This is a genomic window from Cupriavidus sp. GW822-FHT06G04 (assembly GCF_058799075.1).
This window is the reverse complement of sequence record NZ_JBXALD010000005.1, coordinates 1-114,847: the sequence shown is the minus strand read 5'-3', so window position 1 is coordinate 114,847 and position 114,847 is coordinate 1. Positions and strand designations below refer to the sequence as shown.

Sequence of the window (114,847 nt, the reverse complement as noted above, 5' to 3'; positions counted from 1 at the left end):
TGCTGCGCCATCACGATCTTGATGGTGTGCTGGCGGCCGTGGTGCGCTACTACGGCGGCGTGAAGCTGGGCGCGGGCGGTCTGGTGCGCGCCTATACCGATGCGATCGCCGCCGCACTCAAGGACGCCGCGCGCATCGAGCGCATCGCCTATGCCACCTTGACGGTGCAGGTGGACTACGCCGACGAGCCGCGCGTGCGCCGCTGGATCGAACAGGGCGCCGACGATGGCTGCACGCTGACGGATACGCGCTACGGCGCGCAGGCCACGCTGGTGATCCGCCTGCCGGCCACGCTGCGAGACAGTGCGATGGCCGCCCTGCGCGACGCCACGCACGGCCGCGCCGAATTTCCCGAAAGCGACGCCTGATCGCATGACCAGCCAACCCCACACCAACGCCGCAGCGGACGGCGCGATGCACGACGACGATGACGACAGCGCCTACACGGCGCGCGTGCTGCCCCGCGATGCGACATTCCCCGCGCCGGCGTCGCTCAGCCTGCTGGAAGCGGCGCTGCTTGATGGCGTAAGCCTGCCCAGTTCCTGCCGCAACGGTACGTGCCGCGCATGCATCAGCAAACTGCATGCGGGCAGCGTCCGGTATCGCATCGAATGGCCGGGACTCAGTCCCGACGAAAAGGACGACGGCTACATCCTGCCGTGCGTGGCGTGCGCGGCCAGCGATGTGGTGTTCGAACCGATGGATGGACGCTGAGCGCATCGCGCGAAGGATACGGGCGCGGGTCAGGTGCGGGCGATTGCGGCGATATCGACCAGCCATCGGCCAAGGGCCAGCACATCAATCGGTATGCCGGCCATTCACCGAGAAAAAACGTAGCGCGATCTTGAGTGCGTCCGGCCCGGTGGGATCGGAGAACGCCTGCCCTGGAGTGCCGCCGCTCCACGCGTGGCGCAGCCCTTCCACCTTGACCACTCGCACGAAAGGGCGCGCGCCCGATTGCCAGTCGAACACCTCCACCGCGCGGCGAGTGCCGCGTCGAACCCGCCGGGGCGGCTGCGCCACCGGCGCCGGCACGCCGGCCGGCCATAGCGACAGCCACATGGCAGCCGTCGACGTGGCGTTGTCATAGGACACCACGTTGTCTTCATCGCCATGCATCAACAGCAGCGGCGGCGGAAGCCGGCCAGCCAGCACGCTCTGCGCAGCCGCCGCATCCGGCGCGCGTTCGCCGCGCATGGCCTTGGGCGCCTGCGTGGCATTGGTTGCGCTATATGGGGCCGCGCCGGAATGGGATCCGATGGCGGCAAAGCGTTCCGGATAGCGCAGGCCCAGCATCATCGCCATTGCGCCGCCGGCGGACAGTCCCAGCGCGCAAACGCGGTTGGCCAGGATGGCATAGCGCTGGCAAACATGGTCGATCATCGACATCAGCAACGCGGTTTCCGACGCGCCGCGCGCGGTCGGACGAAACCAGTTCCAGCATCGCTGCGCGTTGGCCTGGACCGATTGCTCCGGCATCAGCACCACCCAGCGCGCATCGCGCGCCACGCTGGCTACGCGCGCGCAGGCTGCAAAGCTGGCGGCGTCCTGCCCGCAGCCATGCAGCAGCACCAGCAGCGGCGCCGGCCGCGCCGCGCTGACGCCCGGCGGCACGAAGATCCGGTAGCGGCGCTGCGCCATGCTGCCGATGCCGAGGGGGAAGCCCCACTGCCCTTCTTCCCAGAAGCCGCCGCCGCGGCTGACCGGTGCGCGCGCCGGCGTGACCACGCCGGTCAGCGCCTGACGCGCAACCTTTCCCACCGCGCGGCCCATCACCGTGCTAGCCGCCTTGCCCTGCTGCTTGGCAGCCCGCATCATCGGATCGGCCACCGTACGCGTGACCGTGCGCTGCAACTGGCGCGCACTACGTGCGGCCTGCTTGCTCAGTGCTATCCACAATCTGGTGCCGCTCGCGCGCCGCTTCATTCCGCATCGCCCTTTCGAATCCGACGTCAGCCAATCTTGCGATCGTGCACCAGTCTAGCGTCGGAATATGTCAGGTTGCCACCGCGGCGGATGTCGGACGGCGCCGCGCTCATTCTCCGCGTGCGGGGCGCGCGTCGTGCACGGCGCGGCTGTCCGCCGGCGCTTCGTCGCGTTCGTTCAGGCCGTAGTCGCGCAGCACCTGCGCAACGCGCAGCCGGTAGTTGGCAAACACGCCGCCGCGGCCGGCAGCCTGCGCCTGACGATGATCGAGCGTATTGCGCCACGCGATGACCGCGGCTTCATCGCGAAAGAACGACAGCGACAGCAGCTTGCCCGGCGTGGTCAGGCTCTGGAAGCGCTCCACGGAGATAAATCCATCGATGGTCTCCAGCGTCGGCTTCAGATGGGCGGCGATGTCGAGGTACGTGTCCTGCCGGCCCGGCGCGGGTTCTACTTCAAAAATCACGGCGATCATTGGGGGCTCCGTTCAGATGGCTGCAAGAGAAAGCACGGGATGCGCGCGTTGACCGAAGGACGGTAGCACACCGCACGCGCCAGCAGCGCCGGCTGCACATCGCGCGCCAGCAGCGCCTGCACGGTACAGGTGGCAAGCATCTGCGCCAGCGCGTGGCCCGGGCAGCCGTGCCGGCCGGCGCCAAAGGTCCACGCCGGTTGCGCGGTGGCTGCGGCGGGATCATGCGCGGCGGCCGCCAGCAGCACCAGAACCGCGTCGTTGGCTTTGACGGCATGGCCGCAGAGCGTGGCATCGGCAGCCATGAAGCGGCGCGTGTTCTGCACCGGCGGGTCGAAGCGCGCCACCTGCGCGACCACTTTCGGCAGGTCGGCCATGTCGACCATGGCGCCAGTATTGGCCGCCTCGCGCCCCAGTCGCACCAGCGTGTTGCCGATCAGGCCGGCTGTGGCTTCACATGCCTGGATCATCAGGCCGATGGCATTGGCGGCCAGCGTCTGCGGATCGATGCGGGCCAACGCGGCATCCTCGGTCAAGGCGGCAAGCAGCCCGTCGTCGCGCACGCCGGGCGCGTCCCGCACCACGCAGGCGGTGAGCCAGCGCGCCGCCGTGACGCCAGCTTCCACCTCGGCGGGCGTCGCCAGCGGGGACATCGCACCGGCAAACGTCGCGACAAAGCCGGCCACGCGCGTGCCGACGTGGCCCGCCTCGTCATCCGCCAACGGCAAACCGAGCAGATCGGCTACGGCCAGCACAGGGAGCGAGAACATCCAGCGGGTGGCCTCGTGCGCATCGTCCGATGTCATGCGCGGCAGCCGCGCCGCCAGCGCTTCGGCGCGCGCACGCACATCGTTAAGATCCAGAGCGGACAATCGCCGCAGCACGATCGCCTTCAGCGCGGCGTGTGCGGCGCCATCGTTCATCCGGATGAGTCGGCCAAACAGATCGCCTGCGGCCGAACCCGCCAGCGCAGGTGGCACCGGCTGGGCCAGAGGACGCACGCGCGCGTCGGGATGATCGAGGACTTCCCGCACGGCGTCGGCGCTCGACGCTACCCACAGCTTCAGGCCGGAGTCGAAATAGAAAGGCCGCTCGCGGATCAGCCTGCGGTAATACGGATAGGGATCGCGGTGCGGGACCGCGGCGAGCGGATCGGCGGGGTCGGAAAACGAATCGCCGACGCCAGACGAAGCGGCGGTTTCATCGATATCGGGAAGATGGGTCATGACAAGCCTTCGCGGCGGGGTGCTGATGAAAGCCATCATCGCAGCACCGCGCACGCGGAAGCTTCAGCCCGACATGAAATATCGAATGCAAAGGGCTGCCCGGAGCTCGACCCTGGGCAGGAGCGTTTCGGCCTACTCCGGCTTCACGCCTTCTCCTGCCGGATCGGCCGCGGCTTGGGGCGGCTCACCTGGCTGCCCCGCCTGTCCGGGTTGGCCAGTCAGGACAGGTTCACTCGACTGTTTAGTCCACGTTGTGCGGTCGGTGCCTGGGACATTGCGCAGGCGGCGGCCCACATTCGTTGCGCCAGGCGCGCGGCCGGCGTCTTTTGCTCGATCTTGCATGCGCCTCTCCAATGGTGATCAGGCCACTCGCGGCGGATGCCGCTTCGTTCTATCGATCGCAAGTTCCATACCGAGCCCCTGACGCGACACAAGCGGCATGCGCGCCACCTGCGCCCGTTCAGCCATGCCCGATCCGTGCCCGATTTACACGCCCGTGGAAAAGCTGCCGAGGCGTGTGGCCGTTTGTCAGCGCGCGACGCCTGCCGTGTCAGCGCTTGTCCGATGCCGCGCGATGCGCGGCGGCCTCACAATCGCACGATCCGCATCCCATGGAGATCTCCGTGAAACGATCGATTTTGCATCTGACCGTGGCTGGCGCCGCGCTGATTGGCACTGCGCTGGTCCTCCAGGCATGTCGTTCGATGGACACCAAGCGCGGTAACGCGTCGGTGCCGGAGCCTGCCAAGGCCGTCGATCTGGATCGCTACCTTGGGCTCTGGTACGAATACGCGCGCTATGACAATCGCTTCGAGCGCAATTGCGAAGGCGTGACGGCCGAATACGCCAAGCGCGACGACGGTCTCGTGTCGGTGCGCAACACCTGCCGCGAGGGTAGCCCCGACGGCCGCGCTCGCGCCTCGGAAGGCCGTGCGCGCGTGGTGCCGGACAGCAATGGCGCCAAGCTCGAAGTGTCCTTTTTCGGACCGTTCTTCTTCGGAAAATACTGGGTGCTCGACCACGCCGACGACTACACGTGGTCGATCGTCGGCGAGCCGTCGGGCCGCTATCTGTGGGTGCTGACCCGCGAGCCCCGGCCGTCGAGCGAACTCGGCAACATGCTGATTGCCCGGGCGCGCGCGCTGGGCTACGACACCACCCAACTCAAATTCACGCAACACTGACGCGCATGGATCGGCCGGATCCGACCGCCCGGCCCCATCGCGAGAGCCACTGACCAAATGCGGTACGCTCGGGCCTTTGCCGATTTTCCGAGCGCCGCAGCCATGATCCGCGCCCCCCAGTTTCTCTCCGCCTGCCTGGCCGCCGCAGCCATTGCCCTGTCCGGCAGCGCGCAAGCCACCGATATCGACTGCACTGCGCCCGCCACACGCGCCAGCCAGATCATCTGCGAAACCGCGCTGTTTTCGATGGGATATCAGCGCATCTATACCGATCAGCAGCGCCTGCTGGCCGCGGGCACGATTTCCCAGTCCGATATCGACGCGTTCCGCAAAAAGCGCGACGCCTGCGATGCCGCGCCGTGCCTGGACGCGGTGTTTTCCGCATGGCGACAGCATCTGGTTGAAATCGGCGCCGGCCGCCCGTCGCGCGCCCGACCGCAGAAATAGCCCGTTCGTTGCGCCAACGCGGGGCCGCGTAACGCTTGGCTGAGCAACTACAGACATATCAGACAGGTCATTCTGGTATGCTGCCTCGGCCCGATTACCGCATGCGGATTCCATGACCAGGCTGCGCCATTGGTACATCTTGTTTTGTCTGGTAGCACTTGGCATTTGCGGCCCGGTGGCGCTGACCACATGGCTGTCGCGCGAATTTGCCGAACAGCTGTTTCAACGGCGCGTGGACCAGTTCACCGAACGCGCGTTGCAGCGCATCGACGTGGTGTCGCGCGATGCCGTCAACGCGGCGCGTGCGGCCGACACGTTCTCCGGGCCGCCATGCAGCCTCGCCCATCTCGACGCCATGCGCGAGGCGGATCTGCAGCACCGCTACGCGCGCCAGGTCGTCTATCTCGATCACGAACAACTGCTCTGCTCATCGTCGTCCATCCCGGGCGCGCTGCGCAGCGTGGAAGGCCAGACCGCACCGTGGACCGCCCTGCCGGAGCTGGGCGCGGCGTATCGCATCGACACCTCGGCAGGCCCGCCGCGCACCGTGCAGTTCCGCGTCGGGCGGCACGTGGTGGTGGTCGACGCGCAATTTTTCATCGATATCGTTCCGCTCGACGATCTGATCCGGCTTGGCATGGTCGATGCGGCCACCGGCCATGTCGTGGTGAACTGGCCGGGCACCGACACGGCGCTGGTGCGCAGCGCATGGAAGCGCAAACAGGACGGCGAAGTTCTGGGCGGCCGGTATGTCGATGTCAAGGCATCGCACCTGCTGCCTTTCGGCGTGGTCGCGTACGAACCGTTATCCGAAGTCGCCGCGATGTGGCGCCGGCTGCTTTACCTCAGCCTACCGATCGGGCTGCTGGTCAGCGTGCTGGCAACGTGGCTGGTGCTGCGTTGGGGCCGGCGTCTGCGCGGCCCGCGCTATGCGCTGCAGGACGCGATCCGGCGCAAGGAGTTCTACGCCGAATACCAGCCGATCATGTCGCTCGACGACGGTCGCTGCATCGGTGCGGAAGCGCTGGTGCGCTGGCGGCTGCCTGACGGCACCATCGTGCCGCCCGACAACTTCATCCCCATGGCGGAAACCACCGGCGACATCCACGCCATCACCAACTGCATGATCGAAGTCGTAATGCGCGACCTCGGTGCGCATCTGGCGGCCAATCGCGCCATGCATGTATCGATCAATCTGTCGGCCGACGATTTTCGCGCGCGCGACACGCTGCACACCATCGCCGCGGCGCGCAATGCCGCTGGCATCGACGCCAGCCAGATCTGGATCGAAGTGACCGAGCGCGGCCTGGCCAATGACGCCGAATGCCGCGCCACGATCGCGGCCTTCCGCGAGGCCGGCTTTCCGATCCTGATAGACGATTTCGGCACCGGCTATTCCAGCCTTGCGTACCTGCACGATCTTCACGTGGACGGACTCAAGATCGACCGCGCGTTCGTGGCGTCGATGACCACCGGCGCGCCATCAAAAGCGGTCGGTCCTCATATCATCGAGATGGCCAAGGCGCTGGACATCCGCATGGTGGCCGAAGGCATCGAAACCGAATCGCAATGGCGCATCATGCGCGAGCACGGCGTGCAGGCCGGCCAGGGCTGGCTGTTTGGCAAGGCCATGCCGCTGGCCGACTTCCTCGCGTTCTGGCGTTACCGGGCCCGACCACACGAATCCGCAGACACCCGCAGCGCGGCATAGCGCGCCAATACGCCCGACGGAACCGCTGTCTGTCAAAAATCCCGCCCCTCCGAAGTTGGGACATAAAGTGCACTGTTGATACATCAAGCACTTTAATGGGACTATCCTGTCCGGCCGCTTGCTCCGGGGAAGCCCGGGGCGCGGCAGCAAGAAGGATCAGTACGGTCACCGCGATTCATACAGATGCCGCCGATGCGATTGCATGCGCGAAGCATCGATAACAAGAAGCAGGATCAAGGTTTTTTCTGGCGCAGGAAGTCGTCTGTGGCCTTGCAGCGCGGCTCGGGACACCGCGTGCGGTCCATTGGCGAGGGGTATGCATGCATGAAAACAGACAGTAATTCGGCGCTGGCTCCGGTATCCGGGGGCCATGGCGCGGCGGTCATCGACGCCGCGCTGGCCGGGCCGTTACGGCACGATCAGTTGCTGGCGGTACGGCGCACCGTGCGCCTGTCGATTCCGATCAACATCGCGCTGGGCATCGCCGTGCTGGTCGTGGCGTGGCACAGCGGGCGCGGCGCAATGGCCGGCGCCTGGTTTGCCTGCTCGCTACTGTGGAATGTATTGCGGCTGCGGCTGTGCATGGCGCCGCTGCCGCCCACGGCGTCGTGGCCGGGCACCGTGCCGCAGGCGCTCGCCGCCACCGTGACGCGCCATCTGCGCTGGCATTGCGTGCTGGCGCTGCTCTCGGGGCTCACCTGGGCGTCGATTCCGCTGCTGTGCGACGGCTATACGACGCCGCAGACGCTTTTCTACCTGACCGTGGTGTGCGGCATCACGGCCGGCGCGGTGACGCACGGCTTTGCCTATGCGCGCATCCCGCTGTGCTTCATCACGCCGCCGCTGCTGTCCGCGGCCGCCTGCCTGCTGCTGCTCGGCGATTTCGACCGGCTCTGGCTGGCCGGCACGACCTTGCTCTATCTGGCTGCGCTGGTGCGGTGCACGCTCGAAAGTGAAAAACAGATCGAGTATTCGATCCGCCTGAAGAACGAAGCCACCGCGATCCAGAATTCGCTGCGCATTGCCCATGACGATGCGGTCAATCGCGCCGACGAAATGTGGACGCTGGCCAGCCAGGATCCGCTGACCGGCCTGCTTAGCCGCAGCGGCTTCTTCGATCGCGCCAACAAGCGCTTCGTGGGCGGCACCAGCGGGCGCCATTGCCTGTTGCTGCTGGACCTGGACGGCTTCAAGGTCATCAACGATGCGTTCGGCCACAAGGCCGGCGACGGCGTGCTGCGCGAAGTGGCGCGACGCCTGGCCGCGGTGGCCGGCCCCAACAAGATGGTCGGCCGCATGGGCGGCGACGAATTCATGATCCTGTTCGATCCCGCCGATACGTCGGACTGTGCCGCCACACTGGCCGGCCGCCTGATTGCCGCGGTACGCGAGCCACTGGACGGCTACGAATACTGCCCGGTCGGCGTCAGCATCGGCATCTGCCGCGACCACGACATCAGCCTCGACGACATGCTGCTGTTTGCCGACGCCGCGCTATACGCGGCCAAGCGCAATGGCCGCAACAGCTTCTACATCTTCGACGAGAACCTGCACCGGCGCCTGCAGATGCATCGCGACATCGAACGCGATCTGCCACGCGCACTGGCCGACGGCATGCTCGAAGTGTGGTTTCAGCCGATCTTCGGCGCGGGCGGTGTCACCGTGCGCAGCCTGGAAGCGCTGGTCCGCTGGAAGCATGCGCGGCACGGCTGGGTACCGCCGCCGGACCTGGTGTCGGTGGCGGCCGCGTCGGGGCTGTCCGAGGCGCTGCTGCGCGCCACGCTGGCCAGGATATGCCGGCTGTCGAAGACCATCCATGCGCACGGCTCGCAGCGGATTCCGATTGCCATCAACCTGTCGCCGCGCGAAATGGCGCAGGTGGACATCGATCGCCTGTTGCTGTCGACGCTGGCCGAATACCAGATCGATCCGGATCTGCTGACCGTGGAGATTACCGAGGAAGTGGCGCTCGACGTCGACGCGGTGCGGGGCAAGCTCGCCAACCTCGCGCGCGCCGGCGTATCGATCGCGCTGGACGACTTCGGCGTCGGCTATTCCGGGCTGGGTGCGCTGCGGCAACTGGGCGCGGCGTGCGTGAAGGTGGATCGCAGCTTCATCACCGACATCGGCAGCTCGACGCGCAACCAGGACCTGATGCGCGCAGTGCTCAGTCTGGGCCGCTCGTTCGGCTTCGAGGTGGTCGCCGAAGGCGTGGAGCATGAAGCCGACCGTCAGGCGCTGATCGCCATCGGCTGCCATGCCATGCAGGGCTATCTGCTGGCGCGCCCGATGCCGGAAGCCGAACTGCCGTCGTGGTTGCAGGCGCGGCGTGCGCAACCCGCTGCGGCGCAGCCGGCGTAATCGACAGGATTTGATCGACCCGATGCGATCGACCTGCCGGACCGACGCCGGCCGGGATCAGTGTTCGCGCGCGCGTCGCGCCTCGTAGGCCTTGAGATGCGTGAACGCCATCTCCAGCGTGGGCGTGGCGGTCTGGCGGCGCCGTGCCAGCAGATCGCCCACGATCTGGTCGGATTCGATTGGCGCGCCGCGCTCGACATCGCGCAGCATCGACGCCATCAGCGGCGACTTCTCTGCGAACAGCGTTGTCCGCGCCTGTTCCAGTGCCGGCGTGCGCACCGCATAGCCATTGGCCGCCGCAATCGCCGAGCATTCGTCCAGCAGCGCGGCAATGGTTTCGCGGCCGCGCGGCGCCGACAAAATGTCCCCGATCGGTGCGCGCATCAGGCACGTGGACGATGCCAGCGTGGCCAGAAACACCCACTTTTCCCACATGTCCTGCAGCATCGCGTCGCTGCGCTGCACGTCGAAGCCGGCATTGCCGAACAGTTCGGCCAGCGCCTGCGCGCGGTCGCTGTTGCCGCTTGGGCGCTCGCCGAACGACAGCACGTGGAATGCCGACAAATGCAGGATGGTGCCGTGTTCGTCCAGCGTCGATGAGATCATGCAGCGCCCGCCCATCACGCGCTGCGCACCGAAGCGCGCATCGAGCTTGTCCAGATGCTGCATGCCGTTGAGCATCGGCACGATGACCGTGTCGGGACCCATCGCGGGAGCGATGCCATCCATCGCGCTGTCCAGGTCGTATGCCTTGCAGCTCAACAACACCACGTTATAGGGCTGCGCGATATCGGACGAAATCACGCTGGGCGGCTGGGCGATATGGAGATCGCCGTGCGGGCTCATGATGCGCAGGCCGTGTTCGGCCAGTTGCGCGGCGCGCCGCGGCCTGACCAGAAACGTGACATCGCGCCCGGCCTGCAACAGCCGTGCACCAAAATAGCCGCCAATGGCGCCCGCTCCGACCACCAGAATACGCATCGCTGACTCCCAGGTTTCAGGTCAGACCCGACATCGATGTCGGGCGATGCGCCATTGTAGTGGGCGGACGAAAAGCTTGCCGACGCAGCCATCGACGCCGCGCGGCGGAAAGCCGGAACGACGGATAAACGGCGAGTGGAGGCCGGCGACGGCCCCCGTGTGCGTCATCTGAGCAGATTGAACGAGAGCAGATTGAACGCCAGCCCTAGTGCGATGGCGCTGCCCAGCGCTTCCAGCGTCGCCAGGGCAATCAGGTTTCGGAAAATGAGTGCATCGTCCTGCTTGGTCACCATGGTATTGTCTCCAGTCGGTTTTCCAAACGCCCGAGGTTGCCGCGCATCCCCGGTCACACTGCTACCTGTTGGCTTCAGTAGACTGCAATGCCGACGTGACGGCCAGTTGGCACAAACCCGCATGGGGTGATTGCGGATGCTGCGTCGGACGGCGCCCGCACGCGCGTTCTGCCCTGCACGGCAAAAACCCCTACAATATCGCCCCGCGCGCGACGCCCCCGGCCCGCGCATGTCCCGCTCCTGCTGCCTCTGACTCCCTGAATTTCATGATCTCAAACGCTTGCGGCGTCGATTTCGGCACGTCCAATTCCACTGTCGGCTGGATTCGTCCCAACGCGCCGTCCCTGCTGCCGCTCGAGGACGGCAAGGCCACGCTGCCGTCCGTGATCTTCTTTCACGCCGAAGATCCGCTGGTCAGCTATGGCCGCGCGGCGCTGGCGGACTATCTCGCCGGCTATGAAGGCCGCATGATGCGATCGCTCAAAAGCCTGCTGGGCACGTCGATGATGGACGACAGCACCGAGGTGATGGGCCAGGCCATGCCGTTCCGCAAGCTGTTGGCGCACTTTGTCGGCGAATTGAAGGGCCGCGCCGAACGCGCCGCCGGGCGCGAGTTCACCTCGGCCGTGCTGGGCCGCCCCGTGCATTTCATTGACGAGGACGCCACCGCCGATCAACTGGCCGAGGACACGCTGGCCGACATCGCGCGCGATGCGGGCTTTCGCGAGATCGCGTTCCAGTTCGAGCCGATTGCCGCGGCGTTCGATTACGAGGCGGGCATCGGCGGCGAGGAACTGGTGCTGGTGGCCGATATCGGCGGCGGCACCTCGGACTTTTCGCTGGTCCGGCTGTCGCCCGAACGGGCGCGCAAACTGGACCGCCGCGAAGACATCCTGGCCAACGGCGGCGTGCATATCGGCGGGACCGATTTCGATCGCGCGCTGAGTCTGGCCAGCGTGATGCCGATGCTCGGCCTGAACAGTCAGTTGCGCAATGGCAAGGCGATGCCGTCCGGCCAGTATTTCGATCTGGCAAGCTGGCACACGATCAACCTGGTCTACACGCGCAAGGCGTGGTCGATCGTGATGGACAACTATCGCGATGCCGCGGACACGGAAAAGCTCGATCGCCTGATCCGGCTGATCCGCGAGCGCGCGGGCCACTGGCTCGCCATCCAGGTGGAAGCAGCAAAGATCGCGCTGTCCGAGGACACGCAAACAGTGGTGGATCTGGCGCGCATCGCGCCCGACACTACGCTGACCATCACGCGCGACGATTTCGATGCATCGATTGCCAAGCTCGTCGACAAGACTGCCACCACCGTGCAGGGCATGCTCGTCACGGCCGGCGTGAAGGCCGATGCGGTCGACACGATCCTGTTTACCGGCGGCTCCAGCAGCGTCCCCCTGCTGCGCGAGCAACTGGCGCGCTTGCTGCCAGGCGCGCGCCGCGTGGAGGGCGACCTGTTCGGCGGCATCGGCTCGGGACTGGCACTGGACGCCGCGCGCAAGTTCGGCTGACGACGTTGAAGATGGCCGGCGCGCGCATGGCGTCGCGCGTAATACCGTGTGCGGCGCGCGACATCAAGCACGGTTAAGTCCAGTTGCACAATCGAACAGAATGTCAGGGGCTTCGCCGCTACAGTGGTCACTCTCGTTTTCAGGAGGTCCACGAATGAAGCAACATCTGGCGAAATCCCTGTTGATGGCTGGCGCGATGATCGCGTCGTACCCGTTGCTGGCGCAGCAGTACCAGCCTGCACAGCCGGTCCAGCAGGCACAGCCGATGCCGAGCGCGCAAACGATGCCATCCACCGCGGACATGCCGGGCACCGCCGCAACGCCAGCACAGATGCAGCCTGACGCCGCATCGACCATGCAGGCACAGGCGCCCGCGGCACCCAATCCCTATGCGCAGGGTTCGATGCAGGGCGTGCAGCGCGGTGTGCCGCCATCGAGCACGTCGCCCGCGATGGCGCCGGGCGCGCCTGGCGATCCTACCGTCGCTGCAAATCCCGCTGTCGCCGTGGACGCGGCCAGCATGAGCCTGCCGCCCGATGCGCTGGGGTCTCGCCTGGGCCGACGCAATCCGTTCCTCGACGGCGCCTGAGGGAAGGCGACGCGCATCGCGTGGCGGCACATCAACCGCCACGCATGCCCCTGATATCAGCCTCGCGCGTAGCACATCGCTTGCATAAATTGCCGTGCGTCGCGTGCAGGAATTGCAGCGCGGACGCGTTGGCGCGCCGTCGCTGCGCTGCGGCAAACCCGCCGCTTTAACTGACGCTTTAACTCAGATTGAGGGTGCGTTCCGAGATATCGAGTTCGCCCCGCTCGCGTCCCACCCGGATGTGGTTCTCCACGTCGCAAACGCCAAACACCGCCGCGGCAATTTCCTCGATACGATACTTTTGGTAGCGGTCCGCCACCGATCCCTCCAGTTTCACCAGCCCCTGCTCTACGTCGACCGTGACCTCGCTGACATCGACCGCGTCGTCCATGGCCAGACGGTCGCAGACATCGGCGTGGATGCGGTGGTCGTCACGCTGGAAGTTCTTCGGTCCCGTGGGATGCGCGCCGATTCGTGGCGACGTAACGGGGCGCGTGGGATGGTCGCGATAGCCGGGGTCGCCAGGATAGACGCGCTGTGCGCTGTTGAACGACTGGCCGCCGCCGTCGCTGCTGCCGAAGTATCCCGCCCCGCCGAAGCCGGGCTCGTCGGGCCGTTGGGCCTGATCGCGCTCTTCCAGCGCGCGCCATGTGGGCGGCTGGCCCTCGTCGGTGCGCGTTGAGGGATCCGGCGTTTGTCGGTCGCGATGCCTGCGAAAGAAGTTGAACATATTGCACTCCTGCTATTGAGGGTGAGCCCCGGCGACGCAATGGCTGCGCAAAAACCGTGCCGCCGCGCTGGCGCGACACGGTTCGCCCATCGCCAAAATGGCACGTCGATTGCTTCACGTCGGTTGCTTCCAGTTTGCAGCGCTACGACAGCGCCTGAAGCGTCTTCAATCGGCTATCGAGGAGTTGGCAACGGTGGACAGCCCGGTCAGAGCGATCTTGATGTACGGACTCGTGCCGCTATGGATTTGCGCCGGGCTGGGCGACTGGCTCTGCCATAAGCGCACGCGCATCGAAAGCAATGCCGGCGTTTTGGAATCGATCATGCACAGCCTGATGATGGCCGAGGTAGGCGTGCCCGTGCTGCTAGCGTTGTTTCTGGAAATCAACGCCGCGCTGTTTGCGGTGATGATTGCGGGTGCCGTGGTGCATGCGGTCACCGCATGGATCGACGTGCAATACGCTAGCGCGCGCCGCGACATCCGCCCCGTCGAGCAGCACATGCACAGCCTGCTCGAAGTCTTGCCGATTGCCGCCATCGCACTGCTGGCAGCGGCTTATTGGGATCAATTCCTCGCCTTGTTTGGCCACGGCGAGGCGGTGGCCGATTTCTCGCTGCGACGAAAGACCGATCCGCTGCCCGCGGCTTATCTGACCGGACTGCTTGTGACGATCGCGCTGTTTGTCGCAACGCCGTATGCGGAAGAACTGGTGCGGTGCGCGCGTGCGTATCGGCCGCGACGCGTGCCCGGGGAATGATGGTGGCGCTGATGGTGGTTCCATTGCGTCGCCCGCCGCGCACCATGCCGACGTCCCGCCTACCCGTCAAAAACAACTCGCCATGGACGACGTACAACACGTAGCGCATTTCCTGCTGCGGCATGGCCTGGTGGTGGCCACCGCCGAATCCTGCACGGCCGGCCTGATCGCTGCCAAACTGGCCGAGGTGCCGGGCTGCGGCAGTTGCCTGCGGCTGGCCGTGGTGACCTATGCGCCCGAGGCAAAGACCGGCGTTCTGGACGTGAGCCAGGATCTGATCGACCGCCACGGGCTGACCAGCGAAGCGGTATCGCTAGCCATGGCGCGCGGCGTGCTGGCGATGTCTGGCGCCGATCTCGCGGTGGCCAATACCGGCGTTGCCGACGATGGCGCGGACGACGGCACGCCGGTGGGCACGCAGTGTTTTGCGTGGATCTTCCGTGCGGCGAGCCGCGCGGGACAACCGGTGGAGTTTGCCGAAACCCGGCGATTTGGCGGCGACCGCAACACGATCCGCGATGCCGCCGCCGAATGGGCGCTGACGCGGATTCCGCACTATCTGACCCTGGCGCGCGCGCAGCACGGGTAACCCGTCGCGCTCGAATCCACGCCGCGCGCCGGCGATCGTCGACATCAAGCGCCAACGTCGAGCGCCGGCACCCTGCGCGATACTGGCCGTTCGCACCGTCCCATCGTTGAATTGGCGGTAAGATGCCGCGGATTCAGGATGCGGGAGAACGGATTTGAACGACGAAAACGGCGCGCGGCGCTCCGTGGCGATTTACTGGGACTTCGAGAACCTGCACGCCGGCTTGCTCGAGGGCAAGCATGGCGAAGGCGCCTATGCCAAGCCCGACAACCGCTTCAAGCCGCAGGAACCGCTGATCGACGTGCAGTCGCTGGTGGACCTGTGCGCATCGCTGGGCGACATCGCCATCCACCGCGCCTACGGCAACTGGCAGTTTTTCGGCCGGTATCGCGATGCGCTGCTGCAGAACGCCGTGGATCTTGTCCAGTTGTTCCCGCCCGGCGCGTCGGCCAAGAACGGCGCCGATATCCGGCTGTGTCTCGATGCGGCGGATGATATCTCGCGCTTCGCTCATATCGGCACCGTGGTCATCATCGGCGGCGACAGCGACTTCATGCCGGTGGCGCAAAGGATCCGCGCCGCTGGCCGCACGCTGATCGGCATCGGCACGCGCAAGAACACCAACCGCCATTGGGCACGAAGCTGCCACGCCTTCCACTATTACGACAGCCTGGCGCAGCGCGCCAATGGCGAACCCGCCAGTCAAGCCGAACCCCCACGCGCGCTGCCCGCAGCCATTACCGCCGCACCGCGCCGCGCATCACTTTCAGAATCCCAGGAGCTCCGCATGACCAGTCCACAGCAATCATCGGCCGTCGCAGCACAAGGCTCGCAAACGCCGCCGGACCGCACCAGCGTGACAGACGACGCCCATGTGGAAGACATCATTCCGCTGCCGCCGCCCGAGCATCTGATCCGTTTCTTTCCGATCCGCGGCACGCCGGTCGAGGCGCTGGTCACGCAGACGCGCCAGCACATCGCGCGCATTCTGCACGGCAACGACGACCGGCTACTCGTGATCATGGGCCCATGCTCGATCCACGACCCGCAGGCCGCGCTCGATTACGCGCGGCGGCTGATGGCACAGCGCGAACGCTTTGCGGATTCGCTCGAGATCGTAATGCGCGTGTACTTTGAAAAGCCGCGCACCACGGTGGGCTGGAAGGGGCTGATCAACGATCCGTACCTCGACGAAAGCTATCGCATCGACGAAGGCCTGCGCATCGCGCGCAGCCTGCTGCTCGATATCAATCGACTGGGACTGCCGGCGGCCGGCGAATTCCTCGACGTGATTTCACCGCAGTACATCGGCGACCTGATTTGCTGGGGCGCCATCGGCGCGCGCACGACGGAAAGCCAGGTGCATCGTGAACTGGCCTCGGGCATTTCCGCGCCAATCGGATTCAAGAACGGCACCGACGGCAATATCAAGATCGCCATCGATGCGATCCAGGCGGCGTCGCGCCCGCACCATTTCCTCGGCGTGCACAAGAACGGACAAGTGGCGACGGTGCATACCCAGGGCAACCCCGACTGCCACGTGATTTTGCGCGGCGGCAAGACGCCCAACTACGACGCGCAATCGGTGGCGGCTGCCTGCAAGGAACTTGAAGCCGCCGGGCTGGGCCGTGCGCTGATGGTCGATTGCAGTCACGCCAACAGCAGCAAGCAGCATCAGAAGCAGATCGACGTGGCCGACGCAGTGGCGCAGCAGGTGGCAAGCGGCAGCGCGTCGATCTTTGGCGTGATGGTCGAAAGCCATCTGGTGCCCGGCGCGCAGAAGTTCACGCCGGGCGAGCACGATCCCGCGAAGCTTGCGTACGGCCAGAGCATCACCGACGCGTGCATCGGCTGGGATGATTCGGTTGCCGTGCTGGAAACGCTGGCCAATGCCGTGCGCTCCCGACGCGCCGCGCGGGGCGCCTAGCGCGTACCCACGCCAATGAGCATCGAGATGACACCTCGCGCACGTCCGGCCGATCGCTAACCCTTCGCCGAAATACCGTTGAAGCAGACGTCGAGCATATGCTTGACGATCTGCTCGTCGTCGAGCTTGGCGTACAGACGCAGGTATTCGACAGCCGGATCGCAGGTGCGCGAGTAATAGGAAAAGAGGATCACGTCGTCGGGCAAGGTGCGGTCCAGGTCGCCCGCCTTCTTTGCCTCGCCCACCAGCTTCGTGAGGACGCCGTTGAGCTTCAGCACGCGCGTCACGTAGCGCACGTTGCGTGTGAGCATGTCGCGCACGTTCGGGCTGGTCGACGGCAGGAACGGCAAGCCACCTTCCAGGCGCACATGCAGCGCCCATGCCAGCAGCGCCCGCAGGCGGCCAAGCGCCGTGTCTTCCGACGGCAAGCGTTCCAGAAACTCCAGCGCGCCGTCGATCAGCCGGATCATGGCGGCGCCCACCAGATCGTCCTTGGACTTGAAATGCTTGTAGAGGATGGGTTTCGAAATACCCACCTCGCCGGCCACGTCGTCCATGGTCATCAGGTCGAACCCCTTGCCCGCCAGAATGCGCGTGGCGGCGTCGAGGATCGCGTCCTCACGCAACCGGAAGGTCTGGTCCTTGAAGCTGAGCTTACCCAAAATACCCATTTGTAAATTTCGTTACTATGCAGTAACCTTCTTTCCGAGACAGTAGGGGTATGGTAGCACCCCAGCTCGAAAACGCATCAATAACTGCTAAAAAAACCAGAAAGGTGCAGCGTGGGCGCTTGTTCGGTCACTCAGAAGGGAATGCGCATTGCCGTGGTGGGCGCCGGGATCTCGGGGCTAGCCACGGCATGGCTGCTTGGTCGCGATCACGCCGTCACAGTGTTCGAGGCCGGCGATTATCTCGGCGGCCACTCCAATACCGTGGATGTCACGCTCGACGGCCACACCTGTCCCGTCGACACGGGCTTTCTGGTGTTCAACGACCGCACCTACCCGAATCTGGTGGCGATGTTCGAAGCGCTGGGCGTGCGCTCGCATGCCAGCGACATGTCCTTTGCGGTGTCGCTGGACGAAGGGCGGCTCGAATGGGCAGGCAGCAATATGAACACCGTGTTTGCGCAGCGCGCCAATGCGTTCTCGCCAACTTTCCTTGGCATGCTGCGCGACATCCTGCGATTCAACGGCGCTGCGCAAAGCCATCTGGCGCTTGCCGAGCGCAGCGGTTGCTCGCTTGGCGATCTGCTCACCGCCGGCCAGTATGGGCAGCCGTTTCGCCAGCACTACCTGCTGCCGATGGCGGCCGCGATCTGGTCATGCGCGACGGCTGACGTGCTGCATTTTCCGGCGGCAACGTTTCTGCGCTTCTGCCTCAATCATGCGCTGCTGCAGGTGCGCAATCGCCCGCAATGGCGCACCGTGGATGGCGGCGCGCGCAGTTACGTGCAGCGCATCGCCGCGCGGCTCGACGACATCCGTCTGGGCGTGGCAGTGCGCGCCGTACGCCGCGACGAGGACGGCGTTTCTGTCATGACCGACGAGGGCACTGCGCGCTTCGATGCGATCGTCTTTGCCACGCACGCGCCAGACACCTTGTGGATGCTTGCCGACGCATCGCCGGCCGAACGCGCTGTGCTGGGCAGCGTGCGCTATGCCCCCAACGTGGCGATCCTGCATACCGACGCCACGCTGCTGCCGCGCCGCACACGCGTATGGTCCGCTTGGAACTACCTGGGCCGCCGCCATGGCGACGCACAGCGCGCCGTATGCGTCAGCTATCTGCTCAACCAGTTGCAGCCGCTGCCGTTCCGCACGCCCGTGGTGGTCACGCTCAACGCCTATCGCGATCCCGCGCCCGGCACGGAGCTGCGGCGCTTCCACTACGCGCATCCTCTGTTCGACCTGGCGGCCATTGCGGCGCAGCAGCGCCTGCCGGCATTGCAGGGCGAGCGACGCACCTGGTACGCCGGCGCATGGACCGGTTATGGCTTTCACGAGGACGGATTGAAATCAGCGCTGCGCGTGGTGCGCGATTTCGGCGCCTTGCCGACATGGGCGCGACTATGACAGCGACTGCCTGGCTCCTGCGCTGCCGCGTGATGCACGACCGCCTGCGTCCCGCTCGCAATCGCTTTGTCTACCCGGTGTTCTGCGTGCGCGTCGATATCGACGCGATGCCAAGCCTGCGGCGCTGGTGGTTCGGCGTCGACCGCATCAGGCTGGTCAGCCTGCATACGCGCGACTATGGCCCGCGCGATGGATCCAGCCTTGGCGACTGGGTCCGCCCGCGTCTGGCGGCGGCGGGCCTGCCCGACGACGGACCGATCTGGCTGCAGACCACGCCGCGTCTGTTCGGCTACGTCTTCAATCCGGTCAGCTTCTGGTATTGCCACGACCGCGCAGGCGCACTGCGCGCACTGGTGGCCGAGGTCAACAACACCTTTGGCGATCACCACGCCTATCTGGTGACCGCGCCTGACCTGGGGCCGATCCACACGCACACCGTGCTTGCCACACGCAAGCGGCTGCATGTATCGCCCTTCAACACCGTGCAGGGTCACTACGCGTTTCATATACGCGAAACCGAGGAAACGGCCTACGTCGGCATCGATTATTACGACGACGACGGCCTGTTGCTGCGCACCTCGATCGGCGGGCGCAAGGGGCCGCTCACCCTGCGCCGCATGCTGGCGGTACTGGCCGCGCAGCCGTGGGCTGCTATTGCGGTCATCGTGCGCATCCACTGGCAGGCGGTGCGCCTGTGGTGGAGATCGGTGCCGTTTCATGGCAAGCATCCGCCGTCGGCCCCGCCCGTCGGTTAACCCCATTTTTCCCGGCACTTCCTGCTCATATGAACCGCCTGCCCTTCCACCAGCGTGCGTTGCTCCAACCATTTGCCCCTACCCTGCTGCCGTCCCGGACATCCTTGTCAGTCCGAATGTTCCTGGCCGCGCTCGAGCGCATGGACGTGGGCCATCTGGTGCTCTTACGGCCGGACGGCCAAGAGACGGTATACGGCGATCCGCATCAAGCGCCGGGGGCTAGGCTGACGCTGCGCGACTGGCGCGCGTGCGAAGCGATCCTGCGCGCCGGCGATATCGGTTTTGCCGATGCGTATCGCGCCGGCTGGATCGACAGTCCCGACCTGGTGGCCGTGCTGCGCGTGGCGCTGGACAACGAATCGGCCCTGTCCCGGACCATCGCCGGCACCTGGCTGGCACGCCGCTGGCAGCAATTGCAGCATCTGCTCCGGCGCAACACGCGCGCGGGCAGCCGGCGCAATATCCACGCGCACTACGATCTGGGCAACCCGTTCTATGCGCTATGGCTCGACGAAACCTGGAGCTATTCGGCCGCGCTGTTCGGCGGCCGCAGCGACCTTTCGCTCGAAGTGGCGCAGGAAGCCAAGTACGCCCATATCTGCGATGCGCTTGCGCTGCAACCGGGCATGCGCGTGCTCGAAATCGGCTGCGGCTGGGGTGGATTCGCCCTGCATGCGGCCCGGCGCGGCGTGCAGGTGCATGGCGTGACGATCTCCGCCGCGCAGCTTGCACTGGCGCAGACGCGCGTTGCGCAGGCGGGCCTGAGCGATCGCATTACGCTGGAACTGCGCGACTATCGCGATCTGCAGGGCACCTACGATGCCGTCGTGTCCATCGAGATGTTCGAAGCGGTCGGCCAGGCGTACTGGCCGGGTTTTTTCGATCAGCTCAACCGCAGGCTGCGCCCAGGCGGACAGGCCGTGATCCAGTCGATCACGATCGACAATGCGCGCTTCGACGCCTATCGGCAAAGCGGCGACTTTATCCGCGCGTACATCTTTCCCGGCGGCATGCTGCCCAGCCCAGCGCGCTTTGCCGAGGCGGCGCGGCGCGGAGGATTCTCGAGCCGGACAGTCCTGGCGTTCGGCCGGGACTATGCCGAAACATTGCGGCGCTGGCGCCAACGCTTCGAGGCGCATATCGAGGATGTCCTCGCGCTCGGCTTCGACGAGACTTTCGTGCGCATGTGGCGGCTCTATCTCTGCTACTGCGAAGCCGGGTTCGATGCGGGCCGCACCGACGTCATGCAGTTTCTTCTGACGCGCGAGAATTAGCATGAAACGCCAACTGGCGGCGCTGCTGCTCGGATTGTCCACATTGCCTGGCATAGCGGCCGAGGCGTGGCGCGATGCGCTGCCGCATGCGCAGATGATCGGACAGGGCGACTACCGCTGGCTGGGAATGCGCATTTATGAGGCGCAGTTGTGGATGGGACAGCCATCGGCATCGCTCGTGTCTGCCGCGCCGGCCGATCCGGCGAGCGTGCTCGACGCGCCCCTGGCGCTGCGTCTGGTCTATGCGCGGGACATCGGCGCGCAGCGCCTGGTGGACACGAGCATCGACGAAATCGTGCGCATGCAGGGCCATTCGCTCTCTGACGCCACGCTCCAGCGCTGGCGCGATGCGCTGTCGCGGGTCATGGTGGACGTGCGCGCGGGAGATCGGCTGACCGGCGTTTACCTGCCGAATCAAGGCGCACGTTTCTACGCCAATGACCGCGCAACCGGCCAGATCGACGATCCAGCGCTGGCGCGCGCATTCTTTTCCATCTGGCTGGGCCCGGCCACGCGGGACCCAGGCTTGCGTCAGAAACTGCTGGGGTTGGCGCGATGACCGCGCGCACCGCTCAACTCGCCGCCTATGGCGCGATGGGCTTGCCGCTCGCCATGGTGGCGCTGCCCATCTACGTCCAGGCGCCGGCCTACTACACCGCGCGTCTTGGCATGCCACTTTCGACGGCCGGGCTGATCCTGTTCCTGACGCGCCTTGTCGATACCGCACAGGACCCGCTGCTCGGCCGCCTGGCCGATACGCTGGCGCGTGGCCGCGGCCTGTCGATGGCGCTGTGGATCGCCGCGTTGTGCCTGGTTGGCGCGTTTGCCGCGTTATGGATGCCGCCGGTGGCAGGCGTCGCGCTGGCCGTGTGGTTTGCCCTGGCGCTGGTCGCGATCTATGCCGCGCACAGCTTTATCAACGTCGCCTACCTGGCCTGGGGTGCACGGCTGGCAAGCGACAGCGACGTGCTGACCCGTGCCGCGGCCTGGCGCGAAGGGGCTGGCGTGATCGGGGTGCTCATCGCCAGCGCCGCGGCCGCGTGGCTGCTGGCCGCAGACGACCAGACACCACAGCACGCGATGGTCCCGTTTATCGGGCTGTTCGCGATGTTGCTGATCGGTGCGCTGTGCCTGCTGCGCTTTGCGCCGCCCTGGCGGATGGCGCCGCGCACGCTGGACGGCCGCTCTGGCCATGGCGGCTTTGCGTACGCCATTGCAAACCTGTGGACACCGGTGCGCGCCAATGCGTCGTTCCGAATGATTCTGGCGCCCTATTTCCTGAATGGCCTGTCCGTCGCGATACCGGCGTCGCTGGTCGTGTTCTTTATCGAGGACCGGCTCGGCGCGGCGCAATGGGTGGCGCCAAGTCTGGCCGCGTATTTCCTGGCTGCCGCGCTGGGCTTGCCACTTTGGGTGCGAATATCCGCACGCATCGGCCCGCGCTCCGCGTGGCGCGCGGCAATGGGGCTGGCCATCGCCGCGTTCGTCTGGGCAGCCACGCTGGGGCCCGGCGACGTCGCGCCGTTCCTGGCAGTCTGCGTCGTATGCGGCGCGGCGCTGGGCGCCGATCTCGCATTGCCGCCGGTTCTACTCGCCCGCTGCATACCGGACGGCGAAGGCGCGGGCGCCTACTTTGGCATCTGGACGCTGATCGGCAAGCTTTGCCTCGCCATCTCGGCGCTGTCGCTGCCGGCGCTGGCATGGTTCGGCTATCAGCCCGGCAATCCCGCCACCGGCGGCGCGGGGCTGGCGCTGGCGCTGGCCTACGCGGGCTTGCCCTGCCTGTTCAAGCTGGCCGCGCTGGCCGCATTGCGCGAGCCATCGCGCGCCGTTACGGAGAATTTTCCATGAGACCGCTCGCTGCACTGATCGTGGCAGCCGCCACCGTGCTGGCCACCGCATGCTCCACACCTGATATCAGCCGATACGCACAGGAAAAACCGGTGCTCGACATCACCCAGTACTTTGCGGGCAGGACCGAGGCATGGGGCATGTTCCAGAAACGCAGCGGAGAGATCGTCAAGCGATTCCATGTGGTTCTGAACGGCCAGACAACGCAGGACGGTTTTGTTTTGCACGAGGCCTTCCACTACAGCGACGGCACGACGCAAGAGCGCACCTGGACGCTCCGCCGGCAGGCCGACGGCACATGGCAGGGCAGCGCGCCCGACATCGTCGGCACGGCGGCAGGTCAGGTGGCCGGCAACGTCCTGCGCTGGCATTACACGATGCGCTTGCCGGTCGACGACGACGTGTATGAAGTCCAGTTCGACGACATGATGGTACTCATCGACCCGCAGACGATGATCAATCGCGCGCGCGTCACAAAGTTTGGTTTCGAGGTCGGACAAGTGACGATCGCCTTTCGTCGCCCGGCCCAATAGGATCCCTCATGGGCTTCGGTCTGCATTTGAATCCGCGCTTGCGCGACTGGCGCGATAAGCGCGTGTGGGTGGTCGGCGCGTCCAGCGGCATCGGCGCGGCGCTCGCCAGGGCTTTGCTCGACAAAGGGGCATGGGTCGCCGTGTCGGCGCGCCGGCCCGAAGGCCTCCATGCGGTGGTCGCGGGCCATCCGAACGGCGTCGCATTGCCGATGGACGTGAACCGTCCAGGCGACTGGACAGCGACCCACCATGCGCTGTGCCAGGCATGGCAAGGCGTGGATCTGGTCGTGTTCTGCGCGGCCGAATACCGCCCCCTGCGGCCCTGGCAGGTCAGCGCCGAAGAGGCCCACCATACGATCGAGACGAATCTGTGCGGTGTGTACTATGGGCTCGATGCGATCCTGCCCACCATGCTGTCGCAGCGCTCGGGCGGACTGGCCATCGTGGCAAGCGCCGCCGGCTACATCGGACTGCCGAACGCCACGCTATATGGCCCGACAAAGGCCGCGCTGATCAATCTGGCGGAAGTTCTGTACGCCGAACTGCATGGTCATGGGCTTGGCATCTACCTGATCAATCCCGGCTTCGTCAAATCTCGCCTGACCGCACTGAACGCGTTCAAGATGCCCGCGTTGATCACACCGGAAATCGCGGCGCGGGACATCCTGGCCGGATTCGCGCGGGGCAGTTTTGAAATAGCCTTTCCGCTGCGCTTCACGCGCGCGGTTCGTCTTGTCAGCCTGCTACCCTACCGCATCAGTCTCGGCTTGCTGCAACGACTGGCCCGTACATCATGAACCCTGCAACCGACCTGCCGCCTCCGACCGATCCCTCGCATCGGGACAGCCTGTGCGCACTGCTTGCCTGGTACGAGACACTGACACCGGCGTCTCTTGAAATGCTGGGGCAGTTTTACGCGCCGGACGCGCGATTTCGCGATCCCTTCAATGACGTGCGGGGCACCGCGGCAATTCACGCGATCTTCGTCCACATGTTCAACACGGTGGAGTCACCGCGCTTTACGATGGCCACGCCGATGGCGAGCGGCGCCGACGCCTATGTCCCCTGGACATTCACAGGCAAGGTGCGCGGGCGCGCATTCGACGTCCCTGGCTGCAGCCGTCTGCACTTCAATGCGCATGGCCGAGTTTCCGATCATCAGGATTTCTGGGACGCCGCGACGCTGTGGCGACAGCTGCCGATAATCGGCGCTCCGGTGCGCTGGCTCACCAAACGATTTGCGACCCAGGGATAGCGCGCGCTTCGCATCGGCAGCGCAGACATGACCGTCCGCATCGGCTAAGGAAACGGCGCCGATGTATTCCAACGCGGAAACTATCGGCGACAAATCTTCATTAGGCCCCCGGGCGATTCGGCGCGGATACTCGAAGCCGTCATATCACCACACGGGGAGCAAAACATGAAGGAATTAGCAAGAAAAGTCCTGACCTGTGCCACGTTCGGGCTCGTCGCGCTGGGGGCGGGTATCGCGCATGCGGCGTGGCCAGAGAAGCCGGTACGGCTGATCGTTCCCACCGCGCCCGGCGGCGCGCCGGACATCGTGGCGCGGCTGTTCGGCGATGCGCTGTCGCGGCGCCTTGGCCAGACCGTGGTGGTGGAAAACCGCCCGGGCGCCGGCGGCAACATCGGCATGCAGGCGCTGATGGCGGCGCCGGCCGATGGCTACACCATCGCGTACGGGAACAACGCGACGCTTTCCACGAATCGCTTCCTGTACAGCAAGTTGCCGTACGACCCCGACAAACTGCTGCCGATCGTCGGGCTGGTGACCACCTTCAACATCCTTGCCGTCAACCCGTCGCTGCCGGTCAAATCGGTGCAAGAGCTGGTGGCCTACGCCCGCGCCAATCCCGGAAAGCTGTCGATGGGCTCAGCCGGCAACGGCACGACCAGCCACCTGGGCGGCGAACTGTTCAAGGTCATGGCCAACCTGAACATCACGCATGTCCCGTACAAGGGCAGCACGCCGGCCTTGCAGGACCTTGTGGGCAACAACGTGCAGTTGATGTTCGATAACGTCCCTTCGATCGGTCCGTATGTGGCCTCGCATCGCCTGCGCGCGCTTGCCGTGACATCGAGTAAGCGCTCGCCGCATTTTCCCGATCTGCCCACCATGGCCGAGGCCGGCCTGAGCGGCTATGAACTGACCGCATGGGCAGGTCTGGTAGCCGCGCCGGCTACGCCGACCGAAGTGGTCGACCGTCTCAATCGCGAAGTCAACGCCATCCTGCGCGACCCGGCATTTCGCGCGCAGCTCGACAAGTTGTCGTTCGATCCGCTAGGCGGCAGCCAGCGTGATTTCCAGGCGCTGATTGCGTCCGAGACGGTGAAGTTTGGCGAACTTGTGCGCAAGAGCGGCGCGAAGGTCGACTGAGAGAACGGGAATGGCAACGGAAATGGCAATGGGAATGTCAAAGCACTACGACCTGATCATCCGCAATGGCGAGCTGATCGACGGCACGGGCGCGCCACGACGGCGCGCCGATATCGCGGTGCGTCAGGGCGAAATCGCCGCATTGGGCAACCTTGGCGATGCGTACGCGGACGCCGAGATCGATGCGAACGGGCTGGCAGTCGCGCCGGGTTTCATCGACACCCACACACATGACGACTGGATGGTATTCCAGTCTCCCGAGATGCTGTCGAAGGTGACGCAAGGCGTCACGACCATCATCGCCGGCAATTGCGGCATCAGCCTGTTCCCGCTCGTCACGGATGCGATACCTCCCGCGCCGCTCGACATCATGCGCGGCGGCTATCGTTTCGAGTCGGTGCGGGCGTATCGCGAGTCTTTTGCCGCCAACCCGGCGGCCGTCAACGTCGCGGTGCTGATCGGGCAGTCGACGCTGCGCGCGCGGCACGTCGGTCAGCTTGGCGCGGCCGCGAGCGATGACGAGATCGAGCTCATGCGGCAGGACGTGGAAACCGCCTTGCAGCAGGGCGCGATCGGCGTGTCGACTGGCACGTTCTATCCGCCTTCCTCAGCGGCGTCCGAGGAAGAGATCGTGCGCATGTGCGAGCCCATGCGACGTCTGGGCGGCGTGCTCGTCTCGCATATGCGCGACGAGAGCGACAACATTCGCGACTCGATCGACGAAACCGCCCGCATCGGCAAGGCGCTGAACGTCTCCACGGTGATTTCGCACCACAAGCTGGTGGGCAAGCGCAATCATGGGCGCAGCCGCGAGACGCTCGCGCAGATCCGGGATCTGGCGCGGACCATGCCTCTATGCCTGGACTGCTACCCGTACGCGGCTTCCTCGACGATGCTGCGACCCGAACGGGTGATGCAATGCGACCGAATCCTGATCACATGGTCGGCCACCCACCCGGACGCCGCCGGCCGTTATCTCGAAGACATCGCCGCAGAATGGGGACGCTCACGCCACGAGGCGGCGCAGATGCTGGTGCCCGGTGGCGCCGTGTATTTCATCATGGACGAAGGCGACGTGCGCGATATCCTCGCCTATCCGGACACGATGGTGGGGTCCGACGGCATTCCTTCGGACGAAACTCCACACCCGCGCCTGTGGGGCACGTTTCCGCGCGTGCTGGGGCACTATGCGCGTGACCTGGGCCTGTTTCCGCTGGAGCGCGCGGTCCACAAGATGACCGGCCTGGCGGCGCAGCGTTTCGGTCTGGAGCGTCGCGGCGAATTGCGGATCGGCCACGTTGCCGACATCACCATATTCGACCCGGCGACGATCCAGGACCGCGCCACGTTCGACGATCCGCAGCAACCGTCGGTCGGCGTGCGCCATGTGTTTGTCGCGGGCGCAGCAACCATGCGCGATGGCGTGCCGATTGGCGGCAGCCGTCCCGGCCGCTTCGTCACGTCCACGCTGGTGAAGACCGACAGGCAAGCCGATTCAACGCTGTGACGCCCCCCTCAAGGCGCCGGCGTTGGCGCCGCGCCTTGTTCCTGCAACCATGCGATGAACGACTGCATGGCAGCGTTTGCCAGCTTTTCTTCCGCACAAACGAAGTAGTAGGACTTTGGTGAGACATACGACTTGGCGGCCAGACGCAGCAATCGCCCGGCGCGGATGTCGTCGCCCGCCACATAGTCGGGCAGCAACGCCAGACCCATGCCCCCCACTGCCGCCTGCAGCCCCATCGTGAGCAGTCCATAGCGTGGACCGTCGTCCGGGTTCGCAAGCTTGATGCGCATCTGCTGCAGATAGGCGGGCCACGCTTCCAGCGCGGCAATCTGGTGCAACAGCGGGATGCGCCGGATCGCCCGTGCCAGCGTGCCGCCTTCGGGCAATAGATCGGGGCTGCAGACCGGATAGAGTTCCAGCGGCATGACCTTCAGCGCAAAATGACGCGGCGGCGGGCCCGCGCAATACATGATCGCGGCATCGAGTGCGGCGCTTTCCAGATCGACGGGACCCACCTTGGTGGTGACGTTCAGCTGGATCTGCGGCTGTTCCTTCGCAAAGCGCAGCAGCCGTGGCAGCAACCAGATATTGCCGAGCGACACGGGCACCGAAAGATTCAGGCGCCCGCCCGCGGCGCGTCCGGACTGGACTTCCAGCGTCGCTTCCTCGAGCATTGCCAACGCCTTGCGCACGCTTTTGAGATACTCCTCGCCCACTGCGGTAGCCGCGACTGCGCCCTTGCGACGATTGAGCAGCCGCGCGCCGAGAAATTCCTCGAGTTCCGTGATCTGCTTGCTTACGGCGCTTTGCGTCAGGCACAGCTCGCCCGACGCTCCGGTGACACTGCCGATGCGCGCCGTGGCTTCAAGGGCCAGCAGGTTCGCCAGCGCCGGAAGGTGACGTCCGGTGGTGCTTTTCATACGAATATGGGCAAGAAGGGACGCGCAAATTGTCGATCATTTATTCCGGCAAGGAAAGCACCGATGACGAAACGTTGATTGCCTGCGCGGCATGGCGCCCTCAAGATGTTCGCAATTGGTTTAATGCGGATACCTCATGCGTGACATTACGCTGCCACCGTACCCTGACTTCGATCCCTTTGAGATGCCGCTGGCCGGGCTAGGCCACGCGTTGCGCTCCGGCCGCACCAGTGCGCAGGCACTGGTCGATGCATTCCTGGCGCGCATCGAAGCGTTCGACGGCAACGGCCCAGCCATCAACGCCATCAGCATGCTGAACCCTTCGGCCAGGGACGAGGCGCGACGTCTCGACGACGAACTGCGCACCCACGGTCCGCGCGGACCGCTGCACGGCATGCCGATGGTGGTGAAGGACAACATCGACACGGCAGGCATGCCGACCACCGCCGGCTGCGCGGCGCTGAAAACGGCCGTGCCTCTCGCCGATGCTGCATGCGTAGCCCGCCTGCGCGCGGCGGGCGCCATTGTGCTGGCCAAGACCAACATGTCGGAACTGGCCGCATCCCATGGGCGATTCGGCTATAGCTCGGCCAGCGGGCTGACGCTGAATCCGTACCGGCTGTCGCGTAATGCCAGCGGGTCCAGTAGTGGATCGGGCGCGGCGGTGGCGGCCAGCCTGGCAGCGTTCGGGCTGGGCACCGATTCGTTCGGATCAGTGCGCGGACCGGCGTGTGTCCATGCGCTCGTCGGCCTGCGGCCTACGCACGGATTAGTCGACAACGCGGGCGTGCTGCCGCTGGCGCCGTCTTTCGATACGGTGGGTCCGCTGGCGCGATGCGTCAGCGATGTGGAGGTCGTCATGGATGCGTTGGCGCCGGGGCGCGGCTTCGGGCTCGCCCCGGCGACACTGGCGGGCCGACGGCTGGCCGTCGTATCCGACTTCGCGGGCGGCAACCAAGAAATCGACACGCTGTTTGGCCGTGTCCTCGCTACGATCCAGGCCGCTGGCGCAGCGTGCTATCCGGTGCGCCTGCGGGCCGCTTTCATGAATCTCTACGCCGACCTGTTGGGCGAGATCACGCGCGCGCAATGGGCCGCCGCACTCGACAGCTATCTCGGCCGCTTTGCCGGCTCCGCCCCTGCAACCGCACAAGCACTGCTCGCGAAGATCGAAGCGGGTATGGACAACAGGGCGCGCCAGACCAATCCACTGACCGTTGACGCATTGCGACAGTCCATCGAGGCTCGCAACACCGGAGTCACGGTCGATATGGCGGCGCTGCGGCGCGTGCGCGCGCTGATCGATCAGACGTTCCATGCGTGCGGTGCCGATGCGATGATCTTTCCAACGCAGGCGTGTCCGGCGTCTCCTCGCTTCGATCAGGCTGATGCCAGCTATCACTGCCAGGCCGCGCAGCCGCTGGCCGCGATGCATGTGGCCAGCGCCACGGGCCTGCCCGAGGTCAGCATGCCGATGGGATTCACCAAGGCCGGCGTTCCCGCCGGGCTGTCATGGCTAGGCCGAGGCGGGACCGATGCCGCACTGCTGTCGATGGCATCGGCGTTTGAGACCTTGACGCAGCACCGCCGTGCGCCCGATTGCACGCCATCGCTGCAAGCGGGCCGCCTTGTCATGCGATGCGGGACGATCTGAACCGCCGCGTGATGCGGTAACGGAATCCGAAGTCGATGCAGGAGGTAAGGACGGTACGCCCAAACGATGACACCCGCGCATCCTGCAAAGGACCGCGGGTGTTGCTCTTGTGGGCAGGACGGATCGATTACTTGGTTTCTGCGGCGTTGGGAGCGGCGGCAGGCTGTGCGCTGGCCAGATCAGCCTTCGTTGCCGTAGCTTGTGCAACTGTCTTGACGGCTGCGGCTTCCGGCGTCGGCATGGTATCCATTAGCACGGTGACCATGGTGGGATAGTCGTACCCCGCGCCGGTGCCCATATCCACGGCGAGGCCGATCAGCCCGCCAAACAGGATGTTGCCAAACACCAGGCCATTGGCCGACGACTTGGCGGTGGTGAGCGCCGGGTCAATGCTTTCCTTCTGGCACTTGATGCTCATGTCACCGTATGCCTTGTGCACTGTCACGGACCCTGGAGTCGTCACGAACCACGATCCCTTATCGTTCGTCAGTTCGCATACGGCACCCGATACCTGCGAACCCGATTTCATCGCCTGAACCGAGATCGGTTGACTGGAACTACCCGCAATGGATGCGCAGCCGGAAAGAATGGTGACAGCAACCGCTGCAGCAATACTCGCTACTTTCATAGGACCCTTTCGTCATTTTTTTTGGTCCCGCAATGTAATCCATTATTTGGACTTTTTTTCCAAATATTGCATATACGCGACGTACCCCTTTTGCGGGGTACCTCGGTGCGATATTGCATGTCCGCAGCAAGGATTTATGCGCCGGCAACTTATCCGGCATTCGCTATTTCTTGCTGGAAAGACGCCTGCCGAATTGGCTGCCGATGATTGCAGTTCAGACGTGGCGCGCCAGCCTGTCCGCCGCCGCGCGCACATGATCGCCATGCTGATCGAGCGCGGGCGCGGCGAACGGCTCGGGGCCGGGCGTGCGACCGAACGTCACCGCGCGCGTAAAGCCGCGATAGCGGCCGACGACAGGGTGCTCGAAGGTGGCCACCATCGCTTCGGCTGTCACTTGCGGAAAGTCGAACATATCCTCCACCGATCGAGCGGCTGCACACGGCACTTCTTCGCCGAACAGTGCCTCCCACTCAAGCGCCGAGCGCTGCTGCAACGCGGCGTGCAGGCGTGGGAGGATTTCGCCCTGATGCTGGGCGCGCTTGCGCACGCTGTCGTAACGATCGGTCGACAGCAGATCGGCCAAACCAGTTTTTTCGCACAGCGCGCGCCAGAAGTGCGGGGTGTTGGCCGAAATATAGATGTAGCCGTCGCGGGTGGGATGAATGCCGGTAATGCCGCCGGAACGCATGTCGCGGCCGACTTCCCTAGGTTCCGATTCGGCCCACACCATGCGCGCCGATTGCATGGTCAGCGCCGCGCGCAGCAGCGATACGCCGACATACTGCCCCGCCCCGCTCTTCTCGCGCTCGTAGAGCGCCGATGACACCCCGCCCGCTACCAGGGCCGATGCGTAGTAGTCCACGATCGAGCCATACAGGATTTCTGGCTGCCCACCCTGCTTGCCCTGCAGCGTGCACATCCCGGTCATGGTCTGCAGCACCTGGTCGTAGCCGGCCTTGTCCTTCAGCGGTCCGGTTTCGCCATAGCCCGTGACGGCGCAGTAGATCAGGCGCGGATTGACGGCGCAGAGCTGTTCGTAGCCGATACCAAGCCGGCCCGGCACGCTGGGCCGGAAGTTGTGCACCAGCACATCGGCGTTGCGCACCAGCGCCATCAGGCGCTCCAGATCGGCGGGATCCTTCAGGTCCAGAACGACGCCGAGCTTGCTTCGGTTGACGCCCAGAAACGCGCGGCTTTCTGCTTCCAGCGTGGACGGATACTTGCGCAGATTGTCGCCCGCGGGCGGCTCGACCTTGATGACGTCGGCGCCCTGGTCTGCCAGCAGCGAGCAGCCGTAGGGGCCGGCGATATAGGCGCTGAGGTCCAGCACGCGCACGCCGCTTAACGGGCCCGGTCGACCCGCGCGGTGCGAGGCAAACACGTCGTCCCCTGTAGTGATATGGCTTTGCATACGGTCTCCGGATCGCGAGCGGTTCAGTCCACGACGATGTTCTGCTGTTTGGCAAGCACCTTCCAGCGCGCCACATCGTCGGCGATGGTCTCGACAAACTGCTGCGGCGTAACCGGCTTTGCCTCGGCGCCCTCCTTGAGGATCGCCGCCTTCACGGCGGGCTTCTCCAGCGCGTGGTTCACAGCGGCATTGAGCCGCGCGACGATCGCCGGCGGCGTGCCGGCCGGCGCGAGAAAGCCCCACCAGAGTTCGAACTCGTAGCCAGGCACGGCGCTGGCCATCGGCGTCAGATCCGGCGCAACCGGGCTCGACTTGAGGCTCGTGATGCCCACCGCGCGGACCTTGCCGGCGCGCACCATCGGCAACAGCGACGGTCCGCTCGAAATCAGCAACTGGGTCTGGTTGCCGATCAGGTCGGTCACGGCCGGGCCCATGCCACGATAGGGCACATGCGTGATGTTCAGCTTGCCGGCCTTTGCCTTGAGCAGTTCGGTGCCGAACTGATTGACGCTGCCGGGCCCGGAAGACGCGTAGTTGAACTTGCCGGGATTGGCGCGGATCGTGTCGATCAGTTCCTGCGGGGTCTTGGCCGGGAAGTCGTTGCTGACCGCCACGATAAACGGCCCCTGCGCCACCATCGCCACGGGCGCGAAGCTCTTGACCGCGTCGTAGGGCAGCTTGCCCTGCACCGCCGCGTTGGTGGTCAGGCTCGAAGATACCGCCACCAGCGTGTAGCCATACGGCGCGGCCTTGGCCACCATGCCGGTTCCGGTATTGCCACTGGCGCCCGGACGGTTGTCGATGATCACCGGCTGCTTCAGTTCCTCGCCGATCTCCTTGGCCACGATGCGCGCGAACAGGTCGTTCGATCCGCCCGGCGGATACGGCACGATGACCGTGATCGGCTTCGACGGATAGGCGCTTTCGGCCATCGCGCCGGACGCCGCCGCGAGGCCGCCAAGCGCGGCGATAAACGCAAGGCATGCGGCGGCGCGATGCCGGTGCAGGCGCGACTGCAAGGTCGTCATGGTTTTGTCTCCTGTGTGGTTTTTTATTTGAGCGGTACCCGTGCGCGCCGTCAGGCCGCGACGAGTCCGAGCCGCCTGGCGATCTCGACCGTGGCCTGCGCGCGGCGCACGAACGGCCCGTCGATCATCTTGCCGTCGACCACGTAGGCGCCGACGCCATCAGCCTGGGCCTGCGCGGCAGCCGCAACGACACGCACCGCATGCGCGATCTCGTCATCGGTGGGGCGATAGACTTCGTTGGCCAGCGCGATCTGGCTCGGGTGGATGCAGCTCTTGCCGAGGAATCCCATCTGGCGTGACAGTTCCGCTTCGGCGCGAAAGCCTTCCGCATCGCGAATATTGGCGAACACCGTGTCATAGGCGAAGACGTTGGCCTCGGCCGCCGCCATGCGCACCGCGAACATCGCCGACGCGATCGCAGCAGTATTGCGCCGGTGGATGCCGGCCGGCTCGAACAGATCGCCAAGACCCAATTGCAATCCCCCCACGCGCGCATGGGCGCACGCCAGTTCCGCGGCACACCGCAGCGCCTGGGGCGATTCGATGTTCAGCAACAGCCCCACTCTGGCATCGGCATCGGTGAAACCATTGGCGCGTTCGGCCCGTTCGATCGCGGCGGCCGCGCGGCGCACGTCGTCGGCGCTAGCGGGTTTCGGCAGGTTGATCAGATGCACACCCGGGAGCACCACCGCGGCAATGTCCGCCTCGAAATGCGCGCTGTTCAGACCATTGACGCGAACGATCAGCGTCTTCGCGGTCGCGCGCGCCTCGGCCGAGCGCAGCAGCTGCGCCAGCAGATCGCGCGCCTCGCCCTTCTTTTCTTCGGCAACCGCGTCTTCGAGATCGAAGGACAGCGCATCGGCGTCGCTTGCCAGCGCCTTGGCAAAGAATTCCGGCCGCGAGCCGGGGACGAACAACTTGCTTCTCATGGCCAGATACCCGTTTGCATTTTGTGCGATGTGTTCGTTGAGGGCATCCAGTGTCGCCGATGAAAAGCGCAAGATAAACTATACTTTTCTACCTTCGCAGCATAGAAAATCTATGGAAACCGCCTACCTTCGCGCCTTTGCGCTGGTCGTCGAAACCGGCACGCTCGCCGAAGCGGCGAGGCGCCTCAATGTCACGCCGGCAGCCGTGTCGCAGCAAATCCAGGTATTGGAGCGACAGCTGGGCACCACGCTGCTCGGGCGGTCGGGCCGTACGGTCAGCCCGACCGAAGCGGGGCGGCGCCTGGCGGAACGCTGCGTCGGACTGTTAAAGGAAGTGGACGCACTGCGGAGCTGGGTCAACCAGTCAGAGGCGGTGCGGGAACTCCGCATCGGCACGATCAATACCGCGCTGCACAGCCTGTTGCCCGACGCACTGGCGCGCTTTGCATCGGCCCATCCGGGCGTGTCGGTCCATATCCGCTCGGCCATGTCGACCGACTTGGTCGATGCGGTCAGGCAACTCGAACTCGATGCCGCGGTGTGCCTGCATCCGCCGTTTGCCATGCCCAAGGGCTTTGCGTGGGAACTGCTGCGTCAGGAACCATTGGTGGTGCTTGCCCCGGCGCGCGATGAACACGCGGATCCTCATGAACTGCTGCGAACCCGGCCGCTGATCCGCTACGACCGCGATCTCGGCGGCGGCCGACAGGCTGACGAATACTTGCGCCGCGCGGGCATTGCGCCGGTGCAGGAGCGTTTTGAACTCAGTTCGCTGCTGGCCATCGCGATGATGGTCGATCGCGGCCTGGGCGTGTCGCTGGTCCCGGACATTGCATCGCCGCTGACCGCGCGGCTGCGCATCGCAAAGCTGGTGCTGCCGGCCGCAACGGAGCCGCGCCGCTTTGGCGTGCTGTGGCGCCGGTCGTCGCCGTGCGCCACGCTGATCGAATCGTTCCTAGATCACGCGCGGGCCGCTGCGCGGCGATGAGGCAACCACTTCGCACCCGAACGCCCTGTGCACCGGCCGCGATTTGCTGGCGCGCCATGAACCACCCCGGCGCCCGCTATTTCCCGCGCATCATCTTTCTGGCCTCGCGCCGCAGGGTGGCCACAAACTTCAGCAGCGTTTCGTCCTGACCGCCGCGTCGCCACACCACCCCTACCGGGCCAAATGACCCGACATCGGCCAGCGGCAGGCGCCGTACCAGCGCGCGATCGACCAGATGCCCTGCCATGGCGGCCGAACAGACGCCCAGGAAATCGCTGGCATGGAGAATCGATTCGAGCACCATGATCGAGCCCGTTTCCAGCGCTGGCACGATGCCCGCACCGCCGCGCTCGAGCAGCGTGTTTTCCAGTCGCACGCGCATCAGCGTATCGCGCGGCGGCATGGCCCATGGATAAGCGTAGAGGTCTGTCCACGCGATCTCGGTGGCGCCCGCCAGCGGATGCCTGGGCCCAACCACGATCGCAATATCGTCTTCGAACAGGACTTCGTGTTCCAGCGTTGGCCCATAGGCGCGTGCGTCGATCGAACCGACGATCAGGTCGAACTCGCGTTCTTCCAACTGGCTCAGCAGCCGATTGAAAACGCCCTCCGAAACCTGGAAGGCGACGTTGCCTTCTCGCTTGCGAAACGCAAGGATGGCGCGCGGCAATAGATGCGCGATGCCGGCCGTTACGCTGCCGATATGCAGGCGCGACACCTCGCCGCGTTCGAGCGAGATGAGATCGTCGTGGGTGCGGCTGACTTCGCCCAACACGCGCAGCGCCAGCTTGCGCACGGCCTCGCCGGCAGGCGTCAGGCGCATCTGCTTGCCGCGCAGCACCAGGCGCGCGCCAACCAGTTCCTCCATTTCGCTGAGCCAGTGGGATACCGCGGACTGCGTCATGTGAAGGCGGTCGGCGGCCAGGGTCAGCGTGCCGGCTTCGATCAGCACCAGAAACGATTCGAGATGGCGCATGCGCAGCCGCCGGGCCCACGCTACGGCGTCTTGCGGAGACTGCATGAGTATTTCCTCATGGTTGGTTCGGAAGTTTTCATTGGCGACGGCGGCGAAGTCGCGGCAATAATGCGCTGGCAGCGGCCGCACTGCAACCACGACACGCTTGAAGACAAGGATACGACATGAGGAAAATCTCCATTCGGGGAACGATGCTGGCTGCGGCCCTGGCGCTTGGTGCCAGCGTGCCTGCCTGGGCCTGTGGCGAAGCGGGCAATAACCGGCCGATTCGCCTGGTGGTTTCGCAGCAGGCCGGCGGCGGTACGGACACGCTGGCACGCATGTGGGCCGAAGCGGCCAGCCGCGATCTGGGCACGACCATCGTCGTCGAAAACAAGGCCGGCGCAGGTGGCGTCATCGCCGCGAAATACGTGCTGGCACAGCCCGCCGATGGCTGCACGCTGTTCTTGGCCGGCGTATCGCAGATGGTGCTCAACAAGTTTGCCTACGCGCCGCTTGCCTACAAACCCGAGGTGGACTTCGCGCCGGTGGCCGTGCTGACCACCACGCCGTTCGTGCTGGTTGCCAATCCGCAGTCCGGCATCCGCACGCTGCAGGATCTGGAGGCGATGGCAAAGGCCAAACCCGACGCGATCAACTTTGCCTCGTCGGGCAAGGGCAACTCCACGCATGTGATTGTCGAGCTGTTTCAGAAAAATCAGAAGCTGCGCATGACGCACGTGCCATACAAGGGCGAGCCCGACGCCATCGTCGGCACGGTCAGCGGACAGACGCAGGTGATGGCGCCCACCGTGGCCAGCGCGACGCCGCAGATCCAGGCCGGCAAGCTGGTGCCGCTGGTGCTGTTTTCGCCCAAGCGCGTGCCGGAGCTACCCAACGTGCCCACCGCATCCGAACTGGGGCTGACCGGCTTTGACGATCTGGGATGGATGGGCATCGCCGCCAAGGCGGGCACGCCGCCCGAAACGATCCGCCGGCTGCACGCCGCATCGCAAAAATTCCTCGCCGACAAGTCCGTGCTGCAGAAGCTGAAGACGATGCAGGTGATCCCCATGCCGGGACCGTCGAGCCTGTTGATGCAACTGACCGAGCGCGATACCGCCCGCCTGCAGGGCGCGATGTCCGACGTCGATTTCAAGGCGAACTGATCATGAGCACTCAGGGAATGGTGGTGTGCCCGCAGCCGGAAGCCGCGGAATCGGGCGCGGAAATCCTCAAGGCCGGCGGCAACGCGGTGGACGCCGCGGTGGCCTGCGCGCTGGCCCAGACCGTGGTGGATCCGCTGATGTGCGGCATGGCCGGATTCGGCACCGCTGCGGTGTACATGCCGGGCAGCAACGCGCATGAGTATTTCGATTTCCACGCGACCGCGCCGGGCAACGCGCTGCCCGACATGTGGGCCGATCTGCTCGAAGGCGAGGCGCGCGACGGCTTCGGCTTCTTCATCAAGGGCCGGCTCAACGATATCGGCTATCAGTCGATTGCCACGCCGGGCACGCTGCGCGGGCTCGAGGCGATGCACAGCGCGCACGGCCGCCTGCCGTGGGCCGAAGTGGTGGCACCAGCCGTGGATTGGGCGCGCAACGGTTACTTCGTGCGTCCCGGCATGTATGCGTTCTGGACCGACGACGCCACCATGGGCCGCGCCAGCAACCGCGAGCGTCTGGCTTTCAGCGCCTCGGGCCGCGCACTCTATTGCAAGGAAGACGGCAGCCCGAAGTCGATCGGCACGCCGCTGCGCAATCCCGACATGGCCAATGTGCTGGAACGGATCGGCCGCGCGGGCGCCGACGATTTCTACCGCGGCGAGATCGGCGCCGCGATTGTCGAGGACATGGCGCGCCACGGCGGGCTGATTTCGCGCGCCGATCTCGATGGCTATCGCGCGGTGCGGCAAAAGCCACTGTTCGGGCGTTACCGCGACCGCATCGTGGCGACCAACCAGCCGCCGGGCGGCGGCGCGATGCTGCTGGAGATGCTGCACGCGCTCGACCAATTCGATCTGGCGTCGATTCCCCACAACTCGCCCGAGTACATCACGATCCTGTGCGAAGTCATGAAGCAGGCCACTGTCGACAAGGACCGCCATATCGGCGATCCGGCCTACGTCGACGTGCCGCTCGACGCGCTGCTTTCGGCCGAACGCGCCACGGCCACGGCCGACGCGATCCGCAGCGGCCATCGCGTGGCCGTGACGCGCGTGAACCCGGGACACGCAGTGCCGCGCGACACCACGCATCTTTCGGTGGTCGACCGCGATGGCAATTGCGTGTCGCTGACGCATTCGCTGGCGATGCCCGCGGGCGCGATCACGCCGGGACTGGGCTTCATGTACAACGGCTGCATGGGCGTGTTCGATCCGCGGCCCGGTCGCGCGGGAAGTATCGCGCCAGGCAAGCGCCGCTTTACGTCGTCGTGCCCGACGATTGTGTTCCGCGACGGCAAGCCCGAGATCGTGCTCGGCGCGCCCGGTGGCACGCAGATCGCAATGGGCGTGCTGCAGGCGATCCTCAATGTGGTCGATCGCGGCATGACGATGCAAGAAGCGGTGTCGTCGCCGCGCTTCTCGTCGACCAGTAACGCCATCGACGTCTGCAATCGCGTGCCGCGCGCGGTGACGCGACAGCTCGAGCAGCGCGGCTACGAAGTCATCCGCAATCCCTACAACTACACGATCGGCTGGGTGCACGCGGTGCGCATCCGCGATGGCCTGCTCGAAGGCGGCGCGGACCCGGGGCGCGACGGTGTCGCGTACTCGGTCGAAGCGTTGATGTAGCGATCACTGGCGATCACTGGCGCTGCGGTCGGGCGCGCGCGGATGCGGGCGCTGGCCGCAGGCCCTTGCCGCGCGTCGCCAGCCAGCAGAGGATGGAGCCGGCCACTACCATCGCAGCGCCCTTCCAGAATGCCAGCGACAGCGGCGCGTCCAGCAGCGCCGCGGCCAGCGCGGCCGACAGCACCGGAATAAAGTACGACGCGCCGGCCAGCACCGTGACGTTGCCGTGCAGGATGCCGACATTCCACGCGGCATAGCCAAATCCCATCGCGCAGGCCGCCAACGCCAGGTGAATCGCACCGTCCAGGCTGAACGCCATCGGCGCCCCGCCAGCGATCAGATACTTGGCCCACAACGCCAGCGCCGTCAGCATGAAAAACAGCGTGACACCATTCTTGCCCTCGGCAATCCGCGCCGTCACTGTGCAGTAGGCGGCCCAGATCATCGCGCCGGCAAACGCCAGCCCGTAACTCAGCGGGTTGTCCCGCAGATTGGCCGACAGGCTGGCCAGATCGAGCCCCTGTTCGCCACCGAGCACCGACGTGACGCCCAGGATGGCCACTACAAAGCCGGGCACGATCAGCCAGTTGGCGCGTTGCCGGTTGAACAGGATCGCCGCCAGCATCGTGAAGCTGGGCCAAAGATAATTGACCATGCCCACCTCAATAGCCTGTCGGCCGCTGTTGGCGTAACCGATCGACAGCGCCAGGCACAGTTCGTACGACACAAACAACAGGCTGCCCCAGATGCGGTACGCACGCGGCAACGCCCCCAGCCGCACCGGGCCGACGCAGAGCCAGAGCAACACCGCCGCCAGCGAGTACATCAGCGCGGCCCCGCCCGTGGCGCCAAAACTATCGCTGACGCTGCGGATCAGCCCGACGATCGAACTCCAGAGCACCACTGCAACAAGCCCGACCAGCGTGGCCTGTTTTCTTTCCATGACTGCCATGTGGATAAAACCAGCGAGATACGTAAAGGGCAGCAGTTTACTTGGCCTGCGCGCGAGCACGCGCTTCCGGAGGTTTTACGCTGCGGATGCTTCGCGCCGGCATCACAAAATCGCCCGCGCTAGCCGAATGCCGCAAACTTCTCGGCCAGATATTCCACGAACAGCCGGATGCGCGACGACAGCTGGTGCCTCTGCTGGTAGACCGCATAGATGTTGGCTTCGGGCGTTGCGAATTGCGGCAGCACCTGCACCAGGCGGCCACTGCGCAGATAGCGGTCCACGTCCCATTCGGCGCGCAGCACGATTCCATGGCCCTGCAGCGCCCAGTTCACGGCAATCTCGCCATCGTTGGTGGTGAGCCTGCCGCGCACGTGAATCGACTCGGTGCGTGCCTTGGCGCCCTTGACCGGCGTGAGCCGCCACACGCCATAGGCGTCGCTGCCCTGGCGGATGCCGATGCAGTTGTGGCGATGCAGATCCGCCGGCGTCTGCGGCGTGCCGTGCTCGCGCAGATAGCGCGGCGACGCAACCAGCAGGCGACGGTTGGGCACGAGCTTGCGCGCCACGATGCGCGCGTCGGGCGGCTCGCCGAAGCGCACGCAGACATCGAATGCGTCTTCGCTCAGCGGCGGCGGATCGGCCGACAGTTGCAGTTGCACGTCCACATCGGGATACATGCGGCTGTACTCGGCGATCACTGGCGCCACATGCATGCGGCCAAAACCCAATGTGGCGTTGACGCGCAGCAGGCCGCTTGGCCTGCCCTTGGCGCGGGTAAGCAGTTGTTCGAGGTCGTCCAGTTCACCGAGGATGCGGCGCGCATGCTCGAGCAGCACTTCGCCTTCCGGGGTCAGGCTCATACGCCGCGTGGTGCGGGTCACCAGCGGCATGCCGATGCGCATCTCCATCTGGCCCAGCCGCTTGCTAACCGCCGCGGTCGTGACGCCCAGGTCGCGCGCCGCAGCGCTGAGGCTGCCGGCCGCGGCCAGCGTCGTGAAAAAGCCCAGTTCAGCCGGCTGGATCGCACTGTTGGCAGCCATTTTTCGCCTTTAACCTAAGGGTTAAGAATGGATTAACTTTAGCCGCAATCCAAAACCTGGTCCACCGTCCACAATGCATGCCACGCGCAGCAGCGCTATCGAAAGTCGGCAGCAGCCAGCGGCTGCGGACCGGATTTCCAGACCAGACAGGAGACGAAAGGTGAAGACGTACAAGATCGCAACCATCCCGGGCGACGGCATTGGCAAGGAAGTGGTTCCGGCCGGCCGGGAAGTGATGGAGGCGCTGGCGGCTTCGGGCGCCGGCTTTCGCTTCGAGTTCGAGAATTTCGACTGGGGCGGCGACTACTATCGCCAGCACGGCGCGATGATGCCGGCCGACGGCCTCGACGCCCTGCGCGACAAGGATGCGATCCTGTTCGGCTCTGCCGGCGACAACCAGATTCCGGACCACATCACGCTGTGGGGCCTGCGCCTGAAAATCTGCCAGGGCTTCGACCAGTACGCCAACGTGCGCCCGACGCGCATCCTGCCCGGTATCGACGGCCCACTTAAGCGCTGCGCGCCGGAAGACCTGAACTGGGTGATCGTGCGCGAGAACTCGGAAGGCGAATACTCAGGCGTGGGCGGCCGCGTGCACCAGGGCCATCCGATCGAAGCGGCCACCGACGTATCGATGATGACCCGTGTCGGCGTCGAGCGCATCCTGCGCTTCGCGTTCAAACTCGCCCAGTCGCGCCCGCGCAAACTGCTGACCGTGATCACCAAGTCGAACGCGCAGCGCCATGCCATGGTGATGTGGGACGAAGTGGCGGTGGAAGTGGCGAAGGACTTCCCCGACGTCACCTGGGACAAGGAACTGGTCGACGCCGCCACCGCACGCATGGTGAACCGCCCCGCGACGCTCGACACCATCGTCGCCACCAACCTGCACGCCGACATCCTCAGCGATCTGGCCGCGGCGCTGGCGGGCAGCCTGGGCATCGCCCCAACCGGCAATATCGATCCCGAGCGCCGCTACCCGTCGATGTTCGAGCCGATCCACGGGTCTGCGTTCGACATCATGGGCAAGGGACTGGCCAACCCGGTCGGTACGTTCTGGTCGGTGGTCATGCTGCTGGAACATCTGGGCGAAAACGCCGCCGCGCAACGCGTAATGGCCGCCATCGAAGCCGTGACCGCCAACCCGGCACTGCATACCGGCGATCTCGGCGGCAAGGCAAGGACGGTGGAGGTGACCAAGGCGGTCTGCGATTTTCTGGCGGCGGACGGACAGGCCAAGGCTGCATAGGGTGGCCTCAGGTCGCATAAGCCGCATAAAGCCGCGCAGAGACGCATAGAGCCGCGCACGCGTCGCTGTCTGCGCGTCAAGCCACCGCGGCCGGTCAACCGCCGCACCAGCGGCGGGACGCGCCACGCATGCGTCGCGCATTTGCGGGCCGCGCGGGGCTGTTGGCGTCGAGCTTGCGGCCTGTCACGCATTCCTATTACTACAAGCAAAGGAGACAACCATGCGTCGATTCACCACCCACTTTGCCTGCCGCGTCGTCAGCCTGTCCGTCTGCGCCATCGGCCTCTGTGCCGCCACCGCCGCGACGGCGCAGGACTGGCCAGCCAAGCCGATCAGCCTCGTGGTGCCGTTCCCGTCGGGCGGCACCACCGACATCCTGGCGCGCGCGCTGGGCGACCAGTTGTCGAGATCGCTAGGCCAGCCGGTCATCGTCGAGAACCGCCCGGGCGCGGGCGCCACGCTGGGCGCCGACTACGTTGCCAAATCGAAGCCCGATGGCTACACGCTGCTGATGGGCGCCGTGCACCACACGATCGCCACTTCGGTCTACAAAAAGCTGCCCTACAGCTTCCAGAAGGACCTGGCGCCTGTCTCCACGCTGGCGATGGTGCCCAACGTGCTGGTCGTCAACAGTGCGAAAACGCCCGCCAAAAACGTGGCGGAACTGGTAGCTCTGGCGAAGAAGGCTTCGCCGGAAATGTCGTACGGATCGAACGGCAACGGCACCGCGCAACACCTGATTGGCACCCAGTTCCAAACGGCCACCGGCATCACGCTGCTGCAGGTCCCTTACAAGGGCAGCGGCCCACTGACCACCGACCTGCTGGGAGGCCAGGTGTCGATGTCGTTCGACACGCTGACGACGGTGCTACCGCACATCAAGGCCGGCAAGCTCAAGGCGCTGGCGGTGACCACGGCGAAACGGTCCAGCGCATTGCCTGACGTGCCGACGATGGAAGAGTCCGGTCTGAAGGGCTTCGATATCGGCACGTGGTTCGGCGTGCTCGCTCCGGCCGCTACCCCCGCACAAGTCGTGACACGCCTGAACGCCGAGATCGTGAAGATCGTGAATTCACCCGATTTCCAGCAGCGCATGCTGGCCGCCGGCGCCGAGCCAATGCCGAGCACGCCCGAAGCCTTCACAAAGCGCATCGGCGACGAAACAAACAGATTTGCCGCGCTTGTCAGGGACGGCAAGATCAACATTGAGTGAATGGGTGCTGCCTTGGTTTTGGGAAATTGCCGGGGGTGTTATCGATAGCGTAGAGGCGCACGCACGGCCAAATTCCAAAACCACGCGCGTATAGGTCTTATCCGCCCCCGAGCACGAGCGTGTAGCGGCGGCACGAGTGCGTCTTCTCCACGGTAGGTCCGCAGGACCGACCACCCCGCCAACGCCGCTAAAGAGTGTATTCCGACCATGGGTTGCAGGGGATGGCCGCACCAGCATGCCCCGCGATGTACTGCCTAAGTACTCAAACAGTTTAGTTACTGTTTAGTTTTTGTACTGCTGGCCCTTGGCATGCCCCCAAACAGTTCTGCTAGTGTCCTTTTTAAGTACCATTCAAGTACCTGAACTGTCCCACGCCGTTATGACACCGCTGACACCGTTCGATCAGATGTCGCCCGCCGAGCAGGACGCGCTCTTCGATGCCATGGCCAATAACGACAGCGACGACGTCGCCCCGCGCCCAGCTCGCTCAGGACAATCCCATCTACGTCTCCACGCCGGACACACCTAAGGGCCTCGTCGAGAAGCGCTTCCCCGACGGCCGGCGACAGAGTGCGCTTCGACCAGGATGGCGAACACGTTGTCGTCGACAGCGGGCAAAAACGGTATCCAGACCGTCGCAGGAGCTGTAGAGCAACGTCTGCAGACACGAAGACCCCAGCTGGAGCCGGGTTCTTCATGTCCGCGCCACTAATAACAACTACCACCAGCGTTCGAACTCTTTGAACTGAAGCGTTACATGGGCAAACGTATCGGTATCAATCGGAGAACGGAACGTGGCAGTAGCAATTGCTCCAGAGGTATCACGCTTCTTCATTTCCCACGCTAGCTCCAAGCGCCCACTCACCACGCCGAGCGTCAACGAGAAGTGATCACCCATATCAACAAGAGAGACTTTCGTTGTATCAGGCGCAGCTAGCCCCTGAACAAACGTATCCCACGTTGTGCAGTCGAACCATGCATAACCCCTATACGCCAGCTTATGTCCGAACTGCTGCACATCAACTGCGATTTGCATCCTCATTGACGGAACATGTTTATCCGTCTCGACAACGTCAAGGCACAAGCGCAAGGGCTTTTCAATATTGATAATCATGGCTTGTATTACCTTCCTGTGGGAAGTGCATGGATAGCCGGAAAAAATTCCACCAAACGGCGCGGTGCCGTCAGCATTGTAGAACTCGACTTCGCAGTTTCCATCGCCATAGTCTTCGATAACGTACCCGATATCTCTCACTCTGAGTCCGTCGTGTGGGTTCTCTTGATTAACATACCGCACACGGTTGTATATTGAGATTTTCGCTAACGCTGCCTTGCAGAGTCAGAAGCGCGCAATATCTGCCTCACTTGTCGAGCAATATCCTCCACAATCGCCTTCGGTCCAGCAATAGTGAGGCCGACGAAAGTTTCTGCCTCGATCGTTATTGAGTCGATACCGAGCCAAACTACCAGAGTTTCAATTTCTTGCGATCCACCAACGCCCCAAAGCTTATCAATACCAACCGCACCACTCCTTACAAGGACAGTATGGATGGCATCTCTAAGTGCATCGTCATATTCATTTCCGAGAAAAATAGTTGCTTCCTCTGTGCCCATTCTTAGAACCCCAAATCCTTGCCGCCCGACCGGCTTACAGATTCAATAATTTCCTCCCAGTTCTTGCCTTTGGCCCTAAGCCAGTCGACTGTTGGCCCCAGCTTATCGCCGTACTTCTCGAGATTCCTAGCGTAAATCGCCTCGGGCTGCGGTGCAGGTGCAGCAACTACTTTCCCGAGACTATCCCAACGTTCAGTGTCGCGTAATTCGGCGACACTGTTCCAAGCGCCTGTTGCGCATTCTCCCCCGCGCAATCTGGTTTCGTTAAAGAGCACGGCACGCCCTCGCGGGCACGCGGATGCGCCAGTCTAGCCGAACGGCCATGTGGATTTGCAACGGTGGGACCGCCCCGAACAGGCGGCTAAGACGGGAGGGCTGGGGTCTCGGGGCAACGCCCTGAGGGACTGCGACGGGCGCACGCGACCTAGCTGGCAGGATTTCCACAGGCCAAGACGGGTGCTTCTAATCTAGTTTGTAAGCCGACCCGGGCTTTCCAAATCCCTCCCAAAATACCCACAAGCGTCCACAGTTTGGGCATTTCAGCATTGGCCGCATCGCCCGATAAATGTCTTCGGCATCCACATCGCCTGAGAATTTGTCATAGGCTTCATCTGAGATGAACAGCCACTGATCTCGACAGGGTATCTCGCCATACGTGATCCGGTGACCGCACTTGCAAGTCATGCTCGGCATATCTATCTCTTTATAATTTTAATGTCAGTAATGTTTGTTGCCCCGGCTCCTCTGACACGCTGCAATATACTCCCTAGCTGCTCAGGAGTTACCGACGAGTTTGTCAGGTCTAGGACGATACCTGTTGCTTGCGTATTCTTACTTGCGATCGCAGACACAATCCGATTTGGGTTGCTCGTCGTAGGTAGTTACACGTCGTAGGCTACACCGTTCACGAGCAAGTCCGAGGTTCCCCCGCCGGCTCTTGTACCCACTGGCGCGCGAAGTAGAACTTCGTTACCAAGATCCGCCATGTATTGCGCAGCCATCCGCTCACTTGCAGAGAAATCGCCAGCGCCGATTGTGAGCTTCCCAGCCGTGCTTGTGGGCCCACCTAACGCCACTGCCGTCCGGCTGCCGGTCGTGGTCGGCAGAACATTATCTTGCACGCCCGCGCTCGGCAATGGACCAGCCCCACCCCCACTGAAGCCCATGGAGGTTAACAGCGCGTTATAGGTCAGCCCCAAATCCCACCCGCGATGAGCCGGCGGCGACTGCCCTGGCAGCATGGAAAGGAACTACTTGCCCCAACGTGCCAAGTCCCCAAGAGGATCTTTGTAGGTCTCCTTGACCCATTTCACCGATTTGTCGGACGTAGTGTTATTCAGCGCCTCGTTCTGCGCCGCCAACGCCGCCGCCGTTGCGTTCGTCCCGAGCAATGCACCGGCAGCACCACCGATGAGTGTCGCGAGCGCGACGGTCGTGGCGTTGTAGCCGACATTTCCATACTTGATCGTCTGCGTGCCATCACCGTTATCGATGACGGTCTGGCTGCCCCCATAGAGGCTATCGCGATCAACGGCGCCGCAATCGCACTGGCCGCTCCGCCAATGGCACCGTAGACCTGGTCGCGAATCAACGGCGCCGCCAGCGCACTCGCAGCCCGCCAATGGCTCCATACCCAGCACCCGACGTGTCCCGCGTTGGCGATGGCACGCAACCCTAAATGCCGCAAGGCTTGGCGGGTGTTCAGCGCCCCGATGCGGCTCTCCGTTGCAAGTGTTTGCCCCAGACGCGGTTTTTGGCCGAACAATCCGGCTTCGTTAAAGAGCAAGGCGCGCCCACAGGGGCGCGCCGATGTGCAAGTCTAGCCGCCGGCTGTGGCTTTCAATTGCGAATCCGGTTCCTCTACTAATGATGCAGTTTTTCCCACTCCGCCAGATAGGCCGCGGAAAGCGGGCCGAGATAGTCGCTAATCAGATTCCAACGCCCAGGCCCACTAGATGCACGTAAATAAAGCGCCTCTAGCAAGCCTGTTGCCACAAACGCTTTGAGAGCCCCGTCGTTGGTAATGAGGCCGCTCTCGATAACTTGGAAAATATGGGTACGTGCATCAGGATTCAGTTCGTCAAAATGTTCGGCGATAGCCTTGCCTAGTTTTCCAAACAGAACGGTTGTGGGTATGTCCTCACCCCACTCTTCAAGGGCCTGTCTTCTGGCCGAACTGAGCACATCGCATCGGGTCAGCTCGGTAACGAACTCTTGCCAAGTACTCATAATTTCCCTTTCAAGGCATTCTGAAGGTCACGCAAGACGTTCTGAGCTGCGGAGCGATCGCTAAACGGCGCGTTGGGATTCGAATCCAGCCATTTTTGCAGGGCAACCGAATAGTCTTGTGCCTTTTGGGTATGGAACAAACCACCGACAGGGTTGCCGGTGCGGGCTTCATAGCGGACAGCATCAGCCGTGCTACCTGTGCCAATTTTCGCACCATCACGATACAAGTCGTCGATCAAACCGCCGAGCTTTGTGTCTGAGACAATAGGTTTGGCCATCTTCGATGCGAGATCGTCCGCAAGCTTTACTACAGTTGCTGCATTCGCTGTTCCCCCAGTCGTCGCAATTGCGCCACTCGCAAGTGTTCCCTTGGTGACTATAAATTCACTGATTTTGCCGTAAGCCGCCGCGCCCGCCGGAATCGCACCCAGAATCCCCGACAGCCACCGATCCGCCTTATCCAGCGACTGGCCACTCAGGGTCTGGCCTGTCACCGCCTGGTACAGCATCGCCGCCGAACCATAGTACGGCAACAGGTTCGACAACGTGTCAGCCAGCTTCAGTGCCTGTTCCGGCGTCAGGTTGTTCATCCGCGCCAGTGTCGTCGCCGCCTCCAGCTGTCGCACCTGGGTATCGATGCGGTTGAAGTCCTCCTGAGTGCAATTTGGCTCGCATAGCTTTGTCAGCCGCGCATTTTCACGATTCGCAATGCCGCGTGTCGGACCTGTCGAGGTCGCATTGTTCAGCGCCTCGTTCTGTGCCGCCGTCGCAGCCGCTTGCGAGTCCCGGCCCAGCAGGGCTGCCACACCGCCGCTAGTCAGCATCGACAACGCCGTGATCATCGCCAGTTGGGCCGGATTCGAGACGCCTTGCCCATCAGTTAAACAGTTCTGCTAGTGTCCTTTTTAAGTACCATTCAAGTACCTGAACTGTCCCACGCCGTTATGACACCGCTGACACCGTTCGATCAGATGTCGCCCGCCGAGCAGGACGCGCTCTTCGATGCCATGGCCAATAACGACAGCGACGAGGTCGCCCGCGCCCACCTCGCTCGTGGCAACCCCATCTACGTCTCGACCCCGGACACCCCAAAGGGGCTCGTCGAGAAGCGCTTCCCCGACGGCAGGCGACAGTTCGTGCGCTTCGACCTGGACGGCGAACACGTTGTCGTCGACAACGTGCAAACGGTATCCGAATCCGCTCCGGAACCGTAAAGCAACCCGCAGAAACGACGAACCCGGCCGTAGCCGGGTTCAGCAAGGTTTTCACAACATCAACTCAGTAATTTTTCGATGACCAAGTATCCGACAAACACCACAGCCGCACCGACCAATACGCAATAGACGATCTTTTCTGCCTTGCTCATCCGTTTCCATTGCTCTGGCGATGGCCCTCCTCCTACTGCCGGCATTCCTTCCTCCTATTTCGAACCGGTACCAACAGGAATCGAATGACTCCAGGGCACAATCCCGAATGTCTTTCCGCCCGGTGTGCCTATCCCAAGCTCGATCGCTGTTGCGCCACCGTAGGCATGTGTTACCGCACCAACCACGTTGAATGGGAAGGGGGTAGGGATAGACACAAACGCTTGATTGCCATCTCCATTCAGGAAAGAGTTGGTTGCCGCTGCGCCTTGCGCTCCCCAGATCCAGCCGAGTGTGGCGCTACCACCAGGCGACCAGGATATGGCAGAAGGATTGCTCTGCCCCACACCAACGGCGAGATACTTCGTACCATCGGCGAGATTTATCACACCGCCAGCCGAACCCGACAATATCCCAACATTCAGTGTCGCGTAATTTGGCGACACTGTTCCAAGTGCCTGCTGCGCATTATCTCCCTGTGCCTGCAGCATCGTGCCTAGCAACTGCGTGTTGCATGGCTGGCTGCCATTGCCGCAGGCTGCTGTCAACGCAGATCCTCCGAAAGATTTTGGCGTTGCATTGTGGACCTGCTCGGAGTTGTTCAGCGCCTCATTTTGGGCGGCGCTGGCCGCAGCCTCTGGGTTCTGGCCCAATGCCGCAGCAACGCCACCACCCGCCAGCATTGCTGCTGCAGTAATCGCAGCCCTCTGGACATCGGTCAGGTTAGCGGCTCCGCCTGCCTGGTCAACGAGGGTACTGGCCACAACTGCACTGGCCGCTCCCCCAATGGCACCGACTACACAGTGGCCGTCAGTTGGGCCATGTACCGCACGCCGTGAAGGCGCTTGGTTATCGTCCTAGCAGCACGAGCAGGTGCCTCAACCAAGCATCACCGGAAGGCCACTCCATCGAGTACTGGTAACAGCATCCCAGATTCTGAAGGGTGAGCTTCGCCAAATCCGGCTCCGGCAACTTCATGGCCAAGATTGACTCTATCTCAACTGCAGCGCGAGACACTTCCTCAACACCGCTGTGTTCAACGAACGCCCGAATCGCGTCGTCGGCTGTACCAAAGATCAAATCGAAGTCTTGGTTAAGGTACGCCGAGAACATGTTCTTCGCTGTCGCAAATTGTGCCTTCATTAGTGAGGGTATCCTGTAATAATTCTGTAACCCGTTGACATCGTAGGATCTCTCGCAATAACCACCCTGACGTTGCTCGCCGGTGTCGAGTTCGTTGCGCCGCGACTGAGGCTCGTTCCAACCGGTGTCGGTGACGTGTATTCAATGGCCAGATAGCCACTGGAATTACCAGAAAGATAGTTTCTGATCGCTGATTGGTTGGATTTGATAGCAGAAAAAACAGCGGTTTCTGCAGTGGCCCGATCGGCAAAAGTCGAAGCTGCTGACACATTTGAAGTTGCGAGACGATTCGCAAGATCGGCATCAGACATTCCAACGTGCCGGGCGATCAAATGACCCCCGGCGTCTTCGTACACCTGAAGACCGCCTCCGTCAACCAAAGGGGTATATGGAGCACCATTTGTAGCCACTCCGCGCGACATCATCGCACCAATCGCGGCGTCCACCATGCCCGACGCATCGACCGGCGACAACTGCCCGAACATCTGCGCCCAGATGGAAGAGCCTGTCGAACCCTGAGCCGCCTGCTGGCTGATGTCCTGAGCCTTCTCGTTGCTAGTGCTGTTCCACCGACTCAACGCGCTCGCCTGCGCCGATACGTTCTGGGCCGACAGGCTGCTCAGAAGGCTTTCGCAAGTTGCCACACCCTGGCAAGCCGCCCGGTTTTCCGAACTATTGATCGACGGCGCACGCGCGTCGTTTGCAATGGCGGTGCAATTGTCCAGCGTGCAGTTCTGAGCTGCTTGCTGTTGCGTGGTATTGACGCTTGCGTAGTACGAAGTCCACTTCGCCACGCACTGCGTATCCCCCGCGGCACAAGACTTCAGGGAATCGACCAGCCCCTTTTCCTGCTTGCCGCTCAGGTAGTTGTTCAGCGCCTCGTTCTGCGCTGCGCCAGCCGCCGCCGTAGCGTCCCCTCCTAACGCTGCCGCAAGCCCACCGCCCGCCAGCATGGCCACCGCCGTCACCAGCGCACGATTCATCGGGTCGGCACGGTCGGCGTTAGTCTCGATACCCAGTCCCATGCCTACGAGCGGCGCTACAACAGCACTCGTCGCCCCCCCAATGGCACCACTACCGCAATCATCCCCCATCGCACTCTGCGCGGCACATCCCAGCGCCGCATGGGCGGCAACGTTCTGCAGCGTTAGCGGATCGGTCGAATTGCCAATCGCGTTGGCGCCCAGCGCCGCTGTTTGCGCCACGAGGTTATTCAGGAACGCCTGTCCAAAGCTCCCACCATTGAAGGCCGTATTAATCCCGGCGTTAATCAGGCCCGTCCCCACCATGCCAATGGCCTGCTGATAGATGGTGCCCGTCGCCCCGTCCTTCGCCGCCTGCAATACGCCGCCAGCCGTATTGCTGCCGGCAAGGTTTGCCAAGGTCCTAGTTCCCTCCAGCGACTGACCCCATTCGCTTAGCCCAAAGCTGCTGCCGTCGAACGTGATGCCATTGGTTAGCCCCGCAGTCACCGCACCAATCAGCCCAGCCTGTGCAATCTTGCCGAAATTGAGCCCCTGGCCCGACACGATCTGGCTGGCCATACTGCCAGCCATGCTCGACAGCGCGGCTACCAGTATCGCCTCACCCAATGTCATTTTGGCGAGCGCCACGCCCATGGCTGCGGCCGCGGATCCTGCCGTGACGATGGACACCGCCACCGCCGCCGCCATCGCCAAAATCTGGCCAAGGATGCCGAAGCCCTTCTTCTCCTTGATGAACTGCGTGTGGATGTCGTCGGCGACCGTGCCTTCGGTGTAGTTCAGCCCCAGGCTTTCCTTGAGCTGCGCCACCAGCGCGGCGCTGGCTTCCGCGTCGACCGTGCCGTCGGCGCGCGTCACGCGGAAGGCGTCGTTAATGGCCCGGATGCTGTCGGCTTCGATGTCCATGTGCATCGCCGACAGGAAGCCGCCCGGCTGCACCACCGTGCCCGTCACCACGTTCCAGCCGCCCTGCGCCTTGTACGCGTTGGTGCCGATCGACACCACGTTCGGGCTCAGGTCAATGCTTTCGGCCTTGACCGTCAGCGTGTCCCGCGCGACGACCTGCCCGGTGTTGCGAAGCTGGCCGTCGACGGTCAGCTTGATGTTCTCGCCGCTGATCGTGCCTCCAGTGGGCACGGCCAGCGCCTGGGCATAGCCTTCCGGCAGATAGACCTGCGGCACCAGCGCGTTGACGCTCGGGCAGATCGAGCTGGCCAGCGTGCAGCGCGGGTCCGGTACCGCCTGCTCGACGTACCACAGCATCGGTGCGTCGAGCGCCTTCACCTGATCCACGCTCAGGGCCTGGCCCAGCGCCAGGTTGTGTTCCTTCGCGTAGTCGGCAGAGTTCTCGTAAAGCGACAGTTTTTCCTGGTCGGGCCAAGAACTACCATTACCCGATATAGACTGCGCGGCCTTTCGCGATTCCCGAGGCCGTTCATCGTGCGCCTCGACCCATAGGGCTAGCACTTCATCGTCGACAACGCGCAAATGGTGTCCGAATCCGCTCGTGAACCGTAAAGCAGCACCGCAAAAACGACGAACCCCGCCCCGTTGGCCCTAGTTTTGCTGTGCATAATGATGAAATGGCCACCGACGTTGACGACCTCCAGCATCGCTCGGTCTCGTAGTGGCCAGCTCCGCTACTTGCAGCCAATTAAAGGTACCCCTCGGGAATGTGCTTGCTTTGAATGCCGAAATCCCAGTCCGCAGACTTCTCGCGCTTATCGAGCCACTGCTTTCCTCCTGCGATCCATCTGCTTCGCATCTCTCGTGCGCTCGCTGGCGTACTGTCTTCGTAGCCAAACTCTGTGCCACAGCACGGGCATATTTCCCAAGTCGGCGAATTCCCGTCATCGCCCCACGGTGGCGATGACAACTCGTAGAGCAGTGAGCGTAAAGTCGCTACCGGGCACACCTGACCTAGCTCCGCTTGTGGCGCCGCCAAAGGCCAGCGGATTCAGCGTCGCCACCTCCGCGTCGCCCGGCACATGAACGGTCTGCGACTCCCCAAAGAACCGGCGCTCCTGTTCCATCTCCTTCTTGATTTCATCCGGCATCCCGGGGTTCGGGTATTGCCCCCAGTGCGGGCCATTGTTGTTCAGCTCTTCATTTTGTGCTGCCGTCGCTGAGCATTTGGATTCAGCCCAATGCCGCTGCCACACCTCCGCCGGCGAGCGTCGCAATCGCCGTCGCCGTCTGCCCCGTCGTCAACGGCTCATGGCTGGGGTCCAGGGCGTACATCGCCAATGGCGCCACTACGGCAGTCGTTGCCCCACCAATGGCACCAAATCCAGCACCCGATGCAGCCCACGAGGCGACGCCCCGCAACCCTAGACGGAGCTAGGCTTTGCGGGCGGTCGGCGCCCCGACTCGGGTATAGGAAGAGGGTTTTACCCCAGACGCGGTTTTGGGCCGCGCAATCCGGCATGGTTAAGGAACAACAAGGCGCGCCCACACAGGTGCACAGACGAGGTCAGCTACGTAGTAGCAGCCGAAGAGCAGCCCTCTCACATGACAATAATGGGACAGATGCCATGCCGTGTAGTGAGCACGTATGACTCAAGCCCATTTCGCTCCGGGATAATTCTCAAATACCGTCCATCGTCAAAATGTAGCGAGAGGATCAGATTCCCGTCGACCGTAGCATCGATAATCCGCCGGTTCAAAAACCCAAACAAAGCGGGGCTTGAACTCATATCTTCCCCATGCCCTGCTTGAACGATACCGTCTTCGTTACCCTCGAATGGGCATTGAAGCAGGATCTGCGCACCACTCGCAAATAGTAAGATGAGCGAGCCAACACCAACGGTTAGTCCTGTCAGGACCGTATGGTGAATTTCTGCCAAGTCTCGATTATCGATCATCATTTTCTCTTATCTTTGTGGCGGCATTCCGTTCGGGGGTAACGGGACGTGCGTGTCTCCCCGTGTCCCTGTTCCCCCGGTTGCAGGATTGATTGGCTGCCCCTTTTGTATCGAAAGCCAGTAGCCATTTTCAAGCCCAGGCACCGGCGTTGAGCCGGGTGGCATCACACGAATATACGTGCTTCCTTGCGCGCTCGGGTCTGTTCCAGGTGGATAGTAAATCGTGCTTCCAGGCGTTCGCCCTGGTCGCGAGACCCAATCGGGAGGAACTACAGGGCTTTGCGGTGGATTGGTGAACGGCTGTAAGTTTGACGGTACCTTTGGCCCCATCAAACCTGGCGCTCCATCTTTATTTGCTCCGCCGAGCACCAGGGGACTGGGGCCAATCATCGGCGGGACATCGGAATTTGCTGACCCCGGCTTGCTGCCTACCTGACCGAACGCCCGCCGCTCCGCCTCCATCATCTTGCGCACGTCGTCCGGTATGGCCGGCTTCTTCGTACCACTGGTCGCATTGTTCAGCGACTCGTTCTGCGCCGCCAGCGCAGCCGACGTAGAGTTCCCGCCAAGCAGCAGCCCCGTGGTACCGCCAATGAGCGTTGCGAGGCCGACCGTGAGCGCCTGGCGCACCGGGTCATCGCTGTAGTTCACCACCGCGCTGTCGGCGTAGACCTGGTCGCGAATCAACGGCGCCGCAATGGCACTGGCCGCCCCGCCAATGGCCCCTACCGCGCAACTCAACCACTCATCAACTTGAGCGCGATCTCCAGCTTCTCTCTCACCTTTCGCGACTGCGGCTTTCCTCGAAACATCGCAAGGTCAATGGCTTCGAGCACGGCAGGTCCTTCTCGTGCACGAGGGATCTCGACTTTCACTATCGTCGTAGGGCCGACAAGTACCCAATAGATGTCTTCCGCCTGTTCCGGCAGCCATTTCAGAATGAACGCACGGTCCAGCGTCGGCAAGAAGCCGCGCAGTGCAGGACCCAAGCCAGTCGGGTCATTTTGGGAACATAGTTGTTCGGACGTACCAAGAAGGTCTCTTCGAATCAACTCGTCTCTCTCAGAGTTTTTCTCCTTCATTCCAGCCTCCCGGGAAACGCAGTTACAAGGTTACCGTACTTGTCCGTAATCACCGTCATTGTAGACGTCGGCTGATAGCCATTGAACTTGTCGGTGCCGACCACTTGCCCAGTGTCTACTTCCCGAACATAGTTAATATCATTGCCGCTCCGAATGGCACGAGTTATGGGTGTTGAAACAGTGTTTTTATCCTGCAGCAGTTTCGTGAGGTCACTTTCACTAATTGCAAACTGGCTAGCATTTACCGTCGGATCAAGGTGTCGATCACCAATGTGGTCCATGCCGGCGTTCGTCAAGTTTATGCGGGACTGCACCCGCCCCGGTGCTCCGCTGTCTGCATTGGCGCCTTGTCCCGGTTCCCCGCCAGCATCGCCGCCATTGGTTGACAGAATCGCATTGCCAGGAGCCCCCGGTGAAGTAATTGGGGGCGTCACCACACACTGCCCACTTGCACTACAGGACATCGTCGGAGGCGTTACCACTGCCCCGCCCGTCGCCGGCGGATTACCACCGTTCGTCGCGTCCACCAGCGGGTTGGCTTCTGTCGGCGGCGTCTGCCCTGGCAGCATACCGAGGAGTTCCTTGCCCCAACGTGCCAAGTCCCCAAGAGGATCTTTGTAGGTCTCCTTAGCCCATTTCACCACCTTGTCGGACGTGGAGTTGTTCAGCGCCTCGTTCTGCGCGGCCAGCGCCGCACCCGTCGCATTCGTCCCGAGCAATGCACCAGCAGAGCCACCGATCAGCGTCGCCAGCGCGACGGTCGTGGCGTTGTAGCCGACATTTCCATACTTGATCGTCTGGGTGCCATCACCGTTATCGACGACGGTCTGGCTGCCCCCATAGAGGCTATCGCGATCAACGGCGCCGCAATCGCACTGGCCCCTCCGCCAATGGCACCGTATCCAGCACCCGACGCGTCCAGCGTTGGCGATGGCGATGGCGCGCAACCCTAGACGCAGCCTGGCGTTGCGGGTGGCGATTTTCCCGACGCGGGTCCCGGCCGCAGGTTTTTTGCCCAGGCGCGGTTTTTCGGGCCGTGCATTGATCTGCCCGAAGCCGGCTAGCTTTTGCCTACCGATTGAGCACTGAGGCGTACCACTCGTGTCCCACCAAATCTCCGACCTCAAGATAGCGAGAGAAGGGATGCTTATCTCTTGTAGCTAGGGCGGCATTGTTCGATTCCCGCGGGTCACACCATTCGGACTCGCAGTCCTCGCACATAGCAAATAGGTTGCCCTTGCCTCCCTCAGATGCCACAAGCACTCGCCCCTGACTACAAACCGGGCAGGTTTCGTTAATAACGGCATAGTGTTTATAGGTCATAGCTATTGTGATTTAGGCAGTGGAAGACCGTTACCGGGGAATGCGGTAATGATTTGGTTCGTTCCATGTACCGTGATAATGGTGACGGTATCTAAGTTCTGGCGCTGCCCAGTGTAACCACCTGCATATCCCGAATTCTGGCGAGGCACCACATAAATGTCGGTGCTGCCGCTGGTCACCGGTTGGATACCAGCCTGCCGAACAATATTCCATGCGTCGTTTACTGTCGAGACCGGATCGCCATAGAACACGCCTTGGTTTGGCTTGTTCAAATTAAGGTCGCCATGCTGAGCAACGATGTGATCGGGGCGCGATTCTCCAGTCTTGCTGACAATCGACCAATCCAATCCTGGCTGAGAGTTGCTATCCGATCCCGTCCCGGGACTTGCACCATTCTGGATCTGCGCAATTGCCGTCAGACCCGCACAGATCGCTAGCGCCAGCATACACCCAGGATTGCCCAGAATCGTTGGCCCCTGTGGACCGCTCGCGGGCGTGCTCGTCAACGTCGAACCCTGCGGACCGTTGTTCGGCGTCGCAACAGCATTGCCCTTGCTGTTTTGCTCTTCCAGCGGGTTCGTGAGTGGATCGGATTTCTGAGGCCCGTTATTCGGCGTGCCGATCGGGTCATCCGTCACCACGGGCATCGGCACCATCACCACACCAAATGGTGTCGGGACCGGCCGCGGCACGATCTTCACGCTCAGCGAATTGTTCAGCGCCTCGTTCTGCGCCGCCAGCGCCGCCGCAGTGGCATTCGTCCCGAGCAATGCACCAGCAGAACCACCGATCAGCGTCGCCAGCGCGACGGTCGTGGCGTTGTAGCCGATATTTCCATACCTGATCGTCTGCGTGCCATCCCCGTTGTCGAAGACGGTCTGACTGCCCGCATACAGGCTATCGCGGATCAACGGCGCCGCAATGGCACTGGCCGCCCCGCCAATGGCACCGCCAGCACAATCCCCGCCCGACAGACTCTGTGCCGCACAGCCGACCAACGCGTGACCGAGTACATTGGCAAGAATGGACTGGGGATCTGAACCCGGCACCCCAATTCCGGGCGCCCTTATGCCAACGGCATTGGCCGCTACCGCAGCCGCATCGCGAATAAGTCCGTTTGCGAATGCCTGGCCGAAGCTCCCTCCGTAGGCGATGGTGTTGACCCCGGCATTGATGGCCGAACGCACCACGCTTGCAGCAATTACTTTCCCGAGACTATCCTGAACCGCCGTCCAGCTGCCTGTGCTGATGTTGGTCCCCAACGTGCCCAGACCGCCGTCACCGAGGCTCAATCCGTCCAGCGCGCCCTGCGTGAGTCCCGCCGTCACCATGCTGACCACGCCGGCTTTCAGTGCCGCGGCCATGTTCAGCGTGCCAGTGGTGAGAACCTGACCCACCATGCTAGACAGCACGCCTGAGATCAATGGCGCAAACATAGAACCTGTACCAGCCGTAGCGATCGAGATCGCCACCGAAGCAGCTATCGCCAAGATCTGGCCCAGCACACCCAGGCCCTTCTTCTCCTTGATGAACTGCGTGTGGATGTCGTCGGCAACCGTGCCTTCGGTGTAGTTCAGCCCCAGGCTTTCCTTGAGCTGCGCCACCAGCGCGGCGCTGGCGTCCGCGTCGACCGTGCCGTCGGCGCGCGTCACGCGGAAGGCGTCGTTGATGGCCCGGATGCTGTCGGCCTCGATGTCCATGTGCATCGCCGACAGGAAGCCGCCCGGCTGCACCACCGTGCCCGTCACCACGTTCCAGCCGCCCTGCGCCTTGTACGCGTTGGTGCCGATCGACACCACGTTCGGGCTCAGGTCAATGCTTTCGGCCTTGACCGTCAGCGTGTCGCGCGCGACGACCGGGCGGGGTGGGGTACCGCCTGCTCGACGTACCACAGCATCGGTGCGTCGAGCGCCGGGCTGTCTGCGTAGATCCCATCCCGGGTCATAGACGCTGCTTCCCCGACGGCCGGCGACAGTTCGTGCGTTCCGACCTGAATGGCGAACACGTTGTCGTCGATGACGTGCAAACGGTATCCGCTCCGGTAACCGGTGATGTCTACAAGCCGGTGCACAGGCCCGATCCAGAGAGGCTGGCGAGTTCGTTTGCTTCGGATTAAGGCACCGTTGACACGTCCCGACCGACCACGTGCTAACGGTGTCCGGATCTCGTGGCAGTGCCCTCCCGCATGGACCGCTAGCGTAGAGGCGCACGCATCGCCAAATGCCAAAACCACGCGCGTATAGGTCTTACCCGCCCCCGAGCACGAGCGTGTAGCGGCGGCACGAGCGCGTCTTCTCCACGGTAGGTCCTATTACCGGTGAAGGGACGGGGCTGAGGATGCCCATGAGACCGAGCCGAATCAGTGGATAAGCCCCAAGTGGCAACATCACTTCTCCCTGGTCAGACTTTCACGACCCGCGCAGCAGATCTCAAAGCAGGCCGCTCGCCTGATGCCAACTGGGGCGGGTGCCTCGTCCGATGGAGTCCAAGTACACCCGCGCTATCTTCCCGGCACTCTCGATTTCCCGGCCCATGCCACTTCCGCCAAAAATCTTTGCGCACCTACACGAAATCGGGTCTGTGTACCTTTGGCATGTCGTCGTATGCCTTCAGAATGATTTCCATGGGAGTCAGCTTCGTATTTTGGAGCGAGTACACGATCTTGAGCCACATCACCGCGCGAATCGTCTGCCCACCTCCCAACCAGTGATCTGCTAAATAACGCCGTAAAAGCCGCCGCCCCGCGTCAAACAGGTCGGACTCAACTTGAACATGCCGTCCTGTGTAATGCATGCAAATCGAGTAACCAAAGTCTCGCGGAAGCACCAGTTTGGAAAGCGGCAAAGGCTGGCGTTTTCCAGTCCAATCCTCGTACAGGCCAATCGCATGCTCGAGCGCTTCCGGAGACTGAAGGCACTGACATGCCAGAGCCATATATTCGTCAAGGCCGAAGCTTATGATTTCCGACTGCGACCATGGACGATACTTATTCGTCCAGCGGAGCAATTCGAAGTGCCTCGCAGAGTCCCAGTCACCTTGACTTTCAATCCCATCCAGCATCCATTTACCGATTGCCCGAGCACCATGTAACAGCGAAAGATAGGTGTTTTGGTCAGCGCCAAACTCCTCTCCGGATGCAATGGCGTCGGTAATCCATTGAACTGCTCTCGGGAGAGTCTCGGAAAATTCCGACTGCAAGCCAAGCAGCCATGCGGAAATCACCCAATGCAAGCCGTCTGCGCCAGTATTACCAAAGGGAGGCCCTTGCCACATGCCTTCGCGATAGAAGGCAATCATGCCGGCGCTGAAACCATTGGTTCGCAATTGTTGAGGATTGAATAGCATTAAATCTTAACCTCCGGAACAGGGCACAGCCCCACAAAACCTGACGATAGTGGAGTTTTTCACTTGTCCTGCACCGACAGTATTGGTCTTGAAATTTCCCTTGATGAGACTTGTCAGCGCGGCATTCTTGGCAGTCTCCGGCAAGTTCGATGCAGCGATCGCGTTACGAGCCTCCGCCAAAGCATTTCGAAGAGAGGCCGAGTCCGGTGCAAAGGTTGGAGATGGCTCAACACTCGCAGCGGTACTCCTAAATTTGCTGTCCCACAATGTCACCTCTCCGGTGACCGAGTTCACCGAGATTACATCCGCCCCATTCCGTCCAATGACATCTCCATACTTCACTACGATCTGGTCAGGCAAGGCCGCAATGGTATTGGCGAGTTTCAATTCAGCTTGATAACCGTTGACCTGGGAGTTCGCGATGTTGACATTTCCCGAATCTAGTACCTTGGGTGTGTAGTCCAACCCCGCGACCGGAGGCGGCAGTCTTGGATCGAGTTCCACCCCATTGAAGGTGCGTGGGCCGCCCACTACCCCCAATACGTCGCCGGCAGTATAGCCCGGTCCCGGTGCCGGGGTCGGCGCTGGTGCGCCGCTGCTAGTCTGCGACGAGTATGCGCCAGGTTCGTTCGTTGGCGAAATCGTCTTCCCGGGCATGCCGGCCGCGATATCTACCGCGCCAGCGGATGGACGACCCAACAACCAATCGGCAACCGTCTTCAGGCCTTTTCCAAGGTTTGTCGGAACAGTCGAACCTTCATACGCTGAAAGCGCCGTGCCGATCTCCATGTATGTATTGGCAAGGGCCTCACGCTGGGCTGGGGAGAGGTTCAACGGCGTGCCGGATTCCGCCGATGCCTGCTGCATGGCCAGGCTTGCGCTGAGCAGCGCTTGCCCGATCTTCGTCATCCCCCCAGTGTCGTTGCCAGAACGGAATTCGCCGTAGAGTGCCGTAGCCGCATCCACTGCCGATTGCAATTTCAGCAGCGCCGTTGCCTTGTCCGCGGTTGTCGACGCTCGCGCCATATCGAGCTTCGCATCGTCCAAGTCGGTATAGACCTTGGTTTGCGCACGATCCTTGTCTTCCCAGACCTTGTTGATGCGGTCTCGATCATCCGGCGACTTCGCCGATGCCAGCTGTTCGTTCTTCTTTCTTACCTGGCTGCCAGACAGGGCGTTGTTGATCGCCTCGTTCTGGGCTGCTGTCGCCGCAACGGTGACGTCCCTCCCGAGCGCGGCGGCTAGCCCGCTGCCGACAAGGGTGGCCACGGCTACCGTAACAGCGTTGTATTGTTGGTCCTTGAATTCTGTAAAGGTCGTTGACGTGCCATTGCCGTTGTCAATGCTCCAGGTGCTCCCCCCGGAGTCATACAGGCTGTCCCGCACCAGCGGAGCGACGATAGCCGAGACGGCGGCGCCAATGGCCCCTCCCGCGCAGTCGTCACCGCCCAGTGCCGCTGCAGCGCAGCCAACTAGGGCGTGCGCTGCAGCATTGGCGATGATCGTCCCTGGATCGGCACCAGGTTTTCCAATCCCCGGCAGTGTCACGCCCACCGCATTCGCCGCTAATGCCGCAGCATCACGCACCAGTCCACCGGCGAATGCCTGCCCGAAGCTACCCCCGTATACCGCCGTATTGATACCGGCGCTGATAGCTGAACGCACGATGCTGGCCTGGGCGTAATTGCCAAGATTGCTGGCCGCCTCGAGCCAGTTACCCTGCGTGATGTTATCGCCGAAGCTGCTAAGCCCGGCGTCGGTCAGCTTTAGCGCGCCCAACGCACCCTGCGTTAGCCCGGCTGTCAGGCCGGAAATCGCGCCGGACTTCAATGCCGTACCGATGTTCAGCGAACCGGTTGTGATGACCTGGCTCACCATGCTTGACAGCGTGCCGGCAATCAGCCCAGATAGAGCCGCCGACATCGCCGCGCCAACCCCTGCCGTCGCAAAAGCCGCTCCGGCCGCAGCCGTGACTCCCATTGCCGCACTATAGGCCGCACCTACGATCGCCGCCCCGGCCCCCGCCGTAGCGATCGAAATTGCCACCGCCGCCGCCATCGCCAAAATCTGGCCAAGGATGCCGAAGCCCTTCTTCTCCTTGATGAACTGCGTGTGGATGTCGTCGGCGACCGTGCCTTCGGTGTAGTTCAGCCCCAGGCTTTCCTTGAGCTGCGCCACCAGCGCGGCGCTGGCTTCCGCGTCGACCGTGCCGTCGGCGCGCGTCACGCGGAAGGCGTCGTTGATGGCCCGGATGCTGTCGGCCTCAATGTCCATGTGCATCGCCGACAGGAAGCCGCCCGGCTGCACCACCGTGCCCGTCACCACGTTCCAGCCGCCCTGCGCCTTGTACGCGTTGGTGCCGATCGACACCACGTTCGGGCTCAGGTCGATGCTTTCGGCCTTGACCGTCAGCGTGTCGCGCGCGACGACCTGCCCGGTGTTGCGAAGCTGGCCGTCGACGGTCAGCTTGATGTTCTCGCCGCTGATCGTGCCGCCAGTGGGCACAGCCAGCGCCTGGGCATAGCCTTCCGGCAGATAGACCTGCGGCACCAGCGCGTTGACGCTCGGGCAGATCGTGCTGGCCAGCGTGCAGCGCGGGTCGGGTACCGCCTGCTCGACGTACCACAGCATCGGTGCGTCGAGCGCCTTCACCTGATCCACGCTCAGGGCCTGGCCAAGTGCAAGGTTGTGTTCCTTCGCGTAATCGGCGGCGTTCTTGTACAGCGACAGTTTTTCCTGGTCGGTCACCGACAGGTTGTTCTGGCTGTCCCACGACAGCCCGCTGATAAAGCTTTCCTGCCCCGTCTGTGCCAAGGCGGCCTGTTGCAGCTTTTGCCCTTCGGTATACGGGTCGTAGTAGAACGTCACGTTCCCCGGACGCAGCTCCGGCGGCAATTGCGCCAGCAGACTGTCCGGTGTCACGCCAGCCAGCACGCCGGTAGCCGGGTTCGGGCTGACGTACTGCGCGCGGTCGTTAGACGTGGTGGGACTGGTCACCGGCGTGCCGTCCGGTTTGGCATTGAAGTGCCAGTCGACGGCCGGCGGCGTCGTGGCCGTCGGCGCGGTGGGCGTTGCCACCACCACCGGCGTGAATTGCCACGGCTCGGTCGGATCGGGCGTGACAGTTGCCGTAGGCGGCAGCGATCCCGCTGGCACCGGCGCCGGGCCGAGGGGGATGACCTGCTGCGGCGTGGCGATCGGCGGCGTGGGCTGGTTCGGGCTGGTAATGCCATTGACCATCGACGCACCGGTCAGGTCGACGACTGTGCCCAGCAGATTGCCGGTGTTGACGATCTGCCCACCCGAATTGACGGTCAGCGCGTTGCCCGCCTGGATGCCGGAAGCGATGCTGCCCAGCACCGAACGGCCGCCCGTATCGTGCCAGCGGTCACCGCCACTGCGATCTTCCTGCCAGCGTCCGACCCAGTCGGCGTTCAGTGCGATGGCGGTGTTGTCCACGCCGCCGCTGGCCTGCACGTTGACGTTGCGGCCGCCGCTAATCAACGCGCCATTGTTACTGAGCGATCCGGTCTGGATCGTGACGTCACGCGCCCCCGAAATCACCGCTGCGGGACCGGCGGCAGCGTCCTCGGTGGCGGCGCATTGGCTATTGCCATAGGTGCCGCCTGGATTGCAGCCGCCGGCATAAGGCGGATTCTGGCCGCCGTAGCTCTTGTGCAGCTTGATCGGATCGAGCGACTGGTTGACCAGCGCGGCCGCCGTAATCGACACATCGCCGGAGACCGACTGGATCGCACCGGCGCGGTTGGTCACGGTGCCGCCTGTCGTGATATCGACATTGCCCTGAGCCGCCAGCGTGGCGTTCAGGTTCTGCAGGGCGCCTGCGTTGATGGTCAGCGCGTTGCCCGCGGCAATGGTGGAAGGCGTCTGCTTCCAGGCTACCGACTGCACCGTGGGAAAACTGTCATCGGGGCAGTCACCGCCCGGGACGCAGCCGACCTGGGTAGCCACGCTGACGTCGTAGACGCCTTTGTTGGTAAAGGTACCTGGAGTGGTGATTTTGACGTTGCCGGCGGCAGCGATGTCGCCAGTGTTGGTCAGGTCGCCGGTGCCGTTCAGGGCCAGGTTGCCGCCCGAGGTAATCTGACCCGCCTTGCCCAACTGAGAAGTGGTGGACGACTGCGTCGGTGCCGACACGGTGGCGTTGTTGACATCGCGGCCGACGTTGACCGGCGCACCGGTGATGGCCGGCATGCCACAACTGTCGCCCATGCATGGCGGCGTGATCGTGCCGAACAGCAGTTGCTGGTTCGCGCCCGTTTGATCGGATGGCGGAACAGCTTGTGCCAGCCTGTTGAGCTGGGCCAGCAGTGCATTGAATTCGGCCTGATTGACCGCGTCTGTCACGCTATCGACCAGCGTGGCGGATCTGCCATTGTCCAAGTTGCCGACATTGAGCGTGACGTTGCGCGCGGCGGAAATGATGCCGCCCTTGTTGGAGAGCGTCGACGCGCTGATATCGAGATTGCCGCCAGCGATGATCTGGCCAGCAACGCCGTCCGCCTGCTTGACGATGGTGCGGTCCACGGTGGGCAACGCAATTGCCATACCCACGGCATTCGCGGGGTACGGGCTCGTGGCATCCACCAGTTGCCACATCGAAATCCATGAAATGCCAGCTTCCCCGCCCGGCGTATAGGGGTAGTTGCCGACTTCCGGCGCCAGCGCGGTGCCGTCGGGCGTGCGGCGGATATCGCCAATCTTCAGGTTGGTCGGCGTGCCTGCGGTGGGCATCCACGAGCACGAATCGCAATTCGAAAATACCCATGGTGCGTAGCTGCCGATCACCGCCGAATTGACCAACGCATCGTTGCTGACTTTGCCCGTCGTGCTGCCGCCGTCGACCGGCCCCGAACGGTCATTGATGACCGCCCCCGCCGCGATATGCATGTCGCCATTGGCGCCGATCACGCCCGCGACATTGCTCACGGTGCCACCGATGTCGATCCTCAGGTTGCCGTTGGCCTGCGTCTTGGCGCCGGTGTTGTCGAAGTTGCCGCCGGTAATGGCGACGTTGCCCAGCGCCTCGGCCACGCCGCGGTTGGTGATGTTGCCGTCCAGCGCGAGGTCACCGTTGGCATGCAGCGTGCCCGTATTGGTCAGATTGCCGGACGACAGCGACACATTGGCGCCCCCGATGATCTGCCCGGTGTTGGTCAAGGCGCCGCCGGTCGCCAGCGACAAATCGCCCGCCTTCTGGATCGTGCCGCTGTTGCTGATGCCCTGGCTGGCGTTGAGTACCACGCTGCCGCCCGGCACGATCCACGTTCCCGTGTTGTTGATCGCCAGCGCGCCCAGCGTCAGCGTACCGTTGGCGTCGAGCTTGCCCGTGGCCGTAGCCGACGGATCGAACACCTGGTTAGGCGCATTGAGCGTGAGGTTGTTGCCGGCCAGCACCTGACCGCCAACGTTGTTGAAGCTGCCGTTGCTGCCGAACACCGTAAAGGCCAGATTGCCGCTCAGCGGATTCTGGCCGCTGAGATCGCCGGCAAACAGCGTGCCGCCCTGGTTGTTCACCAGCGCTCCGGCTGACACAGTGAGTGTCTGCGCACCGGACAGCAATCCTGCCGCGTTGTCGAACGCGTTGCCAATCGTGGCGTTGACGGTCTTCCCGCCCAGCACGCCACGGTTGGTCAGGTTCGTCACGTTCAGCGTGACGGCATTGCCCGCCAGCGTCCCGGTGTTGGTGACCGTTCCGCCCGACACCTGCATTTGCTGCACGGCCGCCGTACCGCCCGCATTGCTGATGGTTGCGCCGCTCAGCCTCACGTTGGTGGCCGTGGTATCGCCGGTCAGCGTCAGGCCGCGCGTGGCGGCAACATCCAAGGTGCCGCTGACAGCGTTCTGCTGCCCTTGCGGTGCGCCGATCGAGACATCGCCGCCGCGCAGCGTCGCGTCCTTGCCGATCCAGGTGAGGTCGCCAACCGTCAGCATCCGGCCTGCCGACGCACCGAGATTGCCGCCTACCAACGTGCTGCCCGATAGCGTGACGTCCTGCGCGCCCGAGACATTGGCATTGCCGAGGCTCGTCAGCGATCCGTTGATCGTGGCCGACCCTGTCGCCGCCGATACGCTGGCGTTACCACCGCTCGACAGGCTGCCCGAGACGCTTGCGGCGCCACCTGCAGAAATGGCGGTATTGGCGTCGCTAGTCAGTGCGCCATTGATCGCGACATTGCCGCGTGTGGCAGTGATGGTGGTATCGCCCGCGCTTTGCGCCTGGCCGCCCACGGTCACATCCTGCGCCGCCTTCAGCGCGATGCCGGCATTGCTGCCGATCTGCCCAGTGGTGGCAATGCTGCCTGTCTGCGCCGTGACATCGAGCTGCCCCGTCGCCGCGACCTGGCCGCCGAGGCTGACATCGGTACCTGCCTTTACGCTGAGCGTGCCGGGCGAGACCACATTGCCCGTGGTCGTCACGCTGCCGTCGATACCGGTCAGCGACACGTTGCCCGTGGTGCTGCCCGCCGCGCCGTGAATCGTCAGGTTGCGTTGCGAGGCCAGGTTCAGATCACCGGCCGATACCGCGCTGCCGTCGATGACGGTATCCCGCGCGGCCTGCAGCGCGATGGTCCCCGGCGTCGTCACATCGCCACCCAGTCGGATATCCCCCTGCCCGTCCTGACCCGCCGCCTTGACGAAAATGCTCGCGCCGTTCACGGCACCGCCCACATCCACGTTGGTCGCGGCATTGAGCGCCACCGCGTCCTGTGCCTTGACACCGCCCGCGCCACGAATGGCGCCACCGGACGTCACGGCGACGCCGCGCCCTGCTTCCAGCGTCCCGCCCAGCGTGACATCGCCGGCTGCGTTGACGAAGTACGCCGCTTCGGCGCGACCGTTGCCAGCCGCCTCCACCGCACCGCCTGCGTTGAATGCCACCTCTTGCTTGGCGTAAGTGCTGCCGACCTTGACGTTACCCGATGCATCGATGGTGAGATTGCCCGCCGACGCCGCGAGGTTGCCATCGGCCCGCACACCCACGCCTGCGGCGGTGCTGACGATGCGGATCTGCCCGGCATTCATCGCCCCGAAGGCCGTGGCATCGATCGCCAGACCGTTCGTGGCGGAAGCGTTCGTGGCGGCATTGTTGGCGCCGGTGGGCGTGGTCGTGAACCCGTCGCCGTCGGGCTTGACCAGTTGGCGCCCGGCCACGAGATTGATCTGGCGGCCGGCGTTCAACGCCGCATCGACGCCAATCGACTCGCCGATCAGGTTGATGTTGCCGACCGTGCCTTCGATGCCGGTGCTGGGCGATCCCGGCGTCGGGTTGCCGATCTGGATGCGACCGCCTTCGACCAGAAATCCAGCCGACGCAGCCGCGTCGAAGCTCGTGGCGGCCCCCGTTGCCGAGAGCCACTGCGGGGTGCCCGTCGTCAGGGTGACCTGCGATGTGTTGGTGAAGCCTGCGCCGTTGGTATAGACGCCACCGGGCGCGGCCACCACCAGGCCGGCCTGCGCGCCGAACACCTCGACCATGCCGTTGATTTGCGCCGGCGCATTGCTGGTCACTTGGTTGATGATCAGCCGCGCCGGCCCCGATGCCGCCAGGTTGGCATTGGCGCCCACCTGGCCGCCCAGAAACGCACCGCCGCCCGTGGTGCTGTTGTTGAGGATCAGCCCGATTGGGTCGACGACGAACGAGCGGTACTGGTTCAGCGAGATGCCTTGGGCGTTCGGCGTGGTGATGCCGACCACAGGCACGCCGCCCTGTGGCGCGCCCGGGCCGGTCGTGGCAGAGATCGTCGGCGTGAAGCGGATCGGTGCCGCCGGATCGGTCACTGGCGCGGCCATGGCCTCGGCGGGGCCGAAGCGCAATACCACCGGCAACTGGTCCATCGCCCAGCGCAGCAGCCCCTGACGCACCGCGCCGACGTGCGTGGCAAAGGCATCCACAGGCATTGCGCCCGCACCGAGCACACCCGCCGCCTGCCTGGACTGCTGCAACGTGATCGACACCGGCCCGACCCACAGCGTGGTGGCCAAGCATGCCGCGACGGCACGCGCGGCCACGCTGCGGCGGCCACGGTCGGCCAGCGACAGGTCGGCCGGCACGTCCACAGGAACGTCAGCGGCGGTCGAGGAAGCGGGGTACAGCGTGGCCGAGCGGTCGCGTTGCATGGTTGGGGCTGAACAGCGTCAGACGAAAGACTTGGAAACGGCAGCGTGAAACGCCGCCGGCGAATCGGGCGCGGTGATTGCGACGCGAACTACTGCGTGATCTTTGCCTTGGTCAGCAGGCTCGTGACCAGGGCCAGCGTGGCGCGCTCCAGCGCCTGCGCCTGAAGCGCCTGCCGGATGCCAGGCGCCGCCGTCTCGAACGCGGGAATCTGCGTCGGGCGCACGGCATCGACCTTGACCAGATAGCGGCGTTCGCCCACCGCAACGGGCGCGGGCGTGATCGCACCGGGCGGCAACGACGCCATGGCCTGAGCGATCGGCAACGGCAGGTTCTGGGTCTTGCCCTCCTGGACCGGCACCTTGAAGCTGACCCACTCCATCGCGCCGCCGGCGGTCTTCGACGGGGCGAGGCTGACGGCCTGCGCCACCTTTGCGAAGTCCTCGCCAGCCTTGATGCGTGCCAGCGCAGCGCCGGCCGCGGCATCGTCTGCCACTTCGATCACGCGCGCCTTGTACTCCTGATCGCCCAGCGTCGCGACGATGGCGTCGTAGCGCGCCCGTACCTCTGCATCAGTCACCGGGGCGGGCTTGATATGGTCCTTGAGCCAGGCCTGCATCAGCACCTGGTTGCGCGCCTCGCGCAACGACGCCTGCACGTCCGCACGCTGTTCCAGCGCCTTGTCCTTGGCGGCCTCCTGGCGGAACAGTTCGCGCGCGATCAACTGCTGCTTGATCGCTTCGCGCGCTTGGGGGGAATCGGGCAGACCCGTCGCCCGCAGGGTGTCGGTGATCGCCGTATCGGCGATGGCCACGCCATTGACCGTGGCAGCGTGCGCGCACTGGAGCCCCAATGCGATGACGGCACCCAGAGCGAGACGAATAATGTTGCCTTGCATGCTTGTGCTCCCAAATGTCTAGTAGATCCAGTTCAAGGTGGCCAGCACGACGCCGCGCTTCGGCCCGAGATTGGCGGGCTGCGCCAGCGGCGCGCCCACCAGCAGTTCGCTCGTGAAAGTTTGTTTGGCCCATTGCGCCGACAGCCTGATGCCCGCGCCCGCGCCTACCACGGCCTGCCATTGCCGCGTGGCCACGTACTGCGTTTCACCGCCATCGACGAACACATACGGTTCCATGCGGATGCCCGCAACGACCGGCGCATTGGCCCATGCCAACTCGTTGCGCAGATATGCGCCGCGGTCGCCCGCGATCACCCCTTCGCGAAAACCGCGCACCGTGCTCATGCCGCCCGCGTAGATCTGCTCGGACCCGAATAGCGCGACATTGGTCCACTGCCCCACCAGCTGCGCGCGCCACGCCAGCTGCGCGCGCCCGGCGATCAACGGCAGCGGCATCTGCAGCGTGGTATTGGCGTCGAGCTTGTTGAACTGGGCGTGCGCTTCGTCGTGCCGGATGTCCGATGGATCCGGCGTGGCGTGGAAGGCGGACAGCCCGCGCGAGTACCCGGCTTCCGCTGTGACGTAGCCTTGCTGGCCGTTTGCGGCAAAGCGCCACAGGCCATTCCACGCGGCGCGCAGGATCGTGAGTCGCTGCGGATCGAGCTGAAGGTTGTTGATCTCACGCTCGGTCTTACGCCACGTCAGCGTCAGGTCCAGCGCCTGTCGGCCGGTTTGGTTGCGTGTGATGACGCGGTTCCAGCCAAACGTGTGGCCAACGGTGCGGCCATATAGCAGTGCTGTGTCGCCAATGGCGTTCTGGTATTCGGACAGCGACGCCGTATAGCTGAACGTGTTGTAGCCGAATGGCACCGCGGCGGACGCCACGGCCGCATTGGTATCGGTGGTGCCAACGTAGCTGACGCCCAGCGATTCCTGCAAGCCAAGGGCATTGTCGGCATCGATGCCGACGCGCGTGCGCGAGATGCCGGTCACGCGGCTGCCGTAGTTGTCCACGCCCGCATTGAAGCGGAAGCGGTCGCCCGGCTGATTGGTCAACGCCACGACGGACCCGCCCGGCGTCTGGCCCGGCAGGATCTGCATTTCCGCGCGATTGCGGCGCAAGCGGTTCAACTGGTCGACGCCCTGTTCCAGGTCTTGCAACCGTAGCGTGTCGCCGGGCGCAGGAAACTGCCAGACGGTGCCTGCATCGGTCACCCAGCCGCCGCCCGTGGCATCGAATAATGCCAGCGGTCCCGGCCGCAATGTCTTGCCGTTGAGCTGGAATGATTCGACGCGCCCCGGCACCACCGTCACGCGCAGTACGCCGCTGGCAAGGTTCTGCTGACCCAGATAGGCGCGCGTGGTGATATATCCGCGCGCGACGAATGCTTCGGTAAAGCGCCTCAGCAGCAGATTGATGCGATTCGCGCCAAGCGCGCGGCCTTCGAACGGCGCGATGATTGCCGCGACCTCGGCATCGCCGAGCACCGTGTTGCCTTCGACCTCGATCCGGCGGATGTCGAAGGTCGCGGCGGGTTCGTCGATTTCCTCCACGCGGACGTCGGACGGCGGAGGCGCCTGATGTTCGATCTGCGCTGGTGGTTGTGTGGCTTCGCGCTGTAGGTCGCGCTGGCGCTGTTCGCGCAACAGTCGCTGCGCGGGATCTTCCGGCGGAAGCGGCCCTTGAGCGCCCGGCAGCACTTGCGCAAGGGCGGCACCGGTCGTGGCCAGAACGCACGTTGCCAACGCGATGCGATGGAGCCGATGTCGCAAGTTGCGCCTCATCGCCACATCCATGACGTCATACCGAGATGGCTTTCCACCGATACCGGCTCAATGCGGCGCGCCCGCGTCTGCGTGGTGGCACCGGCAACGGTCACCGCGCCATCGAAGCTGCCGCCGTTGATTTCCGCATCGCCGCTTACACGCGTGCGGCCGGTAGCCATCCAGCTTCCACCTACATCCATCGCGTACAGGCGTGCCCACGTATCGCCGAAGAACACCTTGAAACCGCGCTCGCGCGCGATGGCGGTATAGCCCGTTACGCCAGCGGCGTATGTCATGGGCGCATCGATATCGAGGTCGCCGATCGCCAGCACGCGACCGCCGATATTCTCGGCCAGCCGCCCTGCACGGATCTCGATGCCACTGCCTGCGGACAGCAGCCCGCCGATCACCGCTGTATCGGATGAGGCCGATGTCCGGCAAACGATCATGCAAGAGCGGGAATAGTGAGCCGATCCCGTCGTCACGCCTTCGGTTCGGAACGTGTCGGCGGCGTTGATCCGGATCGCGCCGTTGTTGGCATAGATTTCGCCACCGGTATTGATGACGTTTCTGCCGCTTAGCGTGGTGCCCGCATCGGACAGCAGATAGGCGACCTGATCCGGCCGATCCGCCGTGCCATAGTCGATATCGAACGTACTGCTGCGCCGAGACAGCACCAACCATCTGCGGGCGGACGCCGATGCGATGACAGGCTGCTCGTCGTTGGTGCCGGGCTGCTTGGTGATTTCGTTGATCAGGTCGCCCGTGGCCGCAATGTCGAGCTTCGCATTCGACAACATGCGCGCGTGGCGATTGACGACGTCCCCGCCCGCGCGGACCACGACGTCGTCGGCCGCGCCGAACAGAATGCCGAGATACTGCGGCGTCGACTCGTTCCAGACGCCGCCACCGGCGCGCAACGTCACCGCGCCAGCAGAAGCGGCGGATGAAGCGATGCGACGCTGCCCCTGGATCAGTCCGCCCATGTTGGTGATATCACCGGCCACATCGAACAGCACGCCGCCCGCGTTGGCCACAATGGTCGATTGCCGCGCCGCCGAGTCGAGCCTTGCGGAAGCGCTGCGCAAGGTGATATCCGACGCGGCCAGCACGTCCGAGTCCAGTTGGCGCCACGCGCCCTGTGCGTCGATGCTGACTCCACCGCCCGACGCGCGCAAAACCGTGTCGCGCAGACTCACGTCGCCAGACGCGATCGAAACACCGCCAACGCCATCAATGTCAGTTCCGCTAAGCGCGATGTTGGTGGCGCGCAGCGCAAGCTGGCCATGCGACGCGGTGAGCGCGGTGCGCCCTGCGCCCGCCGTCGCAGTGAATCCGCCCGGGCCGCTCGCTTCCATCACCACGTTGCCGTCGGCCGTGGCCTGCACGCCGGTCAACACAACGCCCGGACCGGCGTCGAACAGACCCAGACCGCCGCTCGCGTTGAGCCTGGTATCGGTCAACGCCACCGCTTCGCCATGCACTTGCCCCTGCGCACCGATGACCAGATCCCCCGCTGTGCGCGTGCCAGCCGACAGCGCACTGTCCGCCAATGTCACGCGCGCCGATGACACTTGCAGATGTCGTCCCGCATCAATCGCCCCGGTGCCGCGCAGGCCGCCCGTCCCGATCAGCACGTCGTTGGCCGCGCCGATCCTGCCGGATGCCAGTTCCAGATCACCGCTACCGGAGATGACAAAATCGCCAGCCGTGGCATATGCGGTGCCGGCATGGCGCACGCCGGCGCCCTGGTCCGTCACCAGCAGTTCGATTCGACCCGCCATCAGACTGCCCGCGGCGGTGATGTCCAGCGCGATGGATTTCGACGCCGAGCCAGACGCGGAGTAGCTGATCCACGGCGTCTGGTTGTCTCCCGGCGACACGCTGGCATCCACTTCGGCATGGCTGTCGCCTACCACGGCGCGCACCCGCGCGTTGGCATCGCCGTAGAGGTTCTCGACCTTGCCGGCAACGCGCAGTTGCTTGGCGATCAGTTCCAGATTCAGCAGCGTGCCGGAAAGGCCGCCGGGGCCGATGTCGATGGCGCCCTGGTTGGTGGTGAGCACCAGGTTGCGCTGCAATTGCCCGTTGACGGTGAAATCGTTGAATGAAACCTGCCCGGTGGTCAGCGCCAGGTTTCCCATGTTCTGCACCGTCATGCCATTGACGCTGATGCCGTTTGGATTGGCGATGACCACATTGGCGCGTGGACCGAGCACGCTCAGTTGCCCTTCCAACAGCGAGGGATTAGTGCCGGTGACTTGATTGAGGATCGTGCGCGCCCGTGCCGCGGAATTGTCGAGGTCGACGCCGCTGCGCGGCACATTGAACTCGCGATATGTGTTGGTCGAGACGCCGCCTACCGCGCCGGCCACACCAACGGTAATCCGGCCGCCAGCGCCCACATTGACTGTGGTGGCGGTCCCGCCGTCGGCCACAATGCCGGCGGCATGGCCTCGCGCGGCCAGTGCGAAGAACGCAAGCCCTGCCAATGCGCCGCGCACACACGAATATGAGACCAGCGACCCAAGCTGGCCCCGTGCTAACCGAAATTCAAACAACGACCCACTCCCACTTTTCTATGTATTGATGCGGGAGCCCGATCTTTGTCAGGCGCTGTCCCCGCAATCTACCCGGGGCGCGACATTAGCAAATGTGTGATTTCTGGCAAATACCCCTTGCGGGCGTAATCGATTCGAGTGTCTGCGGCACGCAACGATTCTGCGGGGCTTCACGCGCGGCACCTTTGCCTACCGCTATCTCGCGCGGAACCGTCGTGCTTGCGGCGCATGAGCCCGGACAAACGCTTGTAGCAGCGCGGCAAGTGGGCAGTCGAAGAGAATTAAAGTCGCCGCTGAAAACGCCGATAAATACGATACGGCGTAATGCACACCAACCTTGCGGCGACGCTCCCGCAGCGGTTGCCGCCGGCACTCCCCCACCAGAGAAGGATTTTCAAGCGCCCGAAGGGCGCAATCGGACCGGCCGCGCGATCTCAGTCCCGCGTCATACCGCTGCCGTCAAGGTACGCCGCATACTGACTGGCGCTTTCGGCAAAGCGCTCGGCGAGGAAGTCGAGCAATGCGCGGACGGGGGGGGCCATGAACTGGCGTCGCTGGAACAGCGCGTGCACGGGCGAGTCAGGGCAGCGCCATTCGGGCAGCACCAGTTGCAGGCGGCCAAGCTGCCAAGCGCGGCGGCTTCCACAAACAACCGCAGGGCACCGAGGTTATCCACGCGCTGCTGCTCCCCGTGATTGGCGTACGTTTTATCGATGGCTAGGCAATCGCACCGCCGCCGTCGACCAGTACCGTCGATCCGGTGGCATACCGCGTGGACGCAAGATACAGCACGGCACGTGCGACGTCTTCCGCCTGGCCGACGCGTCGTGCGGGCAGACGCGCTGCGGCGCCCTCGAACATCTTGTCGCGCGCCTCGGCGTCCAGCTTCGACCACAGCGGCGTGGCGATCAGTCCCGGCGAAACCGTGTTCACACGCACCGGCGACAGTTCCAGCGCCAGCCCGCGTCCCAGCGCCTCGAGCGCGGCGTTGATGGCGCCTTGCAGCACTGACGACTTGCTCGGACGCACGCTCAGGAAGCCCGAAACCAGCGTGAGCGATCCGCCTTCGCGAATGCTTGCGGCGCGTGCCACGCGGTAGGCGCCCCAGAACTTGCTGTTCATCGCAGCGTAGGCGTCGCCGAGCGGCAAGCCGCGCACCGGCCCGGTTGCCGTCTCGCCTGCCGTCACGACGACGTGATCATAGGCGGGCGCTCCGGCAAAAAACGCTGTGACCGCATCGTCGACGGTGAAGTCGAGCGTCGCGGTTTTCACATCGCCGCCGATCTGCTGTGCGATCGACGCCAGCTTTGCCGCGTTGCGCGAGGCGATCGTGACCGCTGCCCCGGCATCGGCAAACTGCTGCGCGACGGCCGCGCCGATCCCCGAACTGCCTCCGACGACGAGCACGGTCTGCCCGTCGAATGTCTGAATGGTCATGCTGTTTCTCCTTTTAGGAATGTGCAATGGCGCATATGTCGCGGCGGCGCGCGGTTCCGGCGGGAACGTCCGATTGTGCTCCAGATGCCAGATGCCGTTTGCCGACTAACAATCGCGCGCTCAGCGGTGCGCCGCCGAGATGACGAACTCGACGCTCACGGCGGGCGCGAGCGCCACGAAGATCTGGCGTTCTCCGGTCAGCGGGACTTCCGCGCTCTGAAATGGAATCGACGCCGCGCGCAGGCGGTCGAGCAGCGCGTGCCACGCTTGAGGATCATCGACGCGAAACGCGCAGTGATCGATGCGCGGGGTCGGGCTGCCAGGGCGCGCGGACGTGCCAGAGCGGATCAGGTGAAGCACCGCACGCCCATCGAGATACAGCCAGTACCCGTCCACGCCAAACGGCGGCCGCGGGCCTACGTGCAGCCCGGCGAGATCGACGAAGAATCGCCGCATCGCTTCAATGTCATCGGTAACCAGCGTGACGTGATCGAGATGCATGGGACACTCCGGCGAACGCGCGTTGCCGCTCGAACAGCGAGCGCTCCGACAAGGTATTGGGGCCGCGGCGTAGCCAGCGGGGCAAGTTGCCCCGCGCCAAACCGTGGACGCATTGTCTGTCGATGACGCCGAATTGATAAGTGGGCTGGCCGTTGAATGATTTTCAACCGGAACGAGAAGATCGCCGCCCCCGGGAACGGGACGCTACGACACGCGTCCCGGGCAGCACTCCACCTTGCAGATCAGATCGTTGCCGCCGCATGATGCCTTCGCGCCGACGCAGTTGGCGGCCCCATGCGCCAGCGCGAACGCTTCTTCTGGCGATTGCGGCACGCCCAGCAGATAGCCCTGCCCTTCGTCATAGCCTTCCTCGCGCACCACGGCCAGTTGCTCTGGCGTCTCGATGCCTTCGGCTGTGGTGCGCACGCGGAAGGCCGCGCCAAGGCTGCGCACCGCGTGCAGGATGGCGCGCGATTCAGCGCTGGTGGCAAGGTCCGACACGAACGATCGGTCCAGCTTGATCTTGTCGAACTGGAAGCTGCGCAGATAGCTCAGCGACGAGTAACCGGTGCCGAAGTCGTCCATGGCGATGCGAACGCCCATGCCGCGCAACTCGCGCAGCAGTTCCAGATTGACGCGGTCGTTGCGCAGCAGTACCGATTCGGTGATTTCCAGTTCCAGCCGCGAGATTTCCACGCCGGCATCGTCGACAGCGCGGCGCACGGTATCGAGCAGCGCGCGGCCGCGGAACTGCAGCGGCGACAGGTTCACGGCCAGGCAGATGCCCGACGGCCAGCGTGCCAGTTGGCGGCACGCCTCGTTCAGCGCCCACTCGCCCATCGGCACGATCAGGCCGGTCTCTTCGGCCAGCGGCACGAATTCCGCCGGCGATATCAATCCGTGCACCGGATGCCGCCAGCGCAACAGCGCTTCGAAACTGCGCAACTGGCCGGAGCGCAGGTCGTAGATCGGCTGGTAGTGCAACTCCAGCTGGCGGGCCGCCAGCGCCTGATGCAGCGCGCGCTTGCGCTCCAGCCGCACCTTGGTGCGATCCCCCTCGTCGGCGGAAAAGAAGCGCCAGGTGCCCGGTCCTTCGGCCTTGGCCTGATAGAGCGCCATGTCGGCGGCCTGCAGCAGATCATCGGCGTTTTGAGCGTCATCGGGAATCAGCGCGATGCCGATGCTGCCGCCCAGCGTCACGGGCTCGCCGTCTAGCTGGAACGGGCGTGACAGTTGCGCGACCAGGCGCTGCGCGAGCGCTTCCACCTCATGCCGGCCATCGATGCGCTCCTGGATCACCACGAATTCGTCGCCGCCGATCCGCGCCACCGCATCGGCGTCAGGCACGCATTCCAGCAGCCGCCTCGCCACCTGCTGCAGCACGAGATCGCCAGCGTAATGGCCAAACGTATCGTTGACGCCCTTGAAGCCGTCGAGGTCGATGTACAGCAGCGCGGAGAGCGACCCCGGCGTCGTCGCCGCGATGGTGTGCCCGATCCGCTCACGACACAGCAGGCGGTTGGCAATACCGGTCAGCGGATCGTGGCGCGCCATATGCGTGAGCGCCGCCTGGTTGGCAAGCAACTGCTGCTCGGCGAGCTTGCGTTCCGAAATATCGCGGAAGAACACCGACAGGCCCTCGGCTGTCGGATACGCATGCACCTCGTACCATGCCTGTAGCGCCTGGACATGGTGCTCGAACACGACTGGCTGGCGCGTGGTCACGGCAGTCAGGTACTGCTCGGCGATCACGCCCTGTCGCTCCTCCGGAAAGATGTCCCAGATCGAGCGCCCGAGCGCGGGCTGGCGTCCCGCCATCGCCCGCTCGGCATTGCCGTTGAAATAGCTCAGTCGCCATGCATGGTCGAGCTGGACCACGCTGTCGGTGGTGCTCTCCAGCACGGCGGACAACCGCGCGGCCAGTGCCTCGCTCGCCATGCTGGCCGATTTGCGGTCGTCCACGTCCTCGAGCGTGCCGTACCAGCGGATAACGTTGCCATAGTCGTCGATGCGCGCCGCGGCCCGCACGCGGACCCAGCGGTACGACCCATCGTGCAGCCTCAGGCGGTATTCCTCGTCCAGTGCTCGATGCGTGGCGACGCAATCGGCCCAAGTCTCTCGCACGCGCGGCAGATCATCGGCGTGCACGCAGCGCGCCCAGCCGTCGCCAAGCGCCTCGCTGACGGGCAGGCCGGTCAGTTCGGACCAGCGCGGCCCCGCTTCGGACACCCGGCCGGCGGCATCGGCCGTCCACGGCACCTCGGGGCTCAATTCCACCGCGCAGCGATAGTGCGCCTCGCTTTCCGATAGCGCGCGCTCGATACGATGCGCGTCAGTAATGTCGGTGATCCAGACCAGCAGCAGCGGCTCGTCGGCGCCCGGCATCGCGACCAGGCGCTTGCGTGTGCGCAGGATCCGTTCGTCGCCGTCCTCGATCTGGAACACCTCGGTCTCGTCCGCCTGCTCGCCGCCGTCGATCACGCGGTCATGTACCGCGCGATACGCGGCGGCGCGCTCGGCGCTGAACAGCTCCGCGTCGGTGCGGCCGAGCAACGCTTCGGCCGGCCGCTGCATCAGCCGGCACATCGCCGGATTCACGAACATCCACACACCGCGCCGGTTCTTCACCAGCAGCGGTTCGGGGAATTGCCGCAACACCTGCTCCAGCGCCGCGCGGGACAACGGCGCGCGCTCCTGTCTCCGATCTTTCATGTGGTCTGGCGACTTTGTCACCATTGCAAGGCTTTCTAGTTCTGATATTTCGATCTTGTAATGCTTACACGGCACACCTCGCGGGGTCCCGGCAGTCTGTGTTATCGGCATGCCACGGCGGAAATTGAGGTTGGGGGAAGCGCGTGACACCGGCGTCACGCGGCATGGGGAGGAACGTGGCAAATTGCGTGCCTGTAGGGCGGACAGTCGATAGCGTGTTGCTCCCCACCGTCCGTCGCGGGTGCCTTACAGACAAGAGGGCCAGGCACGGGAACGGTGTCAGGGCATTTACATGCGGGGCGCCGGCGCGCCGCCGCGTCACTGCCGGCGTGCGCGCGCGAACAATTCGATCGCTGCGCGATTGAAGGCCGGGATATCGTCCGGCTTGCGGCTCGTTACAAGATTGCCGTCGACCACCGCTTCCTGATCGACCCATTGCGCGCCAGCGTTGGAGAGATCAGTCTTCAGCGACGGCCACGACGTCATCCTGCGGCCCTTTACGGCGCCTGCGTCGATCAGCGTCCACGGTCCATGGCAGATCGCCGCGATGGGCTTGCCGGCCTCGGCAAAGGCCTTTACGAACGCCACGGCGGCCGGCTGCATGCGCAGCGAGTCCGGGTTGATCACGCCGCCAGGCAGCAGCAGCGCATCGAAGTCCTCGGCGCGTGCTGCGTCCAGCTGGACATCCACTGCCACGGTATCGCCCCAGTCTTTCAACTTCCAGCCCTTCACCTCGCCGTCCTTCGGCGCCACCACACGCGTGTGTGCGCCAGCTTCATCGAGCGCACGGCGTGGCTCCTGCAATTCCGACTGCTCGAATCCGTCAGTGACGAGAATGGCCACGTTGAGGCCGTCCAGTGTCTTGTCGCCCATGATTGCTGTCCTCGAAATGGTCCGGAAAGACGCAAGCAACGCATCGTCCGTGCCAACTTGATGTCGCGCCTGTAGCGCTGCGGCCAGCTCTTTCATGCAGCAAGCGCGCGTACATCTGACGATGGGGAGCGATTTTTACCGTGTGCCGTTTAGTGGCGATGGTCGCCATATGATCACAGCGGCTCGGACTGCGCAGTCTGCACGGCGTCGCGGATGTCGCTGGCCAGGCGCATCAGCCGGGGTGCAAGTTCGCGCGCTACGTCGCCCGCGGCGGCGCGGGTGGACAGGCTCACATTGAGCACGTGCACCGGATAGTGGTCCAGTGCGAGCGGCGTGGAGATGGCGACCACCTCGGGCTGCCAACTGGCCGCGCACCATCCGTGTCGGCGCACGTGCGCCACTGCGGACTCGATTTCGCGCTGCAGCGCGGGCCAATGCGCCGCGCGCGCCGCGAAGTCGGCCATGCGCGCCGCATATTCGACTTCGGGCGCGACCGCCAGCCACGCACGCCCCAGCGACGTCAGCGCCATGGGCACGCGCTGCCCCGCCACCACGCTGCGCAGCGACACCTTGCGGCCATAGCGGATCGATTCGAGATAGACCATCTCGTCGCGGTCGGCCATTGCCAAACCCACGTTGAGATATTCACGCTGCGCCAGTTCGCGCATCAGCGGCGCGGCCTGTTGCAGCACCGTCGATCCGCTGCGCATCGCGTGCGCCAGGCTCAGCACCGGTACGCCCAGCCGGTAGGCGCGCAACGCCGCGTCGTATTGCAGGAATCCCATGTCGACCAGACTCTGCGTCAGGCGGCTGACCGTCGAGCGCGCCAGGCCGGTGCGCTCGGCCAGTTCGCCGTTGCCCAGCACTTCCGACCCGGGCCGAAACGCGCGCAGGATTTCGAGCCCGCGTTCGAGCGATCGATTGGCCTGCGCGTTTGCCGGGCGACCGCGCGCCCGGCGTTGCGCATCACTGGCGTCCACGGCTTGCCGCGTCGCGCGCCAGCCAGTCGCACAGCAGCGCGTTCACTGCGTCATGCGCTTCGTACTGGACCCAATGGCCCGCGCCTGCGAGGATCGCGCCATGCCGGTGTGGACGGCCGTCCACGAACGCGGCCAACACCGCGGCGGGATCGGCCGTGACATCGTGCTCGCCGTAGGCGATCAGAATCGGCATGGGCTCTTGTTCACGCCCATCGTGCGCATCGAGCAAGTCAAGCGCCTGCGCCAGCCCGCCGGCGCGCGAAATGTGCTTGCTACGAAAGCGCGTGTGCCGGCATGACTCGGTATAGGCCAGCACGGCCAGGGCGTCGATCTTGTGTGGATCGGCGATCATGAACGCGCCGATGTTGTGGCGCATCGTCTCCGCGAGCGCCGCCGCGTCGGGTGCGCGCCGCCAGTCGAGCAGATCGATGGTCTGCCGGCGCACGCCGCCGTGGCCGCCCGGGCCCAGCAACGCCAGTGCGCGCACCGACGGCAATGCGCGCGCCAGATGCGACGAGATCAGACCGCCGAATGAAAACCCGATCACGTCGACGGGACCATCCACCGGCAATTGCGCAAACCCGGCCACGATGGTGTCGACCAGCGTCTGCAGCGCGCCATCGCCAGGATTTCCGGATGCGCCGAAGCCGGGCAGGTCCGGCACCCAGACCGTGTGCCGCGCAGACAGCGCCGCGACGTTGCGCACCCAGTGCAGCCAACTGCCATGGCCGCCGTGCACCAGCAGCACATGCGGCCCGGCGCCGAAGCGACGCCACACCACGCGGCTGCCGCCCGAATCGGTGATGTGGACGCGCGCCTGCTGCGCGAGGTCATGCACGAATGCCGCAGCATCGCGCACATCGTGCAGCGCATCCTCTCGATCCTGATGACTACGATGATCCTGACGATCCTGCCGATTCTCTATGTCGACCGTTCGCGTGTTGCGGGCCGCTGATTGCGTCATCGCGGGCACTCCCCTTTGCATGCTGTCATGGACCAAGCACCGCCACGCCGTCCGCCGCACGCACCCCCTGGCCCGCGGGCAGCACGAAGATCGGGTTGATCTCGGCCTCCACCAAACGCGGCCCCAGAACGGCCGCCATCCTCGAAAACGCCACGATAGCATCGACCAGCGCATCGACGTCGGCCTTGGGACGTCCGCGATAGCCGTCGAGCAGCGGCCACGTCTTCAGTTCCCTGACCATCGACAGCGCCTCGGCCCGCGTCAGCGCGCCCGATTCGGGCAGCAGCCGCAGTGCGGTGTCCTGGAACAATTCGGCCGTGACGCCGCCCATCCCCAACAGAATGGCCGTCCCCAGCGCATCGCGGTGCGTGCCGAGGATCAGTTCGACGCCGTTGCCGATCATCTCCTGCACAAGGAAGCGATCCGGCGCCTGGCCCGTGTGCCGCCGCACGGTGTCCCGCATCGCGGCCAGCCGCGCGCCGATGTCTTCCGGCGCAATGTTGACGGCCACGCCGCCGACGTCGCTCTTGTGCGTGATCGATGCGGACAGCATTTTCAGCACCACGCGGTCGCCCAGCACGCGCGCGGCGTCGATGGCTGCCGCTTCGCTCTCGACCACCGTCTCGCGCGCGACGGGCACGCCGAAGCGCGCAAACAACTGCTTGGCGGCGTGCTCGTCGAGCGCGCCATTGGGCAGGTCGCCAATCTCTGTGGGCAACGGCGCGGCATCGCCCGCCGACACGCACGCCTCGCCGGCCGCCAGCATCGCAGCGAAGGCCACCGCGCAGCTTTCCGGCGCGCTGAACGCGGGCACGCCGCGCTGGTTAAGCACTGCGGCAACCTGCGGTGCGTGCGGGCTGACATAGGCCAGCACGGGCTTGTCGGTTTCGGGCAGGCAATCGTTGATGGCGTCGGCCATCAGGTCCGGCATGGCGAGTCCCGATGAGCCGACGATGATCGTCACCGCGTCATAGCCGGGGCTCGCCAGCAGTGTGCGTATCGCGCCGCGCAGCAGTGCAGGCTGCAGTCCGGCCAGCGTGACGTCGATCGGATTGCGGTCCAGCGCGGCGTGATCGCCGTTCTGCAGCGCGCGCAGGCGCTCGGCAGTCTGCGCGTCGGGCGCGGGCGTCTCGAAGCCGGACACGCCAAGGCTATCCGACACCAGCGTCCCGGCGCCGCCGGTGGAGGTCAGCACCGCAATGCGCTTGCCGTGCAGCACGCGGCCTGTGGCCAGCGCGGCGGGAATGTCGATCAGGTCCGAGAAGGTCTGTGCGCGGATCACGCCCACCCGCCTGAATAGCGCGTCATACATGCGATCCGCTCCGGCCATCGCGCCCGTGTGCGACACCGCCGCGCGTGCGCCGGCCTCGGAGCGGCCGATCTTGAACGCGACCACCGGCTTGCCGGCGGCGGCAGCCTTCAGCGCCGCGGCGCGAAAGCGCTCGACGTTGCGCACGCTTTCCACATACAGCGCGATCACGCGCGTGGCAGCGTCGTCGGCCAGGTAATCGATGAAATCGGCCAGCTCCAGATCTGCCTCGTTGCTGGTGGAAATCAGCTTCGACAATCCGATGCCGCGCGCCGCCGCGCGCGACAGCAGCGCGCCGAGGATGCCGCCACTCTGCGATACCACGCCGATGCTGCCCGCCGGAAAATGGTCCATGGCGAGCGCACCGCTGGCCGACAGCGGAATGTTGTCGGTCAGGTTGACCAGCCCGATCGTGTTGGGTCCCAACAGCCGCATATCGCCGGCCGCTTCGACCAGCTCGGCCTGACGGCGCGCGCCCGCATCGCCAGTTTCCGTATAGCCGCTGGCCAGCACGATGGCCGCACCGGTGCCGCGCGCCGCCAGTTCACGCACCGCCTGATGCGCACGTTCGGCGCCCAGCAGCACGATGCCGACATCGGGCACCGCGGGCAGCGAGCCGATATCGGGATAGCAGCGGATGCCGCCGATCGCATCGACCCGCGGGTTGACCGGATAGATCTCGCCGGTAAAGCCATGGCGTGTGAGATAGGAGACCGGGCGTCCCGCGGTCTTGGAGGGATCGGCTGATGCGCCGATCACGGCCACGCTGCGCGGCTTGACCAGCCGGGCGATGGCGTCAGCGGAAAACTGTGCGGCCATGATCGTCAATCCTTGTTAGCGGCCCGGGCCAGGAACGCCTGGACCGATTCACGATGCGCACTGCTGGTGTAGCAAATGCCCTGCGCCTGACTGCCCTGCGCAAAGACCTGGTCGGCCGTCAGTTCGAACGTCTGGTTCAGGATCGACTTGCCCAGCGCCAGCGCCGTGGCCGATCCATGCGCCATCTCGGCCGCCCAGGCCACGGCCTCATCGACGAGCGAATCGCCCGAGGCGCTGAGGCGATCGACGATGCCCAGTTGCAGCGCCTCGGCGGCCTCAACCTTGCGGCCGCTGAAGATCAGTTGTTTGGCCTGCGCCAGGCCGATGCGGCGCGGGAGGAAGTACATGCCGCCGCCGTCTGGAATCAGGCCGCGATGAATGTACGACCACGCAAAGCTGGCCACGGGCGCGGCGATGACGAGATCGCAGGCCATGGCCAGATCCGCGCCCAGGCCGTTGGCCCCACCATTGACGGCGGCGATCACGGGCTTGGGCATGTCGTGCAGCAGGGCCACGGAATGATGCACGCGCTGCTGGCGCGTCCAGCCATTGAAGCCGACCTCGCCCGGCGGCGCGTCCATGCGGCGCTGCATGCCGGCAACGTCGCCGCCGGCGCAGAAGCCCTTGCCGCTGCCGGTCAGCACCAGTGCGCGCACGCTGCGGTCGGCCGCGACGCGTTGCAGTGCATCGATCAGTTCGGTGCGCATGTCGTCGCTGATGGCGTTGCGCTTGTCCGGGCGATTGAGCGTCAGCACGGCGATGCCGTCGCGCTGCGCCAGCTGGATAAGGGTGTATTCGTTCATGATGATTGCGTGGTGTTGGGATGGATCGGAATCGGTGCCGTGGTCGATCCATGCACGAATGCGCGCGATCGACCGGTGGCGATCAGTGGCGATCAGTTGACGCTGATGTGGGCGTCTTTGACGACCTTGGCCCAGCGCGCCTGCTCGCCGCGCACGTAGCGGCCGAGCTCTTCGGGCGTGCCCGGCGTGACGAGCAGACCTTCCGCTTCGGCGCGCTTGCGGAAGGCCTCGGCGGTAACGGCCTTGCGTGCGGCGGCGTTCAGGCGCGCCACTACCGGCGCCGGCGTTCCGGCGGGCGCGAACAGCCCGTACCAGCTCTCGGCCACGTAGCCCGGCACGCCGGCTTCGGCAATCGTCGGCACGCGGGCCAGATCGGCGCTGGTGGAGCGCTGCGCAGTGGTCACGCCCAGTGCGCGCAACTTGCCCGATTCCAGCAAATTGGCGACGGCCGACGCCGTGGCGAACATCATGTCCACCTGGCCGCCCAGCAGATCGGTGATCGCGGGACCGGCGCCCTTGTACGGGATGTGGTTGAGGTCGACGCCAGCCAGGCTTTTGAACAGTTCACCGGCCAGATGCGCCGACGTGCCCGGCCCCTGCGACGCAAACGAGATGCGCCCCGGCCTGGCCTTGGCGGCAGCGAGCACATCGCGCACGGATTTGTACGGGCTGTCCGCGCGCACCACCAGCACGTTGGGCGATCGGCCCACCAGCATCACGGGCGTGAAGGCGCGCTCAGTGTCAAAGGGCAGCTTGGGCTGCAGGCTGGGATTGACCGCGTGCGCGAACGTGGCCATCACCAGCGTGTAGCCATCGGGCGCGCTCTTGGCCACGTTGTCCGTGCCGATGATGGTGCCGCCGCCGGGCTTGTTGTCGATCACCACGGGCTGGCCAAGGTCCTGCGCCATGGCGATACCCATGGCGCGCGCAATCAGGTCCGTGCCGCCTCCCGGCGAGAATGGCACGACGATGCGGATCGGTTTGTCGGGGAACGCGGCCTGCGCCGGGGCCGCAAGGCCGGTCAGCAAGGCCAGCGGAAGCGCCAGCGCGGCCAGTCGGCGCGCGGCATGCCATGCAACGGTTGCCAAGGCAGTCTCCTGTCTGTGTTTTGGTATGACAGGAGGTTAGGCCGATGGGGACCGCGACGCAGCCGCGTAATTCCATGCAATGGAATTGAAATGGCCCGCCGCGATTTTCGGCGGGTCGCGCTGCGGCCCGCTTCCGTGCGGGAGCGGGCGGGAACAGCGGGCTTGCGACGGGATATGTCCGGCCGGCATGCCCGCGCGATGCGGCTAGACTGCCGACGCTTCCCTGCCCGCTTTCACCTTGGCGTCAAGCACGGGCGGTGCGGTGACGATCGACGTGAGCGCCGGCTCGGCCGGTTTCAGTGCGTCGAGATCCGGCAGCGGGCGGCGCAACGATGGAATGGCCGCGAACGCCTGCTCCATCGCATGGGACACGCCCAGCGTTTCGTGATCCTTGCGGAAGCCGCCGACGATCTGCAGGCCGAACGGCATGCCCGCATGATCGCGTCCGCACGGCAGCGACAGCGCCGGATGCGTGGTCAGCGTTACCACGTAGGTCAGCGACAGCCAGCGGTAATAATTTTCCTGCCGCACGCCGTTGATCGATTCCGCGTACAGCGATGTCCACGGGAATGGCGACACCGGCGTGGTCGGCGACAGGATCACGTCGTAATCGCGATACAGCTGCTGGAAGCGCTGCAGGATGCGCGTCTGCTCGGCCTGCGCCCACGCGCTGTCGAGCAGCGACATGCGCGCGCCCATCTCGAAGTTGGCGCGCGTGTTGGGCCCCAGGCTGGCAGGATCGCGCTCGTAGGCGTCGCGCATGCCGGCGACGAAGCTCTCGGCGCGCAGTACGTCGAAGCAGCGGTGCGCGTCGCCCAGGTCCACGTCGATCGCATCGCAGCTGCGGAACAGATGGCGCATCGCGGCGATCTTTTCGCGGAACGTGCGGCGGATATCGTCGTCGACATCGCAGCAGCCGAAGTCCTCGGTATAGGCCACGCGCAGGCTGCCCAGATCGACCGGCATCGGCGTGACGAACGACATCGCATCGAGCGGATAGGTCAGCGGATCGCCGGCGGACACGCCGGCTGACGCCGCCAGTTGCAGGCACGCATCGGCCACGGTGCGGCCCATCGGGCCGACCACCGAGATCGGCGTCCAGCCCAGCAGCTTGCGCGAACTTGGCACCACGCCCGGCGATGGACGAAAACCGACCACGCCGCACTTGGCGGCGGGAATCCGCAGCGATCCGCCCGTATCCGAGCCGGTGCACACTGGCAGCAAATCAGCCGCCAGCGCCGCGGCAGAACCGCCCGACGATCCGCCGGCGTTGAGGTTGGGATTGAACGGGTTGCCCGTGGCGCCCCAGACGTCGTTGCGCGAATTGGCACCGGCGCCCATTTCCGGGATGTTGGTCTTGCCCGCCACCACGGCGCCGGCCGCACGCAGCCTCGCCACCAGCACGTTGTCTTCGGCCGGCACGTTATCGCGGAACAGCGGCGACCCGTAGGTGGTCAACAGCCCGGCCGTCGCTTCCAGGTCCTTTACGCCGAGCGGCAGGCCGTGCAGCAAACCCAGCGGCCGCCCGTCGAGCACGGCGCGCTCGGCGGCGCGCGCCTCGTCACGCGCGCGGTCGAAGCAGGTTGCCGTCACCGCGTTGAGCAGCGGGTTCACGCGCTCGATCTGTGCGATGCAGGCGTCCAGCAATTCCACCGGCGAGATCTCCTTGCTGCCGATCATGCGCCGCAATTCGGTGGCGGAGCGCGCCACCAGCGTCTTCTGAGAATCGTTCACTGCTGTCTCCGTGATGGCCGGTCGTTATTCGGCCGTAATGTTGGCACGCTGCGCGGTTGCGCGCATCAGCGGCAGCTCCTTGTTGATCTGCGCCGCCACGGCTGCGCCGTTGCCCGCGAAGGGCTCGAAGCCGGCCTTGGTCAGTTGCTGGTGCGTATCGGGGTCGGCCATCACTTCGGCCAGGGCTTTCTCCAGTTTTTGCTTGACGTCCGCGGGCAGGCCGCGCGGCGCCACCAGCGCCAGCCAGGTGTCGGCGTCGATGCCCGGATAGCCGGCTTCTGCTGCGGTCGGCACGTCGGGGAGCAGCGCGGAGCGCTTGGCGGTGGTCACGGCGATGGCCTTGACCTTGCCAGCCTTCACCTGCGGAATCGCCGCAGCCACTGTATCGACCGAAAACGGAATCTGCCCGCCGATCAGGTCGGTCATGGCCGGCGCGCTGCCCTTGTACGGCACATGCAGCAGCTTCACACCGGCCAGGTTGAACAGCATCTCGCCAGCGAACTGCGCGGTCGTGCCGGTGCCGAACGATCCATACGAATACTTGCCCGGCTGCGCCTTGGCGGCGGCGACCAGTTGCTTGAGCGTGCCGATCGGCTGGTCCTTGTTGGCCAGCAGGATCAGGCCCGTGCGGCCGGTAAAGCCGATCGGCTCGAAACTCTTGACCGGGTCGTAGGGCAACTTGCTGTGGATGGCCGGGTTCACCGTGAACGTGGTTCCCGAGCTGGCCAGCAGCGTGTAGCCATCGGGCGCGGCCTTGGCCACGTAGCTGGCGCCGACGATGGTGCCGGCACCGGGCCGGTTGTCGATCACGACCGTCTGGCCAAGCTTGTCGCCGAGCTTCTTGCCAATCAGGCGCCCGATCACATCGGTGGCGCCGCCGGGCGGGAACGGAATGACAAGCTGGACCGGCTTGGCGGGATAGCCTTGCGCCAACGCCAGCGAAGCGCCAGCGGCCAGACAGCCGGCCACGACGGCATGCACGATTTGAAGAGTCGATCGGTTCATGGTGAAGCTCCGCAACGGTGTTATCGAAAAGGGGTGGGATGGGCCGACTATGTCGGCTATTCCGACGGGGCGGCCTGCGCCGCTGCCAGCGCCGCGCCGCGTTCGGCAAAGCGCGCATATTCCTCGGCGGGGACGAACAGGCCGCCCGTGGTCCAGACCAGATGGGTGGCGCCGGACATCGCGCCGTCCAGCTTGTGCTGCTGCAAATACGCGCGACCCTCATCGGTGCCGGTCAGCATGCCGGGGCCGCTGAAACCTGCCGCTGCCGATGGCTCGATGCGCAGGTTTTCGGTGTCGCGCACGCGATGCAGGTCGACGAACAGCGTGTCGTCGGCCACCGTGTAGACACCGCCCAGCAGCGCACGCATGGCCTGCGCGGCCAGTTCCGATGCCTGCGGCACGGCCAGTCCGTCGGCCTCGGTGCGATTGGTCAGGCCGATGTCATAGACCGACGCGCCCGGCGAAAGCATTTCCACCAGGAAACAAGGCGATTGCGTCGGCTCGGCGAAGAATGCGTGGACATGCGGACCGTAGAGTTGGCGCAAGCCAAACGCGATACCGGCCGGCGCGCCGCCCACGCCGCACGGCAGGTAGACGAACAGCGGGTGCTGCGCATCGACCTGCACGCCGGCGGCGGCCAGTTGATCGGCCAGATGCAGCGCGGCGGCGCTGTAGCCAAGCATCAGTGACAGCGAGCGCTCGTCGTCGACGAAATAGCAATAGGGATCGGCGTCGGCCTCGCGGCGGCCAGCGGCGACGGCGGCCGCGTAGTCGCCAGTGTGCTCGACCACCTGCACGCCGCGCGAGCGCAGACGGTCCTTCTTCCAAGCCTTGGCGTCCGACGACATATGGACCGCCGCGCGAAAACCCAGCGCCGAGGCCATCACGCCAATGCTCAGCCCGAGATTGCCGGTGGACCCCACCGCCACCTGGTAGCGGCCGAACAATTCACGCGCCGGCGCGTCGGCCAGGCAGGCATAGTCGCCGTCGAGCGCAACCAATCCATGCTCGATGGCCAGTGTTTCGGCAAATTCCAGCACTTCGTGGATACCGCCGCGCGCCTTGATCGATCCGGCCACGGGAAGGCTGTGATCGGCCTTGATCCACAGGGTGCCGGCGGTCGTGGGCAGGTTCAGCGCCTGTTGCATGGCCGGCGCCGCCAGCAGCGGCGATTCGATCCGGCCCGCGCTGTCGGCCAGTTCGGGAAACAGCCGCGCCAGCAACGGCGCAAAGCGCTCGAAGCGCGCCTGTGCGGCACGTACATCAGCTAGACTAATGACGCGGCCATCCACCTCGGTTGGTATCCGGGATGCCGCGCTACGCTGGGGATTGGCCCAGAAAACCGGGCGGCCGGCCTGCAGCGCCGTGCGCAGGGCCGGGGTAAATGCCGGGACGAGGGCGGAAATGCCGGAAACTTCGACGGATACATCGCTTGGCATGGCAACTCTGTGTTTGCAAAGGTTGATCCCATTCTTGTCCCATCGGGCCACAGTGACAAACCATTTGTACTGATCCATGCATTAGCCTGACTAATGGCCAACACACTTTCTGCATCATTATTGGGCTGGCTGCGCTGTTTTGAGGCGGCGGCACGACATTGCAACTTCACCCAGGCCGCCGCAGAACTGTGCGTCACCCAGGGCGCGGTCAGCCAGCAGGTCAAGCAACTGGAGCAGTGGCTGGACCGGCCGCTGTTCCTGCGCACGCCGCGTGCGCTGGTACTGACTCCGGAAGGCGAGCGGCTGCGCTTTGTACTGCGCGAATCGTTCCAGGCCATCGAAGGCACGCTCACGCAACTGCGCCGCCCGCGCGACAAGCAGCCGATCGCGTTGTCGTGCTCGCCATCGTTCGCGATGGTGTGGCTGACGCCGCGGCTGGGCGGCTTCTTTCGCCAGCATCCGGACATCGGCCTGCGTGTCTATGGCGAATTCCATGCGCTGGACCGCTCGCGCATGATGCGCGACGGCACCGAGGCGGCCGTGCGTTTCGATCCGGGCGGCTATGCCGATCTGAAGGCGGACCGCTTCCTCGACGAATGGCTGATCCCGGTGGCCAGTCCGGCCTATGTGGCGGCACATCCCGAGCTGCGGTCGCCGGACGGGCTGCGCGGCAGCATGCTGCTGCATGACGTCACGCCATGGGACGGCGCTGGCGAATTCGAGGAATGGCAGGGCTGGCTGCGTCATGCGGGCGTGGACTTGCCCGATGCCGCGGAGGGGCAGCGCTTCAACTTATCCCAACTGGCGATCAACGCGGCGCTGGCCGGTCAGGGCGTGGCGATGGGACGCTCCGCGCTGATCCTTGAGGAGCTGGAAGCCGGCCGGCTGGTGGACCTGTGGGGCATTCACGCGCCCAGCGTGGCGGCCTATCACTTTGTCTGCGCACACGGGCAAACCGCGCAGGTTGCCGAAGTGGAAGCCTGGCTGGTGGCCGAAGGCGCGGCATTCGATGCCGCCCGCCGACGGATTCTGCGCGCGGCGTGATGCGTGGGTAAGCCCGCAGCAAATCTGCGGCCGCCTGAAACGATGCAGTCGCTTGGGGATGCGATAGGCCGTCTGCCGATGCGATACGATGCCGATGGTTTTTTAGTATCCGAACACGAATCGCAAGGAATCCTCGCGTGCCCGACGCCCCCCGTCCCCATTCCGCCGCCGCTGCCGTGGTGGCCACCGATGTCTCCGCCGATACGTTCCCGATCTTCGAGACGTCGGCGTTTGCCAGCGACGGCGCGTTCTATTTCGATCTGGTGCGGCTGCAGGACCGTGACGACATTCCGCGCGGTTTTCTGCATCGGCACAACTACTACCATCTGCTGTGGATGACGCGCGCAAGCGGCACGCACATGCTCGACTTTGCGCATTTCGACGTGCGCGACCATTCCGTGTTCTTTCTATCGCCAGGGCAGGTCCATGCCTGGACGTCGTCGATCAAGCCGCACGGCTATGTGCTCAACTTCAGCATCGATTTTTTCGCGCGGATGTTCCCGCGCGCCGAAGACGTGGCGCGCTTTCCGTTCTACCATCCCGCGCGCGGCAACGGCGGCGCGAACAGCGCGCTCTATCTGACACCGCAGCAGCACGACGCCTTGCTGCCGTTGCTGCGCGAGATGGAACACGAGGCGCGCGACCGGCAGCCCGGCTATGCCGATGTGGTGCAGGCCAGCCTGCTGATCCTGCTCACACGACTGCGCCGCCTGTGCGCGGACAGCGAGACGCCCGGCGCCACGGGGCCGCAGCAGGCGCTGATGCGCCGCTTCACGATGCTGGTGGAAACGCACTACCTGCGCTTCGACACCATCGGCCAGTACGCCGAAGCGCTTTGCGTGAGCGAACGCCAGCTCAACGACGCGGTGAAACGCACGCTGGGCCGCACGGCCAGCCAAGTGGTGCAGGAGCGCGTGGTGCTGGAGGCCAAGCGCTGGCTCAGCAACACCGAGACCGGCATCGCCGAGATCGCGTTCCGCCTCAACATCGAGGATCCGGCGTACTTCACGCGCTTCTTCAAGAAGCAGACCGGCCTCACGCCGGGCGACTTCCGCCGCCAGCACTGCCGACCGCTCGACTGACGCGCGGAAAAGTCCAACACAACGTCCGATCTGTCCTAACGCTGGCGTCGCGCGCCTGCGTAAAGTGCTGCGCATGACGCCGATCGCCCGCCAGCGGTCGTCGCGAAAAACACAGGCACAGGAGACAGACATGCACAACGCAATCGCCCGCTTGCGGGGCCTTGCCGTGGCCGCCGCATTGGGCTTCACGACATTTCACGCCATGGCCGACTATCCCGACCGCCCCTTGCGCGTCATCGTGCCGTTCGCGGCCGGCGGCGCCACCGACGTGATCGCGCGCACCGTGGCGCAAGCCATGTCGGCACGGCTGGGCCAGTCGGTGGTGGTGGAAAACAAGGCCGGCGCCAACGGCAATATCGGCGCGGTTGCGGCGGCGCGATCGGACCCGGACGGCTACACGCTGCTGATGGCCACGTCGAGCCACGCCATCAATGCATCGCTCTACCAGAAGCTCAACTACAGTCTCACGCGCGATTTCGTCGGCCTGTCCAACCTGGCGTCGGTGCCGTTGCTGTTGGTGGTCAATCCATCGGTGCCCGTCAATTCGGCAAGCGAACTCGCCGCCTATGCGAAGGCCAACGCCGGCCGCGTCAACTACGGATCGGGCGGCACCGGCACCGCGTCGCATCTGGCCGGCGAGCAGTTCAGCACGCTGGCCGGTGCGAAGATGACGCACGTGGCCTACAAGGGCGGCGCGCAGGCGCTCAACGACGTGATGGGCGGCCAGGTGCAGGTCATGTTCGCCAACCTGCCCGAGGTGCTCGCGCAGGTGCAGGCCGGCAAGCTCAAGGCGCTGGCGGTGACCGGCAACAAACGCCACGCCGCGCTACCCGACGTGCCCGCGTTTTCCGAGACGCCGTTTCCGGGCATGACCGCGCGTTCGTGGTTCGGCCTGTTTGTACCGGCCGGCACGCCGCCGGCAGCCATCCAGAAGCTCTCGCAGGCCATCGTGCAGAGCGTGGCCGATCCCGCCGTCAGGGACCGCCTGAAAGGGCTTGGCGCCGACCCGATCGGCGACGACCAGCCCGCATTTCAGAAATACGTGAACCAGGAAGTCGCGCGCTGGGCCGTGCTGGTCAAGCAGTCCGGCGCCACCGTCGATTGAATCGCCGCATCATCCAAGGAAAACCCATGCTGTACGACGTACGAACCTACACCTGCCGTCCCGGCACTATCAAGAAACACCTGGCGCTGTATGCCGAGCACGGCTTTGCGGTTCAGAGCCGCCATCTGGGCAAGCCGCTAGCCTACATGCAGACCGAGACCGGCAACGTCAACAGCTATACCCATATCTGGGTCTACGACAGCGCGGCCGATCGCGAGGCCAAGCGCCAGGCGCTGCAGAAGGATCCCGCCTGGGCCGACTATCTGCGCATGAGCGCCGAGGCCGGATACCTGATCAGCCAGGAAAACCGGCTGATGACGCCGGTGTCGTTCTTCCAGCCGTAGTGGCCGTAGGCGAGCGGAACGCGGCCGGGTTCAGTCCCGGCTGCTCAGGGGCGCGGAAATCCGCTCGGGCAATGGCCCGAAAAACATTCTCTTGAACTTTTCGCGGCCAATCACGCGCACCAGCTCGGCAATGACGCAATAGGAAAAGATCAGCGTCAACAGCAGGATCTGGATGGCCCAGAAATGGGCCCAGTTGATTTCCAGAAGCAGCTTCTGGTTGGCTGCCGCCAGGCCCGGCGTCTCTTTCCAGTACTCGTACAGCCTTTCAAGGTAGTGCACGAGCAGCGCCACCAGTGCGTAGATCAGCGTTTTCCACGCGACATTCCAGATCAGCGGCTTGTCCGGAAATCGATTGATGAACGGCAGCAAATTGGCGATCAATACCGCTTTACCCAGAATCAGCGCGGCAAGCAGGATCGAAGCCGACGTCTGGATTTCGATGCCGGCACTGCGGACCATCAGCGCGCGAATCAATGCAACGATATGAAGCGCCACCAGGAAAAAGATGGTCGGCGGCAACATCTCCATAAATTCGCGTTTGATGGTGGAAAACACATTGCTCATGCAGCTCCCCTTGCCTGTGGAATGGCGCCGCCGTCCAGTGGCGCGCAGCGATGCCTCGCATAGTTCTCGCAGCAGTGGAATCCCGGAAGTGAATGATTCTGCAGCCAGAAATTAGATCTTTCGCGATACATGAAAATGCGCCGCTTTTGCCACTTTTTATGAAAAGCGCGAGCTGCGCCAAAGCCGCCGTATTTGTCAGACGCTGACAGCGATGATGGGGAGGCAATCAGATATCGAAATATCTAATATCGCCGCCGAAGAAAGATTCACTTCCGCCACTTCTCCGAAAGCAGAACGATTCACGCTGTTTCCGCCCCCCATATCGCCATGCGTCAACTGATCAGCCATCCTGCGGTGCTGTTTCTCGTCATGCTGGTGCTGCTGACCGCCTCCGCGGCGCTCGGCGCGCTGGTGCTGCGTCGCCGCAAGCCGATCGCCGCCGATGCCCGCGAGGACTTCAACCTTGTGCAGGGTGCAACCCTGACGCTGTTGGCGCTGCTGATCGGCTTCACGTTGTCGATGGCGGTCGGCCGCTACGACCAGCGCAAGAACCTGGAAGAGGAAGAGGCCAACGCGATCGGCACCGAATACCTGCGCGCCGACCTGATCGAAGGGCCCGATACGGCGCGCGTCAAGGCGCTGCTGGAGCGCTACCTGGATCAACGGCTGCTCTACTACCGCACCCGCGACGCCGACCAGCTTGCCGAAATCGCCACCGCCACGGCGCAAATCGAAAACGAGATGTGGCTGCTCGCCCGCAACGTGGCGCGCGAAAAGCCAACGCCGATCGGCGCGCTGGTGGTGTCCGGCATGAATGACGTGATCAATTCCCAAGGCTATGCGGAAGCGGCGTGGCTGAACCGGATCCCGGTTTCGGCGTGGTCGCTCATGGTGGTCATTGCCTTCCTCAGCACGCTGATGCAGGGCTACGGCTGCCGCACCGATAGTTCGAAGGCGGTGCTGTTCTTTCTTCCGCTCACCGTGTCGCTATCGCTGACGCTGATCTCCGATATCGACAGTCCCCGTGGCGGCCTGATCCGCGTCGCACCGCAAAATCTGATGAGCCTGGCCGCTTCGATGCAGCGTTAGGCGCACCGCCATACAAAGGCAGCTTTCCATCATGCAATGCTCGATCGGGTTCTTCAACGACATCCCCATGGCCGTGCTGTTCGTCACGGTTGCCGGCGGCTACGCGATCGGCAAGCTGCGCGTCGGGCCGATCGGACTGGGCGGCGTGTGCGGCACGCTGATCGTGGCGCTGCTGGTCGGTCAGAGCGGCTGCCACATGCACGGCGAGTTAAAGGAAGTCGCCTTTGCGCTGTTCATCTTTGCCATGGGCTACTCGGGCGGGCCGCAGTTCTTTGCCAACCTCAATCGGTCCAGCCTGCGCTTCATGCTGCTGCCGCTGATCGAGGCCGTCGCGGTGCTATCGATCGTACTTGCCGCCACTCACTTCCTGCATTTCGATGTCGGCACGGCAGCCGGGCTGGCGGCCGGCGCGGCGACCGAATCCGCGGTGGTCGGCACCGCTGCGGAAGCGCTCAAGCACCTTGGCGTAAGCGATGCCGAAGCGGCGCGCCTGGAATCGAATATCGCCACCGCCTACACGCTGACGTATCTGGTGGGCCTTGTCAGCATCGTGTTCTTCACCAGTCAGTTGGCGCCGGTGCTGTTGCGCCTGAACCTGCGCGAAGCATCGCACGAGCTGGCCAAGCGGATGGAGGCGGCGTCCGACGATGACGTGGCCAGCCAGCCCGCGCTGCCGCGTCTGGTGGGGCGCGCGTATCGCGTGGACGGCGCCGCAGGCCTGACCGTCGGCGAGCTGGAGCTCGGCATCGGCGGCCGGACCACCGTGATGGGACTGTTTCGTGGCAACGAGTCGATCGAACCGGCTGCCGATCAATTGATCGAGCGCGGCGACGTGCTGGCCTTGATCGGCGTACGCGAGAAACTTGTGCGCGCCGGCGAACTGGTCGGCGCGGAGGTGTTGCCGCCTTCGGTGCATGCCGACGTGCTCCAACTCGATGAGCGCCACGTCGTGATCAACAAGCCCGGCATCAACGGCCGCACGCTTGGCGATCTGGGTCGCTCGGCCGCACAGCAGCGGCTGCGCGCGGTGTGGATCCAGCAGATCGTACGCTCGGGCATGAGCCTGCCCATCACGCGCGCCACGCGGCTGCAGAACGGCGATCGCGTGACGCTGGTTGGCACAGACCCGGCGCTTGCCACGGCCGCCAGCAACCTGGGCACGGAGCTGCGCCACACCGACGCCACCGAACTGGTGTTCCTGTGCATCGGCATCCTGGTTGGACTGGCAATCGGCTCGCTGTCCGTGACGGTCGGCGGCATTCCCGTTTCGCTCGGCAGCGGCGGCGGCGCACTGCTGAGCGGTCTGCTGTTCGGCTGGCTCAGCTTCAAGCGTCCCGGCATCGGCGACATGCCGCCGGCGGCCGTGCAATTGCTGAAGGATTTGGGGCTTGCCGTGTTCGTGGCTTGCGTGGGCCTGTCCGCCGGGCCCGATGCGATCGTCCTGATCAAGGAGCACGGCGCGATGCTGCCGCTGATCGGGCTGGCGGTTTCGCTGGTGCCGGCCTGCCTGTCGCTGTGGATCGGCCACCAGTTCCTGAAGATCGAAGGGCCGCTGCTGGTGGGCGCCATCGCCGGCCAGCACGTCAGCACACCGGCCATCAGCGCCATCCTGGCAGCGAGTCAAAGCTCGGTGCCGCTGCTGGGCTATACGGTGACCTACGCCATCGCCAACGTGATGCTGCCCGTACTGGGGCCGATCATCGTTGCGCTTGCCTACCGCGTGGGATGAGCGCGCCATGCCGTGCGCGATACTTGGCATGCCCGACTATCGGTAAATGATCGACGGCTGTCCGCAGGCCTAAAGTTTTCGGCGTGGTTGCCGTCAATGCCGTGATGGCGTGTTCCGCGAATCCCCATGCCAACGCGCATCGGCGTAACCTGGACATGACCATTGCAGCCGTAGCGGCTGCCCGTCCGGGCAAGCGCAGATGACCCGACATACGCGATACCACTACGTGGAGTTGAAATGCTGAGGTTCACCGCGATCATCCTGATCGCAACATTCGGTTCTGTGGCGAATGCCGCAGCGGAAACCGGAAGTCGGCCACAGGTCTTGAGCACCCAGCGCGGCATCGGTGATACGCAGCGCGACGCGACAGTATTGCGGAGCGCTCCGCCCGCACATGCCGATGTCAATGCAACGCAGCCGCGGCCGCCCGCTTATGACCAGCAAGGCAATGGCGCTGCGCAGTACCCGCTTATCATCGCGCCATACATCGAGGTGCCCGGCGTTACGCCGCCACCGAATCCTCCGCGTCCCGCGCCGCATCGCAGATAGGCGCGGACAGTCAGGCCATGTAGATCTGGGCCAGACCTTCCTTGAGCGCCGCCGATATCTGGTCGTGGCGCCGTTCGATATGCTTGCTCAGGATGGGAATGCACCGGTCCGGATCGCGCGCCTTGAGCCCCAGCAGGATGTCGCGGTGGTCGTTCTGGCTGACGCGCCGGTCGCAACGCTCCATGTCGATCCAGCGCACAAAGCGGATGCGCGCATTGATGTTCTTTAGAACGCGCAGCATCTCCATGTTGCCGGACATCGCCATCAGTCCTTCGTGGAAGGTTTCGTCGAGCCTGACCAGTTCCTCCACGCTCCGATCGCCGGGCTCCGGGCCCGTGCTTTCGAGGAAAGCCAGCAGGGCGTCGATGTCAGCGTCCTTCGCACGTTCGATCGACAGGCGCAGCGCTTCGGTCTCGACGATCCGGCGCATCTCGTACAGTGAGAAGACCTCCTGCGCATCGAGATCGCGGCAAAAGAACCCCTTCCCCGGAGAAAATCTCAGCAGCCCTTCGGTGGTCAGCCGGGTCAGCGCTTCGCGCAGGGGCGTGCGGCTGACGCCGAGCGCGCTGGCGAGCACGCCCTCGTTAAGGCGCTCGCCGGGCTTGAAGTCATAGCCAACACTCATTTGCTTGAGCTTGTCGTAGACCTGCTCGACCACGCTGTCCGTTACTGCGGCTGCCACGGTATTAAATCCTTATCTCGGGTAAATCGGCGGTCGCCGGAATATGGCGACGGCCGAAATATACCTGAATTCGGCACTGTAGACGGCGGTGTATACAAGACCGGCAATCAGTGTCGCACGCTGGCACTCAGTCGACGTGTGCGCCGGAATCCTTGACGATCTGCGCCCAGGTTTTCATATCGGCCAGCTGCGTGTGCCGGAACGCTTCGGGACTGCCGTCCTTGATCGGCTGAATGGCCTGGCTGACCAGCCATTGCTCGAAGCTGTCGGTATGAATGGCCTTCAGCACGGCCTTCGACATGCGATTCTGAATGTCAGCCGGCAGATCGGCGGGGCCGAACAGGCCATACCACGTAGTGCTCTGGAAGCCCGGCAGGTTGCAGGCTTCCGCCGCGGTCGGCACATCCGGCAGCACGGTGACGCGCTGCGCGGATGTCACCGCCAGGGCGCGGACTTTGCCGGACTGGATCGCGCCAAGGCTGGGAGAACTCTGGTTGAAGAAGAAGTCCACTTCGCCGGACAGCAGCGCCGTCATGGCCGGACCCTGCCCCTTGTACGGAATATGCACATAGCTGGTCTTCGATGCCGCGGCGAACTGGGCGCCGGCCAGATGGCCGGACGCGCCGTTGCCAGTGGAAGCGTAGTTGAGCTTGCCCGGCGCCTTGCGGGCGGCGGCGATCAGGTCCTGACAGGTCTTGATTTCGGGATGTTTCTCGGGGTTGATCAGCAGGATATTGGGCAGCGTCCCCAGCAGGGCGATGCGCGAAAAATCTTTTACCACATCGAACTGCAGTTTCGAATATAGCGCCGGATTAATTGCATGCGTTCCGGCCGTGCCAAGCAGGAAGGTATAACCATCGGGCTTGGCTTGCGCCACCAGACTCGATGCGATATTGCCGCCCGCGCCCGGTCGATTATCCGAGATAATCGGCACGCCGAATTCCTTATTCAACTCGACCCCCAGCTTGCGGGCGTACAGGTCGGTCGCGGCCCCGCCGGGGAAGCCGCTGACGATCGAAATGGTGTTGCTTGGCCACGACTTCGCGTCCTGGGCCAGCGTGCTGCCAGACATCACGAAAACCGCAGAGGCCAGCACGGTGGCGGCGAGAGAGGACAACTTGCGCATCGACATAGGGGGCGCTCCAAGGCAGGGTTCAAGGGCCGGCGTGAGTGCAAGAGCAGGTTGGCTGCCATCTGCACTCCGTCCTGTATACAGACTTTAATTATTGATCTGTATTCTGTAAAGCGCTATGCTGCGTTCACCGCTTGCGACCAACAGCATCCCTGTTTTGGTTCATCGGCACCATAATCGCGCCATCCCTCTTATTGCAGAGAAAAAACAATGACTTCTAGCATTTCCACGCTGGCGGACCGCCCTGCCGCCGAAAACCAGACGTCCAGCCGTGGTGCATGGCGGGCGGTTTTCGTCGATGCCAATCCCACACTGTCCGAAGTGTCTTTGCGTCTGCACCGCGCCGACGACCTGCCGCTGCAGATCAACCGCCAGCCCGATATCCGGCCGGAGGAATTGCCCGCCGTGCTGGCCGGGGCGCCGATTGCGATCATCGACCACACCCACCTGCCCACCGACATCGCCCGCCAATGCCAGGGACTGCGGCACGTGGTGTTCCTTGGCACCGGCGCGCGCAGCTACATGAACCCCGAGGAGCTGGCCGCACTCGGCATCACGGTCCACACGATCAAGGGCTACGGGGACACCGCCGTCGCCGAATGCGCGTTTGCGCTGATGTGGGCGGCAGCGCGCAACTTCGCGCGCATGGATCGCGAGATGCGGGCGGGCAATTGGCTGCGCTCCGACGCGGTGCAGCTCACCGGCAAGACGCTGGGTCTGGTTGGCTTCGGCGGGATCGCCCAGGAACTGGCGCGGCTGGCACACGGCATCGGGATGCGCGTGATTGCGTGGAACCGCTCGCCAAAGTCGCATGCAAACGTCGAGTTTGTCGAACTCGATAGCCTGCTGGCGCAAAGCGACGTGGTGTCGCTGCATCTGCTGCTCACGGACGAAACCCGCGGCCTGATCTCGGCCGAGCGCATTGCATCGATGCGTGACGGGTCAATCCTGGTCAATACCGCGCGTGGCGCGCTGGTCGACGAAGACGCGATGATCGCCGCATTGCGCAGCGGCAAGATCGCGCATGCGGGCCTTGACGTGTTCACCGTGGAGCCGATGCCCGCCGGTCATGTGTTGACCACGCTGCCGAACGTCACGCTGTCGGCCCATTCGGCTTTCCGCACGCCCGAGGCCAACAACAATCTCATCGATGCCGCGCTGAGCCACTGCCGCCGCATCGTCACCGAGCACAACTAAGGCGCCGATATGACCGCGACTCACGCTTCGATCGTGCGACTCGATCAAAACCACCGCCGCAGCCGTGCCGTCATCGCGAACGGTATGGTGTTTCTGGCAGGACAAGTGGCCGATGACAAATCCGGCGATATCGCCCAACAGGCGCGCGAAGCCCTGGCAAAGGTGGACGCGTTGCTGGCCGAGGCCGGCACCGACAAGCGTCGCGCGCTGACGGCGCAAATCTGGCTGGCCGACATGGCCGATTTCGACGGCTTCAACGCAGTGTGGGACGCCTGGGTCGCGCCGGGCGAAACGCCAACGCGCTGCTGCGGCAAAGTGGAACTGGCCGATCCGGCCTACCGCGTCGAAATCGTTATCTCGGCGCTGCTTCCCTGACTTCGAAACTTCCGAGACATCCGAGACATTCCCGATCATGATTTCCACGACCGATCCCCATCGCAACCGCAAGCCGCGCAATATCGGCGACGAAGAATGGGCCGTCCGCGTGCAACTCGCCGCCGCATACCGGCTCGCCGCGAAGTTCCAGCTGACGGATCTGATCTACACGCACATCTCCGTGCGCGTGCCGGGCACCACGGACCAGTTCCTGATCAATCCCCACGGCTGGTTCTTCGACGAAATCACGGCCTCGTGCCTGGTGAAGATCGATACCGAAGGCCGCCCCATCGGCGATGATCGCTTCGAGGTCAACGCCGCGGGCTTTACGATTCACAGCGCGCTGCACCAGAGCCGGCATGACGTTGAATGCGTGGTGCATTTGCACACCGACGCGGGCATGGCAGTGGCGGCGCTGGAATGCGGATTGCTGCCGCTGAACCAGATCAGCATGCAGTTTTATAACCGCGTGAATTATCACGACTACGAAGGCATTTCGCTGGACCTCGACGAACGCTCGCGCATCGTGAGGTCGATGAAGGATGCCAATTACCTGATTCTGCGCAACCACGGTCTGCTCACGACAGGACGCTCGGTCGCCGAGGCCTTCACCCGCATGTTCTATCTGAACCGCGCATGCGAAATCCAGGTGCAGACATTATCGATGGGACAGAAGGTGACCCTGCCCTCGCCCGAAGTCTGCGAGCACGCGGCCAAGCAGCACGACGACTACGCATATCTGGATACCGTCCACCTGGACCGGGAATGGACGGCATTGCTTCGACTGCTCGATCGGGACGGCGGAGAGTATCGCTGTTGAGCAGGCGCTGGGTGGGGCGCGGGCGGTTTCGGACCGAATGCAGGCGTATGCCATGACGCATCGGGTAGGCTCGGCCATTGCCATTTTTATGGACGCGCCCCCCTCCCTCAACTGACTGCCAGACGGCAACGAACGGCGGCACGTCTCGACGCCGGACACGCCCAAGGGGGCCGTCGAGAAGCGCTTCCCGGACGGCACCCGGCAGTTCGTGCGCTTCGACCTCCAGGGCGAGCATGCCGTCAGCGACATCATGCAGTCCGACGCGTAGTCCAGAAACGACAACGCCCGCACTGGGCGGGCGTACTAAGAGTGCGGAGGAGCTAGCACTTCGCCTTCGTCGTGCGTGCGCGCGAGTTGATCAGCAAGCCATGTGCGCAGGGCAAGTGTGTCGGCACGATCGCGCACGTGGGGCGCGAGCCAGAGCACCAGCTTGTGGGGCCCATCGACGAATCCGAATGGAGCGACGAGTTTACCCGAGCGCAAGTCGTCCAACACAAGCATCTGAGGCACAGGAGCAATTCCAAGTCCGCAGATCGCCGCTTGAATCATCAGGTAGAAATGGTCATACGAGTCATGGGTCGTTAGCGTTGCGCCTTCGTATTCAACCGCAGCAGCCCATTCGTTCCATGCGTTCGGACGTGTCGCCGGCGCCAGCCGGTGGGCCGCGGCGACATCTGCGAAACGTTTGATCCCCGTATCACGCAAATACTCCGGCGAGCAAACAAGACCAATACGTTCAGCCCGACCCAACTCCTTCACCACAACGTCCGCAGGCGGTTCGACCATCGTATTACGAATTGCGATACCAATGCGGTCCCTTACCGCGTCGAATTGGCCGTAATTCATATTGAATTGGAGCTGTACTCCTGGGTGCTGGCGGTGAAAGTCAGCAATTCGGGGAATCAGCCAGTACATCATGATCGACGCAGAGCACGAGAGCGTGAGGGGGCCCGGCTTTACCTGCTCTATCGCGGTATCGATCGCGGTGAAAGCGGCCGCCAGCCCTTCCGCGAGTCGCAGACCATCCGGAGTAGGGTCTGTTGACAAAGGCCCGCGTGTCAGTAGCGTAACGCCGAGGGTTTCTTCAAGCGCACGAATGTGGCGGCTGATCGCGCCGTGTGTGACAGAAAGCTCGTTAGCTGCCGCGCTCATGCTCCGCAGCCGCGCCGCAGCTTCGAAGGCCCGCAGGGCATTCAAGGAAGGGGTTGAACGAGCCATTAATTTGTCAGAGGTGTGAGCGAAACTCACGTTCTAAGGAGTATATGCCGCTCGCGACCCGATAGAACCAAGTAACCGGATCGACGCCGCTCTGGGGATAGTTTAGCCCGGGTCGTGGGATGCTCAGGGAGAGCAATGAATCGATTTGCCTGCCCGGATTCGCACAAGCCACCGGTCCGTCTCGACCGCCTGGACTGCCGGCAGATCAGTCTGGCCAACCTGCCGCCGAGATTGGACAGGCCATTGACTCGAATTGGCGGTCTCGGACGTCGGTCCATCGCGACAGCGAGCTTGTCGGCGCCAGAGGCGACTTCCGACCCTGAGCGGTCCCCTGGGACCGCTGATCTCAGCGCCGATTAGCAGTCAAATTCGGATACGGATTGCTGTCCGACGCCTGATGCCAGAGCGAATCCGCCGCCCGCCGAAGTTCAGTGGAGTAGCGGGCCTGCAGCGCGAACTGTTGGACGCTATCGAGCGACCCCTTTGGAGCGACTATGGCGGAACCGCTGTACGGGAAAAGGTAAAGCGCCGCAAGCACTTCTAGGCGAGCCGATGCCGACTCAACCTGAAAGACTTGAGGGTCATCGTCACTCGCTTCGATCGTCACGGGGGGCTCGCCGCGCGTTCGATCTGCGATGTACAGCGAAGTCCATGCTCGACTGTTGACCGGATGAGAATTCCCTTCCGTATCGACGTCCCATCCGTGGCCGAACAGTAAGTCGATAAAGACTCTGAAGTCGGGCCGATCCCTGTCGACTCTTATCAGGTGCATTCGCGATGGCTCCAACAGTTAAACCGCCACTTTGCCCTAAACCGGCCGCTCGTGAGAGACCGTTTCTGGCCGAAGCCGGAAGCTCGTCGGCCTCTAGGTTCCGCTGCCCGGCCGGACTTCGGTAGTCGACCCTTAGCGGCCTGCCAGATTTCTCCGAATCGGACAATCAGACCGCCTCGTTGAGGAGCCGTTTGTGAGGTGCGGAGACCAGTCGCTTGTACGAAGACATCATCAGCTCAATTTTCGGAGCAAAGAGCCGTCAACTGCTCCGTATCGACAACTCTGGATAACATTATGGCTGCGATGGGCATAGGCATAGGAATGGCAAGAGGAGTGGGTATCTTGAGGACAGTAGCGGCCACCGCCATCGCCCTATCTCTCACAGCCAATGCTCAAAGCTCCCATTACGACGAGAAAGCGCGTCTGACCGCTCACGTCACCAACTACCTGGCCGGCTCGTACTTGAAAGAGCTAGCATCAAATGGAGCTTGTACGCAGGATCGGGGTAAGGGGGAACGCTACGATGCGGCTGTCAGTGCATTGCGGACAATTGTTCCTGACCAATACGTTGCCGAGGTCGAGCAGCTTGTTGAGTCAGGGCAAGTCGAAGCAAGTCTCGGAAGCGTGCGTGAAATCGAACTCGGCTCAAAACTGAAGGGTGCCGACCCGTCTAGGAAGCAATATATCTGCGGCGTCTACTTCGGCTATGGCACCGCGCTGCAGATGTACGGATCAGAGGGTCTAAGGACACTTTCTTCTAAGACTCCCGGGCAGTCGCAATTGATTCCTCGGTAAGAGGCATCGTCCAAGGAGCGTTTCGACGAACGGTTGAATGCGCAGCCGCATGCGGCCCGACGCTGGACGTAACCGAGCGTGCCTGCCGGCCCGCGTCGGGCAGAAGACGACCCTTCTGAGTCACTCAGTGTTCTGCCATCGATGGCCGAAAATTTGCGCTATGCGGCCATCGATGCATTCGATCCCTAAGCATTAGGGGGAAATAAAGGTCGCACAACAGACTTTTCGAGGGGCGGAACGTCAGCGTTCGCGGGCCACCATAGTTCACGAGGCCGCTGGACGACCGAGCAGAGGCGCCAGTAGCGGCGCGCCCAACTTTGCGAGCGGCACCCAAAGTGCGTATCGGATTTTAACTCGACTTATACCTCGTATGCATCTTACGATACACCTGGCGACACGGCATTGTTTAGACTCGCCCTAAACAACGCGGCGCTTCGTTAGGCGCGCATACGGGAAGGGTCGAAAGATGCAAGCTTTCAAGGTTGGGCGGGGTGTCGCCGTCTTGCTGCACACACTCAGAAGCCGCTTCCGGATTCGGAACACGGACGCATCAGCCCATCTATTGAAAAAGCTGAAACTAGCGCTGGCTGGCGTAGTCCTCGCCGCTACCCCTGCCTGGGCACAGAGCCCTGAAAACCTGACATGCGCGGACGTACCAAAAGGAAAAATAGTTCGTGCAAACTATGTCTGGGACACTAATGAACCGCCCCGGGAACCGTGGAGGCTGGTTGGTTTAAGTAATAGCGGTTCAGCGGCAGGGATTTGAAGCTGCCTGTAGTAGTTTGCCTCAGCTTCGGCGGGCGGGATATTGCCAAGGGGTTCCATCAGCCGATGATGGTTGAACCAGGCTACCCATTCCAGTGTGGCCAGTTCAACGGATTCACGCGTTTTCCAGGCAGTACGACGATGGATCAACTCAGCCTTGTACAAGCCGTTGATCGTCTCGGCCAATGCATTGTCATAGCTGTCGCCCCGGCTACCAACCGACGGCTCGATGGCCGCCTCGGCCAAACGCTCGCTATAGCGAATGCTGACGTACTGCGACCCGCGGTCGGAGTGGTGGATGAGAGAGCCATCATTGCCAGGCTGGCGAGCGTAGAGCGCCTGTTCAAGTGCATCCAGAACAAAGTCCGTGGTCATCGACGAGCTGACACGCCAGCCGACGATGCGCCGCGCGAACACGTCGATCACGAACGCCACGTACGGCCAGCCCTGCCACGTCGAAACGTAGGTGAAGTCCGAAACCCAGAGCTGGTTCGGTCGCTCGGCTCTGAACTGACGGTTGACCAGGTCCGGCGGGCGCGCTGCTCTCGCATCTGGAGTCGTCGTGCGAACCCGTTTGCCGCGAATCGCGCCGCGCAAACTCTGCTGCCTCATCAGCCTCTCGACCGTACAGCGTGCCACCACGATGCCTTCCCGGTTCATCTGCTTCCAGACCTTGTCGGCCCCGTAGACCTGCATGTTGGCCTGCCAGACCCGCTTGATCTCGGGCCGAAGCCAATCATCGCGTTTGGATCGCGCAGAGCGCTGCGACGGATTGCGACGCTGCGCAGCATGGCGTCGGTAGCCCGACGGGGCAATCTGCAAGACCTTGCAGATCGGCTCGACCCCGAAGGCGTCGCGATGCTGATCGACAAAAGCCTTCAGGACTTCAATCGGCGGTCGAGCTCCGCCTGGGCGAAAAATGCGCTCGCCAGCTTCAGGATCTCGTTGGCGCGGCGCAACTCCTTGACTTCGCGCTCCAACGCCTTGAGGCGTTCACGCTCCGACGTAGTTACTCCGTCGCGCTCGCCGCTCTCGACTTGCTCTTGCTTGACCCACCCCAACAGCGTCTGGCTCGTGCAGCCAATCATTGGTGCGATGGACTCGACTGCGGCCCACAGCGACGGATGTTCGCTGCGCTGTTCTTGCACCAGACGTACGGCCCGCTCTCGGACCTCGGGGGAAAACTTGGTTTGCTTGCTCATGGCTCCATTCTCTCAAAGAGTGGAGCCTCCACTAAACCCGGGGCGGTTCACTAACGGGTCAGATCCACGTCACAGAAAATCTGTAATCGAAAAACAAAGCAGGCTGCGCGACGCTATTCGCCGTGTCAAACTCTATTGCGTAGCATGGCCCTTGGAGCTTCCAGAGTGGGAGTACCAGGCCAACCGAGACGTTCCAATCTTGTATTGAGATGACGAATATGGATGACTTGTTTCCTTTGCCTCCTGTGCTCACGGAGTACTTGCGTTCTCCGGCGCTCGAGCGAACAGACAGCCACATAACTTCGCTTCGCCAACGGCTTAGCTATGTAAAAGAGATCATGGATAGAGTAGAAGCTGGCCCTGATGATGGGTTCGTTCTCTATGATCTGTTGAGTAGCGTTGAAAACGATCTGCTCGTTATCCTGGCTCCAGGAATCCCAAGCGATCGAAGCGAAGATTCCACATACATTATGCACGTCTCCTGGCCTGCGGAGTGTAGCGTAGCTTCGATGTACGAAGCCTTCCCAAAGTCCGTAGTTGCCGCACTTACGCGAGGTGTCGGAAAGCTCAGTATGCGCGATACGGAGGCTACTGAGTGGGTCAACCAATGGTGCGCGGCATTGAAGATAATTCTTCAGATGCTCATTGACGCTGACGTACTTGAAAGCGCAATGGCCGCTCTTCTAGCTATCGATCTTCTCCTCACCAACCTCGTTTCCTTTATCACCGCGATGCACCTCAATCCGTTTCTTGATCGACAAGGCTAGTAGGCGGATGTGTCGCGCACTTGCGATGGTAATCGTTGCCGGCAGCGGCGGTTCGTTTTTGCACAGTGGGCGCTCGCCGGACGGATGTCAATGTCCGAGTCTACCGCTCTTTGCCCTCGGGCTACCCTTACAATAAAGGGGAACAGGATGACCAAAACATATGAGATTTGGCAAGCAATTTCGGACGCCGATGGAAGCGGACACAACGCTCTTATCGAAAAGGGACAGTTCGAAACGCAAGCCCACTTGTTCGAAGGTAAGCCGGTGTTACTGAAGACCTTCGATGCCGAAACCTACGACGAGGCCGCGCAAATCTATAACGATTATTTCGGATGGGGCAAATACCATCCGATGAAAGATTAAGGGGTTGGCCGGTGCTGACGCTTGACGCTAGGCGACTTCGCGCGAGCGGCGCCATCAGGGCCAATCAACAAAAGCCAAATCAGCGTCGGTTCACGCTCGTAGAGCAGACGTTCACTGATCAAAGTGCAACGACCGAGACTGGCCGAACTGAGACATCGCCCCCCTACTGCAGTGGAAACTGGCATTGCACTGGCGCCACAGACAGATATCCGGCCAACAAGCGTCATTCGCCCGCGCTTTTGGTCGGACGTTCGGGCGTCGTCGGCTCTACCTCTAACCGGCCATCCGGTTCTCCCTGAGCCTTGACCTAGTCACCCGCGTCTTCAGTCGCTAGGGCAAGCTCCTGCACAGCAACCGGTTGGCCAATCACTTGATCTTCACGACGACCTTGCCCTTCGCGCGTCCCTGGGCCAAGTATTCAAGCGCTTCCTTTGCTTGCTCGAACGGAAAAACCCTGTCGATCACCGGACGAATATGTTCCGACTCGAGCAGTCCTCCAATTTCGGCGAGCTGGGCGCCGTCGGAACGGACGAATAGAAATGAGTAAGTGACGTCCCGTTTTCTTGCAAGGCGCATGATTTTTCGGCTCATCAAGCCGAACACGAATCTTAGAAAGAAATTCAGGCGTCGTGCGCGTGCGAAGGCTGCGTCCAATGGACCGATGAGCGAGACAACCTTGCTCCCTGGTTTGAGAATGCCGATGGCTTTCTCGATCGCATCGCCCCGCAGTGTACCGATCACCGCGTCGTAGCCCTGCAGCACTTTTTCGAAGTTCTCCTTTTTATAATCAACCACCTCGTCTGCGCCCAGCGTGGTGACCAGTGGGACATTACCCGTGCTGGTAGTCGTTCCTACCTTGGCACCGAGGTACTTTGCTAGCTGGATCGCGAACGTACCGATGCCGCCCGACCCCGCAGGGATGAACACCTTGTGGCCAGCTCGAACCTTGGCACGCTCCTTCAATGCTTGCCACGAGGTAAGGCCAACCATCGGAACGGAGGCGGCCTGCACAAAGTCGAGCTTCGCCGGCTTCGGTGAGGCAACGCTTTCCGGCACCGCCGCGAATTCGGCGATCGACCCTCTGCCAAGATCGAAGAGGCTGGCAAAAACGGCATCGCCAGGCTTGAAGCGCGTCACACGACTGCCAACCTCAACCACCACGCCGGCAATATCGCTGCCTAGCGTGGCCGGCAATTCGAACTTCAGGACGGGCCTGAACGTACCCGCCGGAATCATGTTGTCGATTGGGTTCAATCCGGCCGCGTGGACCTGCACCAGCAACTCGTCCGCCTTTAACGTGGGGCGCGGAACGTCGGCGAACCCGATCTCAGGTGATCTGCCATAGCGTTTGAATGTGAGTGCTTGCATGTTGCTCTAACCAAGGTAGGGTGCTGCCAGGAACGCCAGAGCCTTCGACACGAAGTCGGCGTGATATTGAAAGATGCCGCCGTGCCCAGCGTCTTCGTAGATGACCATGGTCGATTCTCGTCGGGGATGACGCCCCGGTCATTGTGGCGGTCAGACTTCGGGCCGATAGCGTTCAGCCGCCTGGGCTTGTCGAATGTCCGATATGAGCCCTTGACGCGCGCCATCCAATGCGTCCCAGCGCGCCGCTACATGCAGCGGCGGGATAGTCACGAGTTCGCGGCGATCGAACCCGACCAGTGCCGCATCAACCAGTTCGCCGACTTCCATCACCTCGGGAAGCGCATTGACATCGATGCCGGCGCGCCCCCATATTTCCGTGCGGGTCGCTGCCGGGAGCACCGCCTGCACGTAGACGCCGCTGGGCGACAACTCGAGGTTCAATCCCTGCGACAGGAACAGCACAAACGCCTTGGTGGCGCCGTAAATCGACATGCCGAACTCGGGCGCGAAACCGACCACCGAGCCGATGTTGACGATTGCGCCGGTACCCGACTCCAGGAAGCGCGGAGCGGCGGCGGCTGCAAGCCGTGTAAGCGCCGTGGTATTTAGCGCGATCAGGCGTTCAATGCCCTCGGCGGTCTGCTGCACGAAGCTGCCCGACTGAGCCATCCCGGCGTTGTTGATCAGGATGCCTATCCGACTATCCTCGCGTAGACGAGTCTCGACCGCTCCAAGGTCGGCGGGCTGAGTGAGGTCGGCCTGCAGAACTTCCACGGCCACCCCACTTTCTTCATGCAGCCGTGCGGCCAGCGTATTTAGGCGTGCCTTGTCGCGTGCAACTAGCACGAGGTCGTGGCCACGGCGGGCGAAACGCTCGGCGTAGGCGGCGCCGATGCCGGAGGAGGCGCCGGTGACGAGAACAGTCGGAAGCGTGGTCATCAATAATTTCCTTTTCAAGGCGGTTCGAACGCGCACGCAAGCAGCGCGCGCCTTAGACGGTGATGGATGGGTAGTCGGTGTAGCCCGCAGCGCCGCCGCCATAGAGTGTGGCCAAGTCGGGCTGGGCCAGCGGGGCGCCGGTCTTCAGGCGTTTGACCAGGTCGGGGTTGCTGATGAAGGCACGGCCGAAAGCGAACAGGTCTGCCTTGCCCTCATTGAGCCTGGCGGTGGCGAGTTCGAGGTCGTAGCCGTTGTTGGCCAAGTAGGTTTGCCTGAAGCGGCGGCGCAGCGCGTCGTAGTCAAAAGGTGCGACATCGCGCGGGCCGCCGGTCGCGCCCTCAACCACGTGCAGATAGACGATGCCCAGCGCGCTGAGCTGCCCGGCGATGTAGTCGTACTGCGGCTGAGGGTCGCTGCTCGAAATGCCATTTGCCGGTGACACAGGCGAGATGCGCACACCGGTTCGGTCGGCGCCGATTTCCGCCACCACTGCCGCGACGACTTCCAACAACAGGCGCGCGCGGTTCTCGATCGTGCCGCCGTAGGCGTCAGTGCGCTGGTTGGCCCCATCTTTGATGAACTGCTCCAGCAGATAGCCGTTGGCACCGTGGATCTCCACGCCGTCGAAGCCTGCAGCCATTGCATTGGCTGCGGCTTGACGAAAGTCGCCAACGATGCCCGGTAGTTCGTTGAGTTCGAGGGCGCGCGGCTGCGATACGTCGACAAAACCGTTGTTGACAAAGGTCTTCGTCGCTGCGCGGATTGCCGACGGTGCGACCGGCGCAGCGCCGTCAGGCTGGACATCGACGTGCGAAACACGGCCGACGTGCCAGAGTTGCGCGAAGATGCGCCCCCCCTGGGCATGTACAGCCTCGGTGACCTTGCGCCAGCCGGCGATTTGCTCAGGCGTGTACAGGCCCGGGGTGTCCTGATAGCCCTGAGCCTGGGCCGACACCTGAGTGGCCTCCGAGATGATCAGGCCGGCCGAGGCACGCTGGGCGTAGTAGATCGCAGCCAGCTCGCTGGGTACCAGCCCCGCGCCTGCACGATTGCGGGTCAGCGGCGCCATGACAAAACGATTGGCGAGTGTCAGGCGCCCAAGGGTGTAGGGCTCGAAAAGCGTCTTTTCAGTCATGTCGCGTTAGCCTTCGCGTTGAAATCGCAATCAATGATGACGGTCATAATCATAGCTGTCAAGATTTTGATGACGACCAACATCAATGTAGAATGAAGCCCTCACAGTCACGAACCCACCACCGTGGCCAGCAAATGAAGATCACCAAGGCACAGGCACAAGCCAACCGGGAGCACGTCGTCGCGACGGCGTCGAAGGTTTTTCGGGAACGTGGCTACGACGGGGTTGGGGTTGCCGATCTGATGGCCGCCGCCGGCTTCACCCACGGCGGGTTTTACAGACAGTTCAACTCCAAGGCCGACCTGATGGCGGAATCGGCGGCCTGCGGCATCGCGCAGACGGTGGCACTAAGCGAGGGTGTAAACGCCCCGGAGTTCGTGCAGTATTATCTTTCTCGCGAGCACCGCGACACCCGCGCAACCGGTTGCACGATGGCCGCACTAGGCGGGGATGCCGCGCGTCAACCAGAAGCGGTTCGGGCCGCGTTCGCGGCTGGCATTGAGAGCCTGCTTGGTGCGCTGATGCCCACGGACATTGATTCGGACGGAGGCGATCCGGGTCGGGCACGAGCCCGGTCCCTCGACACACTGGCGCACGCGGTGGGCGCCATCGTCATGTCTCGGGCCTGTCCGGACGACTCGCCGCTGGCCGACGAAATCCTGGCGGTTTGCCGCGACGCGATCCTCGCGTCACTGGACGTGTCCACAACAGCAAACACTTCTTCAACATGACTGGCGCACTTCTGGCATTCAGCAACCGGCCGATCGCCAGAACACCAGTGGCGACAGTGGCGACGGCGGCAAGCTGGCAGCCAGGACAATAAAGAAGGCCAGATAGGCGGGCACAACCTGCGCAGAGACAACTCCATGGCGGGACGCCCGGCCCATTGGCATGGAGCCGAATAGGACCCGGGCTCATGCGATGGCGAGGGCTTGGCGACTGGAACCCTTCCCACAATTGAGGTATGGCCAGAATCGCCAAGGTCATATAGGTTCCGACCCAAGCCAAGCAACAATAAAAAGAGAGGTCGGGACATGAATCGACAAGCCATTCGAGCGTGGTGGGCCGCCGCGCTCTGCTTCTTCCTTCTTGCAGGGTGCAATTCGGGCGAAGATCACACCGACAGCCCGGTGGCGGCCCACACGTTGACCTATCGTCTCGGCCTGACACCGACAACTGCCAACGTGGCAGTTGGCCACACGGTACCGCTGACGGGCACTCTAGTCGACAGCGAGGGGCGCACCGTGGCCAATCCCCAGATTACCTATGCGAGCGATGCCGCTGGCGTGGCGAGAGTCGATGCGGCGGGCGTGGTGACGGGCATCGCCGCCGGCACCGCACGTGTCACAGCCAGCGCTACCGCGCCCGACGGCAGCGCGCTGAGTCAGCAGGCCACCGTCGCGGTCACGCTGCCCGCAGTCACGTACAACGTGGTATCAGCCAATCCCACGCTGAACTTGCAATATAACCAGCCGACCACGGCGAGCGTCACGGTGTTGGGCAGCGATGGCTCGGACGTAACGGCACAGGCCACCGGCTGGACCTGGGTGAGTAGCGATGTCGCTGTGGTGACGCCCAACCCCACGGGCGCCAGCGCGACGCTGACTGCCACAAACAGTTCTGCAACTACCGCCGCGTCCGCCAGCATCACGGTAACGGCCGTGGCTCCGGATGGCAGCACAGTCACTGGGCAGATTGCGGTGACGGCATTGCCGCACTATGTCTACAACATATCCCTGTCAGCGACATCCACCAAAGTGTCCAGCGACCGGCCGGCTGTCGTGACAGCAACCGTAATGCGCAGCGACGGAATCGACGTCACAAGCCAGTTCAGCAACTGGCAGTGGGCAACGTTGGGGGCCTCGAATCTCAGCATCGGCTCCTCCGGGGGGCCCTCCGCCACCGTCATCTCGAGCTACGCAGATCAGTCGGCACAAGACTTGGCTGAAGTGACATTCAGCTTCCTGGTCAAGGTGACGGCTGTCGGCCCAGGCAGCACGGTGTCCGCTCCCCCCGCGTCTTTAGCTCTCTCGCAGGTCCCGGCGTACACCGTAGTGACACCACTGACCGTTAGTGGCCCAAACTGGTACCTTCGGCTGTACCACACCAGCGACGACCTTTCGCCCGCGGTCCCTTGTGCCTTGTTTCAGAGCCCCGGCCCAATGCCGGTTGGCAGCGCACTGACGTATGTCGGTGCGACCGGCAATATGTTCTTATCAAATGCGCCGACCCCTGGTACTTATAATCTGACGCTCTCCTGCACTCCGGCGGGCCGCGGCCCTATCCTGAGTTCAACGACAGTCACGCTGCCATGACGTGCCCCCGGGAAATCCATACAGGTCAAAACTAGAGGTAAGGTTGCTTTGGCGGTGTGACGGAGGGATATTTCCGCTTGTTCTGACGGAAATTTCCCCGCCAAAAAAGGAAAACCCTTGGAAGCTAATGCATCCAAGGGTTTTCATGTGCCCCGGGACCGTTTACCAACACCTTTGTGGAACGGGTAGCGCCCCGCGGGGGGGGGGGGGGGGGGGGGGGGGGTGGGGTACGATTCGGACTCGAGAATGGCGCGGTGCAACCTATCGCACGAATGCATCGACGACACCACGAACGACCAGCGGAGAATCTTCCACTCAAACGTCGGCGGCAAAGTTCAGCGCCTTGGCCAGACCCAAGCGCGTCGCCGGGGTGTAAGGACTACGAAACTATCACGGTCCCCAGCAGCGCAACGGGCTTTGAAATTGCGCCGTCAGAAATCGTCATGAGGGCGGCCAGGTGAAGACGATCCCTGTGCACGGCGTTGTCCGTATTCCGCTCTGCGTAGGATAGTGCCAGGCAGGAGCATCAAGAGTGCCGCAGGTTTCTGGCAAGCTAGAGCGGCTGCTTTTAGCATGGCAACGGTCACTTTCAAGTAGACCCCATGGGGCGGCGGTGTGTCGACTACCGAAGTCCGGCCGGGCAGCGAGACCTGGAGGCCGGCGAGCTTCCGGCTTCGGCCAGGAGCGGCCGTCCAGTTCGCTGACGTCAACGTTGCGCGCACGTTACACCCCACTTCGGCGGCGCAATTGTCTTACCCCCTTTGCTAGACTATTCAGCGTTCAAAATTCGGTGCGATAACAGCCGCAAAAATCAAACTCTCAGGAGCTATTTTGGGACGCGCACTAATGGGAATCGGGTTACTCCTGATTTTTGGCGGGGCCTATGGCCTATTCGAAGTATCATCGCTGTTCGCCCTGAACGAGTCCCAGCGCAAGGAAGCGAAAAAATACGCGGCTTGGCGCTGCGGTCGAGCTACCTTTTCCACAAACGAAGAGAAACGAAGCGCTGAATATTTCTGGCATACGCACCACACACGAAAATGGTGCCTGATCGCGATCGCCGTAGGGCTGCTAACTCTGCTTCTAGGTGTCATCTATGCGAGCGTCGAAGTAAGCCATACCTGAGTTGATCAGAGGCCTCGATCGCCGCAGAAGCACCTCTTATTCCCACGCGTTTGGAGGACGGAGACCGGCCATTTTCCGCCGTGAACCTAAATCGTCGACAATGAGCGATACAAAAGGTAGCAAAGAACCTCGCAAACCAACCTTGCTAAGGCCTGTTTGCCGAAGCTGTTGATGACTGAAAAATATCGACTCAGGCTCATGTTCGAATGGCGCGGTGGTTGCATTTGGGCGGGAGACGACGCAACGCGCAACACATACGGAGTCGGTCCAATTGAGGACTTGCTGCCACTAGCCGATGAGACGCGCCGGAAGCTTGCAGAAATGACTGCTTGGCATGATCTATCGCTCAACTGGGAATACCCCCCAGACGCGGGACCATGGGACGCGCACGAGTACGAGCGCTTTGAGGCGACCGCGATCGTGATGCGCGACCGTCTTCAACAAGAGCTTGGAGACCGCTTCGCTTTCGTCTACGAGAGATTGGGAGCTTATGAGGGAGACGCCGAGAATTAGTAGGCCGAAGCACCTAATGGCCACCGGAAAGCGCGTCCGCTCTCAAATGGCAGCTTCGAGGAAGTACCTCTGTCCGCTAAGGGTCCGGAAGTCTTCTCCGGGGGCGGCAAGCCCTGCCCCAAGGCAGGCCGAGGGCCGAGGCCGGCCAGAAGCAGTCGCTCGACCTTCTGACCTAGATGGTCGACAATGTATGCCCTAAGCCACTGCCCCGCGCGCCGTTTAATCCGACTGATGACGGTGGCCTTCCATTTCTCTCATGGTGTTGCGACGATGAGCATCAGCAATTGGATAGCGCATTTTCGGAAAGATGCGAACAGTAGCGAAGGATTCAACACGGTGAATTTGGAGGTGGCGCATAGGGTCATCTCCCCCGTGGTCGATGCCGCTCTGAATGCGCGAGGATTCGAGGTAGTCGCGCCGCTAAAGTGGGTGCGATTTGATGAGTCACCTATCCGCCAGATATTTTCGTTCCTTGCATGGAAAGGCGGTGTAATCGCGCCACGATGGGGTCTGTCCATTGACTTTGTCCCGCACGTATCGGGTAGCTCTGTTCGCTGGCACCGAACCAACAAATCTGCGTTGTTTGATCTTGCCGTCGATGCCCGCGACAGGGACTTGGACATCAGTCTTATTCGCGGAGAGCGCTTCGTTGCAGAGAAATCGTCAACGGTCGTGGAAGCCGCAATCGCACGGGCAGACGAATTTTGGCGACGAGTCAACTCGGTCGAGGATGTCGTCGGGGCCTTCGAATGGCTGCGAAGCTATCTGTCGAATGGAGGCCTGGGCTTCTACAACTACGCCCAGCATCCGATAGCGCTCGCGTTCGTGCTCGCGAGGACAGGCGATGCTGATGGCGCACGTAGGGAGCTAGATCGATTCCTGGAGGGGCGCTCAGCGGAAGACCCCGTTTCCTTACAACTCGGCAGAATGTTGACTAGAGCTACCTCCATCGCATGATGTCGGTAGTTGCCCTTGGCGCTGGAAAGCCTTCACCTGAATCGGCAAAGGGCCAAAACCGGCTGCCAGGAGCGGCCCTTCGGCGCAGTCGGGCAGCGTGGTTGCACCCGAGCACGCCCCCTTCCCGCAGCGCGCTATTTGCAGTAAAAGACCTAGCTGCCGGCTATCGGTACCCGTACCGCACCGTGGCCGGACTAACGAACGTACAGCCCCTGCATCCGGCTAGTTCAACAGCAAGCGCGATCTCTGGCTGCACCCCAATTCTCTGAACTTCGTCTATCACGGCAAGCCCTACACCAGAAAAGCACGATTCATCGAGAACCAGCCTTTTCACCCAAAGAGCGTCGCCTAGCTCGCCGTCAAGTTCGATGTCTGATTTTCCAAAATCAACCGCTTTGATTCGCTTTAGCGGATTTGCGATGAAATATCTAGCTTCCGTGGTCGACCCGTCGTATATGACCACCGCAGGAAAATACTCCAGCTCGGCGTTGTGAGACGAAAAAACCGCCTTGAGTCTTTCAGATACCACGTGTAGTAGGCCAACTTTGAAGTAATCAACCAACCCAGGCGGAGCCTCGTGGCCATCTTGAGCCACAAGGGTAAGCTCTGGGAATTTCCCGGCCAAACTTATGCCGCCCATGGTCTTCAGACCAAGCAGTTTTGAACGCGTCGGATTGCTTACCTCTGGGCAAGGAACCCTTCCGCTGGCATCTACTTGTAGTATCTGAATCATGTGTAGAAGAGCTCAGTTATCTTGGCGTCTGGATTGGTAGTGTCGACCCGCGAGGGTAGCCAATTCATCAGCGTTTGGCCAGTAGACTTTGCTCTAGGCAGTGAATAATGACGGTGAATTCGAAATTTCACTTGAACGACGCGGGTCGATAGATTTGGTCGGATCGCAGCCTTATGCGATCTATTGTGTCGTTAGGACGGCAGAACGGAATGGCCGTTTTCGGAGCAGATCACCGTCTGCAATGGGTCGAGGCCGTGTGGAAACGTCTCTCGAATCGCACTGACACACGTCGCCTCCGGGGCTGAGCCTGCTTTGTCGAATTTT

General features: G+C 63.7%; 103 protein-coding genes, 3 pseudogenes and 1 other annotated feature (1 of these 107 cut by a window edge). Of the genes and pseudogenes, 46 read left to right on the top strand and 60 right to left on the bottom strand.

All coding sequences use genetic code 11. The annotated features are described in order from the left end of the window. Window positions 1-368: the 3' portion of an IMPACT family protein gene (locus tag AC1RKI_RS13400; protein ID WP_061954554.1), read on the top strand. The gene continues 238 nt to the left of window position 1, outside the view; the window shows 368 of its 606 coding nt (coding positions 239-606); the start codon falls outside the window, past its left edge; its stop codon occupies window positions 366-368. 46 nt (window positions 369-414) lie between these two features. Further along, entirely contained in the window at window positions 415-714 is a 300-nt protein-coding gene (locus AC1RKI_RS13395) for a 2Fe-2S iron-sulfur cluster-binding protein (protein WP_061954673.1), read from the top strand. 84 nt (window positions 715-798) lie between these two features. Here the strand turns inward: AC1RKI_RS13395 and AC1RKI_RS13390 are convergent, their stop codons facing one another. From AC1RKI_RS13390 to AC1RKI_RS13380, 3 genes are all read right to left on the bottom strand, one after another. Further along, window positions 799-1,926, bottom strand: coding sequence for an extracellular catalytic domain type 1 short-chain-length polyhydroxyalkanoate depolymerase (locus tag AC1RKI_RS13390; protein WP_227460759.1), 1,128 nt, complete (start codon window positions 1,924-1,926; stop codon window positions 799-801). 109 nt (window positions 1,927-2,035) lie between these two features. After that, window positions 2,036-2,401, bottom strand: a complete 366-nt coding sequence (locus AC1RKI_RS13385) for an antibiotic biosynthesis monooxygenase family protein (protein WP_227460758.1) — start codon at window positions 2,399-2,401, stop codon at window positions 2,036-2,038. Beyond that, window positions 2,398-3,624, bottom strand: a complete 1,227-nt coding sequence (locus AC1RKI_RS13380; RefSeq protein ID WP_227460757.1) for a cytochrome P450 family protein — start codon at window positions 3,622-3,624, stop codon at window positions 2,398-2,400. Before AC1RKI_RS13380 ends, AC1RKI_RS13385 begins: the two co-directional genes overlap by 4 nt. 623 nt (window positions 3,625-4,247) lie before the next feature. On the opposite strand from AC1RKI_RS13380, the gene AC1RKI_RS13375 reads away from it, so the two are divergent. From AC1RKI_RS13375 to AC1RKI_RS13360, 4 genes are all read left to right on the top strand, one after another. Further along, on the top strand, window positions 4,248-4,808 hold the full coding sequence (locus AC1RKI_RS13375) for a lipocalin family protein (protein WP_423782075.1): 561 nt from the start codon (window positions 4,248-4,250) through the stop codon (window positions 4,806-4,808). A 102-nt stretch (window positions 4,809-4,910) separates the two neighbouring features. Further along, window positions 4,911-5,255: a hypothetical protein gene (locus AC1RKI_RS13370; protein ID WP_492795668.1), complete on the top strand. Its 345-nt coding sequence runs from the start codon at window positions 4,911-4,913 to the stop codon at window positions 5,253-5,255. 112 nt (window positions 5,256-5,367) lie between these two features. Beyond that, the gene (locus AC1RKI_RS13365; RefSeq protein ID WP_492795666.1) at window positions 5,368-6,966 is read left to right on the top strand and encodes an EAL domain-containing protein; all 1,599 of its coding nucleotides are present in this window, start codon (window positions 5,368-5,370) and stop codon (window positions 6,964-6,966) included. A 324-nt stretch (window positions 6,967-7,290) separates the two neighbouring features. Continuing rightward, entirely contained in the window at window positions 7,291-9,327 is a 2,037-nt protein-coding gene (locus AC1RKI_RS13360; protein WP_492795664.1) for a putative bifunctional diguanylate cyclase/phosphodiesterase, read from the top strand. A gap of 57 nt (window positions 9,328-9,384) precedes the next feature. Here AC1RKI_RS13360 and panE read toward each other — a convergent pair whose 3' ends face one another. Together panE and AC1RKI_RS13350 are read right to left on the bottom strand one after the other, a co-directional pair. After that, a complete protein-coding gene (panE, locus tag AC1RKI_RS13355) occupies window positions 9,385-10,308 on the bottom strand; it encodes a 2-dehydropantoate 2-reductase (RefSeq protein WP_492795662.1) in 924 nt (307 codons plus the stop codon). 164 nt (window positions 10,309-10,472) lie between these two features. After that, window positions 10,473-10,601: a hypothetical protein gene (locus AC1RKI_RS13350; RefSeq protein WP_263289925.1), complete on the bottom strand. Its 129-nt coding sequence runs from the start codon at window positions 10,599-10,601 to the stop codon at window positions 10,473-10,475. A 266-nt stretch (window positions 10,602-10,867) separates the two neighbouring features. On the opposite strand from AC1RKI_RS13350, the gene AC1RKI_RS13345 reads away from it, so the two are divergent. After that, window positions 10,868-12,121 (top strand): Hsp70 family protein, encoded by a 1,254-nt coding sequence (locus tag AC1RKI_RS13345; RefSeq protein ID WP_492795660.1) that lies wholly within the window; start codon window positions 10,868-10,870, stop codon window positions 12,119-12,121. Window positions 12,122-12,275: 154 nt separating this feature from the next. Continuing rightward, window positions 12,276-12,710 carry a hypothetical protein gene (locus AC1RKI_RS13340; RefSeq protein ID WP_061954536.1) on the top strand — a complete coding sequence of 145 codons (435 nt, stop codon included), beginning with the start codon at window positions 12,276-12,278 and terminating at the stop codon, window positions 12,708-12,710. A 178-nt stretch (window positions 12,711-12,888) separates the two neighbouring features. On the opposite strand, the gene AC1RKI_RS13335 is transcribed toward AC1RKI_RS13340, so the two are convergent. Together AC1RKI_RS13335 and AC1RKI_RS13330 are read right to left on the bottom strand one after the other, a co-directional pair. Further along, window positions 12,889-13,440: a BON domain-containing protein gene (locus AC1RKI_RS13335; protein WP_244788212.1), complete on the bottom strand. Its 552-nt coding sequence runs from the start codon at window positions 13,438-13,440 to the stop codon at window positions 12,889-12,891. Window positions 13,441-13,605: 165 nt separating this feature from the next. Further along, window positions 13,606-13,764: a hypothetical protein gene (locus AC1RKI_RS13330; protein ID WP_223506216.1), complete on the bottom strand. Its 159-nt coding sequence runs from the start codon at window positions 13,762-13,764 to the stop codon at window positions 13,606-13,608. Between AC1RKI_RS13330 and AC1RKI_RS13325 the strand changes: the two genes are divergently transcribed. The 4 genes and pseudogenes from AC1RKI_RS13325 (at window position 13,763) to AC1RKI_RS13310 (ending at window position 16,713) form a co-directional block, all read left to right on the top strand. Then, the gene (locus AC1RKI_RS13325; protein ID WP_492795657.1) at window positions 13,763-14,197 is read left to right on the top strand and encodes a diguanylate cyclase; all 435 of its coding nucleotides are present in this window, start codon (window positions 13,763-13,765) and stop codon (window positions 14,195-14,197) included. The genes AC1RKI_RS13330 and AC1RKI_RS13325 overlap by 2 nt on opposite strands. 82 nt (window positions 14,198-14,279) lie before the next feature. Further along, window positions 14,280-14,786, top strand: a complete 507-nt coding sequence (locus tag AC1RKI_RS13320; protein WP_061954530.1) for a CinA family protein — start codon at window positions 14,280-14,282, stop codon at window positions 14,784-14,786. 184 nt (window positions 14,787-14,970) lie between these two features. Next, window positions 14,971-15,438: pseudogene (locus AC1RKI_RS13315) on the top strand (NYN domain-containing protein); the annotation flags it as partial. A 135-nt stretch (window positions 15,439-15,573) separates the two neighbouring features. Further along, window positions 15,574-16,713, top strand: a complete 1,140-nt coding sequence (locus AC1RKI_RS13310) for a 3-deoxy-7-phosphoheptulonate synthase (protein ID WP_170292587.1) — start codon at window positions 15,574-15,576, stop codon at window positions 16,711-16,713. 56 nt (window positions 16,714-16,769) lie between these two features. Here AC1RKI_RS13310 and AC1RKI_RS13305 read toward each other — a convergent pair whose 3' ends face one another. Then, a complete protein-coding gene (locus tag AC1RKI_RS13305) occupies window positions 16,770-17,384 on the bottom strand; it encodes a TetR/AcrR family transcriptional regulator (protein WP_150980257.1) in 615 nt (204 codons plus the stop codon). Window positions 17,385-17,525: 141 nt separating this feature from the next. Here AC1RKI_RS13305 and AC1RKI_RS13300 point away from each other — a divergent pair, with 141 nt between their 5' ends. The 10 genes from AC1RKI_RS13300 (at window position 17,526) to AC1RKI_RS13255 (ending at window position 27,103) form a co-directional block, all read left to right on the top strand. Continuing rightward, the gene (locus AC1RKI_RS13300) at window positions 17,526-18,788 is read left to right on the top strand and encodes an NAD(P)/FAD-dependent oxidoreductase (protein ID WP_492795654.1); all 1,263 of its coding nucleotides are present in this window, start codon (window positions 17,526-17,528) and stop codon (window positions 18,786-18,788) included. Continuing rightward, window positions 18,785-19,543, top strand: coding sequence for a DUF1365 domain-containing protein (locus tag AC1RKI_RS13295; protein WP_492795652.1), 759 nt, complete (start codon window positions 18,785-18,787; stop codon window positions 19,541-19,543). Before AC1RKI_RS13300 ends, AC1RKI_RS13295 begins: the two co-directional genes overlap by 4 nt. Before the next feature lie 116 nt (window positions 19,544-19,659). Beyond that, the gene (locus AC1RKI_RS13290) at window positions 19,660-20,817 is read left to right on the top strand and encodes a class I SAM-dependent methyltransferase (protein ID WP_492795900.1); all 1,158 of its coding nucleotides are present in this window, start codon (window positions 19,660-19,662) and stop codon (window positions 20,815-20,817) included. Window position 20,818: 1 nt separating this feature from the next. Continuing rightward, complete coding sequence (locus tag AC1RKI_RS13285; RefSeq protein WP_150980248.1) at window positions 20,819-21,376, top strand: chalcone isomerase family protein; 558 nt, start codon at window positions 20,819-20,821, stop codon at window positions 21,374-21,376. After that, window positions 21,373-22,668, top strand: a complete 1,296-nt coding sequence (locus tag AC1RKI_RS13280; RefSeq protein WP_492795650.1) for an MFS transporter — start codon at window positions 21,373-21,375, stop codon at window positions 22,666-22,668. The genes AC1RKI_RS13285 and AC1RKI_RS13280 overlap by 4 nt, the downstream gene beginning before the upstream one ends. 20 nt (window positions 22,669-22,688) lie before the next feature. Next, the gene (locus tag AC1RKI_RS13275) at window positions 22,689-23,201 is read left to right on the top strand and encodes a DUF3833 domain-containing protein (protein WP_492795648.1); all 513 of its coding nucleotides are present in this window, start codon (window positions 22,689-22,691) and stop codon (window positions 23,199-23,201) included. An 8-nt stretch (window positions 23,202-23,209) separates the two neighbouring features. Further along, entirely contained in the window at window positions 23,210-23,998 is a 789-nt protein-coding gene (locus tag AC1RKI_RS13270) for an SDR family NAD(P)-dependent oxidoreductase (RefSeq protein ID WP_061954514.1), read from the top strand. Beyond that, window positions 23,995-24,456, top strand: a complete 462-nt coding sequence (locus AC1RKI_RS13265; RefSeq protein WP_150980244.1) for a nuclear transport factor 2 family protein — start codon at window positions 23,995-23,997, stop codon at window positions 24,454-24,456. The genes AC1RKI_RS13270 and AC1RKI_RS13265 overlap by 4 nt, the downstream gene beginning before the upstream one ends. A gap of 165 nt (window positions 24,457-24,621) precedes the next feature. Then, complete coding sequence (locus AC1RKI_RS13260; RefSeq protein ID WP_244788220.1) at window positions 24,622-25,596, top strand: Bug family tripartite tricarboxylate transporter substrate binding protein; 975 nt, start codon at window positions 24,622-24,624, stop codon at window positions 25,594-25,596. 22 nt (window positions 25,597-25,618) lie between these two features. After that, on the top strand, window positions 25,619-27,103 hold the full coding sequence (locus AC1RKI_RS13255) for an N-acyl-D-amino-acid deacylase family protein (protein WP_492795899.1): 1,485 nt from the start codon (window positions 25,619-25,621) through the stop codon (window positions 27,101-27,103). Between the two features lie 8 nt (window positions 27,104-27,111). Here AC1RKI_RS13255 and AC1RKI_RS13250 read toward each other — a convergent pair whose 3' ends face one another. Beyond that, a complete protein-coding gene (locus tag AC1RKI_RS13250) occupies window positions 27,112-28,023 on the bottom strand; it encodes a LysR substrate-binding domain-containing protein (RefSeq protein ID WP_084003879.1) in 912 nt (303 codons plus the stop codon). A gap of 136 nt (window positions 28,024-28,159) precedes the next feature. Between AC1RKI_RS13250 and AC1RKI_RS13245 the strand changes: the two genes are divergently transcribed. Further along, window positions 28,160-29,677 carry an amidase family protein gene (locus tag AC1RKI_RS13245; RefSeq protein WP_492795645.1) on the top strand — a complete coding sequence of 506 codons (1,518 nt, stop codon included), beginning with the start codon at window positions 28,160-28,162 and terminating at the stop codon, window positions 29,675-29,677. Between the two features lie 127 nt (window positions 29,678-29,804). On the opposite strand, the gene AC1RKI_RS13240 is transcribed toward AC1RKI_RS13245, so the two are convergent. The 4 genes from AC1RKI_RS13240 to AC1RKI_RS13225 form a co-directional block, all read right to left on the bottom strand. Further along, window positions 29,805-30,305: a hypothetical protein gene (locus AC1RKI_RS13240; RefSeq protein WP_150980242.1), complete on the bottom strand. Its 501-nt coding sequence runs from the start codon at window positions 30,303-30,305 to the stop codon at window positions 29,805-29,807. 214 nt (window positions 30,306-30,519) lie between these two features. Next, window positions 30,520-31,716: a CaiB/BaiF CoA transferase family protein gene (locus AC1RKI_RS13235; RefSeq protein ID WP_492795642.1), complete on the bottom strand. Its 1,197-nt coding sequence runs from the start codon at window positions 31,714-31,716 to the stop codon at window positions 30,520-30,522. 23 nt (window positions 31,717-31,739) lie between these two features. Next, the gene (locus AC1RKI_RS13230; protein ID WP_492795640.1) at window positions 31,740-32,744 is read right to left on the bottom strand and encodes a tripartite tricarboxylate transporter substrate binding protein; all 1,005 of its coding nucleotides are present in this window, start codon (window positions 32,742-32,744) and stop codon (window positions 31,740-31,742) included. 50 nt (window positions 32,745-32,794) lie between these two features. Then, a complete protein-coding gene (locus AC1RKI_RS13225; RefSeq protein WP_492795638.1) occupies window positions 32,795-33,673 on the bottom strand; it encodes an HpcH/HpaI aldolase/citrate lyase family protein in 879 nt (292 codons plus the stop codon). Between the two features lie 112 nt (window positions 33,674-33,785). Here AC1RKI_RS13225 and AC1RKI_RS13220 point away from each other — a divergent pair, with 112 nt between their 5' ends. Then, the gene (locus AC1RKI_RS13220; RefSeq protein WP_492795636.1) at window positions 33,786-34,661 is read left to right on the top strand and encodes a LysR family transcriptional regulator; all 876 of its coding nucleotides are present in this window, start codon (window positions 33,786-33,788) and stop codon (window positions 34,659-34,661) included. 76 nt (window positions 34,662-34,737) lie between these two features. Here AC1RKI_RS13220 and AC1RKI_RS13215 read toward each other — a convergent pair whose 3' ends face one another. Continuing rightward, a complete protein-coding gene (locus AC1RKI_RS13215; protein ID WP_404994366.1) occupies window positions 34,738-35,682 on the bottom strand; it encodes a LysR family transcriptional regulator in 945 nt (314 codons plus the stop codon). 119 nt (window positions 35,683-35,801) lie between these two features. Between AC1RKI_RS13215 and AC1RKI_RS13210 the strand changes: the two genes are divergently transcribed. Both AC1RKI_RS13210 and ggt read left to right on the top strand, forming a co-directional pair. Continuing rightward, window positions 35,802-36,785, top strand: coding sequence for a tripartite tricarboxylate transporter substrate binding protein (locus AC1RKI_RS13210; protein ID WP_404994365.1), 984 nt, complete (start codon window positions 35,802-35,804; stop codon window positions 36,783-36,785). A 2-nt stretch (window positions 36,786-36,787) separates the two neighbouring features. Continuing rightward, window positions 36,788-38,413 carry a gamma-glutamyltransferase gene (ggt, locus tag AC1RKI_RS13205; RefSeq protein WP_492795634.1) on the top strand — a complete coding sequence of 542 codons (1,626 nt, stop codon included), beginning with the start codon at window positions 36,788-36,790 and terminating at the stop codon, window positions 38,411-38,413. A gap of 13 nt (window positions 38,414-38,426) precedes the next feature. On the opposite strand, the gene yddG is transcribed toward ggt, so the two are convergent. Together yddG and AC1RKI_RS13195 are read right to left on the bottom strand one after the other, a co-directional pair. After that, window positions 38,427-39,365, bottom strand: coding sequence for an aromatic amino acid DMT transporter YddG (gene yddG / locus AC1RKI_RS13200; RefSeq protein WP_492795632.1), 939 nt, complete (start codon window positions 39,363-39,365; stop codon window positions 38,427-38,429). Between the two features lie 119 nt (window positions 39,366-39,484). Further along, entirely contained in the window at window positions 39,485-40,405 is a 921-nt protein-coding gene (locus tag AC1RKI_RS13195) for a LysR substrate-binding domain-containing protein (protein ID WP_492795630.1), read from the bottom strand. 160 nt (window positions 40,406-40,565) lie between these two features. Here AC1RKI_RS13195 and AC1RKI_RS13190 point away from each other — a divergent pair, with 160 nt between their 5' ends. Both AC1RKI_RS13190 and AC1RKI_RS13185 read left to right on the top strand, forming a co-directional pair. Beyond that, a complete protein-coding gene (locus AC1RKI_RS13190; protein WP_061954467.1) occupies window positions 40,566-41,654 on the top strand; it encodes a tartrate dehydrogenase in 1,089 nt (362 codons plus the stop codon). A 220-nt stretch (window positions 41,655-41,874) separates the two neighbouring features. Next, a complete protein-coding gene (locus AC1RKI_RS13185; protein WP_150980227.1) occupies window positions 41,875-42,867 on the top strand; it encodes a Bug family tripartite tricarboxylate transporter substrate binding protein in 993 nt (330 codons plus the stop codon). Window positions 42,868-43,585: 718 nt separating this feature from the next. Here AC1RKI_RS13185 and AC1RKI_RS13180 read toward each other — a convergent pair. The 7 genes and pseudogenes from AC1RKI_RS13180 to AC1RKI_RS13150 form a co-directional block, all read right to left on the bottom strand. Continuing rightward, window positions 43,586-43,981 carry a hypothetical protein gene (locus AC1RKI_RS13180; protein WP_251165061.1) on the bottom strand — a complete coding sequence of 132 codons (396 nt, stop codon included), beginning with the start codon at window positions 43,979-43,981 and terminating at the stop codon, window positions 43,586-43,588. Between the two features lie 206 nt (window positions 43,982-44,187). Further along, window positions 44,188-44,481 (bottom strand): hypothetical protein, encoded by a 294-nt coding sequence (locus tag AC1RKI_RS13175; RefSeq protein WP_150980222.1) that lies wholly within the window; start codon window positions 44,479-44,481, stop codon window positions 44,188-44,190. A gap of 462 nt (window positions 44,482-44,943) precedes the next feature. Continuing rightward, window positions 44,944-45,165, bottom strand: coding sequence for a DUF8617 domain-containing protein (locus tag AC1RKI_RS13170; protein ID WP_492795897.1), 222 nt, complete (start codon window positions 45,163-45,165; stop codon window positions 44,944-44,946). Between the two features lie 11 nt (window positions 45,166-45,176). Further along, window positions 45,177-45,347: pseudogene (locus tag AC1RKI_RS13165) on the bottom strand (CdiA C-terminal domain-containing protein); the annotation flags it as partial. Window positions 45,348-45,731: 384 nt separating this feature from the next. Further along, entirely contained in the window at window positions 45,732-46,112 is a 381-nt protein-coding gene (locus AC1RKI_RS13160) for a hypothetical protein (protein WP_150980221.1), read from the bottom strand. A gap of 232 nt (window positions 46,113-46,344) precedes the next feature. Then, on the bottom strand, window positions 46,345-46,710 hold the full coding sequence (locus AC1RKI_RS13155) for a DUF7674 family protein (protein WP_150980219.1): 366 nt from the start codon (window positions 46,708-46,710) through the stop codon (window positions 46,345-46,347). Next, window positions 46,707-47,552 (bottom strand): hypothetical protein, encoded by an 846-nt coding sequence (locus AC1RKI_RS13150; protein ID WP_492857576.1) that lies wholly within the window; start codon window positions 47,550-47,552, stop codon window positions 46,707-46,709. Before AC1RKI_RS13150 ends, AC1RKI_RS13155 begins: the two co-directional genes overlap by 4 nt. A 102-nt stretch (window positions 47,553-47,654) precedes the next feature. On the opposite strand from AC1RKI_RS13150, the gene AC1RKI_RS13145 reads away from it, so the two are divergent. After that, window positions 47,655-47,924: a hypothetical protein gene (locus AC1RKI_RS13145; RefSeq protein ID WP_150980216.1), complete on the top strand. Its 270-nt coding sequence runs from the start codon at window positions 47,655-47,657 to the stop codon at window positions 47,922-47,924. A 206-nt stretch (window positions 47,925-48,130) separates the two neighbouring features. On the opposite strand, the gene AC1RKI_RS13140 is transcribed toward AC1RKI_RS13145, so the two are convergent. The 26 genes from AC1RKI_RS13140 to dsdA form a co-directional block, all read right to left on the bottom strand. After that, on the bottom strand, window positions 48,131-48,838 hold the full coding sequence (locus AC1RKI_RS13140; protein WP_150980214.1) for a polymorphic toxin type 22 domain-containing protein: 708 nt from the start codon (window positions 48,836-48,838) through the stop codon (window positions 48,131-48,133). Window positions 48,839-48,923: 85 nt separating this feature from the next. Continuing rightward, a complete protein-coding gene (locus tag AC1RKI_RS13135) occupies window positions 48,924-49,217 on the bottom strand; it encodes a contact-dependent growth inhibition system immunity protein (protein ID WP_150980213.1) in 294 nt (97 codons plus the stop codon). Next, window positions 49,217-51,688: an RNase A-like domain-containing protein gene (locus AC1RKI_RS13130; protein WP_492795623.1), complete on the bottom strand. Its 2,472-nt coding sequence runs from the start codon at window positions 51,686-51,688 to the stop codon at window positions 49,217-49,219. Before AC1RKI_RS13130 ends, AC1RKI_RS13135 begins: the two co-directional genes overlap by 1 nt. Before the next feature lie 362 nt (window positions 51,689-52,050). Next, window positions 52,051-52,383: a hypothetical protein gene (locus tag AC1RKI_RS13125; protein ID WP_170292583.1), complete on the bottom strand. Its 333-nt coding sequence runs from the start codon at window positions 52,381-52,383 to the stop codon at window positions 52,051-52,053. A gap of 324 nt (window positions 52,384-52,707) precedes the next feature. Beyond that, window positions 52,708-53,067: a hypothetical protein gene (locus tag AC1RKI_RS13120; RefSeq protein ID WP_150980209.1), complete on the bottom strand. Its 360-nt coding sequence runs from the start codon at window positions 53,065-53,067 to the stop codon at window positions 52,708-52,710. Between the two features lie 734 nt (window positions 53,068-53,801). After that, a complete protein-coding gene (locus AC1RKI_RS13115; RefSeq protein ID WP_150980207.1) occupies window positions 53,802-54,146 on the bottom strand; it encodes a hypothetical protein in 345 nt (114 codons plus the stop codon). After that, window positions 54,143-55,093 carry a hypothetical protein gene (locus AC1RKI_RS13110; protein ID WP_223506223.1) on the bottom strand — a complete coding sequence of 317 codons (951 nt, stop codon included), beginning with the start codon at window positions 55,091-55,093 and terminating at the stop codon, window positions 54,143-54,145. The genes AC1RKI_RS13115 and AC1RKI_RS13110 overlap by 4 nt, the downstream gene beginning before the upstream one ends. Before the next feature lie 378 nt (window positions 55,094-55,471). Next, window positions 55,472-57,268 (bottom strand): DUF637 domain-containing protein, encoded by a 1,797-nt coding sequence (locus AC1RKI_RS13105; RefSeq protein WP_223506225.1) that lies wholly within the window; start codon window positions 57,266-57,268, stop codon window positions 55,472-55,474. 35 nt (window positions 57,269-57,303) lie between these two features. Continuing rightward, window positions 57,304-57,495, bottom strand: coding sequence for a hypothetical protein (locus AC1RKI_RS13100; protein WP_223506227.1), 192 nt, complete (start codon window positions 57,493-57,495; stop codon window positions 57,304-57,306). A 536-nt stretch (window positions 57,496-58,031) separates the two neighbouring features. After that, window positions 58,032-58,814 carry a hypothetical protein gene (locus AC1RKI_RS13095; RefSeq protein WP_150980203.1) on the bottom strand — a complete coding sequence of 261 codons (783 nt, stop codon included), beginning with the start codon at window positions 58,812-58,814 and terminating at the stop codon, window positions 58,032-58,034. 6 nt (window positions 58,815-58,820) lie between these two features. After that, window positions 58,821-66,956 (bottom strand): two-partner secretion domain-containing protein, encoded by an 8,136-nt coding sequence (locus AC1RKI_RS13090; protein ID WP_492795620.1) that lies wholly within the window; start codon window positions 66,954-66,956, stop codon window positions 58,821-58,823. An 89-nt stretch (window positions 66,957-67,045) separates the two neighbouring features. Continuing rightward, complete coding sequence (locus tag AC1RKI_RS13085) at window positions 67,046-67,852, bottom strand: peptidyl-prolyl cis-trans isomerase (RefSeq protein ID WP_492795618.1); 807 nt, start codon at window positions 67,850-67,852, stop codon at window positions 67,046-67,048. An 18-nt stretch (window positions 67,853-67,870) separates the two neighbouring features. Continuing rightward, window positions 67,871-69,637: a ShlB/FhaC/HecB family hemolysin secretion/activation protein gene (locus AC1RKI_RS13080; RefSeq protein ID WP_223506229.1), complete on the bottom strand. Its 1,767-nt coding sequence runs from the start codon at window positions 69,635-69,637 to the stop codon at window positions 67,871-67,873. Next, entirely contained in the window at window positions 69,634-72,180 is a 2,547-nt protein-coding gene (locus tag AC1RKI_RS13075; RefSeq protein WP_492795616.1) for a two-partner secretion domain-containing protein, read from the bottom strand. The genes AC1RKI_RS13080 and AC1RKI_RS13075 overlap by 4 nt, the downstream gene beginning before the upstream one ends. A 717-nt stretch (window positions 72,181-72,897) precedes the next feature. Then, complete coding sequence (locus AC1RKI_RS13070) at window positions 72,898-73,617, bottom strand: SDR family oxidoreductase (protein WP_492795614.1); 720 nt, start codon at window positions 73,615-73,617, stop codon at window positions 72,898-72,900. Window positions 73,618-73,737: 120 nt separating this feature from the next. Then, window positions 73,738-74,118, bottom strand: a complete 381-nt coding sequence (locus tag AC1RKI_RS13065; RefSeq protein ID WP_492795612.1) for a VOC family protein — start codon at window positions 74,116-74,118, stop codon at window positions 73,738-73,740. Between the two features lie 204 nt (window positions 74,119-74,322). After that, a complete protein-coding gene (locus AC1RKI_RS13060; RefSeq protein WP_492795610.1) occupies window positions 74,323-76,830 on the bottom strand; it encodes a sensor domain-containing protein in 2,508 nt (835 codons plus the stop codon). Window positions 76,831-77,148: 318 nt separating this feature from the next. Continuing rightward, entirely contained in the window at window positions 77,149-77,703 is a 555-nt protein-coding gene (locus tag AC1RKI_RS13055; RefSeq protein ID WP_244788240.1) for a type 1 glutamine amidotransferase domain-containing protein, read from the bottom strand. 173 nt (window positions 77,704-77,876) lie between these two features. Then, window positions 77,877-78,683 (bottom strand): IclR family transcriptional regulator, encoded by an 807-nt coding sequence (locus tag AC1RKI_RS13050; RefSeq protein WP_061954484.1) that lies wholly within the window; start codon window positions 78,681-78,683, stop codon window positions 77,877-77,879. Next, a complete protein-coding gene (locus AC1RKI_RS13045; RefSeq protein ID WP_084003868.1) occupies window positions 78,670-79,647 on the bottom strand; it encodes an alpha/beta fold hydrolase in 978 nt (325 codons plus the stop codon). The genes AC1RKI_RS13050 and AC1RKI_RS13045 overlap by 14 nt, the downstream gene beginning before the upstream one ends. Window positions 79,648-79,672: 25 nt before the next feature. After that, window positions 79,673-81,775 (bottom strand): acetate--CoA ligase family protein, encoded by a 2,103-nt coding sequence (locus AC1RKI_RS13040; RefSeq protein WP_492795607.1) that lies wholly within the window; start codon window positions 81,773-81,775, stop codon window positions 79,673-79,675. Between the two features lie 5 nt (window positions 81,776-81,780). Further along, entirely contained in the window at window positions 81,781-82,578 is a 798-nt protein-coding gene (locus AC1RKI_RS13035; protein ID WP_490713442.1) for an enoyl-CoA hydratase/isomerase family protein, read from the bottom strand. A gap of 92 nt (window positions 82,579-82,670) precedes the next feature. After that, on the bottom strand, window positions 82,671-83,666 hold the full coding sequence (locus tag AC1RKI_RS13030) for a tripartite tricarboxylate transporter substrate binding protein (protein ID WP_492795605.1): 996 nt from the start codon (window positions 83,664-83,666) through the stop codon (window positions 82,671-82,673). A 204-nt stretch (window positions 83,667-83,870) separates the two neighbouring features. After that, complete coding sequence (locus tag AC1RKI_RS13025) at window positions 83,871-85,346, bottom strand: amidase (protein WP_244789151.1); 1,476 nt, start codon at window positions 85,344-85,346, stop codon at window positions 83,871-83,873. 78 nt (window positions 85,347-85,424) lie between these two features. Next, window positions 85,425-86,405 carry a Bug family tripartite tricarboxylate transporter substrate binding protein gene (locus tag AC1RKI_RS13020; protein WP_244788245.1) on the bottom strand — a complete coding sequence of 327 codons (981 nt, stop codon included), beginning with the start codon at window positions 86,403-86,405 and terminating at the stop codon, window positions 85,425-85,427. Between the two features lie 56 nt (window positions 86,406-86,461). Continuing rightward, on the bottom strand, window positions 86,462-87,844 hold the full coding sequence (gene dsdA / locus AC1RKI_RS13015) for a D-serine ammonia-lyase (protein ID WP_492795603.1): 1,383 nt from the start codon (window positions 87,842-87,844) through the stop codon (window positions 86,462-86,464). Window positions 87,845-87,937: 93 nt separating this feature from the next. Here dsdA and AC1RKI_RS13010 point away from each other — a divergent pair, with 93 nt between their 5' ends. The 4 genes from AC1RKI_RS13010 (at window position 87,938) to AC1RKI_RS12995 (ending at window position 91,419) form a co-directional block, all read left to right on the top strand. Then, window positions 87,938-88,888 carry a LysR family transcriptional regulator gene (locus tag AC1RKI_RS13010; protein ID WP_150980183.1) on the top strand — a complete coding sequence of 317 codons (951 nt, stop codon included), beginning with the start codon at window positions 87,938-87,940 and terminating at the stop codon, window positions 88,886-88,888. A gap of 137 nt (window positions 88,889-89,025) precedes the next feature. Next, a complete protein-coding gene (locus tag AC1RKI_RS13005; RefSeq protein WP_223506234.1) occupies window positions 89,026-89,970 on the top strand; it encodes a helix-turn-helix domain-containing protein in 945 nt (314 codons plus the stop codon). A gap of 130 nt (window positions 89,971-90,100) precedes the next feature. Continuing rightward, window positions 90,101-91,075 (top strand): Bug family tripartite tricarboxylate transporter substrate binding protein, encoded by a 975-nt coding sequence (locus AC1RKI_RS13000; RefSeq protein ID WP_341249392.1) that lies wholly within the window; start codon window positions 90,101-90,103, stop codon window positions 91,073-91,075. Between the two features lie 26 nt (window positions 91,076-91,101). Next, entirely contained in the window at window positions 91,102-91,419 is a 318-nt protein-coding gene (locus tag AC1RKI_RS12995) for an NIPSNAP family protein (RefSeq protein WP_061954408.1), read from the top strand. Window positions 91,420-91,449: 30 nt separating this feature from the next. Here AC1RKI_RS12995 and AC1RKI_RS12990 read toward each other — a convergent pair whose 3' ends face one another. Then, entirely contained in the window at window positions 91,450-91,983 is a 534-nt protein-coding gene (locus AC1RKI_RS12990) for a hypothetical protein (RefSeq protein WP_490713446.1), read from the bottom strand. Between the two features lie 327 nt (window positions 91,984-92,310). On the opposite strand from AC1RKI_RS12990, the gene AC1RKI_RS12985 reads away from it, so the two are divergent. From AC1RKI_RS12985 to AC1RKI_RS12975, 3 genes are all read left to right on the top strand, one after another. Then, the gene (locus AC1RKI_RS12985; RefSeq protein WP_492795599.1) at window positions 92,311-93,072 is read left to right on the top strand and encodes a bestrophin-like domain; all 762 of its coding nucleotides are present in this window, start codon (window positions 92,311-92,313) and stop codon (window positions 93,070-93,072) included. A 31-nt stretch (window positions 93,073-93,103) separates the two neighbouring features. Continuing rightward, window positions 93,104-94,801 carry an aspartate-alanine antiporter gene (gene aspT / locus AC1RKI_RS12980; protein WP_244788250.1) on the top strand — a complete coding sequence of 566 codons (1,698 nt, stop codon included), beginning with the start codon at window positions 93,104-93,106 and terminating at the stop codon, window positions 94,799-94,801. Window positions 94,802-95,038: 237 nt separating this feature from the next. Further along, entirely contained in the window at window positions 95,039-95,350 is a 312-nt protein-coding gene (locus AC1RKI_RS12975) for a hypothetical protein (protein WP_492795597.1), read from the top strand. A 10-nt stretch (window positions 95,351-95,360) separates the two neighbouring features. On the opposite strand, the gene AC1RKI_RS12970 is transcribed toward AC1RKI_RS12975, so the two are convergent. Together AC1RKI_RS12970 and AC1RKI_RS12965 are read right to left on the bottom strand one after the other, a co-directional pair. Further along, the gene (locus AC1RKI_RS12970) at window positions 95,361-96,032 is read right to left on the bottom strand and encodes a GntR family transcriptional regulator (RefSeq protein WP_061954398.1); all 672 of its coding nucleotides are present in this window, start codon (window positions 96,030-96,032) and stop codon (window positions 95,361-95,363) included. Window positions 96,033-96,159: 127 nt separating this feature from the next. Next, a complete protein-coding gene (locus AC1RKI_RS12965; RefSeq protein WP_492795595.1) occupies window positions 96,160-97,164 on the bottom strand; it encodes a Bug family tripartite tricarboxylate transporter substrate binding protein in 1,005 nt (334 codons plus the stop codon). Window positions 97,165-97,374: 210 nt separating this feature from the next. Between AC1RKI_RS12965 and AC1RKI_RS12960 the strand changes: the two genes are divergently transcribed. Genes AC1RKI_RS12960 through AC1RKI_RS12950 form a run of 3 tightly spaced genes read left to right on the top strand, consistent with a single transcriptional unit; the run spans window position 97,375 to window position 99,556 of the window. After that, window positions 97,375-98,361: an NAD(P)-dependent oxidoreductase gene (locus AC1RKI_RS12960; protein ID WP_244788252.1), complete on the top strand. Its 987-nt coding sequence runs from the start codon at window positions 97,375-97,377 to the stop codon at window positions 98,359-98,361. Between the two features lie 9 nt (window positions 98,362-98,370). Then, on the top strand, window positions 98,371-98,736 hold the full coding sequence (locus tag AC1RKI_RS12955) for a RidA family protein (protein WP_492795593.1): 366 nt from the start codon (window positions 98,371-98,373) through the stop codon (window positions 98,734-98,736). 37 nt (window positions 98,737-98,773) lie between these two features. Next, window positions 98,774-99,556 carry a class II aldolase/adducin family protein gene (locus AC1RKI_RS12950; RefSeq protein WP_061954394.1) on the top strand — a complete coding sequence of 261 codons (783 nt, stop codon included), beginning with the start codon at window positions 98,774-98,776 and terminating at the stop codon, window positions 99,554-99,556. Window positions 99,557-99,859: 303 nt separating this feature from the next. Here the strand turns inward: AC1RKI_RS12950 and AC1RKI_RS12945 are convergent, their stop codons facing one another. Both AC1RKI_RS12945 and AC1RKI_RS12940 read right to left on the bottom strand, forming a co-directional pair. Continuing rightward, on the bottom strand, window positions 99,860-100,774 hold the full coding sequence (locus tag AC1RKI_RS12945) for a LysR substrate-binding domain-containing protein (protein ID WP_285847357.1): 915 nt from the start codon (window positions 100,772-100,774) through the stop codon (window positions 99,860-99,862). Between the two features lie 346 nt (window positions 100,775-101,120). Continuing rightward, window positions 101,121-101,381, bottom strand: coding sequence for a hypothetical protein (locus AC1RKI_RS12940; protein ID WP_227460719.1), 261 nt, complete (start codon window positions 101,379-101,381; stop codon window positions 101,121-101,123). A 507-nt stretch (window positions 101,382-101,888) separates the two neighbouring features. Here AC1RKI_RS12940 and AC1RKI_RS12935 point away from each other — a divergent pair. Next, window positions 101,889-102,341 (top strand): hypothetical protein, encoded by a 453-nt coding sequence (locus AC1RKI_RS12935; RefSeq protein WP_150982956.1) that lies wholly within the window; start codon window positions 101,889-101,891, stop codon window positions 102,339-102,341. 681 nt (window positions 102,342-103,022) lie between these two features. Here AC1RKI_RS12935 and AC1RKI_RS12930 read toward each other — a convergent pair. Next, window positions 103,023-104,308, bottom strand: a protein-coding gene (locus AC1RKI_RS12930) for an IS3 family transposase (protein WP_223506242.1) whose coding sequence is annotated in 2 segments (ribosomal slippage) — window positions 103,023-104,017 and window positions 104,017-104,308 — 1,287 coding nt in all. Because the reading frame shifts where the segments join, the coding sequence is not laid out codon by codon here. Next, window positions 103,914-104,030: a sequence feature (AL1L pseudoknot), on the bottom strand. Its footprint overlaps the gene before it by 117 nt. 218 nt (window positions 104,309-104,526) lie before the next feature. Between AC1RKI_RS12930 and AC1RKI_RS12925 the strand changes: the two genes are divergently transcribed. After that, window positions 104,527-105,075 carry a hypothetical protein gene (locus AC1RKI_RS12925; RefSeq protein WP_150979855.1) on the top strand — a complete coding sequence of 183 codons (549 nt, stop codon included), beginning with the start codon at window positions 104,527-104,529 and terminating at the stop codon, window positions 105,073-105,075. 147 nt (window positions 105,076-105,222) lie between these two features. Further along, window positions 105,223-105,438, top strand: coding sequence for a hypothetical protein (locus AC1RKI_RS12920; protein ID WP_150979854.1), 216 nt, complete (start codon window positions 105,223-105,225; stop codon window positions 105,436-105,438). Window positions 105,439-105,804: 366 nt separating this feature from the next. On the opposite strand, the gene AC1RKI_RS12915 is transcribed toward AC1RKI_RS12920, so the two are convergent. From AC1RKI_RS12915 to AC1RKI_RS12900, 4 genes and pseudogenes are all read right to left on the bottom strand, one after another. Continuing rightward, on the bottom strand, window positions 105,805-106,806 hold the full coding sequence (locus tag AC1RKI_RS12915) for an NADP-dependent oxidoreductase (RefSeq protein ID WP_492795589.1): 1,002 nt from the start codon (window positions 106,804-106,806) through the stop codon (window positions 105,805-105,807). Between the two features lie 6 nt (window positions 106,807-106,812). Then, a pseudogene (locus tag AC1RKI_RS12910) lies at window positions 106,813-106,920 on the bottom strand (alpha/beta fold hydrolase); the annotation flags it as partial. Window positions 106,921-106,956: 36 nt separating this feature from the next. Then, window positions 106,957-107,745 carry an SDR family NAD(P)-dependent oxidoreductase gene (locus AC1RKI_RS12905; RefSeq protein WP_492795587.1) on the bottom strand — a complete coding sequence of 263 codons (789 nt, stop codon included), beginning with the start codon at window positions 107,743-107,745 and terminating at the stop codon, window positions 106,957-106,959. A 52-nt stretch (window positions 107,746-107,797) separates the two neighbouring features. After that, window positions 107,798-108,880 (bottom strand): alkene reductase, encoded by a 1,083-nt coding sequence (locus AC1RKI_RS12900; protein ID WP_492795585.1) that lies wholly within the window; start codon window positions 108,878-108,880, stop codon window positions 107,798-107,800. Between the two features lie 134 nt (window positions 108,881-109,014). On the opposite strand from AC1RKI_RS12900, the gene AC1RKI_RS12895 reads away from it, so the two are divergent. From AC1RKI_RS12895 to AC1RKI_RS12880, 4 genes are all read left to right on the top strand, one after another. After that, on the top strand, window positions 109,015-109,611 hold the full coding sequence (locus tag AC1RKI_RS12895) for a TetR/AcrR family transcriptional regulator (RefSeq protein WP_227460713.1): 597 nt from the start codon (window positions 109,015-109,017) through the stop codon (window positions 109,609-109,611). Window positions 109,612-109,914: 303 nt separating this feature from the next. Next, on the top strand, window positions 109,915-111,195 hold the full coding sequence (locus AC1RKI_RS12890) for an Ig-like domain-containing protein (RefSeq protein ID WP_492795582.1): 1,281 nt from the start codon (window positions 109,915-109,917) through the stop codon (window positions 111,193-111,195). Between the two features lie 1,296 nt (window positions 111,196-112,491). After that, window positions 112,492-112,833 carry an immunity protein CdiI family protein gene (locus tag AC1RKI_RS12885; protein ID WP_150979849.1) on the top strand — a complete coding sequence of 114 codons (342 nt, stop codon included), beginning with the start codon at window positions 112,492-112,494 and terminating at the stop codon, window positions 112,831-112,833. Between the two features lie 270 nt (window positions 112,834-113,103). Continuing rightward, window positions 113,104-113,790, top strand: coding sequence for a hypothetical protein (locus AC1RKI_RS12880; RefSeq protein ID WP_341249871.1), 687 nt, complete (start codon window positions 113,104-113,106; stop codon window positions 113,788-113,790). A 163-nt stretch (window positions 113,791-113,953) separates the two neighbouring features. Here AC1RKI_RS12880 and AC1RKI_RS12875 read toward each other — a convergent pair whose 3' ends face one another. Then, window positions 113,954-114,523 (bottom strand): imm11 family protein, encoded by a 570-nt coding sequence (locus AC1RKI_RS12875; RefSeq protein ID WP_341249872.1) that lies wholly within the window; start codon window positions 114,521-114,523, stop codon window positions 113,954-113,956. Between the last annotated feature and the right edge of the window lie 324 nt (window positions 114,524-114,847).

Coding starts and splice junctions, on each gene's coding strand:
- AC1RKI_RS12950 (WP_061954394.1), top strand. CDS start 98,774: ATGATTTCCACGACCGATCCCCATCGCAACCGCAAGCCGCGCAATATC.
- AC1RKI_RS13385 (WP_227460758.1), bottom strand. CDS start 2,401: ATGATCGCCGTGATTTTTGAAGTAGAACCCGCGCCGGGCCGGCAGGAC.
- AC1RKI_RS13310 (WP_170292587.1), top strand. CDS start 15,574: ATGACCAGTCCACAGCAATCATCGGCCGTCGCAGCACAAGGCTCGCAA.
- AC1RKI_RS13120 (WP_150980209.1), bottom strand. CDS start 53,067: ATGATGATCGATAATCGAGACTTGGCAGAAATTCACCATACGGTCCTG.
- AC1RKI_RS13035 (WP_490713442.1), bottom strand. CDS start 82,578: ATGAACGAATACACCCTTATCCAGCTGGCGCAGCGCGACGGCATCGCC.
- AC1RKI_RS13230 (WP_492795640.1), bottom strand. CDS start 32,744: ATGACGACCTTGCAGTCGCGCCTGCACCGGCATCGCGCCGCCGCATGC.
- AC1RKI_RS13180 (WP_251165061.1), bottom strand. CDS start 43,981: ATGATTATCAATATTGAAAAGCCCTTGCGCTTGTGCCTTGACGTTGTC.
- AC1RKI_RS12880 (WP_341249871.1), top strand. CDS start 113,104: ATGAGCATCAGCAATTGGATAGCGCATTTTCGGAAAGATGCGAACAGT.
- AC1RKI_RS13350 (WP_263289925.1), bottom strand. CDS start 10,601: ATGGTGACCAAGCAGGACGATGCACTCATTTTCCGAAACCTGATTGCC.
- AC1RKI_RS13095 (WP_150980203.1), bottom strand. CDS start 58,814: ATGCTATTCAATCCTCAACAATTGCGAACCAATGGTTTCAGCGCCGGC.
- AC1RKI_RS13395 (WP_061954673.1), top strand. CDS start 415: ATGCACGACGACGATGACGACAGCGCCTACACGGCGCGCGTGCTGCCC.
- AC1RKI_RS13225 (WP_492795638.1), bottom strand. CDS start 33,673: ATGAGAAGCAAGTTGTTCGTCCCCGGCTCGCGGCCGGAATTCTTTGCC.
- AC1RKI_RS13325 (WP_492795657.1), top strand. CDS start 13,763: ATGCACAGCCTGATGATGGCCGAGGTAGGCGTGCCCGTGCTGCTAGCG.
- AC1RKI_RS13235 (WP_492795642.1), bottom strand. CDS start 31,716: ATGCAAAGCCATATCACTACAGGGGACGACGTGTTTGCCTCGCACCGC.
- AC1RKI_RS12965 (WP_492795595.1), bottom strand. CDS start 97,164: ATGTCGATGCGCAAGTTGTCCTCTCTCGCCGCCACCGTGCTGGCCTCT.
- aspT (WP_244788250.1), top strand. CDS start 93,104: ATGCAATGCTCGATCGGGTTCTTCAACGACATCCCCATGGCCGTGCTG.
- AC1RKI_RS13160 (WP_150980221.1), bottom strand. CDS start 46,112: ATGGAGCCATTGGCGGGCTGCGAGTGCGCTGGCGGCGCCGTTGATTCG.
- AC1RKI_RS13070 (WP_492795614.1), bottom strand. CDS start 73,617: ATGACCATTCAGACATTCGACGGGCAGACCGTGCTCGTCGTCGGAGGC.
- AC1RKI_RS13255 (WP_492795899.1), top strand. CDS start 25,619: ATGGCAATGGGAATGTCAAAGCACTACGACCTGATCATCCGCAATGGC.
- AC1RKI_RS12885 (WP_150979849.1), top strand. CDS start 112,492: ATGACTGAAAAATATCGACTCAGGCTCATGTTCGAATGGCGCGGTGGT.
- AC1RKI_RS13290 (WP_492795900.1), top strand. CDS start 19,660: ATGTTCCTGGCCGCGCTCGAGCGCATGGACGTGGGCCATCTGGTGCTC.
- AC1RKI_RS13265 (WP_150980244.1), top strand. CDS start 23,995: ATGAACCCTGCAACCGACCTGCCGCCTCCGACCGATCCCTCGCATCGG.
- AC1RKI_RS13210 (WP_404994365.1), top strand. CDS start 35,802: ATGAGGAAAATCTCCATTCGGGGAACGATGCTGGCTGCGGCCCTGGCG.
- AC1RKI_RS13085 (WP_492795618.1), bottom strand. CDS start 67,852: ATGCAAGGCAACATTATTCGTCTCGCTCTGGGTGCCGTCATCGCATTG.
- AC1RKI_RS13295 (WP_492795652.1), top strand. CDS start 18,785: ATGACAGCGACTGCCTGGCTCCTGCGCTGCCGCGTGATGCACGACCGC.
- AC1RKI_RS12945 (WP_285847357.1), bottom strand. CDS start 100,774: ATGGCTCGTTCAACCCCTTCCTTGAATGCCCTGCGGGCCTTCGAAGCT.
- ggt (WP_492795634.1), top strand. CDS start 36,788: ATGAGCACTCAGGGAATGGTGGTGTGCCCGCAGCCGGAAGCCGCGGAA.
- AC1RKI_RS13040 (WP_492795607.1), bottom strand. CDS start 81,775: ATGGCCGCACAGTTTTCCGCTGACGCCATCGCCCGGCTGGTCAAGCCG.
- AC1RKI_RS13025 (WP_244789151.1), bottom strand. CDS start 85,346: ATGATCGGCAGCAAGGAGATCTCGCCGGTGGAATTGCTGGACGCCTGC.
- AC1RKI_RS13010 (WP_150980183.1), top strand. CDS start 87,938: ATGGCCAACACACTTTCTGCATCATTATTGGGCTGGCTGCGCTGTTTT.
- AC1RKI_RS13365 (WP_492795666.1), top strand. CDS start 5,368: ATGACCAGGCTGCGCCATTGGTACATCTTGTTTTGTCTGGTAGCACTT.
- AC1RKI_RS13045 (WP_084003868.1), bottom strand. CDS start 79,647: ATGACGCAATCAGCGGCCCGCAACACGCGAACGGTCGACATAGAGAAT.
- AC1RKI_RS12890 (WP_492795582.1), top strand. CDS start 109,915: ATGAATCGACAAGCCATTCGAGCGTGGTGGGCCGCCGCGCTCTGCTTC.
- AC1RKI_RS13320 (WP_061954530.1), top strand. CDS start 14,280: ATGGACGACGTACAACACGTAGCGCATTTCCTGCTGCGGCATGGCCTG.
- AC1RKI_RS13380 (WP_227460757.1), bottom strand. CDS start 3,624: ATGACCCATCTTCCCGATATCGATGAAACCGCCGCTTCGTCTGGCGTC.
- AC1RKI_RS13250 (WP_084003879.1), bottom strand. CDS start 28,023: ATGAAAAGCACCACCGGACGTCACCTTCCGGCGCTGGCGAACCTGCTG.
- AC1RKI_RS13065 (WP_492795612.1), bottom strand. CDS start 74,118: ATGCATCTCGATCACGTCACGCTGGTTACCGATGACATTGAAGCGATG.
- panE (WP_492795662.1), bottom strand. CDS start 10,308: ATGCGTATTCTGGTGGTCGGAGCGGGCGCCATTGGCGGCTATTTTGGT.
- AC1RKI_RS13080 (WP_223506229.1), bottom strand. CDS start 69,637: ATGAGGCGCAACTTGCGACATCGGCTCCATCGCATCGCGTTGGCAACG.
- AC1RKI_RS13285 (WP_150980248.1), top strand. CDS start 20,819: ATGAAACGCCAACTGGCGGCGCTGCTGCTCGGATTGTCCACATTGCCT.
- AC1RKI_RS13195 (WP_492795630.1), bottom strand. CDS start 40,405: ATGGCTGCCAACAGTGCGATCCAGCCGGCTGAACTGGGCTTTTTCACG.
- AC1RKI_RS13280 (WP_492795650.1), top strand. CDS start 21,373: ATGACCGCGCGCACCGCTCAACTCGCCGCCTATGGCGCGATGGGCTTG.
- AC1RKI_RS13175 (WP_150980222.1), bottom strand. CDS start 44,481: ATGGGCACAGAGGAAGCAACTATTTTTCTCGGAAATGAATATGACGAT.
- AC1RKI_RS12955 (WP_492795593.1), top strand. CDS start 98,371: ATGACCGCGACTCACGCTTCGATCGTGCGACTCGATCAAAACCACCGC.
- AC1RKI_RS12985 (WP_492795599.1), top strand. CDS start 92,311: ATGCGTCAACTGATCAGCCATCCTGCGGTGCTGTTTCTCGTCATGCTG.
- AC1RKI_RS13300 (WP_492795654.1), top strand. CDS start 17,526: ATGCGCATTGCCGTGGTGGGCGCCGGGATCTCGGGGCTAGCCACGGCA.
- AC1RKI_RS12895 (WP_227460713.1), top strand. CDS start 109,015: ATGAAGATCACCAAGGCACAGGCACAAGCCAACCGGGAGCACGTCGTC.
- AC1RKI_RS13260 (WP_244788220.1), top strand. CDS start 24,622: ATGAAGGAATTAGCAAGAAAAGTCCTGACCTGTGCCACGTTCGGGCTC.
- AC1RKI_RS13245 (WP_492795645.1), top strand. CDS start 28,160: ATGCGTGACATTACGCTGCCACCGTACCCTGACTTCGATCCCTTTGAG.
- AC1RKI_RS13055 (WP_244788240.1), bottom strand. CDS start 77,703: ATGGGCGACAAGACACTGGACGGCCTCAACGTGGCCATTCTCGTCACT.
- AC1RKI_RS13090 (WP_492795620.1), bottom strand. CDS start 66,956: ATGCAACGCGACCGCTCGGCCACGCTGTACCCCGCTTCCTCGACCGCC.
- AC1RKI_RS13390 (WP_227460759.1), bottom strand. CDS start 1,926: ATGAAGCGGCGCGCGAGCGGCACCAGATTGTGGATAGCACTGAGCAAG.
- AC1RKI_RS13220 (WP_492795636.1), top strand. CDS start 33,786: ATGGAAACCGCCTACCTTCGCGCCTTTGCGCTGGTCGTCGAAACCGGC.
- AC1RKI_RS13240 (WP_150980242.1), bottom strand. CDS start 30,305: ATGAAAGTAGCGAGTATTGCTGCAGCGGTTGCTGTCACCATTCTTTCC.
- AC1RKI_RS13000 (WP_341249392.1), top strand. CDS start 90,101: ATGCACAACGCAATCGCCCGCTTGCGGGGCCTTGCCGTGGCCGCCGCA.
- AC1RKI_RS12915 (WP_492795589.1), bottom strand. CDS start 106,806: ATGCAAGCACTCACATTCAAACGCTATGGCAGATCACCTGAGATCGGG.
- AC1RKI_RS13215 (WP_404994366.1), bottom strand. CDS start 35,682: ATGCAGTCTCCGCAAGACGCCGTAGCGTGGGCCCGGCGGCTGCGCATG.
- AC1RKI_RS13330 (WP_223506216.1), bottom strand. CDS start 13,764: ATGATCGATTCCAAAACGCCGGCATTGCTTTCGATGCGCGTGCGCTTA.
- AC1RKI_RS12875 (WP_341249872.1), bottom strand. CDS start 114,523: ATGATTCAGATACTACAAGTAGATGCCAGCGGAAGGGTTCCTTGCCCA.
- AC1RKI_RS13170 (WP_492795897.1), bottom strand. CDS start 45,165: ATGACTTGCAAGTGCGGTCACCGGATCACGTATGGCGAGATACCCTGT.
- AC1RKI_RS13135 (WP_150980213.1), bottom strand. CDS start 49,217: ATGAAGGCACAATTTGCGACAGCGAAGAACATGTTCTCGGCGTACCTT.
- AC1RKI_RS13145 (WP_150980216.1), top strand. CDS start 47,655: ATGACACCGCTGACACCGTTCGATCAGATGTCGCCCGCCGAGCAGGAC.
- AC1RKI_RS13155 (WP_150980219.1), bottom strand. CDS start 46,710: ATGAGTACTTGGCAAGAGTTCGTTACCGAGCTGACCCGATGCGATGTG.
- AC1RKI_RS12990 (WP_490713446.1), bottom strand. CDS start 91,983: ATGAGCAATGTGTTTTCCACCATCAAACGCGAATTTATGGAGATGTTG.
- AC1RKI_RS13305 (WP_150980257.1), bottom strand. CDS start 17,384: ATGGGTATTTTGGGTAAGCTCAGCTTCAAGGACCAGACCTTCCGGTTG.
- AC1RKI_RS12995 (WP_061954408.1), top strand. CDS start 91,102: ATGCTGTACGACGTACGAACCTACACCTGCCGTCCCGGCACTATCAAG.
- AC1RKI_RS12960 (WP_244788252.1), top strand. CDS start 97,375: ATGACTTCTAGCATTTCCACGCTGGCGGACCGCCCTGCCGCCGAAAAC.
- AC1RKI_RS13370 (WP_492795668.1), top strand. CDS start 4,911: ATGATCCGCGCCCCCCAGTTTCTCTCCGCCTGCCTGGCCGCCGCAGCC.
- AC1RKI_RS13335 (WP_244788212.1), bottom strand. CDS start 13,440: ATGTTCAACTTCTTTCGCAGGCATCGCGACCGACAAACGCCGGATCCC.
- AC1RKI_RS13340 (WP_061954536.1), top strand. CDS start 12,276: ATGAAGCAACATCTGGCGAAATCCCTGTTGATGGCTGGCGCGATGATC.
- AC1RKI_RS13270 (WP_061954514.1), top strand. CDS start 23,210: ATGGGCTTCGGTCTGCATTTGAATCCGCGCTTGCGCGACTGGCGCGAT.
- AC1RKI_RS12905 (WP_492795587.1), bottom strand. CDS start 107,745: ATGACCACGCTTCCGACTGTTCTCGTCACCGGCGCCTCCTCCGGCATC.
- AC1RKI_RS13345 (WP_492795660.1), top strand. CDS start 10,868: ATGATCTCAAACGCTTGCGGCGTCGATTTCGGCACGTCCAATTCCACT.
- AC1RKI_RS12925 (WP_150979855.1), top strand. CDS start 104,527: ATGGATGACTTGTTTCCTTTGCCTCCTGTGCTCACGGAGTACTTGCGT.
- yddG (WP_492795632.1), bottom strand. CDS start 39,365: ATGGCAGTCATGGAAAGAAAACAGGCCACGCTGGTCGGGCTTGTTGCA.
- AC1RKI_RS13020 (WP_244788245.1), bottom strand. CDS start 86,405: ATGAACCGATCGACTCTTCAAATCGTGCATGCCGTCGTGGCCGGCTGT.
- AC1RKI_RS12900 (WP_492795585.1), bottom strand. CDS start 108,880: ATGACTGAAAAGACGCTTTTCGAGCCCTACACCCTTGGGCGCCTGACA.
- AC1RKI_RS13115 (WP_150980207.1), bottom strand. CDS start 54,146: ATGAAGGAGAAAAACTCTGAGAGAGACGAGTTGATTCGAAGAGACCTT.
- AC1RKI_RS13360 (WP_492795664.1), top strand. CDS start 7,291: ATGAAAACAGACAGTAATTCGGCGCTGGCTCCGGTATCCGGGGGCCAT.
- AC1RKI_RS12975 (WP_492795597.1), top strand. CDS start 95,039: ATGCTGAGGTTCACCGCGATCATCCTGATCGCAACATTCGGTTCTGTG.
- dsdA (WP_492795603.1), bottom strand. CDS start 87,844: ATGCCAAGCGATGTATCCGTCGAAGTTTCCGGCATTTCCGCCCTCGTC.
- AC1RKI_RS12920 (WP_150979854.1), top strand. CDS start 105,223: ATGACCAAAACATATGAGATTTGGCAAGCAATTTCGGACGCCGATGGA.
- AC1RKI_RS13185 (WP_150980227.1), top strand. CDS start 41,875: ATGCGTCGATTCACCACCCACTTTGCCTGCCGCGTCGTCAGCCTGTCC.
- AC1RKI_RS13060 (WP_492795610.1), bottom strand. CDS start 76,830: ATGAAAGATCGGAGACAGGAGCGCGCGCCGTTGTCCCGCGCGGCGCTG.
- AC1RKI_RS13150 (WP_492857576.1), bottom strand. CDS start 47,552: ATGATCACGGCGTTGTCGATGCTGACTAGCGGCGGTGTGGCAGCCCTG.